Origin of the sequence: Sphingomonas jejuensis (genome assembly GCF_011927695.1) — a bacterium.
Classification (GTDB): Bacteria; Pseudomonadota; Alphaproteobacteria; order Sphingomonadales; family Sphingomonadaceae; genus Sphingomonas_K; species Sphingomonas_K jejuensis.
The window spans coordinates 664245-776181 of sequence record NZ_JAATJE010000001.1 but is presented as its reverse complement, the minus strand read 5'-3'; the positions used below and the strand labels follow the sequence as shown (position 1 = coordinate 776181).

Annotated in this window: 107 protein-coding genes and 5 tRNA genes (2 of these 112 only partly in view); 33 read left to right on the top strand and 79 right to left on the bottom strand. The window is 69.2% G+C overall.

Translation table 11 applies throughout. From position 1 onward, the window contains the following. Together GGR88_RS15195 and GGR88_RS03910 are read right to left on the bottom strand one after the other, a co-directional pair. A protein-coding gene (locus GGR88_RS15195) for a PEPxxWA-CTERM sorting domain-containing protein (RefSeq protein ID WP_245196434.1) crosses the window boundary here: on the bottom strand, window positions 1-740 show its 5' portion. 301 nt of this gene lie to the left of the window's left edge; 740 of the gene's 1041 nt are visible here — the first part of the coding sequence; the start codon lies at window positions 738-740; its stop codon lies off the left edge, out of view. Between the two features lie 61 nt (window positions 741-801). Further along, window positions 802-2652: a toll/interleukin-1 receptor domain-containing protein gene (locus GGR88_RS03910; protein ID WP_167953191.1), complete on the bottom strand. Its 1851-nt coding sequence runs from the start codon at window positions 2650-2652 to the stop codon at window positions 802-804. Between the two features lie 239 nt (window positions 2653-2891). On the opposite strand from GGR88_RS03910, the gene GGR88_RS15190 reads away from it, so the two are divergent. Both GGR88_RS15190 and GGR88_RS03900 read left to right on the top strand, forming a co-directional pair. Continuing rightward, complete coding sequence (locus GGR88_RS15190; RefSeq protein WP_167953189.1) at window positions 2892-3482, top strand: DVUA0089 family protein; 591 nt, start codon at window positions 2892-2894, stop codon at window positions 3480-3482. 119 nt (window positions 3483-3601) lie between these two features. Further along, window positions 3602-3796, top strand: a complete 195-nt coding sequence (locus GGR88_RS03900; RefSeq protein ID WP_167953187.1) for a hypothetical protein — start codon at window positions 3602-3604, stop codon at window positions 3794-3796. Here GGR88_RS03900 and GGR88_RS03895 read toward each other — a convergent pair. The 3 genes from GGR88_RS03895 to GGR88_RS03885 all read right to left on the bottom strand — a co-directional run bounded on the left by GGR88_RS03895 (window position 3775) and on the right by GGR88_RS03885 (window position 6355). Continuing rightward, window positions 3775-3851 (bottom strand) — tRNA-Met (locus tag GGR88_RS03895). The two genes, GGR88_RS03900 and GGR88_RS03895, sit on opposite strands and share 22 nt — an antisense overlap. Window positions 3852-3946: 95 nt before the next feature. Further along, window positions 3947-4456: a 2'-5' RNA ligase family protein gene (locus GGR88_RS03890; protein WP_342449709.1), complete on the bottom strand. Its 510-nt coding sequence runs from the start codon at window positions 4454-4456 to the stop codon at window positions 3947-3949. After that, a complete protein-coding gene (locus GGR88_RS03885; protein ID WP_167954339.1) occupies window positions 4457-6355 on the bottom strand; it encodes a potassium transporter Kup in 1899 nt (632 codons plus the stop codon). It abuts the gene before it with no gap. A gap of 169 nt (window positions 6356-6524) precedes the next feature. Between GGR88_RS03885 and ald the strand changes: the two genes are divergently transcribed. Continuing rightward, entirely contained in the window at window positions 6525-7622 is a 1098-nt protein-coding gene (gene ald / locus GGR88_RS03880) for an alanine dehydrogenase (protein WP_167953185.1), read from the top strand. A gap of 49 nt (window positions 7623-7671) precedes the next feature. After that, the gene (locus GGR88_RS03875) at window positions 7672-7893 is read left to right on the top strand and encodes a DUF3072 domain-containing protein (RefSeq protein WP_167953182.1); all 222 of its coding nucleotides are present in this window, start codon (window positions 7672-7674) and stop codon (window positions 7891-7893) included. A 4-nt stretch (window positions 7894-7897) separates the two neighbouring features. Here GGR88_RS03875 and GGR88_RS03870 read toward each other — a convergent pair whose 3' ends face one another. The 21 genes from GGR88_RS03870 to GGR88_RS03775 form a co-directional block, all read right to left on the bottom strand. Beyond that, on the bottom strand, window positions 7898-8527 hold the full coding sequence (locus GGR88_RS03870) for a tetratricopeptide repeat protein (RefSeq protein ID WP_167953180.1): 630 nt from the start codon (window positions 8525-8527) through the stop codon (window positions 7898-7900). Next, a complete protein-coding gene (locus tag GGR88_RS03865) occupies window positions 8524-8922 on the bottom strand; it encodes a cytochrome c-type biogenesis protein CcmH (protein WP_167953178.1) in 399 nt (132 codons plus the stop codon). The genes GGR88_RS03870 and GGR88_RS03865 overlap by 4 nt, the downstream gene beginning before the upstream one ends. Continuing rightward, on the bottom strand, window positions 8919-9443 hold the full coding sequence (locus GGR88_RS03860) for a DsbE family thiol:disulfide interchange protein (RefSeq protein ID WP_167953176.1): 525 nt from the start codon (window positions 9441-9443) through the stop codon (window positions 8919-8921). Before GGR88_RS03860 ends, GGR88_RS03865 begins: the two co-directional genes overlap by 4 nt. Then, the gene (locus GGR88_RS03855; protein ID WP_167953174.1) at window positions 9440-11365 is read right to left on the bottom strand and encodes a heme lyase CcmF/NrfE family subunit; all 1926 of its coding nucleotides are present in this window, start codon (window positions 11363-11365) and stop codon (window positions 9440-9442) included. Before GGR88_RS03855 ends, GGR88_RS03860 begins: the two co-directional genes overlap by 4 nt. Further along, entirely contained in the window at window positions 11362-11814 is a 453-nt protein-coding gene (gene ccmE / locus GGR88_RS03850) for a cytochrome c maturation protein CcmE (RefSeq protein ID WP_167953172.1), read from the bottom strand. Before ccmE ends, GGR88_RS03855 begins: the two co-directional genes overlap by 4 nt. Continuing rightward, window positions 11811-11939, bottom strand: coding sequence for a hypothetical protein (locus GGR88_RS15475; protein ID WP_280742200.1), 129 nt, complete (start codon window positions 11937-11939; stop codon window positions 11811-11813). The genes ccmE and GGR88_RS15475 overlap by 4 nt, the downstream gene beginning before the upstream one ends. Further along, window positions 11936-12670, bottom strand: coding sequence for a heme ABC transporter permease CcmC (ccmC, locus tag GGR88_RS03845; protein WP_167953170.1), 735 nt, complete (start codon window positions 12668-12670; stop codon window positions 11936-11938). The genes GGR88_RS15475 and ccmC overlap by 4 nt, the downstream gene beginning before the upstream one ends. 77 nt (window positions 12671-12747) lie before the next feature. Then, on the bottom strand, window positions 12748-13791 hold the full coding sequence (locus GGR88_RS03840) for a Glu/Leu/Phe/Val family dehydrogenase (protein ID WP_167953160.1): 1044 nt from the start codon (window positions 13789-13791) through the stop codon (window positions 12748-12750). Between the two features lie 37 nt (window positions 13792-13828). After that, window positions 13829-13905, bottom strand: a tRNA-His gene (locus GGR88_RS03835). A gap of 71 nt (window positions 13906-13976) precedes the next feature. Next, the gene (gene gspN, locus GGR88_RS03830; RefSeq protein WP_167953158.1) at window positions 13977-14693 is read right to left on the bottom strand and encodes a type II secretion system protein N; all 717 of its coding nucleotides are present in this window, start codon (window positions 14691-14693) and stop codon (window positions 13977-13979) included. Further along, on the bottom strand, window positions 14690-15172 hold the full coding sequence (gene gspM / locus GGR88_RS03825) for a type II secretion system protein GspM (RefSeq protein ID WP_167953156.1): 483 nt from the start codon (window positions 15170-15172) through the stop codon (window positions 14690-14692). The genes gspN and gspM overlap by 4 nt, the downstream gene beginning before the upstream one ends. Then, complete coding sequence (gene gspL / locus GGR88_RS03820) at window positions 15169-16350, bottom strand: type II secretion system protein GspL (protein WP_167953154.1); 1182 nt, start codon at window positions 16348-16350, stop codon at window positions 15169-15171. Before gspL ends, gspM begins: the two co-directional genes overlap by 4 nt. Beyond that, window positions 16350-17348 (bottom strand): type II secretion system minor pseudopilin GspK, encoded by a 999-nt coding sequence (gene gspK, locus GGR88_RS03815; RefSeq protein WP_167953152.1) that lies wholly within the window; start codon window positions 17346-17348, stop codon window positions 16350-16352. Before gspK ends, gspL begins: the two co-directional genes overlap by 1 nt. Then, the gene (gene gspJ, locus GGR88_RS03810) at window positions 17345-17941 is read right to left on the bottom strand and encodes a type II secretion system minor pseudopilin GspJ (protein ID WP_167953150.1); all 597 of its coding nucleotides are present in this window, start codon (window positions 17939-17941) and stop codon (window positions 17345-17347) included. The genes gspK and gspJ overlap by 4 nt, the downstream gene beginning before the upstream one ends. Continuing rightward, window positions 17938-18381 carry a type II secretion system minor pseudopilin GspI gene (gspI, locus tag GGR88_RS03805; RefSeq protein WP_167953148.1) on the bottom strand — a complete coding sequence of 148 codons (444 nt, stop codon included), beginning with the start codon at window positions 18379-18381 and terminating at the stop codon, window positions 17938-17940. The genes gspJ and gspI overlap by 4 nt, the downstream gene beginning before the upstream one ends. A 35-nt stretch (window positions 18382-18416) precedes the next feature. Beyond that, complete coding sequence (locus GGR88_RS03800; RefSeq protein WP_167953146.1) at window positions 18417-18899, bottom strand: GspH/FimT family pseudopilin; 483 nt, start codon at window positions 18897-18899, stop codon at window positions 18417-18419. Further along, complete coding sequence (gene gspG, locus GGR88_RS03795) at window positions 18874-19308, bottom strand: type II secretion system major pseudopilin GspG (protein ID WP_342449708.1); 435 nt, start codon at window positions 19306-19308, stop codon at window positions 18874-18876. Before gspG ends, GGR88_RS03800 begins: the two co-directional genes overlap by 26 nt. Window positions 19309-19349: 41 nt before the next feature. After that, entirely contained in the window at window positions 19350-20570 is a 1221-nt protein-coding gene (gspF, locus tag GGR88_RS03790) for a type II secretion system inner membrane protein GspF (RefSeq protein WP_167953144.1), read from the bottom strand. Beyond that, window positions 20563-22059: a type II secretion system ATPase GspE gene (gene gspE / locus GGR88_RS03785; RefSeq protein ID WP_425338476.1), complete on the bottom strand. Its 1497-nt coding sequence runs from the start codon at window positions 22057-22059 to the stop codon at window positions 20563-20565. Before gspE ends, gspF begins: the two co-directional genes overlap by 8 nt. Window positions 22060-22109: 50 nt before the next feature. Next, window positions 22110-24416, bottom strand: a complete 2307-nt coding sequence (gene gspD, locus GGR88_RS03780; protein WP_167953142.1) for a type II secretion system secretin GspD — start codon at window positions 24414-24416, stop codon at window positions 22110-22112. Then, window positions 24416-25282 carry a type II secretion system protein N gene (locus tag GGR88_RS03775; protein ID WP_167953140.1) on the bottom strand — a complete coding sequence of 289 codons (867 nt, stop codon included), beginning with the start codon at window positions 25280-25282 and terminating at the stop codon, window positions 24416-24418. Before GGR88_RS03775 ends, gspD begins: the two co-directional genes overlap by 1 nt. Window positions 25283-25485: 203 nt before the next feature. On the opposite strand from GGR88_RS03775, the gene GGR88_RS03770 reads away from it, so the two are divergent. Further along, the gene (locus tag GGR88_RS03770) at window positions 25486-26124 is read left to right on the top strand and encodes a prolyl hydroxylase family protein (protein WP_167953138.1); all 639 of its coding nucleotides are present in this window, start codon (window positions 25486-25488) and stop codon (window positions 26122-26124) included. A gap of 52 nt (window positions 26125-26176) precedes the next feature. On the opposite strand, the gene GGR88_RS03765 is transcribed toward GGR88_RS03770, so the two are convergent. From GGR88_RS03765 to GGR88_RS03755, 3 genes are all read right to left on the bottom strand, one after another. Continuing rightward, on the bottom strand, window positions 26177-28936 hold the full coding sequence (locus tag GGR88_RS03765; RefSeq protein WP_167953136.1) for a TonB-dependent receptor domain-containing protein: 2760 nt from the start codon (window positions 28934-28936) through the stop codon (window positions 26177-26179). 82 nt (window positions 28937-29018) lie between these two features. Continuing rightward, the gene (locus tag GGR88_RS03760) at window positions 29019-30587 is read right to left on the bottom strand and encodes a hypothetical protein (protein ID WP_167953134.1); all 1569 of its coding nucleotides are present in this window, start codon (window positions 30585-30587) and stop codon (window positions 29019-29021) included. A gap of 138 nt (window positions 30588-30725) precedes the next feature. After that, a complete protein-coding gene (locus tag GGR88_RS03755; protein WP_245196432.1) occupies window positions 30726-32510 on the bottom strand; it encodes a M14 family metallopeptidase in 1785 nt (594 codons plus the stop codon). Window positions 32511-32580: 70 nt separating this feature from the next. On the opposite strand from GGR88_RS03755, the gene GGR88_RS03750 reads away from it, so the two are divergent. The 3 genes from GGR88_RS03750 (at window position 32581) to GGR88_RS03740 (ending at window position 38270) form a co-directional block, all read left to right on the top strand. Continuing rightward, complete coding sequence (locus GGR88_RS03750; protein WP_167953132.1) at window positions 32581-34722, top strand: S46 family peptidase; 2142 nt, start codon at window positions 32581-32583, stop codon at window positions 34720-34722. An 85-nt stretch (window positions 34723-34807) separates the two neighbouring features. Further along, window positions 34808-36370: an alkaline phosphatase D family protein gene (locus GGR88_RS03745; protein WP_167953130.1), complete on the top strand. Its 1563-nt coding sequence runs from the start codon at window positions 34808-34810 to the stop codon at window positions 36368-36370. Window positions 36371-36461: 91 nt separating this feature from the next. Then, window positions 36462-38270, top strand: a complete 1809-nt coding sequence (locus tag GGR88_RS03740; protein ID WP_167953128.1) for a gamma-glutamyltransferase family protein — start codon at window positions 36462-36464, stop codon at window positions 38268-38270. 72 nt (window positions 38271-38342) lie between these two features. On the opposite strand, the gene GGR88_RS03735 is transcribed toward GGR88_RS03740, so the two are convergent. The 12 genes from GGR88_RS03735 to GGR88_RS03680 all read right to left on the bottom strand — a co-directional run bounded on the left by GGR88_RS03735 (window position 38343) and on the right by GGR88_RS03680 (window position 49627). Continuing rightward, entirely contained in the window at window positions 38343-39143 is an 801-nt protein-coding gene (locus tag GGR88_RS03735; RefSeq protein ID WP_167953126.1) for a MetQ/NlpA family ABC transporter substrate-binding protein, read from the bottom strand. A gap of 20 nt (window positions 39144-39163) precedes the next feature. Continuing rightward, window positions 39164-39820, bottom strand: a complete 657-nt coding sequence (locus GGR88_RS03730) for a methionine ABC transporter permease (RefSeq protein WP_167953124.1) — start codon at window positions 39818-39820, stop codon at window positions 39164-39166. 1 nt (window position 39821) lies between these two features. Further along, the gene (locus GGR88_RS03725) at window positions 39822-40760 is read right to left on the bottom strand and encodes a methionine ABC transporter ATP-binding protein (protein WP_167953122.1); all 939 of its coding nucleotides are present in this window, start codon (window positions 40758-40760) and stop codon (window positions 39822-39824) included. Further along, complete coding sequence (locus tag GGR88_RS03720) at window positions 40757-41776, bottom strand: LLM class flavin-dependent oxidoreductase (protein ID WP_167953114.1); 1020 nt, start codon at window positions 41774-41776, stop codon at window positions 40757-40759. Before GGR88_RS03720 ends, GGR88_RS03725 begins: the two co-directional genes overlap by 4 nt. Beyond that, the gene (locus GGR88_RS03715; RefSeq protein WP_167953112.1) at window positions 41773-42684 is read right to left on the bottom strand and encodes an ATP-grasp domain-containing protein; all 912 of its coding nucleotides are present in this window, start codon (window positions 42682-42684) and stop codon (window positions 41773-41775) included. The genes GGR88_RS03720 and GGR88_RS03715 overlap by 4 nt, the downstream gene beginning before the upstream one ends. Before the next feature lie 143 nt (window positions 42685-42827). Continuing rightward, window positions 42828-42902: transfer RNA gene (locus GGR88_RS03710), tRNA-Val, on the bottom strand. Window positions 42903-43019: 117 nt separating this feature from the next. Then, entirely contained in the window at window positions 43020-43292 is a 273-nt protein-coding gene (locus GGR88_RS03705) for an HU family DNA-binding protein (RefSeq protein WP_167954335.1), read from the bottom strand. Between the two features lie 137 nt (window positions 43293-43429). Further along, window positions 43430-45823 (bottom strand): endopeptidase La, encoded by a 2394-nt coding sequence (gene lon, locus GGR88_RS03700; protein WP_167953110.1) that lies wholly within the window; start codon window positions 45821-45823, stop codon window positions 43430-43432. Between the two features lie 152 nt (window positions 45824-45975). Then, entirely contained in the window at window positions 45976-46551 is a 576-nt protein-coding gene (locus GGR88_RS03695; protein ID WP_167953108.1) for a hypothetical protein, read from the bottom strand. Then, entirely contained in the window at window positions 46548-47819 is a 1272-nt protein-coding gene (gene clpX / locus GGR88_RS03690; RefSeq protein ID WP_167953106.1) for an ATP-dependent Clp protease ATP-binding subunit ClpX, read from the bottom strand. The genes GGR88_RS03695 and clpX overlap by 4 nt, the downstream gene beginning before the upstream one ends. 147 nt (window positions 47820-47966) lie before the next feature. Next, window positions 47967-48608, bottom strand: a complete 642-nt coding sequence (gene clpP / locus GGR88_RS03685; RefSeq protein ID WP_167953104.1) for an ATP-dependent Clp endopeptidase proteolytic subunit ClpP — start codon at window positions 48606-48608, stop codon at window positions 47967-47969. After that, window positions 48605-49627, bottom strand: coding sequence for a glycosyltransferase family 2 protein (locus GGR88_RS03680; RefSeq protein WP_245196431.1), 1023 nt, complete (start codon window positions 49625-49627; stop codon window positions 48605-48607). The genes clpP and GGR88_RS03680 overlap by 4 nt, the downstream gene beginning before the upstream one ends. Before the next feature lie 147 nt (window positions 49628-49774). On the opposite strand from GGR88_RS03680, the gene GGR88_RS03675 reads away from it, so the two are divergent. Further along, a complete protein-coding gene (locus tag GGR88_RS03675) occupies window positions 49775-51232 on the top strand; it encodes a hypothetical protein (RefSeq protein WP_167953100.1) in 1458 nt (485 codons plus the stop codon). Window positions 51233-51334: 102 nt separating this feature from the next. Here the strand turns inward: GGR88_RS03675 and tig are convergent, their stop codons facing one another. Beyond that, window positions 51335-52993 (bottom strand): trigger factor, encoded by a 1659-nt coding sequence (tig, locus tag GGR88_RS03670; protein WP_167954334.1) that lies wholly within the window; start codon window positions 52991-52993, stop codon window positions 51335-51337. A 58-nt stretch (window positions 52994-53051) separates the two neighbouring features. Then, window positions 53052-53136 (bottom strand) — tRNA-Leu (locus GGR88_RS03665). Window positions 53137-53253: 117 nt separating this feature from the next. Here GGR88_RS03665 and GGR88_RS03660 point away from each other — a divergent pair. Then, entirely contained in the window at window positions 53254-53505 is a 252-nt protein-coding gene (locus GGR88_RS03660) for a hypothetical protein (protein ID WP_167953099.1), read from the top strand. Here GGR88_RS03660 and GGR88_RS03655 read toward each other — a convergent pair. From GGR88_RS03655 to GGR88_RS03645, 3 genes are read right to left on the bottom strand one after another with little or no spacing between them, the layout of a single operon-like run. Further along, the gene (locus tag GGR88_RS03655) at window positions 53502-54143 is read right to left on the bottom strand and encodes a hypothetical protein (RefSeq protein WP_245196430.1); all 642 of its coding nucleotides are present in this window, start codon (window positions 54141-54143) and stop codon (window positions 53502-53504) included. The genes GGR88_RS03660 and GGR88_RS03655 overlap by 4 nt on opposite strands. Then, window positions 54140-55294 carry a M48 family metallopeptidase gene (locus GGR88_RS03650; protein ID WP_167953098.1) on the bottom strand — a complete coding sequence of 385 codons (1155 nt, stop codon included), beginning with the start codon at window positions 55292-55294 and terminating at the stop codon, window positions 54140-54142. The genes GGR88_RS03655 and GGR88_RS03650 overlap by 4 nt, the downstream gene beginning before the upstream one ends. After that, window positions 55291-55995, bottom strand: a complete 705-nt coding sequence (locus tag GGR88_RS03645) for a hypothetical protein (protein WP_167953097.1) — start codon at window positions 55993-55995, stop codon at window positions 55291-55293. The genes GGR88_RS03650 and GGR88_RS03645 overlap by 4 nt, the downstream gene beginning before the upstream one ends. Before the next feature lie 107 nt (window positions 55996-56102). Between GGR88_RS03645 and GGR88_RS03640 the strand changes: the two genes are divergently transcribed. Then, a complete protein-coding gene (locus tag GGR88_RS03640; RefSeq protein WP_167953096.1) occupies window positions 56103-56276 on the top strand; it encodes a hypothetical protein in 174 nt (57 codons plus the stop codon). A 32-nt stretch (window positions 56277-56308) separates the two neighbouring features. On the opposite strand, the gene GGR88_RS03635 is transcribed toward GGR88_RS03640, so the two are convergent. The 7 genes from GGR88_RS03635 to GGR88_RS03605 all read right to left on the bottom strand — a co-directional run bounded on the left by GGR88_RS03635 (window position 56309) and on the right by GGR88_RS03605 (window position 63749). Further along, window positions 56309-57250, bottom strand: coding sequence for a hypothetical protein (locus GGR88_RS03635; protein WP_167953095.1), 942 nt, complete (start codon window positions 57248-57250; stop codon window positions 56309-56311). Continuing rightward, on the bottom strand, window positions 57247-57753 hold the full coding sequence (locus GGR88_RS03630) for a hypothetical protein (RefSeq protein WP_167953094.1): 507 nt from the start codon (window positions 57751-57753) through the stop codon (window positions 57247-57249). The genes GGR88_RS03635 and GGR88_RS03630 overlap by 4 nt, the downstream gene beginning before the upstream one ends. A gap of 86 nt (window positions 57754-57839) precedes the next feature. Further along, window positions 57840-59315, bottom strand: coding sequence for an Asp-tRNA(Asn)/Glu-tRNA(Gln) amidotransferase subunit GatB (gene gatB / locus GGR88_RS03625; protein ID WP_167953093.1), 1476 nt, complete (start codon window positions 59313-59315; stop codon window positions 57840-57842). 9 nt (window positions 59316-59324) lie between these two features. Next, window positions 59325-60287: a glycosyltransferase family 2 protein gene (locus tag GGR88_RS03620; protein ID WP_342449707.1), complete on the bottom strand. Its 963-nt coding sequence runs from the start codon at window positions 60285-60287 to the stop codon at window positions 59325-59327. Further along, window positions 60281-61762, bottom strand: a complete 1482-nt coding sequence (gatA, locus tag GGR88_RS03615) for an Asp-tRNA(Asn)/Glu-tRNA(Gln) amidotransferase subunit GatA (RefSeq protein WP_167953092.1) — start codon at window positions 61760-61762, stop codon at window positions 60281-60283. The genes GGR88_RS03620 and gatA overlap by 7 nt, the downstream gene beginning before the upstream one ends. Further along, window positions 61762-62049 (bottom strand): Asp-tRNA(Asn)/Glu-tRNA(Gln) amidotransferase subunit GatC, encoded by a 288-nt coding sequence (gatC, locus tag GGR88_RS03610; protein WP_167953091.1) that lies wholly within the window; start codon window positions 62047-62049, stop codon window positions 61762-61764. Before gatC ends, gatA begins: the two co-directional genes overlap by 1 nt. A 41-nt stretch (window positions 62050-62090) precedes the next feature. Next, window positions 62091-63749 (bottom strand): DUF4153 domain-containing protein, encoded by a 1659-nt coding sequence (locus GGR88_RS03605; protein WP_167953090.1) that lies wholly within the window; start codon window positions 63747-63749, stop codon window positions 62091-62093. 107 nt (window positions 63750-63856) lie between these two features. Here GGR88_RS03605 and GGR88_RS03600 point away from each other — a divergent pair, with 107 nt between their 5' ends. The 3 genes from GGR88_RS03600 to GGR88_RS03590 all read left to right on the top strand — a co-directional run bounded on the left by GGR88_RS03600 (window position 63857) and on the right by GGR88_RS03590 (window position 66567). Continuing rightward, on the top strand, window positions 63857-64969 hold the full coding sequence (locus GGR88_RS03600) for a DUF3089 domain-containing protein (protein WP_167953089.1): 1113 nt from the start codon (window positions 63857-63859) through the stop codon (window positions 64967-64969). Next, entirely contained in the window at window positions 64966-65430 is a 465-nt protein-coding gene (ruvX, locus tag GGR88_RS03595; RefSeq protein WP_167953088.1) for a Holliday junction resolvase RuvX, read from the top strand. Before GGR88_RS03600 ends, ruvX begins: the two co-directional genes overlap by 4 nt. 69 nt (window positions 65431-65499) lie before the next feature. After that, a complete protein-coding gene (locus GGR88_RS03590) occupies window positions 65500-66567 on the top strand; it encodes an NAD(P)-dependent alcohol dehydrogenase (protein ID WP_167953087.1) in 1068 nt (355 codons plus the stop codon). Window positions 66568-66622: 55 nt separating this feature from the next. Here GGR88_RS03590 and GGR88_RS03585 read toward each other — a convergent pair whose 3' ends face one another. Continuing rightward, window positions 66623-67639, bottom strand: coding sequence for a ferritin-like domain-containing protein (locus GGR88_RS03585; protein WP_167954331.1), 1017 nt, complete (start codon window positions 67637-67639; stop codon window positions 66623-66625). A 22-nt stretch (window positions 67640-67661) separates the two neighbouring features. After that, entirely contained in the window at window positions 67662-68624 is a 963-nt protein-coding gene (locus GGR88_RS03580) for a ferritin-like domain-containing protein (RefSeq protein ID WP_167953086.1), read from the bottom strand. A gap of 281 nt (window positions 68625-68905) precedes the next feature. Between GGR88_RS03580 and GGR88_RS03575 the strand changes: the two genes are divergently transcribed. Both GGR88_RS03575 and GGR88_RS03570 read left to right on the top strand, forming a co-directional pair. After that, window positions 68906-69895 (top strand): aspartate carbamoyltransferase catalytic subunit, encoded by a 990-nt coding sequence (locus tag GGR88_RS03575; RefSeq protein WP_167953085.1) that lies wholly within the window; start codon window positions 68906-68908, stop codon window positions 69893-69895. Further along, on the top strand, window positions 69892-71091 hold the full coding sequence (locus tag GGR88_RS03570; protein WP_167953084.1) for a dihydroorotase: 1200 nt from the start codon (window positions 69892-69894) through the stop codon (window positions 71089-71091). The genes GGR88_RS03575 and GGR88_RS03570 overlap by 4 nt, the downstream gene beginning before the upstream one ends. Here GGR88_RS03570 and GGR88_RS03565 read toward each other — a convergent pair. The 4 genes from GGR88_RS03565 to serB all read right to left on the bottom strand — a co-directional run bounded on the left by GGR88_RS03565 (window position 71088) and on the right by serB (window position 74734). Beyond that, window positions 71088-72359 carry an SPOR domain-containing protein gene (locus GGR88_RS03565; protein WP_167953083.1) on the bottom strand — a complete coding sequence of 424 codons (1272 nt, stop codon included), beginning with the start codon at window positions 72357-72359 and terminating at the stop codon, window positions 71088-71090. The genes GGR88_RS03570 and GGR88_RS03565 overlap by 4 nt on opposite strands. A gap of 12 nt (window positions 72360-72371) precedes the next feature. Continuing rightward, window positions 72372-73067, bottom strand: a complete 696-nt coding sequence (locus tag GGR88_RS03560; protein ID WP_167953082.1) for a hypothetical protein — start codon at window positions 73065-73067, stop codon at window positions 72372-72374. Continuing rightward, window positions 73064-73780, bottom strand: coding sequence for a ParA family protein (locus GGR88_RS03555; protein WP_167953081.1), 717 nt, complete (start codon window positions 73778-73780; stop codon window positions 73064-73066). Before GGR88_RS03555 ends, GGR88_RS03560 begins: the two co-directional genes overlap by 4 nt. A 66-nt stretch (window positions 73781-73846) precedes the next feature. Next, window positions 73847-74734, bottom strand: a complete 888-nt coding sequence (serB, locus tag GGR88_RS03550) for a phosphoserine phosphatase SerB (protein WP_167953079.1) — start codon at window positions 74732-74734, stop codon at window positions 73847-73849. On the opposite strand from serB, the gene miaA reads away from it, so the two are divergent. Together miaA and GGR88_RS03540 are read left to right on the top strand one after the other, a co-directional pair. Next, the gene (miaA, locus tag GGR88_RS03545) at window positions 74733-75710 is read left to right on the top strand and encodes a tRNA (adenosine(37)-N6)-dimethylallyltransferase MiaA (protein WP_167953077.1); all 978 of its coding nucleotides are present in this window, start codon (window positions 74733-74735) and stop codon (window positions 75708-75710) included. The two genes, serB and miaA, sit on opposite strands and share 2 nt — an antisense overlap. Window positions 75711-75742: 32 nt before the next feature. Next, window positions 75743-76393: a YceI family protein gene (locus GGR88_RS03540; RefSeq protein WP_245196429.1), complete on the top strand. Its 651-nt coding sequence runs from the start codon at window positions 75743-75745 to the stop codon at window positions 76391-76393. A 24-nt stretch (window positions 76394-76417) separates the two neighbouring features. Here the strand turns inward: GGR88_RS03540 and GGR88_RS03535 are convergent, their stop codons facing one another. Next, window positions 76418-76822 carry a BLUF domain-containing protein gene (locus tag GGR88_RS03535; RefSeq protein ID WP_167953075.1) on the bottom strand — a complete coding sequence of 135 codons (405 nt, stop codon included), beginning with the start codon at window positions 76820-76822 and terminating at the stop codon, window positions 76418-76420. Window positions 76823-76898: 76 nt separating this feature from the next. Further along, on the bottom strand, window positions 76899-78659 hold the full coding sequence (gene mutL / locus GGR88_RS03530) for a DNA mismatch repair endonuclease MutL (RefSeq protein WP_167953073.1): 1761 nt from the start codon (window positions 78657-78659) through the stop codon (window positions 76899-76901). Window positions 78660-78751: 92 nt separating this feature from the next. Here mutL and GGR88_RS03525 point away from each other — a divergent pair, with 92 nt between their 5' ends. From GGR88_RS03525 to GGR88_RS03495, 7 genes are all read left to right on the top strand, one after another. Next, window positions 78752-79792, top strand: coding sequence for a rod shape-determining protein (locus tag GGR88_RS03525; protein WP_167953071.1), 1041 nt, complete (start codon window positions 78752-78754; stop codon window positions 79790-79792). Between the two features lie 59 nt (window positions 79793-79851). Further along, window positions 79852-80724 (top strand): rod shape-determining protein MreC, encoded by an 873-nt coding sequence (locus GGR88_RS03520; protein ID WP_167953069.1) that lies wholly within the window; start codon window positions 79852-79854, stop codon window positions 80722-80724. Beyond that, window positions 80724-81239: a rod shape-determining protein MreD gene (gene mreD, locus GGR88_RS03515; protein ID WP_245196428.1), complete on the top strand. Its 516-nt coding sequence runs from the start codon at window positions 80724-80726 to the stop codon at window positions 81237-81239. Before GGR88_RS03520 ends, mreD begins: the two co-directional genes overlap by 1 nt. After that, entirely contained in the window at window positions 81236-83176 is a 1941-nt protein-coding gene (gene mrdA, locus GGR88_RS03510; RefSeq protein ID WP_167953067.1) for a penicillin-binding protein 2, read from the top strand. Before mreD ends, mrdA begins: the two co-directional genes overlap by 4 nt. Further along, a complete protein-coding gene (rodA, locus tag GGR88_RS03505; RefSeq protein ID WP_209023186.1) occupies window positions 83173-84285 on the top strand; it encodes a rod shape-determining protein RodA in 1113 nt (370 codons plus the stop codon). The genes mrdA and rodA overlap by 4 nt, the downstream gene beginning before the upstream one ends. A gap of 56 nt (window positions 84286-84341) precedes the next feature. Further along, window positions 84342-84417: transfer RNA gene (locus GGR88_RS03500), tRNA-Lys, on the top strand. A gap of 106 nt (window positions 84418-84523) precedes the next feature. Next, window positions 84524-85336 (top strand): hypothetical protein, encoded by an 813-nt coding sequence (locus GGR88_RS03495; protein WP_167953065.1) that lies wholly within the window; start codon window positions 84524-84526, stop codon window positions 85334-85336. Window positions 85337-85360: 24 nt separating this feature from the next. On the opposite strand, the gene GGR88_RS03490 is transcribed toward GGR88_RS03495, so the two are convergent. The 9 genes from GGR88_RS03490 to dapA form a co-directional block, all read right to left on the bottom strand. Then, window positions 85361-87466, bottom strand: coding sequence for a hypothetical protein (locus tag GGR88_RS03490; protein WP_167953063.1), 2106 nt, complete (start codon window positions 87464-87466; stop codon window positions 85361-85363). Window positions 87467-87509: 43 nt separating this feature from the next. Next, a complete protein-coding gene (locus tag GGR88_RS03485) occupies window positions 87510-90653 on the bottom strand; it encodes a helicase-related protein (protein ID WP_167953061.1) in 3144 nt (1047 codons plus the stop codon). A 192-nt stretch (window positions 90654-90845) separates the two neighbouring features. Continuing rightward, on the bottom strand, window positions 90846-91475 hold the full coding sequence (locus GGR88_RS03480; protein WP_167953058.1) for a glutathione S-transferase family protein: 630 nt from the start codon (window positions 91473-91475) through the stop codon (window positions 90846-90848). 92 nt (window positions 91476-91567) lie between these two features. Next, entirely contained in the window at window positions 91568-92650 is a 1083-nt protein-coding gene (gene recA, locus GGR88_RS03475; protein WP_167953056.1) for a recombinase RecA, read from the bottom strand. A 102-nt stretch (window positions 92651-92752) separates the two neighbouring features. Then, window positions 92753-93109, bottom strand: a complete 357-nt coding sequence (locus tag GGR88_RS03470; protein ID WP_167953054.1) for a response regulator — start codon at window positions 93107-93109, stop codon at window positions 92753-92755. A gap of 40 nt (window positions 93110-93149) precedes the next feature. After that, the gene (locus GGR88_RS03465) at window positions 93150-95564 is read right to left on the bottom strand and encodes a hybrid sensor histidine kinase/response regulator (protein WP_167953052.1); all 2415 of its coding nucleotides are present in this window, start codon (window positions 95562-95564) and stop codon (window positions 93150-93152) included. A 2-nt stretch (window positions 95565-95566) separates the two neighbouring features. Further along, on the bottom strand, window positions 95567-96139 hold the full coding sequence (locus GGR88_RS03460) for a DUF2062 domain-containing protein (protein ID WP_342449706.1): 573 nt from the start codon (window positions 96137-96139) through the stop codon (window positions 95567-95569). Beyond that, window positions 96132-96614, bottom strand: a complete 483-nt coding sequence (smpB, locus tag GGR88_RS03455; RefSeq protein ID WP_167953050.1) for an SsrA-binding protein SmpB — start codon at window positions 96612-96614, stop codon at window positions 96132-96134. Before smpB ends, GGR88_RS03460 begins: the two co-directional genes overlap by 8 nt. Then, complete coding sequence (dapA, locus tag GGR88_RS03450) at window positions 96614-97489, bottom strand: 4-hydroxy-tetrahydrodipicolinate synthase (protein ID WP_167953041.1); 876 nt, start codon at window positions 97487-97489, stop codon at window positions 96614-96616. The genes smpB and dapA overlap by 1 nt, the downstream gene beginning before the upstream one ends. A gap of 46 nt (window positions 97490-97535) precedes the next feature. Here dapA and GGR88_RS03445 point away from each other — a divergent pair, with 46 nt between their 5' ends. Then, window positions 97536-99602, top strand: a complete 2067-nt coding sequence (locus tag GGR88_RS03445) for a lytic transglycosylase domain-containing protein (RefSeq protein WP_245196427.1) — start codon at window positions 97536-97538, stop codon at window positions 99600-99602. Beyond that, window positions 99602-100084, top strand: a complete 483-nt coding sequence (gene greB, locus GGR88_RS03440; RefSeq protein WP_167954325.1) for a transcription elongation factor GreB — start codon at window positions 99602-99604, stop codon at window positions 100082-100084. Before GGR88_RS03445 ends, greB begins: the two co-directional genes overlap by 1 nt. A 106-nt stretch (window positions 100085-100190) precedes the next feature. On the opposite strand, the gene GGR88_RS03435 is transcribed toward greB, so the two are convergent. Then, window positions 100191-100601 (bottom strand): hypothetical protein, encoded by a 411-nt coding sequence (locus GGR88_RS03435; RefSeq protein ID WP_167953039.1) that lies wholly within the window; start codon window positions 100599-100601, stop codon window positions 100191-100193. A gap of 260 nt (window positions 100602-100861) precedes the next feature. Between GGR88_RS03435 and GGR88_RS03430 the strand changes: the two genes are divergently transcribed. From GGR88_RS03430 to arsH, 4 genes are read left to right on the top strand one after another with little or no spacing between them, the layout of a single operon-like run. Further along, a complete protein-coding gene (locus tag GGR88_RS03430; protein ID WP_167953037.1) occupies window positions 100862-101194 on the top strand; it encodes an ArsR/SmtB family transcription factor in 333 nt (110 codons plus the stop codon). Window positions 101195-101205: 11 nt separating this feature from the next. After that, a complete protein-coding gene (gene arsC, locus GGR88_RS03425; RefSeq protein ID WP_167953035.1) occupies window positions 101206-101634 on the top strand; it encodes an arsenate reductase (glutaredoxin) in 429 nt (142 codons plus the stop codon). Window positions 101635-101637: 3 nt separating this feature from the next. Next, on the top strand, window positions 101638-102717 hold the full coding sequence (arsB, locus tag GGR88_RS03420) for an ACR3 family arsenite efflux transporter (protein ID WP_167953033.1): 1080 nt from the start codon (window positions 101638-101640) through the stop codon (window positions 102715-102717). After that, the gene (arsH, locus tag GGR88_RS03415; protein WP_167953031.1) at window positions 102717-103463 is read left to right on the top strand and encodes an arsenical resistance protein ArsH; all 747 of its coding nucleotides are present in this window, start codon (window positions 102717-102719) and stop codon (window positions 103461-103463) included. Before arsB ends, arsH begins: the two co-directional genes overlap by 1 nt. A gap of 37 nt (window positions 103464-103500) precedes the next feature. Here the strand turns inward: arsH and GGR88_RS03410 are convergent, their stop codons facing one another. The 4 genes from GGR88_RS03410 to GGR88_RS03395 are packed head-to-tail and all read right to left on the bottom strand — an operon-like array spanning window position 103501 to window position 106493. Continuing rightward, window positions 103501-103989, bottom strand: coding sequence for a glutathione peroxidase (locus GGR88_RS03410; RefSeq protein ID WP_167953022.1), 489 nt, complete (start codon window positions 103987-103989; stop codon window positions 103501-103503). Then, the gene (locus GGR88_RS03405; protein ID WP_167953020.1) at window positions 103986-104579 is read right to left on the bottom strand and encodes a GNAT family N-acetyltransferase; all 594 of its coding nucleotides are present in this window, start codon (window positions 104577-104579) and stop codon (window positions 103986-103988) included. The genes GGR88_RS03410 and GGR88_RS03405 overlap by 4 nt, the downstream gene beginning before the upstream one ends. Further along, window positions 104576-105250, bottom strand: a complete 675-nt coding sequence (locus GGR88_RS03400; protein ID WP_167953018.1) for an ABC transporter ATP-binding protein — start codon at window positions 105248-105250, stop codon at window positions 104576-104578. Before GGR88_RS03400 ends, GGR88_RS03405 begins: the two co-directional genes overlap by 4 nt. Then, the gene (locus tag GGR88_RS03395; protein WP_167953016.1) at window positions 105243-106493 is read right to left on the bottom strand and encodes a lipoprotein-releasing ABC transporter permease subunit; all 1251 of its coding nucleotides are present in this window, start codon (window positions 106491-106493) and stop codon (window positions 105243-105245) included. Before GGR88_RS03395 ends, GGR88_RS03400 begins: the two co-directional genes overlap by 8 nt. A gap of 412 nt (window positions 106494-106905) precedes the next feature. On the opposite strand from GGR88_RS03395, the gene GGR88_RS03390 reads away from it, so the two are divergent. Then, complete coding sequence (locus GGR88_RS03390; protein WP_245196426.1) at window positions 106906-107343, top strand: hypothetical protein; 438 nt, start codon at window positions 106906-106908, stop codon at window positions 107341-107343. A gap of 25 nt (window positions 107344-107368) precedes the next feature. Here the strand turns inward: GGR88_RS03390 and GGR88_RS03385 are convergent, their stop codons facing one another. The 4 genes from GGR88_RS03385 to GGR88_RS03370 form a co-directional block, all read right to left on the bottom strand. Continuing rightward, on the bottom strand, window positions 107369-108649 hold the full coding sequence (locus tag GGR88_RS03385; RefSeq protein WP_167953014.1) for a sensor histidine kinase: 1281 nt from the start codon (window positions 108647-108649) through the stop codon (window positions 107369-107371). Next, window positions 108646-109665, bottom strand: a complete 1020-nt coding sequence (locus GGR88_RS03380) for a DUF2336 domain-containing protein (protein WP_167953012.1) — start codon at window positions 109663-109665, stop codon at window positions 108646-108648. The genes GGR88_RS03385 and GGR88_RS03380 overlap by 4 nt, the downstream gene beginning before the upstream one ends. A gap of 10 nt (window positions 109666-109675) precedes the next feature. Further along, window positions 109676-110881 carry a hypothetical protein gene (locus tag GGR88_RS03375; protein WP_167953010.1) on the bottom strand — a complete coding sequence of 402 codons (1206 nt, stop codon included), beginning with the start codon at window positions 110879-110881 and terminating at the stop codon, window positions 109676-109678. 74 nt (window positions 110882-110955) lie between these two features. Further along, a complete protein-coding gene (locus GGR88_RS03370; protein ID WP_167953008.1) occupies window positions 110956-111255 on the bottom strand; it encodes an Hpt domain-containing protein in 300 nt (99 codons plus the stop codon). 97 nt (window positions 111256-111352) lie between these two features. Between GGR88_RS03370 and GGR88_RS03365 the strand changes: the two genes are divergently transcribed. Beyond that, a protein-coding gene (locus GGR88_RS03365) for a hypothetical protein (protein WP_167953006.1) crosses the window boundary here: on the top strand, window positions 111353-111937 show its start. The gene runs 1593 nt beyond the window's last position; 585 of the gene's 2178 nt are visible here — the first part of the coding sequence; it begins with the start codon at window positions 111353-111355; the stop codon falls past the right edge of the window.

The following is a 111937-nucleotide window of genomic DNA, read 5'->3' as shown; positions in this document are numbered from 1 at the left end:
AAGGCGACCTGCAGGCCGCTGCAATTGGCGACATCCTCGCACACGCCGTTGCCGGTCATGAAGTAGAAGGCTGAATAGGTGACGATCTTCGACTGACCCGCGCCGAGCAGACCCAGTTCAAGGTTCAGCGGCGTCCAGCTCCAGTCGACGACGCGGCCGTCGCCAATCGTCTGGTCGTTGTAGTTGTTGAACGGCACGCCGCCCGTCGTCTCGACGAAGATGTCCTCCGCATTGACGTTGCCGAAGGCCGAATACAGCAGCTCCGGGATATTTTCCTCGAACGGATCGGTGTCCTGCTGCGTGACCCGGAAATCGAATCCGCCAGTGGCGCGGGGATCGTTGCCGATCCGGGCAAGGTGACCGGGGGTGATCAGCGAGTCGAAGCGCAGGTTGACGGCCTCGGTGCCGGTGTTCGTGACCACGAACCGGATCTCCGTGCTCGACGCGATCGCGCACTGACCGACGCAATAATCATTGTGCAGGAAGAAGAAGCCGCCGCTGTCCGCCTCGCCGACCAGGTCGATCCCCGCCTCCGAGTCGGCGCCGGGCACGCCGGACCGCTGGATCAGCGTTTCGCGCGATCCGCCGGGCAGCTCGCTCGGCAGGGTAAAGGGCGTGAAGGACAGGCCATAGGTGTTGGTGACCCGCACCGTCTCGACGATCGCGGCAGGCGCTGCGCCGGCGCACAGCAAGGCGGCCCCCGACCCGATGATCGCGCGCAGAAACACTGGCTTGGACATGACTTTCCCCCCGGAAATGATGGTTAGCGCTATAGCAGGATTTCGGGGGACGTGCGACTCCTCAGCGTTGTCCCAGGCGCGCGCATTGGTCCCGCACTCCGCCCACTGCCGCCGCCGTCGCATCGATCCGCTGCTGCAGCGACAATGCCGACCGGCACGCGGCCCGCGCCTCGCCCGCACGGCCACCGCCCGACAGCACCCGGGCGCGCAACAGCAACAGTTCCACCTGGTCGGGATCGTCGGGGCCATAGGCCTCGTCGTAGATCGCTTTGGCCGTCGCGATCCGGCCCAATGCGGCGTCCGTTCGCCCGGCGGCCGCCTCCGCCTCGGCGGCATAGAAGGCGACGTCGCCGATCGCCGGGGCATCCGCGCCGTACAGCCGCCGGTAGATCGCAGCGGCGCGGTCCAGATCGCCAAGCGCGCGGTCCGGCTCCCCATTGGCCGTCCGGATCCGCCCCGTCAGCAGCAGCGATGCGGCCACGAATGGATGGTCGGGCTCCAGCACCCGGCCGAAGATGCCTAGCACCTGCTCCATGCGCTGCTGCGCGATCGCGACACGTCCGAGCTCGAAGTCGACAAAGGCGCGGTTCTGGATGGCCTTGGCCGTGGACACATGATCCCGGCCGAACTTCGCCTGATAGGCCGCCGCCGCCGCCGCGAACAGCTGGTCGGCCTCGTCATACCGGCCCAGCCGCCCCCAGGCATCGGCCTCGTTCATCCATACCCGACCCAGCGCCTCGCGCTGGTCGCCCGGCAGCTCGGTCAGCAGACGCGCCGCCTCCGCCAGGTTGCGCTGCGCATCGGCATAGTTCCCGTCCAGCACGTCCGCGCGTCCCCTCGCCTCGGCCAGCGCCGCGTTGATTGCGGGGGCATAGCGGGCGCCCTGATCGGTCGCAGCGACGGCGGCCGCAATGGCGCGGCGCATGGCGGCCAGGTCGCCGCGGTTGTACGCGACGGACGCGAGCTTCAGCGCGGTGACCGCCCGCTCCTCGCCCCGCGCAGGAAGCCGGCTCAGCGCCGCCCGGTAATCCCGCGCCGCTTCCTGCGGCAGGCCGAGATTATAATAGATCTCTCCGGTCGCACGCAGCAGCCGGGCACTCACGCCGGGCTGGTCGCTCAGGTCGGTCGCGGCGCTGCGGCTGGCGCGCTGCAGGATGGTGAGCGCGGTGATCGTGCGCGGGTTCTCGGTCGCCGGGTTGGCGATGTTGAACGTGCCGATCAGGAACGCGAGGCTCCGGTCGGCAAGCTGGCGTTGCCGCTCCGCCACGCGGCGCTGCCCTTCGGCATAGATCGCCAAGCCGATCGTCAGCACCGCGATGGCGAGCGACCCGGCCGTGATCCACAACAGCCGGCGTTGCCGCCGCGCCGCGTCTCGCCTGACCAGCGCGTCGAGCGGAACGTCCGCGATCCCCGCGATCAGCTTCAGGAGCGCGAGCCGCCGCCCATCCTTGCCCGGCCGCATGTCGGCTGCGATCGGCTCGGCGGGCGTGTCCGACAGCGCGCCGTCCGCGCCGATCCGGAAGCGGAGCGCGGGCGGGAAGCATTCCTGCTCCGGATCGCCCGGCTCGCCCGACACGATCAGCGCGAGCACGCGGTCCTCGCCGTGCAGGCGCTTGAAGCTCAGCACCTCCTCATTGACCCAGCGCGACGCCGCCGCGCGCGGGCTGCACAGCACCACCAGCGTCCGCGCCGCCGCGAGCGCGGCCCTCAGTTCGGAGCCGAGATCCCCGCTCGCCGGCAGCTCGTCACGGTCGCGGAACACCGGCGGCAACCGCCGCGCCGCCGGGCCGAAGCGCGTCTCGCGGCCGACCAGCGCGCGCGGCAACCGGTATGTCTCCAGCCTGTGGTGCAGCCATCGCACGGTGGCCGCATCGGCATGGCTGTAGCTGATGAAGGCCGCATATTCGCGCATCGTGCCTCCCCCAAGGCCGGCAGGATGGTGACAGAGGGGTGGGCTTTTCTCAAGCCGGTAGCCGGCGCGCGATATCGCGAGCGGAAGGGAAGCGCCGGCGCGAACGGCGATCCCGCCTTGTAAAGCATTCCGTCGGGATCGTCTGGGCAAACCCGGCCCCAAACGGACCGATCAGAGATTGAGGCAGGTTAAGCAGTTGGCGTCCTGATACAATCCACAGGGTTAACGGGCCCTTAGGCATGTCTCCGTTGCGGCAGGGGGCCGCGACAAGAGGGGGATTACCAATGCGTTTCTTCGCAACCGCGCTGCTTGCCAGCGCAGTCTTTGCCGCGCCCGCGTCGGCGGCCGTCACCATCACCGGCAACATCACGCCGAACGGCACCAGTGACACCTTCTTCAATTGGATTGGCGGCGACTTCTCGGTTGCGGTTGATCCGGCTGCGCTCAACGGCATCCCGGATCCGGAGTTGTTCCTGTTCGCCGATGACGGGTCGGCCAGCGGCGCGCTGACGGGCACGCTGATTGGCCGCGACGACGATAGTGGGGACGGCTTTGGCGCTCTGTTCACCGGCTCGCTTGCGGCCGGAAACTATGTGCTGTCCGTCGGCACCTTCAACTTCACCCAGAATGAAGCGCGGCGGGGCACTGCGGATTACACGCGCGGTGAAACTCGTTTTCGGGCAACCTTCAGCGACGGTGTGACCATCAACCGTGGTCCGGTCGGCGCCGTGCCGGAGCCCGCCACCTGGGCAATGATGATCGGCGGCTTCGGCCTCGTCGGCTCCGCAATGCGCCGCCGCCGGCAGACTACCGCGGTCACCTTCGCCTGACGCCCAAGACGACGGATCGGCATCGACCGGCGCATGTCGGGGTGCCGATCCGTCACCGAACCAACCATCCGACGCGATGGAGGGGCGTCACTTGATCCAGATCATGGATCGCTGACACGATGGTCTTCGCGGGGCTGGCGGAACTCGAACTAAAGCTCGGTATGGCAGCTCCCGAGGTTGCCGACAGTATCAGTCGGCGCATTATGATCCGGCGCGTCACCATCACCGCCGAGCAGCGCACGTCCGATCACTCCGACGGCCTGAGCGCCCACCTCACTCTTTGTTTTGAAAATGGTAGCGGAGGAGGGACTTGAACCCCCGACACGCGGATTATGATTCCGCTGCTCTAACCAGCTGAGCTACTCCGCCCCGATGCCACTTGGGGCCTGTCGCGCCGCAGCGCGGAGGCGGCCTATAGCAGCCCATTCCTCGCGGTCAACCGATGCCGGCGCGACGCCCGCAGCTCAGGCGAACCGCGCCTCGAACAACGGCTCCCACGGGCCGCCGCGATAGGCCCACGCGGCAAGGCCGTGGATGCGGATGGCGCGCGGGCGGAAGTCGGCCGACATCGCCGCCTGCAGCGCCTTGGCGGCGTCGCGCGTCACCTTGTTCTGGATCGTGATGTGCGGGCGCCAGCCTTGCGCGTCCTGCGCCGTCAGCGATCCGTGAAAGGCATCGGCGATCCGAGCGCGGATCTCGACCAGCCCGGGGCTCTGGATGCCCAGCGCGGTGCCCCCGCCCAGGTCCAGGATGCGCGCGACGCTCGCGTCCGGCGCCGCGACGCCGCGCGTCTCGTCGACGATCCGGCGCTTCAGCTCGGGCGCGGCAGACGGCGGCAGCGCGTGGAACATCGTCAGGTGCGCGGCCAGCTGGTTGCGCTCCGGCGGGAAATGCGCCTGCCGCAGGTCGTCGGCCCAGCGGTGGTCCTCCGGCCCCAGCATCGCCGTCAGGATCAGCGGGGCCGTGTCGCTCACTCAGATCTCGACCTGGCTGCCGAGCTCAACCACCCGGTTCGTGGGCAGGCGGAAGAATTCCATCGGGCTCGCCGCGTTGCGCAGCATCCAGGAGAACAGCTTCTCCCGCCAGATCGCCATGCCCGGCCGCGACGACGGCAACAGCGTCTGCCGCGCAAGGAAGAAGCTGGTGTCCATCATCTTGAACTCGGGCCCGCATCCGGTCAGCCGCTTCAGCGCCGACGGCACGTCCGGATCCTGCATGAAGCCATATTTGACCACCAGCCGGTGGAACCCCTGCCCCAGGTCTTCCAGCATGCAGCGATATTCGGGCTGCACATAAGGGACGTCGGCGATCTTCACCGTCAACAGCACCACCCGCTCGTGCAGCACCTTGTTGTGCTTCAGGTTGTGGAGCAGCGCGTGGGGCACGCCGTCGGGGGTGGAGGTCATGAACACGGCCGTCCCCGGCACGCGCGTGGCCGAATTGGCGGCCGACTGCACGAAGATCTGCACGGGCATCGCCGCTTCGCGCATCCGCCCGATCATCAGCGCACGACCCTTGGCCCAGGTCGTCAGCAGCACAAAGGCGATCAGCCCCACCAGCAGCGGGAACCAGCCGCCATCGGGCACCTTGGTCATGTTGGAGAAGAAATAGGCGCCGTCGATCAGCAGGAACACGGCCAGGAACGCGCCCGTGCCCCAGGCCGGCCACGACCACACGCGGTGCAGCAGCACCGCCACCATGCAGGTGGAGATGAACATCGTGCCCGTCACCGCAATACCATAGGCCGCGGCCAGGTTGGACGATTCCTGGAACCCGACGATCAGCAGCAGCACCATCACCATCAGCGCGGTGTTGACGCTGGGAATGTAGATCTGGCCGGCCGCCGACGCGCTGGTGTGGTCGATCCTGAGGCGCGGCATCAGCCCCAGCTGCACAGCCTGCTGCACGACGGAGAAGGCGCCGGTGATCACCGCCTGGCTGGCGATGACGGTGGCGCAGGTGGCAAGCAGCACCAGCGGCAGGCGCAGCTCGTCGGGCGCCATCATGAAGAACGGGTTTTCCGCGGCCTCCGGCTGATCGAGCAGCAGCGCGCCCTGCCCCAGATAATTGAGCATCAGCGCCGGAAACACGATGTAGAGCCACGCGACGCTGATCGGCCGGCGCCCGAAATGGCCCATGTCGGCATAAAGCGCCTCCGCCCCCGTCACCGCCAGCACGACTGAGCCGAGCGCCAGGAAGGCGAGCCAGCCGTCGGTCACCGCGAACTGGTAGGCGTACCAGGGATTGAGCGCGAGGAAGATGTCCGGCCGCCCGACGATGTTCACCACGCCGAGCACGGCGAGCGTCACGAAATAGGCCAGCATGATCGGGCCGAACAGGCGCCCGACCTTGGCGGTGCCGATCGACTGGATCAGGAACAGCCCGACCAGGATGGCGGTGGCGATCGGCAGCACCAGCCAGTCCAGCCCCTCGCGCACGGTGGTCAGCCCCTCCACCGCCGACAGCACGGAGATGGCGGGCGTGATCATGCAGTCGCCGAAGAACAGCGCGGTCGCCAGCACGCCGAGAATGACGAGGCTCGCCCCCCATTTCTTGGTGCCCGACGATCGCTGGATCAGCGCCAGCAGGGCCAGGCTGCCGCCCTCACCGTTGTTGTCGGCGCGCAGGATCAGGAACACATATTTGATCGTCACGATCAGCGTCAGCGACCAGAAGATCAGGCTGATCACGCCGAAGATGTGGAGCGGGTCGACCGTCAGCGGGTGATGGCCGACGAACGTCTCCTTCATGGCATAGAGCGGGCTGGTGCCGATGTCGCCGTAGACCACGCCGATCGCGCCGAAGGCGAGCGCGGCCAGGCCCTGCCGCTCGTGGTTGTGGGCGCCATCTTCAACCGGTCGATCGCTGGGCATCATCCCGGTCGGAACGGCCGGGGCCGCAGGCTCACCCATCGTGCTCATGCTCCAAAACGCCCTGGGGAGGGGCGGCGCGCGGCCTAGCACCGCCACCTATGCCCCGCAACGGCGACAACCGCGCCCGGCCGCGTTATGGCGCCTTCAAAATCGTACAATGGAGCTGAAGATGCGAGTCGGTGTCCCGAAAGAGATCAAGAATCACGAATACCGCGTCGGCCTGACGCCCCCGTCCGTCTCCGAACTCACCGCCGCCGGCCACGAGGTGATCGTGGAGACGCGCGCCGGCTCCGGCATCGATTTCGACGACTCGGACTATGTGGAGGCCGGCGCCCGCATCGTCGGCTCGGCTGCCGAGGTGTTCGACCAGGCCGAGATGATCGTGAAGGTAAAGGAGCCGCAGGCGTCCGAGATCGCGATGCTGCGTCCCGATCACCTGCTCTTCACCTATCTTCACCTCGCCGCCGACAAGCCGCAGGCCGAAGGGCTGATGCGCTCGGGCGCCACCTGCATCGCCTATGAAACGGTGACGGCACCCGGCGGCGGCCTGCCGCTGCTGAAGCCGATGTCGGAGGTCGCGGGCCGCATGGCCGTGCAGGTCGGCGCCCATTATCTCGAAAAGGAACAGGGCGGCCGCGGCGTGCTGCTGGGCGGCGTCCCCGGCGTCGCGCCCGCGCGAGTCGCCATCCTGGGCGGCGGCGTGTCGGGCGTGAACGCGGCGCAGATGGCGGTCGGCATGCGCGCCGACGTCACCATCTACGACGTGTCCAACGCCCGCCTGGCCGAGCTCGACATGTTCTTTTCCAACCAGATCAAGACGGCGTTTGCGTCCAAGGCGGCGATCGCCGCGGCGGTGTCGCGCGCGCACCTGGTGATCGGCGCGGTGCTGATCCCGGGCGCCGCGGCGCCCAAGCTCGTCACCCGCGACATGCTGAAGACCATGAAGCGCGGGTCGGTGCTGGTCGACATCGCGATCGATCAGGGCGGCTGCTTCGAGACGTCGCGCCCGACCACGCACGAGGATCCCGTGTTCGAGATCGACGGCGTCATCCATTATTGCGTCGCCAACATGCCGGGCGCTGTCGCCCGCACCTCCGCCTTTGCGCTCAACAACGCCACCCTGCCCTTCGTGCTCCGGCTGGCGGCGGACGGCGCGGAGGCGGCGATGGCCGCGAACCCGCATCTGGCGGCCGGCCTCAACGTGTCGGGCGGCAAGATCCGGCACAAGGCGGTCGCCGACGCGCTCGACCTGCCGTTCGCGGCCTGACGGGAACGGAGCGGGAACGGGCGCGTTCTGCGGGGGCAAGGAGATCATCATGGCAGAGACCGAGAACCCCAAGACGCACCCCACCTCCAATGCCGAGAAGAACCCGGACGACTGGACAACGGGCGACGAGGCCATGACGGGCGCGCAGGCGTCCTACCTGAAGACCTTGAGCGAGGAAGCGGGCGAGCAGTTCGACGACACGCTTAGCAAGGCCGAGGCGTCCAAGCGCATCGACGCGCTTCAGGAACAAACCGGCCGCGGAAAGGACTGATCGTTCAGCGCGGTGGCGGCGTCCCGGCCGCCACCATCGCATAGGCGGCCTCCAGCACCGGCCGATATTCCGCATCGGCCGGTGCGCGGCGCAGCGCCTGCAGCCACAATGGCCGCGCCCGCTCCGGCTCGCCCCCGCGCATATAGGCCAGACCCAGGAAGAACCACGGCCCCGGATGGCGCGGGTTCAGGACGGCCGCGCGTTCATAGGCGAACAGCGCCGCCGGCGTCAGCGTGTTGTCCGCCCGCGCCACCAGCGCGTTGCCCAACCCCAGCCACAGGTCAGCATTGCGCGGGTCCTCCGCGATGCCGCTGCGGATGTAGGTGACGGCTGCGCTCGGCAACCCCGCGCGCATCGCGCCGTCGGATGCGATCAACCAGTTATAGGCCGTCCCGAACCCGCCGCTCATCGCCTGGCGCAGCTCGATCGCGCGCTCGTCCACCTGCGGCCGGGCAGCTGCGCGCGTCGCCGGCGCGCCCGGCTGGCCGGGCACCCCGCTCAATGCATATCCGGCCAGCGCCAGCACCAGCGTCGCCCCGACCGCCTCCCGCGCGACGCGCGGCACGCGCACCACCCGCCACAGCAGCAGCCAGGCCGCGCCGGCCACGGCGATCGCCAGCAGCCAGCCCGTCATCGCCGCTTCCGAAAGCTTGCGCGGGCGATCAGCACGCCGGCCAGGATCATCAGCACGGGGGCCGCCCACAGCACCGCCGTCCCGGCCGACAGCGGCGGGTCATAGCTGACCTCCCGGCCATATCGATCGACCAACCAGGCGCGCACCGCCTCCGGCCGCTCCCCCGCCGCGATCCGCGCGCGTACCATCGCGCGCATGTCGGCCGCCATCGCGGCGTCGCTGTCGGCAATCGACTGTCCGGCGCACACCAGGCAACGGATCGTCTCCATCAGCGCCTTGGCGTCCGCTTCCTGCGCTGCATTGGGCAGCGGCAGGTTGGCGAGCGGCGGCGGCGGCACGCGCGCACCCGCGGGCGTCGCCAGCATCAGCGCGGCCAGGATCGCGGCCCGCCTCACCGCGCGTCCTCGATCGCGGCCAGGATCGCGTCCATGTCCTGCGGCATGATCGGCCCGACATGCTGGTGGCGGATCACGCCCGCCGCATCCACCACGAAGCTTTCGGGGACGCCCGACGATCCCAGCGCCAGCTGCGCGGTTGATCGGGGATCGTCGCCGATGTGGTCGAACGGGTCGCCGTGATCGGCCAGGAACCGCGTCACGTCTGCCCGCGCGTCGCGCAGCGCGATGCCGTCGATCCGCACGCCCGCCTGCTTCAGCGCCAGCAGCTGCGGCGCCTCCGCGATGCATGGCGCGCACCAGCTCGCGAACAGGTTCACCAGCCGCACCTCGCCCTTCAGGTCGGCCGTCGACAGGCCCGGCTTGCCCGCCACGGCCGGCGCCAGCACCAAAGCGGGCACCGGCCGCCCCACCATCCGCGACAGCACGGTGCGGTCGGCGGGCCGCAACAGCCCCACCGCCACCAGCACCGCCAGGAGCACAAAGCCGGCCAGCGGCGCCCACAGCATCCACCGCCTCATGCGTAGGCGGTCCGGTCGGCACGGCGTCGCCGCCGTGTCACGCGCCCCAGGATGGACAGCGCGGCGCCCGCGGCGATCAGCGCGCCGCCGCCCCAGATCAGCGTCACCCAGGGCTTCCACCACAGCCGCAGCTGCCACCGGCCGCGGCTCTCCTGCCGGCCGAGCACGGCGTACAGCTGGCCGCCGCCGGAGGTCAGCAGCGCCGCCTCGCGCGTTTCGGTGGGCGGGTTCCAGAAGCTTCGCGCCTGCGGCTTCAGCTCGTGGACCGCGCCGCCCCGCCGGCCGGCATAGAGCACGGCCTGCAATGCGGTGAAGTTCGGGCCGGAGATCGGCTCGATTCCGACGAAGCGGACGCGGAACGGCCCCACCTCGTGCACCTCTCCGGCGCGGGCGGCCACCAGCACCTCCTGCGTGAAGGCGCTCTCGGATGCCATCCCGGCCACGCTCACCGCCACGCCCAGGTGCGACACCACCATGCCCCAGGTGAACAGCGGCGTGCGGCGCAGGTTGCGTCCCCACAGCGGCGCGACGCTGCCCGCCGCCACCGCCGCTGCGATCGCAAGGCCCAGCAGCGGCAGCAGGCCGATCCATCCGGCGGCGATCCACACCACCGCCGCCACCAGCACGGCAAGGCCGGCGGGAAGGCGCAGCTTGGCCAGCGTCTCGCGCCAATCGTCGCGGCGCCACCGGATCAGCGGTCCGGCGACCATCGCCACCATCAGCGCCAATGCCAGCGGCGCCGTCGCCGCGTTGAAATAGGGCGGCCCGACCGAGACGCGCTCCAGCCCCAGCGCCTCGATCGCTAGCGGATAAAGCGTGCCCACCAGCACGATCCCCAGGATCGCGGTCAGCAGCAGGTTGTTCAGGACCAGCGATCCTTCGCGGCTCCATGCGGTGAAGGTCGCGCCCTGCCGGACGGTGCCGACGCGCCATCCAAACAGCGCCAGCGCGCCGCCGATGTAGATGACGAGCAGCGCCAGGATGAAGCTGCCGCGCGCGGGATCGACCGCAAAGGCGTGCACGCTGGTCAGGATGCCCGACCGCACCAGAAAGGTGCCCACCATCGACATGGAAAATGCCAGCACCGCCAGCATCACCGTCCAGGCGCGCAGCGCACCGCGCGCGGCGAGCACGCTGATCGAATGGAGCAGCGCGGTCGCCGCCAGCCACGGCATCAGCGATGCGTTCTCGACCGGATCCCAGAACCACCAGCCGCCCCAGCCGAGCTCATAATAGGCCCAGTAACTGCCGGCGGTGATGCCCAGCGTCAGCAGCACCCAGGCGCCCAGCACCCACGGCCGCATCGCCTTGGCAAGGTCCGGCCCCACGTCGCGCGTGACGAGCGCGCCGACCGCGATCGAAAAGGCGATCGAAAGCCCGACATAGCCGAGGTAGAGCGTGGGCGGGTGAAAGGCGAGGCCGGGGTCCTGCAGGATCGGGTTCAGCCCCAGCCCCGTCGCCGCCGGCGGGTTCAGCCGGGTGAACGGGTTGGAGGCGATCAGCAGGAAGGCATAGAAGCCGAGCGCGATGGCCGCCTGGGCGCCCAGCGTCGCGATCGTGGTGCGCGCCGCCAGCTGCCGTTCCAGCAGCGCATAGGCCGCGCCCGCTGCGCCCAGCACGGCCACCCACAGCAGCATCGACCCCTCATGGTTCCCCCATGTGCCGGCGATCTTGTAGAGCCACGGCTTGTCGACATGGCTGTTCAAGGCGACCAGCAGCACGGACAGGTCTGTGCGTGAGAACAACCATGCCAGCATGGCGAACGCGCACACCGCGGCGAGACCTTGAACGATGGCCACCGGCCGCACGGCGTCCGCCAGCGCGGCGCCGCGCATGGTGAAGGCGGCGGCGGCGAAGATCAGCTGTGCCAGCGCCAGCGCGGCGGCGACCCACAGCGCGGCATGGCCGACTTCTGCGATCATCTGGCGACGGTGGTGGTGCCGGGGCTCGCGCTGCCGCTGGTCACGTCGGTGTTCATGCCGGGCGGCATGTAGCGTTCGTCATGCTTGGCCAGGATGGTGTCGGCCACGAACACGCCATCGCTGCCGAACCGGCCTTCCGCCACCATGCCCGATCCTTCGCGGAACAGGTCGGGGGTGATGCCGGTGAAGCGCACGGGCACGCGCCCGCCGCCGTCCGATACGGTGAAGCGGATCGACACGCCGTCGCCACCGCGGCTGATCGATCCGCGGTCCACCATGCCGCCCAGCCGGATCGCGCGGCCGGGCTCGATGCCGGTCCGCGCCACGTCGCTCGGTGCCTGGAAATAGGCGGCCCGGTCTCCCAGCGCGGACATGGCGAGCAGCGCCGATCCGCTCATCGCGCCGACCGCCACCAGGGCGAGCACCAGTCGCTGATGCTTGGCCTTCATCGCCGGCGCAGCGCCTCTGCCGCGCGCTCGGCCCGCCGCATGGCCGACCAGCACCAGCCGACCAGCGCCGCTGTCGCCGCGCCCGTCAGGCCGTACGCGGCCGCGATGAAGGGCCAGGCGTTCATGCCGCCGCCATCCGCCGCATCCGCGCCTCGACCTTCGCGCCCGCCAGGATCGCGCGCATTCGCATCAGCACGATGCCCGCGAACAGGAGGGTGAAGCCCAGCGCGGTCAGCGCCAGCGGCCAGAGGATCTCGGGCGCGATGCTTGATCCGCGCAGCGTGATGCTCGGCCCCTGGTGCAGCGAGTTCCACCACACCACCGACCGGTTGATGATCGGCACGTTGACCGCGCCGACCAGGCCGAAGATCGCCGTCACCCGGCTGATCCCGCCGCCCTCGGCCGCGCCGTCCTGCCCGTCGCTCGCCCGCGCCAGCGCGATAAAGCCGGCATAAAGGAAGAACAGGACCAACATGGATGTCATGCGCCCGTCCCACTCCCACCATGTGCCCCAGGTGGGCCGTCCCCAGATCGATCCCGTGGCCAGGCACAGCCCGGCGAACACCATGCCCGGCACCGCGATCGCGCGCGCGGCGATGCCTGCCAGCGGATGGCGCCAGACGATCTGCGTCAGGCAGGCGATCGCCAGCCCCATCCATCCGCCCATGCCCAGCCAGGCGGCCGGGACATGCACGTACAGAATCCGCACGCTGTCGCCCTGCAGATAGTCGGCGGGCGTCTGCGTCAGCCCCGCCCATGCGCCGACGGTCGCCAGCCCGGCCCCGCCAAGTGTCAGGATGGGGGTCAGCGGGCGCGCGATCTTCAGGAACCGTGCGGGGTTGGCGAGCGCGTGCATCAGCGCGCTTCCCTTACCGGGAACGGGCTTCGGACGCAAAGGCTTGCGCGCGGTTCGGGCAATGGTCGGAGCGCCGATCAGCGGCGTCCGATCAGGCCGGACGCGATGCGGTCGGCGACCGTCGCGGCAGGGTCCCCGCTCGCCTCGCTCTCCGCCCAGACCTGCTCCAGCCGTTCGGGGATGCGGTGGATCCGTGCTTCCACGTCGGCCGGGTCGCCGTTGCCGAGATATTCCAGCGCCACGTTGATGATGCCGCCTGCGTTGATCACATAATCGGGCGCATAGAGGATGCCGCGCGCATGGATGCGCTGGCCGTCCGCCGGCGTCGCCAGCTGGTTGTTGGCACCGCCCGCCACCACCGGCACACGCAGCGCGGCGATGCTCTCCTCGGTCAGGATCGCGCCCAGGGCGCACGGGCTGAGCACGTCCGCCTCAACGGTCATGATCGCGTCCGCGTCCACCGCGGTGCCGCCGACCTCCGCCGCCAGCGCCGCCGCGCGCGCCTGGTCGACGTCCGCCACCGTCACGCGGGCGCCGTCGCGCGCCAGGAGCCGGGCGAGCCCGCCGCCGATGCTGCCGGCACCCTGGATGGCGACATGCACGCCCGCCACGTCATCCTTGCCGAGCGCGCGGCGCACCGCGGCCTTCACGCCCAGGAACACGCCGAGCGCGGTGTGCGGGCCCGGATCGCCGCCGACCCGGCCGCCTTCCACCGGCAGCCCGGACACGAAGCGCGTGGTGTCGGAGATGCGGACCATGTCGGCCACCGACACGCCCACATCCTCGGCCGTGACATAGCGTCCGCCAAGCGAATCGATGCCGCGCGCAAACGCGTCCAGCACCGCCGGATCGCGGTTGCCGTCGTCCAGGATCACGGCCTTGCCGCCGCCCATCGGCAGCCCGGCCATCGCGTTCTTGAAGCTCATGCCCCGCGACAGGCGCAGCGCGTCCGTCACCGCCGCATCGGTGGTGGGATAGCGCCACCGCCGCACGCCCCCCGCCGCCGGTCCCAGCGCGGTGGAGTGGATGGCGACGATCGCGCGCAGCCCGCTGGCCTGGTCGCGAAAGAAATGGACGCCCTCATGGTCGTCGAAGTCAGCGAATTCCCATGGGGAGCCCAAGCGCCGGATCCTTCTCGTTCAAAGGGGAGAAAGGGAGTGGGGCGACCGACGGGACTTGAACCCGCAACTTCCGGCATCACAAGCCGGCGCTCTAACCAATTGAACTACGGTCGCCATGTTCCGGGCGGTTGGTGCCCGATGCGCGCGGACATAGGGGCGGGGTCCACCCCCCGTCAAGCAGCCGCTCAGCGGCCGCCGATCTCCAGCCGGTAACCGCCCTCTCCCGGCGCGAAGCCCGCGGCGGTCAGCTGCGCCACGACCGCCGGGTCGGTGCTCGCCACCACCACGGACGCGCGCCACGCCCCGCCGACGTCGATGCGGACGTCCAGCCGCTCCTGGCCCGACTGGCTGGCGAGCGGCAGCAGCAGCGCCGCGCCGTCGCACCGCGCCGCCCCGGTGAAGCCCTGCGCCAGGTTGATGCCGGCCACCTCGCCGCTCATCACCGCGCGCACCGCGCCCTCGGCATTGCGGCACGCGTCGCCCACGAAGCGCACGGTGAAATCGGTAAAGCCCAGCGCGCTGATCGGCAGCGGGGCAAAGCGCGTGCCCACCGGCAGCGTCGCAGTCAGGTCGTCGATTCCCGTTGAATTGCGCGTCACGCCGACCGCCCCGTGCAGCATGTCGGTGCCGCCGGCCTCCCGCGACACGTTCACCCGCGCGCGCCCGACCAGCAGCTGGAACGGCGACAGCCCGGCCTCCACGTCGCCCACGCTGATCCCGCCCAGCTGCGCCTCGCTCAGCCGCCCGGTCCAGATCGTGCCATCGGCACCGCGCGCGGTCAGCCCTTCGTCGGCGACGCCGAACATCCCCAGCCCCAGCCGCATCGGCAGGAACAGGACCAGCGCCACCACAAAGGCGATGCCGAACAGCACGCTGCGCCCGACCGGCAGCCTGATCCTCATCTGATGCCCCTTCCGATCAGCGTCATGTCCGCGCCAAGCGTCTGGTCGGCATTGGCCCGCACGGCGATGCGCTCCACCAGGATGCCGCGCCGCTCCAGATCGGCGATCAGCGGGAACAGCGCGCCCGGCCGCGCGGAGGCGATCGATACCGTCACCCGCGCCGTGCCCTGCGCGGAAACGCCCGCGCTGGCGAAACCCGCCGCCGATGCCGCGTTGCTGACAACGGTCGCCAGCGGCGCATCGAGCGGGGCGGCCGGGCGCCGCGCGATCGCCCGCAGCGCGGCCGCGTCGGCGCGCACGCGTCCCAGCGTCGCCACCGCTTCCTCGTGCCGCGACCAGGCGCCGGCCCGCGCGTCGGCGATCGGCCCGATGATGCCGATCCACAGGAACACCACCAGGAACAACCCGGCCATCACCAGCAACAGCCGCTGCTCGCGCACAGATCGCAGCCGCCACCAGGCCTGGAACCGCTCGGTCATGGCAGTGCGATCCTCAGCTCGCCCGACACCCGGCCTTCGCTCGCCTGGAACGGACTGGGCGTCGCCTCCAGCCCGCTCGCCTCGACCCGCTCGATGATCGCCTCTACCTCCGGCGCGCCCGGTGCGCGCAGCGCGGCGCGCATCACGCCGTCCGCGCCGAAATCGATGCCGGTCAGCTCGACGCCCGGCACCGCCTGCACCGCGCCGAACAGCACGCCCGCCGTCGTGGTGAAGCCCAGCCCGCCGCCGCGCTCGCCCGCCAGCGCGCGGTCCAGCGCCAGCACCGGGTCGGCGCCCGCGGCCGTGCCGCGCGGCAGGGCGCTGCGGGCGATCTCCGCCGCCTCCCGCTCGGCCGCGTCGGCGGCAAAGCTCAGCCGCATGATCGACACCAGCCCGATCAGGAGCGACACCGCCGCGATCGCCAGCGCCAGCCAGCCCAGCCGCCGCACCAGCGCCCAGTCGAGCCGCCCGCGCCGGCTGCGCGCAAAGGCACCCTGCCGCAGGTCCAGGACCGGCGTCTCCGCTCCCGCCAGCACCGCCTCGTCCAGCGCGCGCCCGGTCAGCGGCGTCACCGGCCGCGCTTCCACCAGGATCGGCGTCAGCACGGGATCGTCGGCAAAACCGCTGCTGCGCCCGCGATAGACCGTCTCGCCGCCCACCGCCGCGCGCGTGAAGCCTTCATCCGCCAGCGGCAGCAGCAGCGGCGCGGCGACGATCGCCGACGGATCGATGCCGGCACCGGCCAGCCGCGCCAGCCAGGTCGACATCCGCTCCGTCGCCACCGCCGCCACCGGGCGCTCGCCGTCCTCCGTCTCGTCGCCCACCGCGACATGCAGCGCGTCGCCCGACACCAGGCTCTGTTCGGCCACCATCAGCCGGGCGGCCGCGCGTGCCTGCGCCGTCGCCAGCCCGGGCAGCTCCGCCCAGTGCAGCGTCACGTCGGCCGCCGGCGCCACCGCCACCACGCGCTCGGTGCCCAGGTCGACGATCGCCTCGCCCAGCGTGTCCAGGCTCGGCCCGGATGCCGCCGGCACCCCGCCCTCGAAACGCTGCCACGCGATCGGCGCGGCGTCGTCGGTCGGCAGAAAGGCGATCACGGTGCCCGCCGCCTGCGATCGCGCCCGGGTGCGGGTGCGCGTCGGCGCCACGCGCGGCAGGGGCGGTGCGATCGTCGCCATCAGTCGCCGCGCCCCGCCAGGTGCGCGGTGACGCGCACGGGGGTGGTCCGCGCGTCGATCATCGCCCGCTGCGTCACGCGCGTGCCGCCCAGCTCGACGCGGGTTTCCAGCGAAAACCAGGTTGTTCGGACCTTCAACTGCCGCCCCAATTGCCCATCGTCCTGTGCCCCGACGCTGAGCGCCGCCCGGTTCAGGAATTCCTGCGCCGATCCATAGCCGGTCGCGGGGCGCTCCGCGAGCAAAGTTCGCGCGCGGTCGGGGGTCAAGTTCCGCGGCAGCAGCATGGCGATCAGCGGCGCCTGTTCGGGCAGCACCGTGTTGACGTTGATCGGCGACAGGTCGGGCGTCGGCAGCGTGCAGATGAAGGGGCGCAGCCGGGCGTAGATCTCCGGCGTCATGCCGGCCACCTGCCGCAGCTCGCTCGGGTCGCTCATCAGCATGTTTGCCGCGCGGCGCTGCGGCTGCACCCCGCCATAGAAATCATCCTCCGCGCCGTTCGGCTGAGGGATCACGTCGCTGTCGATCCAGTCGGCGGTGGCCGCCGCGATGCGCTCCGCCGGCGCCTGCGGGATCTGCAGCGCCTGCATCAGCCCCACGAACTGCCGGATCCCGGCGATGCGGCTGGTCAGCTGGAACAGGCTCTCGCCCTGCACGACGCTGTTGAGGTTGAAGCAGTTGCCCCCGTCCCGCACGATCACCGATGCGCTGCCGCCCGGCACCGGCACGCCGATCGCGCGGCCGTTCCATCCGCCCTGCAACGTGGTGCGCGCCAGCGACCGTTCGATCAGCCGCTCGGCGCGCGCCGCCGCGATGGTTTCGGCGGCGCTGGCATAGGCGCGCGCCTGGTCGACGGCGAAGCTGTTGCCCGACAATCGGGTGGCGAGCCGCAGCTTTTCCAGCGACGACGCCGCGATCACCGCCATCACCGCCACCAGCAGCAGCACGGTCAGCAGCGCGGCGCCGCGTTCGCCATGCGGCACGGGCATGTTCGGCCTCATCGCCCCGCCCCGACCAGGAACAGCTGGCGCACGTCCGCGCGTCCCGCCTGTCCGATGGTGATCTCGATGGCCGACGGCATCGGCTCGGCGCCCAGCGCTTCCCACTGGCTGCGCCACCCGTCGCGCGCGCGGTACCGGATCGAAAAGCGCTCGATATTGTCCGCCAGCACCGCCGGCACCTCGGGCTCCGCCCCGTCCAGCGCGGGATAGGCGACACGTTCCAGCCGCCCCTGCTCGAACCGGTAATCGACCTTCTGCAGGCTGGCGCGCGGCGCCTGGTCCAGGTTGCTCCAACCACTGCGGACGAAGCCCACCAGCAGCGGACCGTCGTTCACGGCATTGCCGACAAAGGCCGGGCGCAGCGTGCCGGCCACCTCGCGCGTGGTCCGCGGCACGGCGGCGGACAGGTCGCTCGCGATCAGGGACGAGATGCGCCGCCACGCGGCCACTTCCTCCAGCCGCTCGCCCACCGCCGCCTGCGATCGGGCGCTCATCTGCAGCAGCGACACCCCCGCCGCGCTCAGCACGGCGAAGATCACCAGCGACACCAGCAGCTCGACGAGCGTGAAGCCGTGCTCGCGCGGACCGGTCATGATCCCGGCGCCGTGATCGTCGCGGCCGCGTCCAGCCGGTATTCGGCCGGGCGCACCACGGTCAGCACCGCCGCCGGTTCGCCGGTCGGACCCGTCACGGCGATGTCGATGCGCAGGATGCTGGTGTCGTCGGTGTTGGACGTGTTGCGCGTCCAGTTCCAGGTCGCGCCACCATTCACTTCCTGGCCGCTGCTGACGCCCAGCGTGGGCGGCATCGGGTCGGCCAGCGTCTCCACCGCCACGTTGCGCGCGACCACCTGGCCCAGCGCCCGTGTCTCCAGCACCGCCGCATTCGCCAGCGTGGTCGTCTCCAGCCGCAGCAGCGCCAGCGCCGCCAGGCTGAACACCGCCAGCGCGACCAGCATCTCGATCAGCGTGAAGCCCTGCTCCGCCCGCTGTCGGCACTGCCCGCCGTTGCCGCCGGCGGCGCGCCCGGACATGGCGGGCCGTTCCCGATGGCAGGGGGCGCGACGCATCATCCGCCCACGCGCACCCGGCCGTCCGCGCCCACCGCCACGCCGACCCGCGCATCCTCGCGCACCAGCGCAAAGCTGATCGGCCCGCTGACCGTGCCGGTCGGGTCGAACGCGATCCGCGCGCCGCCTTCCGGCCCCAGGTCGGCCCGCACCTCCCCGCTCCAGGCCCGCGCCTGGAAGGGCGGCTCCTGCATGGGCGCCCACTCGCCGTCGGCCTCGCGGTCGAATGCATATCCGGCGGGCGTCACGCGCACGGCGGTCGCACGCGCCTCGATGATGGCAGCGTCGCGGGCAGCCGCCGTGCGCGCGGCAAAGCTTTCCGCCTCGTCGATCACGCGCCCGCGCGGGTCGGGGATCGCCAGCACCACGGTGGCCGACAGCAGGCCGATGATGACGATCGCCACCATCAGCTCGACGAGGGTGAAGCCCTCCTCGCCCCGCCGCCGCCCTCGGCGCCTACTGCCAGGTGCCGATATCGGCATTTTCGCCCTCGCCGCCCTCGGCGCCGTCCGCGCCCAGCGTGAAGACGTCGAACGGGCGCCCGTTCCGCCCGGGCTGCGAATACAGGTACGGCCGGCCCCAGGGGTCCTCCTCCAGCCGGCGGACATAGCCGCCGGGCCGGTACCGCGCCGGCTGCGACAAGGTCGGCGGCGGCGTGGTCAGCGCCTGCAGCCCCTCGGTCGTCGACGGATAGGTCAGGTTGTCCAGCCGGTACATTTCCAGCGCGGATTCCAGCGTCTGGATGTCGCTGCGCACCCGCGTGTCGTTCGCGCGGTCCAGCGACGGCAGCACGTTCACCACCACGATGGTGGCAAGCAGGCCGATGATGACGATCACCACCATCAGCTCCACCAGCGTGAAGCCCTCCTCGCCATCGTTACGCTTCGGCAACGAAGTGCCCGTTTCATGCTCTCTGAGTGTCAAGTTGGTCCTCAAGCGCCAGCCAGCGTCTGCAATTGAAGGATGGGGAGGAGGATCGATAGCACGATCGCCGCGACAATACCGCCCATCACGACGATGATCGCCGGCTCCAGCAGCGACAGCGCGGTTGCGGTGAACCCGTCGAACTCGCGCTCCAGATAATCGGCCGCCCGCTCCAGCATGATGTCCAGCCGCCCGCTGCTCTCGCCCGACGCCGCCAGGTAGACCAGCAGCGGCGGGAACACCGCCGCCCGCCGTAGCGCCGCCGACAGGCTGCCGCCGCCGCGGATCGCCTCCACGATTTCCTCGGATGCCAGCCGCAGCGCGCGGTTGTTGATCGTCCCAACGGTCAGCGCCAGCCCGTCGATCAGCGGCAGCCGCGACGCCACCATCGTCGACAACGTCCGCGACATCCGCGCCGCGTGAAGGTCGCGGGTCAGCCGCCCGATCAGCGGCAGCCTCAGCAGCGCCGCATCGAACCGCAGCCGCGTCGCCGGCGTCTTCAACGCCTGCCATGTCAGGAGCACGATGCCGCCCACCACCAGCAGGATCGCCCACCACCAGTCGACCAGCAGGTCGGAGATGCCGATCACGATCCGGGTGAGCAGCGGCAGCGTCTGCCCGAAATCCTCGAACTGTTCGACGACCCGGGGCACCACGAACACCATAAGCGAGATGACGACGAGCATCGCCACCGCCGCCAGCACGGTCGGGTAGGCGATCGCCGTCAGCACCTTGCCCCGGATCTGCGCCTGACGTTCCTGCAACTCGGCCAGTCGCTCCAGGATCGCCGGAAGCGTGCCGGAGCTCTCGCCCGCATTCACCATCGCGCGGTAGAGCGGCGGGAAGCTCTTGGCTTCGCGCGCCATGGCGTCCGACAGCCGCCTTCCCTCCACAACGCCCGCATGCACCGCACCAACGACCCGCCGGACATGCGCCTGCTCGGTCTGCCGGCTGATCGTGCGCAATGATTCCTCAAGCGGGCTGACCTGTGCCAGCGTCGCAAGCTGCCGCGTAAACAGCGTCAGCGCTTTCGATCCCATCCGTCCACGGCCACGACCGACCAGCGCCGGCCCCCGCTGCGGCCGCTCACCCGTTCCCGGCGCAACCTCGACGACGTAGAGCCGCCGCCGCGCCAACCGCGTGCGCGCGTCGTCAAGCGAGCTGGCCTGCACCTGCCCCCGTCGTTCCCGCCCGGCCACGTCGAGCGCGAGATAGTCGAAGTCAGCCATCGATCTCTTCGCGGCGGGACACGCGGACCGCTTCCTCCGGCGTGGTGGTGCCGTCGCGCACCATCTGCCGGGCCGCCTGCGTCAGTGTCGGCGTGCGGGCAAAGGCATGACGCGCCATCGCGCTTTCGTCCGCGCCGTCATTGATCAGCCGGCGCAGCGTGTCGTCAATCCGAACGGCCTCATACACGCCGATACGACCCTTGAAGCCCGTGCCGTTGCACTCGACACAGCCGCCCGGCTCGTACACCGTCTCATCCGGCCGCAATCCCAGCAGCGCCGCGGCGCGCTCGCCGGCGGGCTGAGGCCGGCGGCAGGTCGGGCACAATCGCCGGACCAGCCGCTGCGCCAGCACCGCGCGCAGCGTCGACGCGAGCAGAAAGGGCTCCACCTTCATATCGCGAAGCCGCGTGATCGCACCCAGCGCATCGTTGGTGTGGACCGTCGACAGCACCAGATGCCCGGTCAGCGACGCCTGAACCGCGATCTCGGCCGTTTCCCGGTCGCGGATCTCGCCCACCATCACGACGTCGGGATCCTGGCGAAGGATCGCTCGAAGGCCGGTGGCGAAGTCCATGCCCACCTTTGCGTTGACCTGCGTCTGGCCGACGCCGTCCACTGCATATTCGACCGGATCCTCGACCGTCAGAATGTTGCGGCTGCCATCGTTCAACAGCCGCAGCCCTGCGTAGAGCGTCGTGGTCTTACCCGACCCGGTCGGGCCGGTGACGAGAATGATGCCGTTGGGCTCGCCCAGCGCGTCGCCCAGCACCTCCGTCGTCGCGGGCGTAAGGCCGAGCGTGTCGAACCCGATGCCCGCATTCTCCTTGTCGAGAATGCGCATGACGACGCGCTCGCCCGCCCTGCTCGGCAGTGTTGAGACACGAACGTCCAGGAGCTTCCCACCAAGCGACAACCCCATGCGCCCGTCCTGCGGGACACGTCGCTCCGCGATGTCCAGTCGGCTCATCACCTTGATGCGGCTGACGAGCACCGGCGCCGCGTGCGGCGGCATGCGCAGCGTCTCGCGCAGAACGCCGTCGATCCGCATCCGCACCACTAGGCCCGTCTCATAAGGCTCGACATGGATGTCGGACACACCCTGGCGAGCGGCATCGGCGATGATGCCGTTGATGAGGCGGATGGCGGGGGCATCGTCCGCGCTCTCCAGAAGATCCTCGGCGGTCGGGATGTCACCGGCGATGAGCGCAAGATCGTCGGCGTCGAGCGATCCAGCTGCGTCGGCCGTCGCCTGGCCGGTCATCGCATATTGATCGGACAGCAGCCGGTCGAAGGCAACCTGCGTTACCCGGTCGACGGCAAAGCCGCCGCCGAAATGGCGCCTGAGCTCGATCAGGACGCGCGGGTCGGCGCCATCCCGAAGCGCGATCGTTGGACGGTCGCCACCAGCTCCGGAAATGACGACGCCGTATTTACGGGCGAAGGCATAGGGGATCACCGGCGTCGCCGATGCCGGCGTCGGCATCGGCATTGCATCCGGGATCGTCGGCTCCGCGACGATCGTCTCGCCGCGGCCGATCCTCATTGCGGATCACCCGTGATCGGGCGCACGACTTGGCGTGTGCTGCGCACCTCCGGCACGATCACGCGGGGCTGCTGCTCGGACAGCGGACGCGGAACGACCGTCTCTGGCAGGGCCGCCTCGCCCTCGGGCGTCAGCAGCGGCGGCGGCAGCGCAGTGGCAGGCGGCGCAGCCGGCGGGTAGCTGCCCGGCAGCGGCTCGCGCGGAACCGGCGGCGCTGCCCCCATGTAATCGCGCACCAGTTCATCCAGGCTGGGCTCGACGTTCGGCTGCTGCTCCATCTGCTGGCGACGAACATAGCCGTAACGCTGCTCGGTCAGCACCTGCTGGTCATTGGGTGAACGGATGATCGTGGGACGGATGAAGACCATCAGGTTGGTCTTTGCCCGCTGCCGCGCCCGCGATCTGAACAGCGCGCCGATGGCGGGCAAGTCGCCCAGAAGCGGGATCTTCTCGATCGTGTTGCGCTCGTTATCGTCGAGAAGGCCGCCCAGCACCGCGATCTGCCCGTCCTGCACGGTGATCGTGGTCTCGATCTCACGCTTGTTGAGGATCAGGTCGCTGTTGTCATTCGACACCGCGCCGGAAATGGAGCTGACCTCCTGCCGCAGCGCCAGCTTGATCTCGCCGCCGGCGTTGATCTGCGGCCGGACCTCCAGCTGGATGCCGACATTCTGCCGCTGCACCGTCCGGAAGGCATTGTCGAAATTGTTCGAAAGCGCCTCGCCAGTTGTCACCGGAATCTCCTGTCCCACCAGGATCCGTGCTTCCTGATTGTCCAGCGTCATGATCGACGGGGTCGACAGAAGGTTGGACTGACCGTCGGATTGCACGGCATTGATGATCGTGCCGAAGATGCCGTCACGGCCGATCTCCGTGCCGAACCCGATCAGCCCGGCCGGGTTGCCGAGGATCGAGTTGACGGCCGCCTGCGCCAACTGGTTCGAGATGGCGTTGTCGGTGGACGTGGTCACCGTGGTTCCGTTGACCACGGTCGTCGTCGTGTTGAGCGACCGGGCCGCCACCGCACCAGCGATCGTCAGAAGGTTCGGCGCCGAGTTCGCATAGCTGGTCGCCAGGAACGGCAGGCCGCTGCCCGGCAGGCCGCCCAGCAGGAACTGCACGCCCAGCCGCCGGGCCGCCGTGTCGCTGATCTCCACGACGATGGCTTCGACCAGCACCTGCTCGCGCCGGGCGTCGAGCTGACGGATCACCTCGCCCAGCAGCCGCTGCGTATCTCCGGGTGCCGCGACGATCAGCGCGTTCGCACCTTCGAACCGCGTCACGATGGCCGGGCCGCGGCCAAGCAGGCCCAGCGCGGATGCGGCACCTGGATTGCCGCCGCTTGCCGCGACCGGCGCACTCGCCACACTCGTCGAGGTCGGAATGCTGCCGCCGGCTCCGCCCGTGCCGCTGCCCGACACGCCGCCACGGCTCGCCGACAGGGCGCCCGTGTCCGAGGACGCCTGAGTCACGGGCTGGCCGGTCAGCTGTTGCAGCACGGGCAGCAGCTGCGCGGCATCCGCATGCTCCAGATAGATCACCCGGATCTCGGTGCCCTGTTCGGCCTGTCGGTCAAGCTCGCGCGCGGTTTCGGCAAGGCGGGCCACCGTCGCGGCGTCACCGCGAAGCGCGATCGCATTGGCGCTGTCGACGGGAACGACCGTCGCGGTCAGGCCGGTTCCGCCCTGCCCGCCCGAACCCTGGATCAGCTGGCTGAGCGACGTCGCGATCTCACGCGCGCCCGCATTCTCCAGCGGCACCACGCGGGTTGCGCTGCCGTCCTGGTCGATGCGGCGGATCAGCTCCCGGATCCGGCGCAAATTGTCGCCGAAGTCGGCGACCACCAGCGAATTGGCGCCCCGGTTCGCCGTGACCGATCCCTCGCGGCTCACCAGCGGTCGGATTGTCTCCACCGCCTGCGTGGCGTCGATGGACCGCAGGCGAAAGACTTCCGTGACGAAGCTGTTGGCGGTACTGCCACCCCCAACCCGGCCGGCCGTGGCCGCCGCACCCTCGACTGGCTGGATGCGGAACGCCCCGCCGTTCGTCGGAACCGCAACCAGGCCGTTTGCCCGCAGGGTCGCCAGGAAGAGCTCGAAATACTCTGATCGCGACAGCGGCCGATCGCTGGTCACGGAGACGCGGCCCTGCACCCGCTGATCGATGATGAACACCCGTCCGGTGACGCGCGCCGCATCCTGGATGAAGGCGCGGATATCCGCGTCGCGGACGTTCAGCGTCTGCTGCGCCACGGCCGGCGCGGCGAGCGCCAGTGCCAGCGCGATCCCGAGGGCACCCCGCATCACTGGCGCACCGGCACGGCGATCGGCACGCGCTGCCCGCCGCGCTCCACCACCAGCGGAAGGCTGGTGCCGGGCTGCACGCCGGCGGCGGCCGCCTCAATGTCGGCCGATCCGCTCACAGGCCGGCCGCCCGCCTCCAGGATGACGTCGCCGTCAACGAGCCCGGCCTGGCCAAGCGTCGGTGACCCCGTGGTTCCGGTCACCGCCACGCCGCTGCGCTGGCCATCCACCGTACGCGGGGTGAAGCGGATATCGCGGCGGATCGTCTCGATGGTCAGCGGCGGCGGGCCGGCGCGGCGCGGATCGACTGGCGCAGCCGCCGGAACCGTCGCGGCGGGTGCCGCTCCCAAGGCGGCAGGAGCGCCGCTCGCATCGGCCACGGGGGCAGGGTTGGACTGGTCGATGAACAAGGTTTCCTCCGCGCCGCCGCGTGTAAGCGTGACATGATCAAAAGCAACGCCGGACAGGATCACGCCGGGGACCACCTCGTCGCCGATTGCATAGCTGTTCTGAACACCTTCGGGCGGACCCAGGATGGCCGATCCGCGACCCGTGGCTTCATCAACCCGGGTGCCGTAGAGAACCAGTTGCAGAGAGGTCAAGACGGTCGCCGTGCCCGTGTCGACCAGCCTGAAGAAAGGATCAAAGGTCCGCAGCCGCGCCGCCTGCGCCGGGTCGCCGGCTGAAACGCCGCTGGCCGGGCGCCAGTCGCCGATCGGCCCGACCGGCGTCACCAGGGTCCACAGCAGCCGTGCGCATTGAACCGCCAGCACCACCAGCAGGAGCAACTCGGCGAGGCTGTAGAAATTGGTGACAGGCAGCCGCCGTGCCCAGGCGCGCAACCGCGGGTCGAGCGTCAGGCGCATGCCTGCACCCCCTTCTGTTCCGCCGCCATGAACAGGCACCGCTCCATCATGAAGGCCGTCGATGCCCCGCCAGCGCCGCTCCCCCGCTGGAGCGACCGATTTACCATAGCGGTCAGCCCGCCTGTGCCGCAACCTGCTTTGAACGCTTGACGAAGGCGCGTCGTCGCGGCTTGCTGGATCCGTCGTCCACGAAGGAATGCGACATGTCCACCGATCTTCTCCGGCCTGACGTTGCCGATATCCTGGCGGCCAAGCCGGGCATTCAGCGCGTGCCCTCGCCCAAGCTCAGCCTGTTCATCCACAAGGACTTCCTCAGCCCCGAGGAGTGCACCGGCGTGATCGCCCGGATCGACGCCAATCGTCGCCCCTCGACCGTGTCCGACTATAACGGCGACGATGCCTTCCGCACGAGCGAAACGTGCGACCTCGACGGGCAGGATCCGCTTGTGATCGAGATCCGCCGGCGCATCACAGCGCTGACCGACCTCGATCCGGTCTACGGCGAACCCATGCAAGGGCAACGCTACGCGGTGGGGCAGGAGTTCAAGGGTCATACCGACTATTTCGAGCCCACCGGGGAGGATTATACCAAATATTGCTCGGTCGCGGGCAACCGGACCTGGACGGTGATGATCTACCTGAACGAGCCGGAAGCCGGCGGCGCCACCCGCTTCAAGGCGATCGACAAGATCGTCCAGCCCGAGATCGGCAAGCTCCTGGCCTGGAACAACCGCCGCCCGGATGGAAGCGTGAACCCGTCCACCCTCCATCACGGCATGAAGGTTCGTGCCGGCGTAAAATATGTCATCACCCAGTGGTTCAGGGAACGTCCCTGGGGGTGATTTCGTACGCGTTTCCGGAGCCTGCCAGTAATGGCAGGCTCCGGCGCTCCATTCAGAAGCCGACGCTGACGCCCAGCGAGAAGCTGGTGCCAAGATCATAAGCGTTGATGTTGATCGCGCTGTTCTCGAACTGCTGGAACTCGCGATAATCCTGGCCGGTCAGGTTTCGTGCCTCGAACTTGACTTCCATGTTCGTGCCGAGAAGCTCGATAGCTTCGCGGGCAACGAAGTCCAGGCGGATCCCCGGTCGCTCGACGATGTCGGGCAAACGGTTTCCGAACGCCACCGGTCCACGATTGGTGACGCGGTCGCTAGCATAGGTGAACAGCAGCGTCGCCTGCGACAGCCGCTCCGTATCCTCAATACCGATCTGAACGTTCACCAGATGATCCGACTGGCCGGTCAGCGGCGCACCATCGCGGAACAGCAGCGAGGATTGCACCAGTTCCGGCGTCACGCTGGAGATCGGGCCGGCCACCAGGCTGTCGTCGGTCTTCAGTTCCGACTGTGAGTAGGTGTAGTTGCCGATCAGCACCAGGCGACGAGTCGTGAAGAAGTCGCTGTTGATCCCGCTGAGCGGAACATAGGTCTGCAGCTCCACTTCAGCACCGTAGAGCTCGGCCTCCGGCGCGTTGGCGAAGCCGGTCTGCAGCTGGCTGTTCGGCAACGCAAACGCCACCGGCTCGATCGGGTTCTCGAGCTTCTTGTAGAAGCCGGCCAGCGTGATCCGCTCGCCACGGCGGAAGAACCATTCGTAACGTGCTTCGGCGTTGTAGATCTCGCTGTCCTGCAGGAACGGGTTCCCGATGAACTGCCGGTCGGACGTGAAGTCCTGGTACAGCTGCGGTGCCAGCTCGCGGAACTGCGGACGCGCGATCGTCTTCGAGCCATGCAGGCGAAGCTGCATGTCCTCTGCGAAGTTCCAGGTGACCGTCAGCGCAGGCAACCAGTAGTCGTTGGACAATTCGGTGCGCGCGATGTTGCTGAAGGTATCCACGAACTGATCGGCGGTCTCGTAGCGGACGCCGCCCTGGACCCGCACCCCGTCGAACAGCTCGATCTCCGCCTGACCATATCCGGCGTGGATCGTCAGGCCGGCATCGTAGCGGGCGGCACCCTGGCTCGTCGACTGATTGATGAGGCCAACATTGTAGGTCAGCAACGTATAGTCGGAGAGCAGGTAGTCCGGGCGCAGCTGCCCGACCGTGTTGTTGACGCCGCTGCCGTTCACGCCGCGATAGATGAATTCGTAGCGCGTCGATGTGCGGTCGGTGTCTGTGTACGCGTATCCCGCGGTGAGCGAGAAGGGACGCGCTGTCGGCAGCTCATAGGTTGCGTCGATACCGCCGGAATAAAGATCCTCGTCCAGGTCGCTGAACGCGATCGACGCTTCCTCGAAACTGCCGGCGAGGCGATTCACATAGTCGCCGACCTCACGATCGTAGGAGTAGACGAAGCCACGCTCATAGGGCGACTCGCGCCGGGTGTTCGCGTAGGTGCCGCGGACGTCGATATCGAGATCGCCAAAGTCGAACTCACCGACTGCCTGCAGGTCGTACAGCTGCCGCTCGAAGAAGAAGGTGTTCTGCTCCAACAGCGGATCGGGAAAGTTCGGGTCGAAGTCCACGTTTGTGACGTCAAAGCCCGATGACAGCCGAGTCTGCTTCAGCGTGTCATGAATGTAGACGTTGGTCAGGCGGATGCGATGCTCACCGAATTCGACTCCCAGACCAACAAGGCCGTTCACGAGGATGCGGTTGTCGGTGAGCACGGTGTCGAAGTCACGAATGATGAGGCCGGCACTGTCGTCGGTCGACTGCTGCTCCGACGCACGCACCTGCCAGCTGTTCGAATAGCCGAGGCTGGTGATCACGCCGACCGTCACGTCGCCGCCTTCGAAGCGCGTGCCCGCGCTGAAGTCGGCACCGAAGTTTGCAGGGATGTCCGAGTTGCGCTGAAGAAGCGTGGTCGGAGCGTTGGTCAGCAGCGCCGCTTCCTGCGGCGAGAGTCCCTGCCCGGTTTCACCGGCGCGGCGAACGAAGCCAGGCACGCGCCGCGCACCGTCGTCATAGCCCAGGATGTCGAGGTCTGATCCGTAATAGGTGTAGCCGAGCTTGGCCGTCGTCTCGGTGTCGCCGCCGATGGAGGCTCCCACGCTGTAGAAGGTCTCGTCGGGCGTCGCGACCGTCGTCAGGTTGATCACGCCACCGCCGAACTCGCCGGGGAAGTTGGGCGAGTAGCTCTTCTGGACGAGCGCCGAGGCGATCAGGCGGCTCGGGAAGATATCGAGTGGAACAACGCGACGCAGCGGCTCGGGGCTCGGCAACGGCGATCCGTTGAGAAGAGAGAGCGAATAGCGATCGCCCAATCCGCGCACATAGACAAAGCCTTGTCCCACGACGCTGAGGCCGGTCACGCGCTGCAGCGCGCCCGAAATGTCGCCTTCGCCGGTGCGCGCGATGTCTGCCGTGGACAGCACGTTTACGACGGCTGCCGTGTTGCGCACCGGTTCCGGAATGTTGCGGCCGATCACGACGATTTCCTCACCGGCATCCGCGCCGGGGATGGAAACGTCGACCGACTCCTGCGTGCCGTCTGCGGCAGGATCGGTTGCGGACGCAGGCGGCGTCGTGGGCGACGCGGTCGGGGGCGTTCCCTCCGCACCGGTGGCCGGCGTGCTCGGCGTCGACTGTGCAGGCGCCGACGGCGGAGTCTGCGCGGTTGCGGTTGACCCGCTGGTCTGCGCCCAGCCGGAGCCGGTCAGGAAGGTTGAGACGAGCAGCGCTCCCCCAAGTGCAAGCGGCGTCTTCATCGCGAGTGTCCAATCAAGAGCGATACGAAATTCGGGGGCGGCGCGGATTATCGCGCCACCCCCGACGAGAGATGGCGGCCGATTAAAGGGTCGGCAGCGCGGTGCAGCTCAGGTTGCTTCCGAAGCTCGCCGTGGCGCTGTCGCAGGTCCAGCCGCGATACCAGGTGTCGTTCGCGTCACGAACGGCACCGATATAGTTCGTCTGCACCAGGAACGACTGCCCGGCGAAGTTCAGCGACGCGGCGTTGAACGGCGTCACGGATGCCGCGGCACCGGCGGTGATGAACGTTCCGCTCAGACCACCCGTACCGTTGGTCGTGTTGTTGGTGTTGGTGGATGCGCCGAACACAGTCTGGATCTGCGCACCGGTGACGTTGGTGTCGTCCGTGAAGGGTGAAGCGCACTGGAAGAACAGCGACTGGAACGCCGGCGGACCACGATCCTGCAGCGCCGTATCGGCCGCGCGGATCGTCTCCGAACCATCGATGTCAAGGCACTGGCTGAGCGGATTGACGACCACGCCGTTGACGAGCGTGGCGTCCGTGCCGCCGCGCAGCAGGATCGACTGGAAGTTCAGCGCCGAGACCAGCGTGAAGTTCGCCAAGCGGAAGTCGTTGCGCGGCAGCGCGTCCGGGTTGGAGTCGGAGTCAATCTCCAGGCCGCGTGGGTCCGAGCTGCCGTTGCCGGTGCGCTGGATCGCGAGGACGAACTGGAAGGCACCCTGGTGGCCAACATCGGTGTCGAGCGCGTCGTCGTCCGTGCCGGTCATCACGAGATAGTTGGCGTTCACGCGGCCGCCGAACACCTCGATGCCGTCATCCGCGCTGTTGTGGACGTGGATGTGATCGACCCGAGTGCCGGAGCCGACACCGGCCATGGTGAGGCCCTGCAGCTCGTTGCCCGCGGAGATCGCGATGCCGGAGTAGCGGATCTGGACGTAGCGGAAGATGCCGCTGCTATCGTTCGCCACCTCGCCGCCGTAGCGCGCGTTGCCGGTGCCTTCGACCACCGCCTGGCAGCCCGCGCTGCCGCCGGCGACCGTGGTGTCGCAGTTGGAGATCGGCGCGCGGCCGGCGAGGATCACGCCGCCCCACTGACCCTGCGAGTCCGCAGCAACGGTGCCGTCGATGTTCTGGCGTGAGGTGAAGATGATCGGCAGCGACGCCGTGCCCTCAGCCAGGATCTGCGAACCGCGGTTCACGACCAGGAAGTCGTTGTCGGCGCCACCGTTGGGGCCGCCATTGCCGAACAGCACCACACCCGGCTGAACAGTCAGGATCGCCGAGCGACCAGTGGAGGCAGGAGTGGAGGCGCCGCCGACGTCGATGCCCACGTCGACGCGGCCGTCGATCATGTAGGCGGTGCCGGCACGACGCGCTAGCGTCAGGTCGCTCAGGATCTGGGTCGGCAGGCGGCAGGCGCGGACGCTGCCGATCACGCCAGCGTCGGTCGTGCCGGTGGGGCAGTCAGCCGCCGGCGTTCCCGGGGTCGGGGTCGGCGTGGTCGGCGTTGGGGTCGTCGGAGTGGGGGTGGTCGGCGTCGGCGCCGGCACCACAATCACACCCTCGCCGGGGGAGGCGACGTCGTCGGCACCGCAGGCGGCGAGCGGAAGAGCGGCTCCCATAAGGAGCAACAGGCGGGTGCGCGTCATCGAATATTCCCCTTGGTCGACGGAGTCGGCACCGGGGTTCCGCCCCCGGCTTGAGGGGCGCCTAGGCCTGCGCGATGATGGTTTGATGACGCATCCGTTACAGATGCGAGACAGCCGCGAGACGCTTTTGTGACAACCTCAGCGTTCCACAGTCTCCCGGCCGACCGGATAAAGAAGGTAGCGGTCGTCGTAGTAAGGCGTGCGCGCATAGAACCAGGCCAGCCGCGCGTCGCCGTCCGCTGCAAAGGCCGGATCCGCCGCAATCCGCTCCTCGAACGCCGCGCGAAGCGCCGGATCCGCTTCCAGCATGCGGTCGGCCAGCGGCGCGATCGCATAGCCCTCGATATACTCCGTGCGCTCGAGGATCTCCGGAAACGCTCCCCACGCCAGGAGGGACTCGCGGCTGTCCGGCTCCAGCAGCGCGGCCGCGACGAGGCCGAGCGGCTGGTCCGCCGGCACCCGAACTGACCCGGGCGGCATGACGACGCGGCGTCGCTCGTGGCGCCCCTCCCCGACGTTCATCGGCACGCGCCCCTCGCTTGCCCTTTGTGACAGCCGCGCAAGCGGCAGCCGCACCATGTCGAGGTCGAGCGCCGTCGACCCGGCGGCCTCCGTCATCTCCACGCCATGCAGGCGAAGCACCGCGATCAGGTCCGGCTTGGTGGCCGGCACCCACCAGGCCGACGGCAGCGGCGCGGCCGGCGCGAACCGTTGCCCGGTCGACGCGATCTCACCATCGCGAGCCTGTCCAAGCCACCGGATCTCGTCGCGGCCGGACGCGGCCGAACGGTACCGTTCCCACGCAACGCCTCGCCAGCGACGGGTGGTTGGCTGTTCTTCCGCCTGCCATCCGTGCGACATCTCTGTCGGCCGGGCCGCTCGATCCTCCGCCACGGCGCGCTGCACCGCGCTTCGCTCCGCGCCGACCAGGCGCAGCGCTTCTTCCATCAAGACATAGGTGCCGAGCACTCGCTGGCGGTAAGGCTTCAGGCTGTGGTTCTCGACCAGGATCGAGGGCATGTGACGCAGGTCGCCATAGCCTTGCGAGAAGCGTCCGCTCGATGGTCCGGCGGACAAGCCGACGGCAGGATCGCGGTCGTCGGTCGCAAAGATCAGCGGCCCCGGAATGTGCCCGCCCCGTATGAGAGCCCGATCAAAGGCAGGGCGCAAGCGGCCGTCCATCCAGCGGGCGATCGCGGGCGAATAGGCATCTTCCCCGCCCCAGCCGTTGAAGCCGTAGGTGATGTCATACTGGTAATCGATGCCGTCGGTGACGTGCACGTCGATGTAGAGCGCGGGATCAAGCCTGCGGATCAGGGCGATCATCGCCTGCATCTCGGGCGCGTCCGCCTTCAGGTAATCGCGATTGAGATTGAGGTTCTGCGCCGTGGTTCGCCACCCCTGCTCGCGCGGGCCGCGCTGGTTGGGACGGCTCCAGCGCGATGACCGCTCATGCCCGTCGACGTTGAAGACCGGCACGAAGACGAAGGTGGCGTCGTCCAGCAACCCGTCCTTGCCGCGCAGCGCGATGTCGCGCAGCAACATCATGCCGGCGTCCTTGCCGTCGATCTCGCCGGCGTGGATGCCCGCCTGGATCAGCACCACCGGCTTGGCCGCGCTCCCCTTGCGCGCCGTGACCGCGATCAGCGGCCGGCCTTCCGGACTGGTGCCGATCCGCTCGATCGAGACGAGGTCGGATGCGGCATCCAGCCGCTGGAGCCAGGCGTAGCTGTCGGCAAGGTTCGGCGTTGCCTCAAAACGTGCGCGCTCCGCCGGCGTGATCCACGGGTCGTCCGGACGCGCGATCAGGCCTTCGCTTCGGCCTGACCAGGGCAGCGCCGGCGGCAGAGGCGCCGCCATCGGCAGCGCTGGGGCCGGCGGCACGGCGGCCTGGGCGGCAAACAACATTGTGGCGAGGATCATTGGCGTTCCTTGCGGGGCAGATCGCCGATGGCTAATCAGCATGAGACAAAGTGACAAGGATGACCGGAACATGAAGGCTTGGGTGTTGGGTGGGGCGGCCGCACTGTCGGCGACGATGATCGCGACGGCGGCGTGGGCGGATGAGGGCATGTGGCTCCCCCGCCAGACGCAGGATATCGCCGCCCAGGTGCGTGCGGCAGGGCTGGAGATCGATCCGGCGCTCTTGTCGAACCTGCAGGCCGCACCGCTGAACGCGATCGTCTCGCTTGGTGGTTGCTCGGCCAGCTTTGTCTCGCCGCAGGGCCTCGTTGCCACCAATCACCACTGCGTGCAGGGCTCGCTTCAGTATAACTCGAGCCCGGATCAGGATCGCCTCACCAACGGTTTCCTGGCCCGCCGTCTGCAGGACGAGGTGCGCGCTGCGCCCGGAAGCCGCATCTTCGTGATCGAAGAACTGCGCGACGTCACGGCCGACATGAACCGTGGCCTGACCGCGCGCACCACCGGCATCGACCGCTACAACCGGCTCGAGGAAAACCGGAAGAGCCTCATCGCCGCGTGCGAGCGCCAGCCGAGCCGGCGCTGCGACGTGCGCGCCTATTATGGCGGCTCCACCTACTTCCTGCAGCAGCAGCTTGAGATCAAGGACGTCCGCCTCGTTTACGCGCCAGCCATGGGCATCGGCAACTTCGGCGGCGAGACGGACAACTGGATGTGGCCGCGCCACACGGGCGACTTCGGCTTCTACCGTGCCTATGTCGCACCCGACGGCTCCTCGGCGGACTATTCGGAGGCCAACGTGCCTTACCGTCCGCGCTCACACCTGCGCATCGCGACCGAAGGGGTCACCGACGGCGACTTCGTGATGGTAGCGGGCTTCCCCGGCACCACCTCCCGCCTCGTCACGGCAGAGGAGGCGATCTTCCAGTTCGATCAGCTCTACCCGGTCCAGACTCGGCTGCTCACCGACTACGCCAACCTGATCGAGCAGCGCACGGAGGGGGATCAGGCCGCCCAGATCAAATATGCCTCGATCCTGGCGGGCGTCGAGAATTACGAGAAGAAGTCACAGGGGGAGATCGCCGGCGCCAAGGCGATCGATCTCGCCGCGCGCAAGACCGAGCAGCAGAATGCCTATCGCAGCTGGATCCGCGAAGGCGGACGCCGGCGCCAGCCATATGCCACCGCCGCACGGGATCTCGACGCGCTGGTTCAGGAGGCGAACGCCACGGCGCTCGCCGACACGCGCCTCGGCACCATCAATCGGGCGCAGCTCTATGCCGCCGCCAAGCTCCTCTACCGGTATGCGCAGGAGCAGCAGAAGCCGGATGCCGAGCGCGAGAGCGGCTACCAGCAGCGCGACCGGCTGCCGATCCAGCAGCGGCTGCAGCAGATCGAACGCCGGTACGACGCCCGCGTCGATCGCGCCGTGCTGGAGCAGGCTCTTGTTGAATATAGGAAGGTCGATGCCGCCAGCCGCGACGCCGCCTTTGAACGGACGCTGGAGCAGATCGGGCTCGATCGCCTCTATGCCGATACGGAGCTTGACGAAACGGCAGCCCGGCTCGCCTGGCTCGACCGTCCGGTGGCCGATTTCGAGCGGTCCACCGATCCGTTCATCCGGCTTGCTGTCGCGTCCTACGACTGGGGTCTCCGCCGCGAGACGGAAGCGAAGACGCGGGCCGGCCGTACGCAGGCGGCGCGCTCAGTCTATCTTCAGGGCATGCGGGAATGGGCAGACGCGAACGGCCGCCCCCTCTACCCGGACGCAAACGGCTCTTTGCGCTTCACCTATGGCAAGGTGACGGGGCGTCAGCGCGACGGCTTGATCTGGACCCCGTTCACCACCGCCGAAGGCCTTCTCGCCAAGCACACTGGTGAAGGCGAGTTCGACCTGCCGGACCGTGCGGTCGAGCTGATCCGCGACCGCGACTATGGCCGATACGTGGCCCCGTCGCTCGGCACCCTGCCCGTCGACTATCTGTCGACGGTGGACATCACCAACGGCAATTCGGGTTCGGCCACGCTCAACGCGCGCGGCGAGTTCGTCGGCCTTGCATTCGACGGCACGCTCGACGGCGTGATCTCCGACTGGTCCTACGACCCGACCATCAACCGCACGATCCATGTCGACAGCCGCTTCATGCTGTGGACGATGGACAAGGTCGACGGTGCCGACCGTCTGCTCGAAGAGATGGGCGTCCGCCGCTGACAGGGACCGGTCGCCGGCCTGAGGGACGGGCCGGCGACCGGAAGATTGTCACGAAATCAACACACAAGGCTCCCAAGGCCCCGTCATGACTCTTCTGATCGGTCGCCGGCAGCTGCTCGGCGCAGGCGCAGCTTCGATGCTGGCCGCTCCCGCCATCCTTCGCGCCCAGCCGCTGTTCCTTCGCGATCCGTTCGTGCTCGGCGTCGCGGCCGGCGATCCCGCACCGGACGGCTTCGTCATCTGGACCCGGCTGATTGCCGATGCGGATGCTCCCGGCGGCGGAATGCCGATGGCGGCGGTCGAGGTGGAGTGGTCGGTGGCCGAGGATGAAGGCTTCCGGACCATCGCGAGGAGCGGAACGGCGCTCGCCCGTCCGGAGCTCGCGCACAGCGTCCATGTCGAGGTCGACGGGCTGCAGCCTGGTCGCCCTTATTTCTACCGCTTCCAGGTCGGTAGCGCCCGCTCCTTCGTCGGCCGCGCCCAGACCGTGCCTGCGGCCGGTGCCGCTCTTGACCGCGTCCGCTTCGCCGTTGCCGGCTGCCAGCATTTCGAGGACGGCCTCTACACAGGCTATCGCCACCTCGCGGCCGAGCCGGACCTCGATTTCGTCTACCACTACGGCGACTATATTTACGAATACTCCTCGTCTCCTGTTCGCATCGCCTATGGCAACCTTCGGGAGCGGGTGCGCGAACATCGCCGCCCGACGGAGCTTCAGTCGATCGACGACTATCGTCTCCGCTACACGGAGGTGAAGAGCGACCCGAACCTGATGCTGGCGCATGCCGCCGCCGCCTGGTTCATCACGCCCGACGATCATGAGGTCGAGAACAACTGGGTGGACGGCATCCCGCAGGACGATGTTCCGCCAGAGCTGTTCGCGCTTCGCAAGCGGATGGCGCTTCAGGCCTATTATGAGCACATGCCGCTCCGCCGTGCCGCGCTCGCGCTCGGCGCGGACAAGCCGATCTACCATCGTCGCCAGACCTATGGCTCGCTGATGTCGGCTCATTTCCTCGACACCCGCGGCAGCCGCACGGACCAGCCCTGCCAGGATGGCTTCCGGCCGGATTGCGCAGGCGTCGACGATCCCGATGCGGCCGTCCTCGGCCAGGTGCAGGAGCGCTGGCTGAACGAAGGGCTGGGTGCCAGCCGCGCCCGCTGGAACCTCATCGGACAGCAGATCATGGTTATGCCGCTCGATCGGCGCACCGGCGACGAGCCGGAGCCGATCCGCAACATGGACAGCTGGGCCGCCTACACGGCCCCGCGCGAGCGGATGCTGGAGCGCTTCGGCCGCACCGGTAATGTCGTGGTCCTGACGGGTGACGAGCATCAGAACTTCGCAGGGCAGCTTCGCCGGGACCGTGGCCAGGGCGATCCGGTCGGCGCCGAATTCGTCACCACCTCGATGAGCTCGGGCGGCAACGGCTCCGACCGCCGCGCCTTCACCGACCGGCTGAAGGCGCGCAATCCTTATCTCCTCGATACCAACGACCAGCGCGGCTACGCGCTGTGCGAGGTCACGCCCCAGACCTTCCAGACGCAGTGGCGGGTGGTCGACCAGGTGACGACACCGGGCGCGCCGGTGCGCACGCGCTCCACCTTCGTACTCGAACATGGCTCTCCGGAGATCCACGGCAGTTGATCCCCTCCGCCGGCGCTCGGCTGGTGGGCAAGGGGCTGGCGCGTCGCAGCAATCCGGCTAGGCTGACGGCTTCACAGCCGGAGCCTGCCCTTTGCGCCGTCGCACCTTTCTTGCCGCCCTTCCCGCCGCCGCCGCGGCCCCCCTCCTCGCCCAGACCGAAACGCGTATTTCCGCGCGCCCCCAGGCGGCACCCGACAATCTGCGCCGGCCCGATCTTCGGTCGGGCGACCGGCCGGTTGGTGCAAGCTACGGCTCCCGCTCGGCAGTCTATGGCAGCGGGGGGGCCGCCGCTTCCGCGCAACCCCTGGCCACGCTGGCCGGCATAGAGATCCTGAAGGCAGGCGGGTCGGCCGCCGACGCGGCCATCGCCATCAATGCCTGCCTCGGCTTCCTGGAGCCGACCTCATGCGGCATCGGCGGCGATCTTTATGCCATGCTGTGGTCCCCGGCCGAACGGAAGGTGGTCGGCGTGCAGAGTTCCGGGCGCTCCCCGCGCGGCCTGTCGCTCGACACCGTCCGCTCGCGCGCCCGGCCGAACGGCACGCTACCGCCGCTCGGCGCCGTCAGCGTGTCCGTGCCTGGCACGGTCGCCGGCTGGCAGGAACTGCACCGCCGCTACGGCAAGCTGCCGTGGCATGACGTGCTCGCCCCCGCCATCGCCATGGCGGAGGAAGGCCGTCCGATGGCGCCGATCATCGCTTATTATGTCGGCCGCAGCATTGTCGCATTCCGCCGCGCCAACAACGGCATCGAGGAAACCGAGAACGCGATCCGCACCTATGCGCCGGGCGGCAATGCGCCCAACACCGGCGAGATTTTCCGCAACGCCGACCTCGCGCGCACCTACCGCGCCATCGCGGAGGGCGGGGCAGACGCCTTCTACGACGGCGAGATCGCCGCCACGATCGAACGCTATTTCAGGCGTATCGGCGGCTGGATGACGCGGGCGGATCTGCGTGCCCACCGCGCGACAATGACCGACCCGATCACCACCGACTATCGTGGCGTGACCGTGCACGCGATTGGCGAGAACACGCAGGGGGTTGCCACGCTGCAGATCCTCAACATGCTCGAAACCTTCGACATGGCAGGTGCCGGCTTCCAGTCGGCGCGCTCGATCCATCTGGGCGCCGAGGCGAAACGGCTCGCCTTCGAGGATCGTGCTCGCTTCTATGCAGATCCCACCGCGTCGCCCGTCCCCTTCGCTTGGCTCGCGTCGAAGGATTATGCGCGGGAACGCGCCCGCCTGATCCGCCCGGACCGCATCAACCCCGACGTCCGTCCCGGCAACGCACCGGCGCAGGGCGACACGACCTACCTTACGGCCGCCGACAAGGATGGCATGATGGTGTCGCTGATCCAGTCCAACTTCCGCGGGATGGGGTCGGGGCTGGTGCCCGACGGCCTCGGCTTCATGTTCCAGGACCGCGGGCAGCTCTTCAGCCTGCAGGACGGCCACCCCAACATCTATGCCCCCGGCAAGCGCCCGTTCCAGACCATCATTCCCGGCTTCGCGACAAAGGATGGCACGCCCTGGATGTCGTTCGGCGTCATGGGCGGCGCGATGCAGCCGCAGGGACAGGCGCAGGTCCTGATGAACATGGTGGACCATGGCCTTGACGTGCAGGCCGCGGGAGACGCGCCCCGCTGGCGGCACGAAGGATCGTCGGAGTCGATGGGGGAGGACGATCCCGACATGCCGGCGACCGGCCTCCTGCACCTGGAGGCAGGGGTTCCGGACGCGGTTCGGGCCGAGCTGGAGCGCATGGGATGGTCGATCGGCCGATCGGACGGCGGCTTTGGCCGCTACCACAATGTGGAACGGCTCCGACAGGACGGCCCCATGGTCTATGCCGCTGCCAGCGATCCTCGCGCCGATGGCGCGGCGCTGGCCTATTGAGCACCTGATCCTGGCCGGATCCCGGCACCCCGCACGTCTTCCGTCTGGAACGTGCGGGGGCGCGGCGGCGGCTTAGAAGGCCGGCAGGACGGCGCCGCTGTAAGTCCGCTCGATAAAGGCGCGCGTCTCCGGGCTCCGCAACGCCGCCATCAGCTTTTGCACCCGCTCGTCGTCGGCAGCGCCAGGCTGACCCACGACATAGTTGACGTACGGACTGTCGGCGCCCTCGATCATCAGCGCGTCGCGCACCGGGCTTAGCCCGGCATCGAGAGCATAGTTCGTGTTGATCAGCGCGAGATCGACCTCGCCCAGCACCCGCGGCAGCGTCGCCGCCTCCAGTTCCCGGATCTGCAGGTTCTTCGGGTTCGCGACGATGTCGCGCACGCTCGCCAGCGGGTTGGCCGGATCACGCAACCGGATGAGGCCGGCCTTCTGCATCACCAGCAAGGCACGCCCGTTGTTGCTCGCCTCGCTCGGGATCGCGACAGTCGCACCCTGCGGCAGATCGTTCAGCGTCCGGTGCTTGCGCGAATATCCGCCAAGCGGCTCGACATGGACCCCCGCGATCGTCTGCAGCTGGGTCCCGCGGTTGCGGTTGAAATCGTCCAGGTACGGCTTGGTCTGGAAATAATTCACGTCCATCCGCCCCTCGGCGACCTGGACGTTCGGCTGGACGTAATCGTTGAAGACGCGCACCTCCAGGTTCACGCCCTCGCGTGCGAGCACAGGCTTCACATGCTCCAGGATCTCCGCGTGCGGCACGGCTGTCGCGGCGACGCTCAGCGTGGTGCCATCCGTCTGGTCGTCGCCACTGCCGGAACAGGCAGCCAGCGTCAGGGCGAGGCCTGCGCCCAGAAAGCTGCGTCTCTTCATGCGTCTCATCCCCTGAAAAGCTAGCGGCGCGTCGTGCGCCGAACGAGCATGTCGCCCAACCATTGGAGCGCCTGCACCAGCACCACCAGCAACAGCACGGTCACCAGCATCACGTCGGTTTGGAACCGCTGATAGCCGAACCGGATCGCCAGGTCTCCCAACCCGCCTGCGCCGACGACTCCTGCCATGGCCGTGAAGGAGACGAGCGCGATTGCGGTCACCGTGCCGCCGGCGATCAGGCCCGGGCGCGCTTCCGGCAGCAAGGTGCGCGTCACCAGCTGCCATGTGGTCGCACCCATCGCCTGAGTTGCCTCCACCGTGCCGCGATCGACCTCGCGGAGGCTCGTCTCCACCAGCCGGGCATAGAAGGGCGCCGCCCCCACCACCAACGGCGGGATCGCCCCTGCGACGCCCAGCGAGGTTCCGACGATCAGCACCGTCACCGGGATCATCACGATCAAAAGGATGATGAACGGCACCGATCGCAGCACGTTTACGATCGTGCCGACGGCCAGGTTCGCCCACGGCCGGGCAAGCGGTCGCCGCCGGTCCGTCAGGTACAGCAGCACGCCCAGCGGTATGCCGATCAGAACCGTCAGGGCGAGCGATGCGCCCAGCATGACAAGCGTGTCGATGCACGCCTGCGCGATCTCCGCAGGATCCACATTCTCGAACATGTCAAATCCGATCCGCGCGGCCGAGGCTGGAGAGCCGCTCGACCTCCGACGGTTGAACAGCGAGCACCAGATCGCTGTAGCTTTCGCCACCGATGCGCCCGATCCGCCCTTCCAGCACCTCCGCCCCGTCGATCGGCGCCGCCGACCCGGCACCACGGCGGGTCAGTCGGACCAGCGCCATTCCCTCGGGCGCGACCGCCGGAGCGCCCTCGCCCGCCTCGGAGATCAGACGCCGCGTCGCTGGATGCTGTCCGTCCAGGAAGATGTCAGCCGCCGCGCCCATCTCCACCACCGTGCCGCCATCGATCACCGCCACCCGGTCGCACACCTCCCGCACGACCTCCATCTCGTGCGTGATGAGCATGATGGTGAGGCCCAGCTCCCGGTTCAGCTCGCGCAGCAATCGCAGCACCGACCGCGTCGTCTCCGGGTCCAGCGCGCTTGTCGGCTCGTCGCACAGCAGGATGGACGGGCCGGTCGCCAGCGCGCGAGCGATCCCCACGCGCTGCTTCTGCCCGCCGGACAGCTGGGCGGGATATTTGGCCTCATGTACGGCCAGGCCGACGCGATCGATCAGGACGGCCACGCGTTCCTGCCGCTCCCGCGCCTCGCGTCCCGCCAGCCGCAGCGGCAACCCGACATTGTCAGCAACGGTCAGCGAGGAATGCAGTCCGAAGCTCTGGAAGATCATGCCAACCTTGCGACGAAGCCCGCGCAGCCCGGCGGCATCGAGGGCCGCGACATCGACACCGTCCACCAGCACGCGCCCGGAGGTAGGCCGCTCCAGCGCATTCACCAGCCGTACCAGCGTGGACTTTCCTGCGCCGGAGGCACCGATCACGCCGAAGATCTCGCCTGCCGCCACATCGAGGTCGATCGCGCGCAGCGCCTCGCCACCCGTTCCGGCGAAACGCTTGGACACACCTTCGAAACGGATCATGTCGTGCCCATCACCTGGGCGGCGAAGCGCTCCATCTCCTCAGCCTGCGGACTCATCTGCAACAGCAGCAAGTCCAGCCCCGCGCCCTCATAATCGGCGATGCGCTGCTTCAGCTGCTCGGGCGTGCCGACCAGGTTCGGCCGCAGGCCACGGTTGGACACCGAATATTCCTGGATCTTCAGCTCACGCTCCAGCTGCGTGCCCGACAGCCATTGATCGAAATTGGCATAGCCTTTGGGAAGCTCGCTGACCGTGGTGATCCGGTCCAGCTCGGCCTTCGCCTCCGCCTCGCTGTCGCGCACGATCGCGTAGGCGGCCATGCCATATTGCATCGGCGCACCGCCGGCTGCGTCGCGCCGCGCGCTCATGTCGGCGATCTTGGGGGCGATCGCCTCGGGCGGATCACCGTGCATGACATACGCATCGCAGCGCGTGGCGATCATCGTCTTGGCGGCCTCGCTCTCGCCGCCGGCATAGACGGTCGGCCGGGTGGCGGGCTTGGGCGAGACGATGGCATCTTCCATTCGGTAGAAGCGCCCGTCGAAGGTGAAGCGATCCTCCGTCCACAATCCGTCGACGACCTGCAGCCACTCGTCGGTTCGTGCATAGCGATCGTCATGCTGGTCGAACTGAAGGCCATATTGCCGCGCCTCGTCCGCCCACCAGGAGGATACCACGTTCAGCGACAGCCGCCCTTCGCCCGCGATCCGGTCGATATTGGCGGCCGCCTTCGCGAAGAGCGCCGGCTGGTGGAAGTTGGGGCGCACCGCGACCATCAGCTCGAGACGCTCCGTCACCGCCGCAAGCGCCGCCGCCGTCGACCAGGCGTCCAGCGCGGGCGCGTCCGTGCCCTTGATGTCGTTGAGGTTGAGCTCCGCGATCAGCGAGAGATCATAGCCGATCTGCTCCGATCGTTGCGCCAGCCGCTTCACATAGTCCCAGCTCGCCTCCATCCCCTCGTCCGGAATGTTGCGCAGCCAGCCGCCAAAGACCGGCATCCAGTAACCGAACCTCACGCCCGCGCCTCCGCCATCACCTGGCTCAGATAATCAACGAAGCGGTCGTGCGGGTCCCACCCCAGCACGTCCAGCGGTTTCGCCACGAAGTTGCTGAGCGCATTGATGTCGTAGAAGCGCGGGGTGCCATCGCGATCGTCGATCATCACCTCGACACCGCCGACCTCGATCCCGGCGGCCTGAACGATGCGCTCGGCAGCCTCGATCAGAGCGTCCGGGGGCGTGATCGCTTCCATCCGAACGGCGGCGCGTCCCGGCGTCGCCACGCAGGCGTCCGCCGGGCAAAGGTCGAACCCACCGTCCGACAGCACCGAGAGAGCATAAAGGAAACGCCCGCCCAGGGTCTCGATGCGGATCACGCGCCCGTCTCGCGCGCTCACCAGATCCTGCACCAGCAGCACGCCGTCGCTGCTCGTCGGCAGGGTGCCGTCGGCGACCGCGTCCTGCAGCGCGCCCATATCGTCATAGCGGACGATCCCCGCGCCCGCCCCGCCGATGTTCGCCTTGACGATCAGGGGAAAGCCGATGGCTTCGGCCGCTGCGGCCACATCCTGCGGGCGGTGAACGATCCGCGTGGCTGGCGCATCGATGCCGAGGCTGGAGAGGAGCGAAAGCTGCCGCGCTTTCGACGCATCGAGCAGGAACGGACGCCCGTTCACGACCCGCGCATGCTGGCTCCAATGATCGAGCAGCGAAGCGGTGAAGAAGATCGGGGTGTCGGTGGCGCGTGATCCACTCGACATGGAGATCCGGTTGACGATCATGCGCGCCGGCGGCGTGGGGTCTGCCGGATCATAGGCAAGCCCGGCAGGTGTCAGCCGCGTTGCCGCGATCCCGCGTCTTTCAAGCGCGGCGAACAGCGGTTCGAACCAGGTCGGATGTTCGTAGAAGATGGCGAGGTCTGTCATGCGGCCGCCCGCTTAGGGGATGGGGCTGATGGCAGCCAGCGGGCCGTGCACAGCTTTTCTATGCACTCGCCAAACGCAGCTTGATGCCGCGAGGCTTCCAACGACAAAGGCCCCGCCGGATCGCTCCGGCGGGGCCTTTGTCATGGTGGGCGCGGCAGGGATTGAACCTGCGACCCCTGCGGTGTGAACACAGTGCTCTACCACTGAGCTACGCGCCCGATCATGGATGCGGTCCAGTGCGGCGGTGGTATTCGCCGCGAGCGCCGTGGCGCTGGACCGCGGAGGGCCATAAGCGACGGTGCGGCAGCTTGTCCAGCCCGCACCGCGCCCGGTGTTTAGTTGACGCTGTCCTTCAGCCCCTTGCCTGCCTTGAACTTGGGCTGCGACGATGCCTTGATCGTCATCGGCTCGCCGGTCCGCGGATTGCGCCCGGTGGATGCCTTGCGCTTCGACACGGAGAAGGTGCCGAAACCAACCAGTCGAACTTCTTCGCCATTCTTCAAGGTCGTCGAGATGTGCTCGAAAACCGCTTCCACGGCTTTCACCGCATCGGCCCTGCCGAGGCCGGACGTCTCAGCGACGGCCCCGATCAGCTCCTGCTTATTCATCCCTTGATCCCCTTTTACGCGGCGATTCCCGAGTCGCCTGTAGAACATGGCAGGCATGTAAGGCGATCACGCCTGCCGCTGTCAAAGAGAAAGGGGCGCGGACGCGACCGGCTGAACGCGCCCGCACCCCCTTGTCATCAGTGCCGCAACGGCTCGGTACCCATGCCGATCGCTGCCGGCGGCACCGCCGCCAGTTCGTCCGCTTCGGTCCAGTCGATAGCCACCGTCGGCTCCGTCAGCGCCAGCTTCAGCACCTCGTCCACATGGGCGACCGGGATGATCGACAGGCCTTCGCGGATCCGCGCGGGGATCTCGGCCAGGTCCTTCTCGTTCTCCTCAGGGATCAGCACGGTCGTGATCCCGCCGCGCAGCGCCGCCAGCAGCTTTTCCTTCAACCCACCGATCGGTAGCACGCGGCCGCGCAGCGTGACCTCGCCTGTCATTGCCACCTCGCGCCGCACGGGGATGCCGGTCAGCGTCGAGACAATGGCGGTGACCACCGCGATACCGGCGGACGGTCCATCCTTCGGCACCGCGCCCTCGGGCAGGTGGATATGGATGTCCTTGCGCCCGAACAGGCTCGGCTTGATGCCATAGGCAGGCGCCCTGGCCTTCACGAACGAGAAGCCGGCCTGCACGCTCTCCTTCATCACGTCGCCGAGCTTGCCGGTGGTCGACACCACCCCCTTGCCCGGCACCGTCACGGCCTCGATCGTCAGGAGTTCTCCGCCGACCTCGGTCCATGCCAGCCCGGTCACAGCGCCGATCTGGTGCTCGGTTTCCGACAGGCCGTGGCGGAACTTCTGCACGCCCGCGAAGTCGGCCAGGTTCTCCGGCGTCACCGTGACACTCTCCGCCTTGCCCTCCAGGATCCGGCGAAGTGCCTTGCGCGCCAGCTTGGCGATCTCGCGCTCAAGCGTGCGGACACCGGCCTCGCGCGTGTAGCGCTGGATCAGCGCGCGCAGACCTTCCTGGGTCAGCACAAACTCGCCATCCTTCAGGCCGTGCTCGCCAATCACCTTGGGCAGCAAGTGCCGCTCGGCGATCTCGACCTTCTCGTCCTCGGTGTAGCCCTCCAGCCGGATAATCTCCATGCGATCCAGAAGCGGCTGCGGCAGGTTCAATGTGTTCGCCGTGGTGACGAACATCACGTCCGACAGATCGACGTCGATCTCCAGGTAATGGTCCTGGAACTTGGCGTTCTGCTCCGGATCCAGCACCTCGAGCAGCGCCGAGGCGGGATCACCGCGGAAATCCTGACCGAGCTTGTCGATCTCGTCGAGCAGGAAGAGCGGATTGGACGTGCCGGCCTTCTTCAGGTTGGACACGATCTTGCCCGGCAGCGACCCGATGTAGGTGCGCCGGTGACCGCGGATTTCCGCCTCGTCACGCACGCCGCCCAGCGACTGGCGCACGAACTCACGACCGGTAGCCTTCGCGATCGACCGACCGAGCGAGGTCTTGCCCACACCCGGCGGCCCCACCAGGCACAGGATCGGCCCCTTCAGCTTGTTGGTCCGGGCCTGCACCGCCAGATACTCGACGATCCGATCCTTGACCTTCTCCAGCGCATAATGGTCCTGGTCCAGCACCGCCTGCGCATCGCCCAGGTCGCGCTTCAGCTTCGACTTCTTGCCCCATGGCAGGCCGAGCAGCACGTCCAGGTAATTGCGCACGACCGTCGCCTCGGCCGACATCGGCTGCATGGTCTTCAGCTTCTTCAGCTCGGCCGTGGCCTTGCTGCGCGCTTCCTTGGACAGCTTCAATCGTGCGATCTTCTGGGTCAGCTCGGCAATCTCATCGCCGTTCTCCGCGTCCTCGTTGCCCAGCTCGCGTTGGATCGCCTTCAGCTGCTCGTTGAGGTAATATTCACGCTGCGTCTTTTCCATCTGGCGCTTCACGCGGCTGCGGATCTTCTTTTCGACCTGCAGGACGCCCAGCTCGCCTTCCATGTAGCCGAACAGCATCTCCATGCGCTTGGCCGGGTCCAGCTCGGCGAGCAGCGCCTGCTTCTCGGACACCTTGATCTGCAGGTTGGCCGCGACCGCGTCGGCCAGCCGGCCGGCGTCGTCGATCTCCGCGAGCTGCCCGGCGACCTCGTCGGACAGCTTCTTGTTCAGCTTCGCATATTTGCCGAATTGCTCCACGACCGACCGCATCAGCGGGCCGGTCTCCGGAGTCTCTCCGGCCTGTTCCTCGATGCGCTCGATCGACGCCGACAGGAAGGTCTCTCCCGGCTGCAGCTCAGCCAGGCTTGCACGCGCCTTGCCCTCGACCAGGACGCGCACGGTCCCGTCCGGCAGCTTCAGCAGCTGCAGCACGGTCGCCACGACGCCCAGGTCGTAGAGATCCTCGCGCGCGGGATCATCCTCCGTCGGGTCGAGCTGCGAGACGAGGAAGATCTCCTTGTCCGCCGTCATGGCCGCCTCCAGCGCAGCCACCGACGGATCGCGACCGACGAACAAGGGCACGATCATCTGCGGGAAAACGACAATGTCGCGAAGCGGAAGAACAGGAAGGGTAATGGTCATGTAAGCTCCAGGCCGCTGCGAAGACAGCCGCAGCGGCATTGATCAACATATGGTGACTGGACGGGCCGCATCAACGTGGCGCCCATCGTGCGGGCCTCGGCAGAGGGTTAAGGCCGGCGAGTAAGGCGGCGCGCATCGCTGCGGCCGAGCGCTCAGCGCGGCGCCTTGTAGGGCCGGCGTGTGCCGTCCATGTCGATCGCCGCCACCGCCGCACGCAGGCGGTCGATGTCGCCCGCATCCCGCGGTCCGGTCGCCCTCACCTTCACCAGCCACCCGCGCCCTTGCTGCAGCAGGTATCCGGTCAGGACCGGCACGCCGTTGAACTCGCCTTCGAACCAGCGTCCGGTGCCGGTCGGCTCGCCATCCGCATCTTCCTCGATCGGCCGGGCGTTCAGGCGCGCAACCAGGGCCTGTTCGACGCCGGCCCTCTCCATATGGATCGGCACCGTCGCCGGATAGATGAACACATCGAGGTAAGGCGCCGAGATTTGCTCGTCGAACTGTCCGTAGCGGACGGACAGATTGTCGGGCGCGTAGCTGGTCGTGCCAGTGCGCCGCAGATCGCCATACGCTTCCGGGAAGCGATAGCCCGAGCCGGGATGGACAAGCTCGCTGCCCTCGGAGACGAGAGGCGACGTCTGCTGCGCCGAAACAGGCGGTGCCGTCACTCCGAAGAGCGACAGCACCGCAAGAGACATCAGGAGGAGCGGAAACCGCCCCGCGATCACGCGGCGTCGCCCGCCGTTTCCTTCGCCTTCTTGGCGTAGACCCTGACCGGCTCCTTGCGCCCCTCGACGACGTCCTTGTCGATCATCACCTCGTCGACGCCGTCCATTCCGGGCAGGTCGAACATCGTGTCGAGCAATATGCCCTCGAGGATGGACCGAAGGCCACGCGCGCCCGTCTTGCGCTCGATGCCCTTGCGCGCGACCGCGACAAGCGCCTCGTCGGTGAAGCCCAGCTTCACGTCCTCCATGTCGAACAGCTTCTGGTACTGCTTGACGAGGGCGTTCTTCGGTTCGCCCAAGATCTTCACCAGCGCCGTCTCGTCCAGATCCTCAAGCGTCGCGATCACCGGCAGACGGCCGACAAACTCCGGGATCAGGCCGAACTTTAACAGGTCCTCGGGCTCGCACTGGCGAAGCACTTCGCCCGTGCGCCGCTCCTCGGGCGCGGCGACATAGGCGCCGAAACCGATCGACTTGCCCTGCAGGCGGTCCGCGATGATCTTCTCAAGGCCGGAGAACGCACCGCCGCAGATGAACAGGATGTTGGTCGTGTCGACCTGCAGGAACTCCTGTTGCGGATGCTTGCGGCCACCCTGCGGCGGCACGGAGGCGGTGGTGCCTTCCATCAGCTTCAGCAGGGCCTGCTGCACGCCTTCGCCCGACACGTCGCGCGTGATCGACGGGTTCTCGGCCTTGCGGCTGATCTTGTCGATCTCGTCGATATAGACGATCCCGCGCTGCGCCCGCTCAACATTATAGTCGGACGCCTGGAGCAGCTTCAGGATGATGTTCTCGACATCCTCGCCGACATAGCCGGCTTCGGTCAGCGTCGTCGCGTCGGCCATCGTGAACGGCACGTCCAGAATGCGCGCCAGCGTCTGCGCAAGCAGGGTCTTGCCGCAGCCGGTCGGCCCGACCAGCAGGATGTTGGACTTGGCCAGTTCGACGTCAGCGCCCTTCTGACCGTGCGCCAGCCGCTTGTAATGGTTGTGCACCGCGACGGACAGAACGCGCTTGGCTTGGCTCTGCCCGATTACATACTGGTCGAGCACGTCGCAGATCTCCAGCGGCGTGGGCACGCCGCCGTCCTTCTTGCTCACCAGTGCCGACTTGGTCTCCTCGCGGATGATGTCGTTGCACAGCTCCACGCACTCGTCGCAGATGAACACCGTGGGGCCTGCGATCAGCTTCCTGACCTCGTGCTGCGACTTGCCGCAGAAGGAGCAATAGAGCGTGCTCTTGGAGTCGCCACCGCTCAGCTTCGTCATTCAATCACCTCTCGGACGCCCGCAAAGGGCGTGAAGCCCACCGGTCAGTCTACACCCGACCTCCTATGGGACAATTACCTAAATAGAGTGTGTGGCGCTCATTTGAAGTATCGGTGCGGCGGCCCACCGGGCCGCCGCCGGCACGGTTCAGGCCGCCTGGGCTGCCTCGTCCGCAGGTGTCGGGCGCTTGTCGAACACCTCGTCGACCAAGCCGAACGCCTTTGACTCGTCCGCCGACAGGAAGGTGTCGCGGTCCATGCGGCGCTCGATCTCGTCGATCGGCTGTCCCGTGTACTTCGAATAAAGCTCGTTCATCCGCTGCCGGATGCGCAGGATTTCCTTGGCCTGGATCTCGATGTCCGATGCCATGCCCTGCGCGCCGCCCGACGGCTGATGGATCATGATCCGCGCGTTGGTCAGCGCCACCCGCATACCCGGCTCGCCCGCCGCGAGCAAAAAGCTGCCCATCGATGCCGCCTGCCCGATGCACACGGTGCCGACGCGCGGGCGGATGTACTGCATGGTGTCGTGGATCGCCATGCCCGCCGTCACCACGCCACCCGGCGAGTTGATGTACATATAGATGTCCTTCTTCGGGTTCTCGGACTCGAGGAAGAGCAGCTGGGCCGTGACGAGCGATGCCATGTGATCCTCGACACCGCCCGTGATGAACACGATGCGCTCGCGCAGCAGGCGCGAATAGATGTCGAACGAGCGTTCCCCGCGGTTCGATTGCTCGATGACGATGGGAACAAGGCCGCCAAGGATGTCGGCGTGGTCGAGGCTCATAGGGGGAAGGATCCTTCGGTTGAGGCCGGCAACATCGCCCCTGCAGCCGCCGACTTCAAGGCTGATGCGCCGTGCGTGCGTGCGGGTGCCGGGTGCGAGAGGTAGGCGAGCCGCCGCACCTCGCGCCTGCCGCGGACCACCGTGTCCAGGATCAACCCGGCAAAGAAGCTCAGCACCGCCACGATCGACAGTCCCGTGGCCAGGATCGCCGTCGGCACGCGCGGCACCAGCCCCGTGTCCAGATAAGTGATGATCAGCGGAATGCTGAGCCCGACAGCAAGCAGAAGCAGCGCCCCGGCGATCGCACCGAAGAACAGCACAGGCCGCTCGATCCGGAACAGCGTCAGGATCAGCCCCAGGATCCGGAATCCGTCTCGATAGGTGGACAGCTTCGACGCCGATCCCTCAGGACGTGCGCCATAGGCGGTGACCTGCTCGGCAACCGGCATCTTCAGCTCCAGCGCGTGGACGCTGATTTCAGTCTCGATCTCGAACCCGCCCGAAAGGACGGGAAAGCTCTTCACGAACCGGCGAGAGAACACGCGGTAGCCCGACAGTATGTCGGAGAAGCTGCGCCCGAACAGCCAGGCGAGCAGCCCGGTCAGCATCGCATTCCCGAACCGATGCCCCCGGCGGTAGGCCGCCTCCACCTCGTCGCGGCGCGCACCGACCACCATGTCGAGCTGCTCGTCGACCAGCGTGGCGACCATGCGCGGCGCGGCCGCCGCCTCATAGGTCTCGTCCCCGTCCGCCATGACATAGACGTCGGCATCGATATCGGCGAACATGCGCCGCACCACATGGCCCTTGCCCTGCATGCGCTCCCGCCTCACCACCGCGCCCGCAGCCTCCGCCACGGCCACGGTCCGGTCTCGGCTGTTGTTGTCATAGACGTAAACAGTGGCGCCCGGCAGCGCCGCCCGGAACGCCGCCACCGTCCGCCCGATCGCCGCTTCCTCATTATAACAAGGCAGGAGCACGGCGACGCGCAGGCTCGGTTCGGGCGATCGGTCAGGCAAGGCCGAAGTGCCGAGCGACGATGGCGTCATTGTTCGAAGACCTGACCGTAATTGACGACCCTCGCCTTATCGATCACTGCTTGTGCAGCGCAATACGTTAAGCATCGGGGCGTTTAGGTGGCGGTATCGCGTCTGGCTCTGGGATTGATGTTCGCCGCCGCGGTTGCCCTGCTCCTCTGGCCCGCCCTCCTCAACGGGGCTCCGTTCATCTTTGCGGACACGACCGCCTACATCCGCGGTGCGGATGCCGGCATGTACCGGCTGTTCGGCGTGACCAGCGACTGGACGGGGATCGCCGGCGCGCCGGGAGCCGCAACGGCTGGCGGCGCCGGCGTCCCGTTCGCCGCCGCCGAGAGCCAGGAAGTGGTTCTCGCTGGTCGGTCCGTCTTTTACGGCGCGTTCCTTTATTTGGGTTGGGCGATCGAAGCCCTGTGGACGACTGCGCTACTCCAAAGCGCGGTGACGGTTCTCGCTGTCGGTCTTGCTGGCAGGCGTGTCATGCTCGCGGCCGGGATTTCTCCCAGCCTGCGTGACGCAACGGTCCTGATCGTCCTCCTGGCGGCCGCAACACCTGTCGCTTTCTTCGCTGTCTTCATGATGCCGGACATCTTTGCCGCCCTTGCGCTCCTCGCTGCAGCGATGCTCGTCGGCTACTGGACAACGTCCACTCGGTTTGAGCGCTCTTTCTGGCTCGCCTGCCTGACCGCAGGAGTTCTCTTCCACAGCGCGACACTCTTGCTGATTGTCACGGTCGCGCTCCTTGTCCTGTTTGCCCGCATTTTTCTTCAGCGCGGCAGCGTTTCTCGAACCGGTTTGACCGTCGTGTCGCTCGCCATCGTGGTCGGTATGGCCGGCGAAATCCTCTTCTCGGCCGGCGTGACGAGACTCACTGGCGCGCCCCCGGTCCGGCCGCCGTTCGTCGCAGCGCGGCTGATCGCGGATGGTCCAGCGAGACAGGTTCTTGAAGAAGATTGCCCGGTAGCTGGCTATACGCTCTGCCGGCATCTCAATCGGCTGAACGACAACAGCGATGTCATGTTGTGGAGCCGGGATCCCGCGAAGGGCATCTTCATGGCCCTGCCGCCCGACGAACGTCGCGCGGTGAGCACTGAGCAATCCTCTCTGGTCTGGCGGACCGTAAGCGATCGGCCTCTGGCTGTTGCATCCAGCACACTTGCCGCGATGGGCCGCCAGGTGACATCGATCGAACTTGACGATTTCAACTACGGGGCTGCCGGCCGGAGCCCGCCTTCAAAGGCAGTTCCGCAGCCCTACGCTGACGCCCTGAACGGAACGCGCGCCTCTACGAACGGCATGCCGACGCAGATTGTGACAGGCTTGTCCGTGCTGACGACACTCGTCGGATCGATCGTCCTCATCGCGCTTCTGCTTGGGTCGGCCAAGCGCCGGGCACTTCCAGCAAACTTGCGCGTCATGATCGTGACGGTCGTGCTGGGCGTCGCCGCAAACGCCGCGATCTGCGGCGCTCTATCGACGCCGCATGGGCGCTACCAGGCTCGTCTTATCTGGCTCATCCCTCTGGTGGCGCTGCTCGCATGGCGCGCCACCAATCTCGATCAACGGATTTCCGAGCCCGCAGCTTGAAGCGCGTCGCGGCGAGCCGGTCGCGAGCGAAATAGAAGCAATCAAGGCATTCGGGGAAGCGAACGCATGCCGTTCACTTCCCCCTGCTGAACGAAAGAAGCCTTACGCCTCGGTGGGCTTCGCCTTCTTCGCCGCCGGCTTGCGCTTCGGCTTCTCGGCGGCTTCGGCCTCGGGTGCAGCGTCTGCAGCCGCCTCGGCCTGCTCTGGCTCTGCGGCCTTGCGGGTCGCCGCCTTCTTCTTCGGCTTGGCCGGCGCGGGCTCCCCGGACGGCGTCGCGTCGGCAGCCTCGCTCTCGGTCACAGCCTCGGGCTCGGCAGCGGCCTTCTTGGTGGCCTTCTTCTTCGCAGGCGCGGCCTCCGGGGCCTCGTCGTGCGCATGGTCATGGTCATGGTCATGGCCGCAACCGGGGCCGTGGACATGGCCTTCCTCGCCCAGATCGGCCTCGATCGCCGCTTCGATGTCGGCGCGGGTCACCTCACGCTCGCTGATCTCCGCCTTGCCGAACAGGAAGTCGACGACCTTGTCCTCGTACAGCGGCGCGCGCAGCTGGGCGGCGGCCATCGGCTCCTGCTGGATATACTGGGCGAACCGCTGCCGGTCCTCCGGTGCGTAACGCTGCGACGCTTCTGCGATCAGGCGGTTCATTTCCTGGTCGCTCACCGCGATGCCGTTGGCCTGGCCGATCTCGGACAGGAGCAGGCCCAGCCGCACCCGCCGCTCGGCGATGGCGCGATAATCGTCGCGTTCCTTTTCCATGTCCGCGCGCGCGGCATCGGGATCGGCCTCGTGGCTCGCTTCATGCTCCAGCTGCGCCCAGATCTGAGTGAACTCGGCATCCACCATCGACGGCGGCACGTCGAAGCTGTGGCTGTCGGCCAGCTGGTCGAGCAGCTTGCGCTTCATGTGCGTGCGCGTGAGGTTGTTGTGCTCCTGCTCGATCTGGCCCTTGAGCAGCTCCTTGAGCTGGTCGAGCCCGGTCAGGCCGAGCGACTTGGCGAACTCGTCGTCCGCCGCGCCTTCGGCCGCGACCTTCACCTCGTGCACGGTGATGTCGAAGGTCGCCGGCTTGCCCGCCAGCTCCTTGGCGCCGTAATCCTCCGGGAAGGTCACGTCGATGACGCGCTCTTCACCGGCGGTCGCACCCACCAGCGCGCTCTCGAAACCGGGGATCAGCTGGCCGGAGCCGAGCACGATCGCCATGCCCTCGCCCTTGCCGCCCTCGAACGGCGTTCCGTCGACCTTGCCGAGGAAATCGATCACCAGCTGGTCGCCATCGACCGCCGCATGGCCCTCGTCGGCCGGCGCGAAGCGCTTGTTCTGATTGGCCAGCCGCTCGACCTGCTCGTCGACGGCCTCGTCCGTCACCGGCACGATCAGCCGTTCCAGCTTCAGCCCGTCAATCGAGGGTGCGGGAACGTCGGGCAGCACTTCCAGCTCGACCTTCACCTCGGCATCCTGGCCGGGGCCGAAATCGCCGCCGAGCTCAACCGACGGCTGCATCGCGGGACGCAGCTTCTTGTCGGCAAGCAGCTGCTGGACGCTCTGCTGGATGGAATTGTTGAGCGCGTCCTGCTCGAACGCGGCGCCATGCATCTTGCGGACGAGGTTGGCGGGAACCTTGCCGGGGCGGAAACCGGGCATGCGCATGCGCGGCGCGGCCTTCTTCAGCTCCCGATCGACGATCGCGTCGATGTCCTTGCGCGCGATGGTCAGCGTGTAGGCCCGCTTCAGCCCCTCGTTCAACGTCTCGACAGCCTGCATTTCGATGCCTTCTTGGTCTGGATCCTGGGTGGTGTCCGCCATCCGTTCGGGCGGAAGCTGGTGCGGGCGAAGGGACTCGAACCCCCACATCTTGCGATGGCAGGACCTAAACCTGCTGCGTCTACCAGTTCCGCCACGCCCGCCTGGCTGAGCCGCCGGTCGGCGGGGGTCCTACCGCAGCCCCCGGGCAAGGGCAAGGCGGATCGCGGACGCCCGCCCCGCGTTCCTCTCAAAGCCGCGTTTCATCAAGGAGATCGAGGATGGCGACCGTTCCCCCACAGCCGGATACCACCACGCCTGACAGCCTGCCCGACACCACCCCGCGTCCGGACGAGGTCGGCCCCACGCCGGGCGACATCGACGTGCCGGATCCAACGCCGGACAGTAATCCGCCGGGCTTCCACGCCCCGTCCACATCGGTGGGGGAGCGCGCCCCGGCAGAGGCGGTCGCCACCGGCGGCACCGACGGCATGGAGGCGGAGACCGGCGGCCTCGCCGGCACAAGCCGCTAGGTCAATGGGCCCGGGATGTCACCGACATCCCGGGCATCGTCCTTCAGGCGGGCAGCCGCGACGATCGCCCGGTATGCGCCGACGTCCCGATCGAAATAATGGATCGCCGGCGCCTCGAAACTGATCAGGTAGAGCTTTCCGCCCACGATCGCCCCGGTCGCGGCACCCTTTCTGCGGACCTCCTCGCCCGGCAGCACATAGCTGTAGTCGAACCTGAACCCCGGCCGCCCGGCCAGGCTGTCCGGCGCAATCGCATCGATGGTGAACAGCGACGTTCCGCTCGCCACGCGGTAGCTCGCCTCGAACAGCGCGGCGACGTCCACGGGAAGCATCGTCGCCGAAAAGCGCGGCAGCGGCCGGTCACGCCGGTCCTCCTCCCGGAATAGCGGCCTGCCGTCCCGAATGCCGGCATAAAGCGTCAGTTCGTTCAGCGCGGGGCCGTCCAGCGTCCACCGTTCGGCGTCCTTGCCGGGGCCGTTGATGCTGCCCGCCCGGTTCCAGGCCCGATCCGGGGAGACGATCAGGCCCGATCCGGCGACATCCACCGCCGCGCCCGGCCGCACCAGAGTATAGCCGAACACCGCACAGCCGCTCGGCCCCACGGCCGCAACCGCGATCAGCACCCACCGCCACATCATGCGCCCGTCATCGCCCGCAGCATGGCGCCGTCGGAGGCATTCGGGCGGTGCTCAAGATAGCTGGCGATCGCCGCCCGCCCTGCCGCCACCTCGCCGCGACGGAGCAGAGTGAGGCCAAGCCCGCGCCGCGCCTCCGCCGGCGCGTCCGGTCTTACGATGGCGGCCTGGTACCACGCCTCGGCATGCCGAAGGTCGTCCGCCGTCCCACGTGCCCGCATCAGCTCGGCCCGCGCATAGATCAGCGATCCCGTCCACCCGTCTGCGGCCAGCCGGGTCAGCAGCAGCTCCGTTGCACCATAGTCGTTGAGCTTGATCTGGTCGTCGACCAGCATCGCCCAACTGCCGGCGAGCGCGGCCTGGTAAGGGCCCTCCCCGCTCTCGCGCGCCCCTGCTGGCGCCGCCGCCGCCTGTGCGCGAAGCTCCTCCATGCGCGCCCGCGATGTCGGATGCGTGCCGAACAGCGCGATCTCCGGTCGGACCGAGCGTCCGCGCGCTGCGGCCGCTGCTTCCCGTTCCGCTTCGATGCCCTCCCAGATCGCCGCCGCCGCAGCCGGATCATAGCCCGCCCGCGTCAGCAGCGTGACCGATCCGCGGTCGGCCGCGCGCTCGTTCTCCCGACTGAAGCCGAAGATGGTCGCCAGCGTCACGAACTGCGCCGCGGTCGTCGCGGCCATCCCGCCCAGAATGGAGAGCGGCAGCGAAAGGAAGCTCAGCACGGTCGACTTGTCGCGCACGTCGCGGAAGATGCGCAGCGAATGCTGCTCCTCGTAATGGGTATATTCATGGGCCAGCACGGCGGCGAGCTGCGCTTCGTTCCGCGTGCGCAGGAACAGGCCGGACCAGACCTGCATCATCCCATTCGGCGCCATGGACGCATTGAAGTACGGCGTCCGCATCAGATAGATCCGAACTTCGGCGCAGCGCGGCCCGACGGTCCGGCAGAGCACCTGCCGGACATATGCATTGAGCGCCGGATCCTGGATGACGAAGTTGCTGTCACGGACCCGGCGTTCTTCTTCCGCCATCACCATCCACAAGCCGCGCTCGTCGCTGTCGACCGGCTGGTAGCCGACCGGCACCTGCCCGCTGGCTACAGCCGGCGGCTGGCACAGCATCGCGACAGCCGCCGCGGCGTGGGCGATGCGCTTCATGGCCGCGCGCCTGCCCGCGCCGGCAGCGTGCGCATCAACGTGTCGATGGTCGCCCTCGCGCCTTCGGGATCGCGCAGGTCCCCTCGCGCAGACGCCAGGAGGTTGAACCAGATGATGTCGCCGGTGCGAAGGTCGATCAGCGACAGGTAGACGAAGCGCTCGCCGCCGGGAACATAGCCACCCAGCGCCGCCCCCACGATCTGCAATGCCAGCCGCCCGTCGCTGGCAAAGCTGTCACGCGCATACAGGAACAGGGCGTAATCGCCGCCACCGGCCATCTCGCCAAGCTGCCGGACACCCGGCCCCAGCGTCCAGTCGAACTTTCCGCGCTTGGTCGGCAGGATCATGCCTGCATATTTGAACTGCGCGATCTGGTCGGCGACCGTCCGGTGCAACGCTTCATAATCCGCGACCAGCCGGGCCGCCTCGCCGCTCTGCTCGCCCAGCAACCGCACGCTGTTGCCGCGCGCGCCCTGCTCGGCGGTGAGCGCCCCGATCAGCGCGGTCCGCGCCGATGCCGTCCAGTCGGCGTTCGGCTGGGCCACACCGCCGGCCGTCAGCCACGACACCTCAACATCCGGTCGCATGACCACGATGGTCAGCGGCCGGTCGGGAAGCCGGTGCTCGGGGGCGGCGAAGGACCGCACGGTGGTACACCCGCACAGCGCCATCATCGCCACCAGGATGAACAGCCGCCTCACCCGCACCGCTCCTTCACCGTTGCCGGACGCTAGGCCGGCTGCCTGCCACCCTCAATCAGGGATCGGCGCGCGCCGGCGCACGTTGGCACGATAAAGGAGAAGAAAGCATGACCGACGACCGCAAGGACGACCATCACATCATCGATTCACCGGACGGCAAGCGTCGCGACGACGACCGCGCCTCGCCGCTCGACGGTCCCGGCATCGAGGGCGGCACCGCCGGCACGGGCGGCGTCAACAAGTCGCAGGACGAGCCCGGCGGCGGCCAGAATAACGGCTGACGTCGGGGGGAGCCGGCACTGCCGGCTCCCGGTTACCGCGGTGCGGAGGCCGTGATCGTGGTCGGCGCGACTGATCCGGCGGCCGTCGCTGTCGGCGTGAAGGGCCGGTCCCGGTCATAGGCCAGCACGCCGGGAATCGGCGCCAGCCGGCTCACCATCATGCCGTACAGGTTGGGGAAGCGACCGGACGCCGTGTACCTTGCCGGCACCACCGTCGCGCCGGCGACATGCTGCGGCCGTTCGGTCATCATGCCCGAAGGCTCTATCGCCATGAGAGTCGGGCGCAGCGACAATTCCGGATCGGCCAGGAACCCGGCCGCTGCCCGCCGGTCGTCGGGCACCGCATCACCGTTGAAGCGGAACGTGCCCAGGTCGACCACCTGGCCCGCCGGGGCATCGAACCGCACGCTTCCCATGCACAGGCAGGTGCCGCCGGACATGTCGCGCGGCGCGATGCCGGCCACGACATAGCCGCCCGGCGCAACCTCGATCAGGTAGGTGCGAAGCCGCTCCCCGCGATCGAGAGCGCGACCGGACATGGACCGGATGCCGACTTCCGCCCCCTCCCATCGCCGCGGCACCGGGCCGTGGATCATGTTGAGCGGAAGCAAGGGCGCGGTGACGCTCGGCTCTCGCTCGCCGCGCTCAGCCGCGACATGCCGCCGCGCAGCCGCCTCGTTCACGCCACGCCGCTGAAGCGCCGCGACCTCGCTTTCCTGCCGACGCGCCCGCCGGGCCTCGTCACGCGCGAACGCCTCGTCGAGCGCCGCCCGCGCCTGCTGCTGCTCGGCTGCGCTCAACTCACGCAAGAAGCTGATGTCGAACGCATCAGGGTCCTCGCCAACCGTCCGGAACAGCAGATAGGATTTGTCGGGCGCCACCGTCAGCGTGTCGCGCATCTTCAACTGCCGGCCGGCGTTCGCGGGCGTGGTCACCAGCATGGCCGCTGCGGCAGCCACCAGGAACATCCTCATCGCACCACCTCCGTGCCTTCCGGCGCAGGCCCGCTGGCGATCGCCGCCAGCCGCAGCGCGATCTCGCGCTCCTCGCCGTCGTGCAGCTCCTCCCACCGCTCCTCGGTGACGCCGAACCGGTTATACCCCTTGAACGCCATGCACTGGCGCATGCTCGCGCGGCGCATCTGGCGGCGCTGCGGCGCGTGCACAGTCGCCTCGACAATCGCACCGCCGATCAGGCCACCCAGCCCGCCGGCAAGCCCGGCGGCTGCCGGCGACAGCCCGGCCGGCACGTTCACCGGAATGAACGTCGGGCCGGAAGGCCGCATGTTCACGACGACGCGGGAATAATCCATGCACTCGGAAACGTCGGCAAGCGCAAGGTCAGGCGCGACATTGGCTTGGTGGAAGACGAAATACTTGGAATGGTTTGAATCGTCGGGCGCGCTGTCCTGCGCGGCCGCAGGCATGGCCAGGCACAGACCGCCCACCGACATGATCGCCGGCACCAACCTCTTCATCAGATCCCCCCCAGGATGCCGGAGCCCTCACGGCTCCGCTGCAGATGCTGCCGCAGCAATCTTGGCAGCACAAGGAGGATAGATGGTTAGCCGTCCAGCAACGCCTTCAACCGCTCGTTGACCAGCGCCGGGTTGGCCTTGCCGGCCATCGCCTTCATGGTCTGGCCCACGAAGAAACCGAACAGCTTGTCCTTGCCGCCGCGGTAATCAGCGACCTTGTCGGCGTTTGCGCTGAGCACCTCGCCGATCACCCGGTCGATCTCGCCCGTATCGCTGGTCTGCTTCAACCCGCGTGCCTCGACGATGACATCCGGGGCCTCGCCCGTCTCCAGCATGATCTCGAACACCTGCTTCGCCAGCGTGTTCGACAGCGTGCCGTCGGCGACCAGGCCGAGCAGCGTCGCGGCATCCTTCGGCGTCACGGGGGAATCATCAAGCGATCGGCCGAGCCTGTTGAGCGCCCCGAACAGTTCGGAGATCACCCAGTTGGCCGCCGCCTTGGCCCGGCTGTCGTCGCCGATCTCCGCCAGCAACGCCTCGAACCAGCGCGCGGTCTCCACCTCGGCGGTCAGCACGTCGGCATTGTAGGCGCTGAGGCCCAGCCCTTCCTGGTACCGTCTGCGCTTCGCGTCCGGCAGTTCCGGCAGGCTGTCCCGGCATTCTGCCAGGAACGCCTCGTCAAGCTCCAGCGGCAGCAGGTCCGGGTCCGGGAAATAGCGGTAATCGTGCGCGTCCTCCTTGGACCGCATCGACCGCGTCACCCCCTGGTCGGGATCGAACAGGCGGGTTTCCTGGACGATGGTGCCGCCGGCCTCCAGCACGTCGATCTGGCGCCGGGCCTCATGTTCGATCGCCGCCATGACGAAGCGCACCGAATTGACGTTCTTGGTCTCCGTCCGGGTGCCGAACGGCGCGCCGGGCTTGCGCACGGACACGTTGACGTCGGCACGCATGGATCCTTCCTCCATGTTGCCGTCGCAGCTGCCGACGTAACGCAGGATCGATCGAAGCTTGCGGACATAGGCGCCCGCCTCCGCCGGCGACCGCATGTCCGGTCGCGACACGATCTCCATCAGCGCGACGCCCGCGCGGTTGAGGTCGACATAGGACCGCGTCGGATGCTGGTCGTGCATCAGCTTGCCGGCATCCTGCTCGACATGGATGCGCTCGATACCGATCGTCTTGGGCGCGTCGCCGTCAGGCTCGATCTCGATCGACCCCTCGCCCACCAGCGGATGGTAGAGCTGGCTGATCTGATAACCCTGCGGCAGATCGGCATAGAAGTAGTTCTTGCGGTCGAACCGGCTCCACCGGTTGATCACCGCGTCCAGCGCCATACCGGTGCGCACCGCCTGGCGGATGCACTCCTTGTTCGGCACCGGCAGCATGCCCGGCATCGCCGCATCGATCAGCGAGACCTGCGCATTGGGCTCCGCGCCGAACGCGGTGGCGGCGCCGGAGAACAGCTTGGCGTTGCTCGTCACCTGGGCGTGGACCTCCAGCCCGATGACCACTTCCCACGCGCCCGTCGCGCCTTCGATCCTGTAGCTCGTCTCGCTCATCGCTCTTGCCTAGCTGCGCCCGCGCGCATCCTCAACACCAAGCCGCCCGCGCACCAGGTACAGCGGCCGGCCCTTCACTTCCGAGAAGATGCGCGCGACATATTCGCCGATCACACCCAGCCCGGTCAGCACCAGCCCGTTCATGAACAGCATCACCGTCAGCAGCGATGCATAGCCGGGCAGGTCGATTCCGAAGATGATGGTGCGCACCACGATCCACACCATGTACGCCAGCGATACCGCCGCCACCGCCACGCCGATATAGGTCCACACCTTCAGCGGCCGGGTCGAAAAGGAGATGATCCCCTCCAGGCCCAGCGCCCACAGCCGGACGAACCGGAACTTGGACTGGCCGGCGGCGCGCGGCGCGCGGGTATATTCCACGACCGCCTGTCGGAAACCCAGGTGCGCGAACAGCCCCTTCATGAAGCGCTCGCGCTCGCGGTAGCTGCCAAGTGCATCCACCACCTTCCTGTCCATCAGCCGGAAATCGCCGACATTGTGCGGGATGTCGACGGTGGAGGCCCGGTTGAGCACGCCGTAGAAGGCCGTTGCCGACCAGCGCTTGGCAAGGCTGTCGGTCTTCCGGTCGACGCGCTTGGCGAGCACCATGTCGGCGCCGCCCCGCCACGCATCGACCAGCCGCGGCAGGACGGCGACCGGGTCCTGAAGATCGACGTCCATCGGGATCACCGCGCGGCCGCGGGCATGGTCCAGCCCGGCGGTCAGCGCCAGCTCCTTGCCGAAGTTGCGCGACAGGTCGATCAGCTTCACCCGGGGATCGCGGCCGTGCGCGGCGATGATCGCCTCCAGCGTGCCGTCCCGGCTGCCGTCGTTGACGAACACCACTTCCCAGGCGGGGGTGATCGCCTCCAGCACCGGTGCCGCCTCGACCAGGAACAGGTCGATCGACGGCGCCTCGTTGTAAACGGGGACGACGAGGCTCAGCTCGACGTCCGGCGCGTTCACCACCAGCGGTCCGGGCGGGCCGTGAAGCCGGCATGCTGCTCCAGCGCCAGGCCGGCGTTCAGGACGCCCTGTTCGTCCATCGCGCGCCCGATGATCTGCAGGCCAAGCGGCAGGCCGGCATCATCCAGCCCGCCCGGCACCGACATGGCCGGCAGGCCTGCCAGCGACGACGGCACGGTGAAGACGTCGTTCAGGTACATGGCCAGCGGATCGTCGCTCTTGTCGCCAAGCGCAAACGCGGCGGACGGCGCGGTCGGCGTCAGCAGCACGTCGACCTTGGCAAAGGCCTCGTCGAAATCGCGCGAGATCAGCGCGCGCACCCGCTGCGCCTGCGTGTAGTAGGCGTCGTAGAAGCCGGCCGACAGCACATAGGTGCCGATCATGATGCGCCGCTTCACCTCGGGCCCGAAGCCGGCCGCGCGCGTCGCCGCGTACATTTCCTGCAGGTTCGCGCCATCCGGCAGTTCGCGCTGGCCGTACCGCACCCCGTCGTAGCGGGCGAGGTTGGACGAAGCCTCCGCCGGCGCGATGATGTAATAGGCCGGCAGCGCATATTTCGTGTGCGGCAGCGACACGTCGACGATTTCGGCGCCGGCGTCCTGCAGCCACTCCGCCCCGCGCTTCCACAACGCGTCGATCTCGGCCGGCATCGACTCGACACGATATTCGCGCGGGATTCCGACCTTCTTGCCCTTCAGGTCAGCGTTCAGCCCCTGCTCCCACGCCGGCACCGGCGCATCCAGGGAGGTCGCGTCGCGCGGATCGAGCCCCGCCATCGCCTCCAGCATGATCGCGCAGTCGCGGACCGACCGCGCCATGGGCCCCGCCTGGTCGAGCGAGGACGCGAACGCGACCGTGCCCCAGCGCGAACAGCGCCCATAGGTCGGCTTGATGCCGGAAATACCGGTGAAGGCCGCCGGCTGGCGGATCGAACCGCCGGTGTCGGTGCCGGTCGCGGCCGGACACAGCCGTGCCGCGATCGCCGCGGACGACCCGCCGGAGGAGCCGCCGGGGGCCAGCGCCGCGTTGTCGCCGCCGCCGCGCCGCCACGGCGAGATGACGTTGCCGAACGCGCTGGTCTCGTTCGACGATCCCATCGCGAACTGGTCCATGTTGAGCTTGCCGAGCATCCCCGCGCCGGCATCGAACAGGCGCTGCGACACGCCCGACTCATAGGTTGGGGTGAAGCCTTCCAGGATGTGGCTGGCCGCAGTGGTCTGCACGCCGACCGTGCAGAACAGGTCCTTCATGCCTATCGGCACACCGGACAACGGCTTCAGCGTTCCCGCCGCGCGCGCCTGGTCCGCCGCATCGGCCGCCGCCAGCACATGGTCCGGCGTCTCCACCAAGAACGCGTTCAGCGCCTTGGCCGCGGCCACCGCCTCCACATGCGCTTCCGCCACCTCGCGCGCAGAAAAGTCGCCCGCCTTCACGCCGTCGCGGATCTCCGCGACGCCCAGGTTGGTCAGCTCGCTCACTATTCGATCACCTTCGGCACTGCGAAGAAGCCATGTTCCGCCTGCGGCGCGTTCGCCAGCACCCGGTCGCGGTCCCCGCCCTCGGTCACCACATCGTCGCGCAGACGAAGTGTGTTGGGCACCACCGCCGCCATCGGCTCCACGCCGCTGGTATCGACCTCGCCCAGCTGGTCGATCCAGCCGAGGATCTTGTTGAACTCGGGCGCGAGCGCCTCGATCTCGGCATCGCTCATCTGGATGCGCGCGAGCCGGCTGATCTTGCGAACGGTATCGGTGTCGACGGACATGGCCTGCGGCTAGCAGCGACGCGGGGAGCCTTCAAGCGACCTCACTCGAACGGCTCGCCCGCGGGCACCCCATCCACGAACACCTGTCGCCGCTCGACCCGCCTCAGTTCGATGCGCGCGCGCGCCGGCGACGCGGTCGGCTGGGCATCGCGCTGGACCGTGGTCCACTCTCCGTCGGCCAGGATGAACCGAACCGCGTTTGACGGGCAGCCTTCGCAGCCGGACGACACCAGGATCGCCTCCGTCGCGCCCGGCGAATAGATCAGGGCCATGGTGCCCGTCATGCCGAAGTCGGCAATGGCGCTCTGCAACGCGCCGGGCACGGGCAACGCGACCGGCACCACCCGGATCGCTCCGGCCGCCGCCACCCGCTCGATCGATTCAAGCTGCTGGGGCCAGCGACTCGCCTGCGCCCGGGCGGCCGGCTCGCGGATCGTCGGCGCGGCATCTGCGGCGAGCTGCGCAAGCGCCACCCGCCCCGGCGCGCCCATGGCGAAGCGCAACGCGCCGAAGTCGAAGCGGTCAGCCGGCACGCCGCCGCTGCGCAACCGCGCGACCTGCGATCGGGCGGAGATCGCGTTGAAGTCGACAATGGGGAGCGCCAGCACCAGCGCCACCGCGCCCACGCCCACCGCCAGCACCAGGTTCGCCTCGCGCACCCGCGGCGCCCAACCGCGCCGTCCCCGCGCCAGGGCGCCCAGATATCCGATGCCATAGGCCGCCGCGATCCCCACGAACACGACTGCCCAAAGTCGTTCCGGCAGCAGGCCATATTGGCTGATGCGAGCCGCGACCGACGCCACCGCGATCGCCGCCAGCGGCAGCAGCGACAGGCAGATGGCGATCGCTCCCCACAGCATCGCCGGCGGTCGCGCCTCGTCGCCGTCCGCGCCGATCACGGCGTTGGCGATCACCAGCCCGCCGGCGATGCACGCCAACAGGATAGGCGTTGTCGAGCGGGTCGCCTCCCACAGCGGGGCAAGGCCGGTAAATGGCACCGACAGCAGAAAGATGGCCAGCCCCGCGCCCATCACCGGCGCCAGCAGCGCCAGGATGCCCACCGTGCCGCGCATCACCCCCACCCGCTCGCGCAGCCACCCGACCGCGCCCAGCGATGCAGCGCCGCCCAGCGTCCAGCCGAACGCCGGCGCGGTCACCACCGCCCACGGCGCCTCGATCCCGATCAGGCGGAACAGTGCCGCCAGCAGGAACAGGACCAGGAACACGACGCCGGTGAAGCTCACGGCTGCTGCAGCCAGCAGCACGTTGGTCCAAGCATGGTCGTGAACCGACCGGTACGGGAAGCCCAGCCGCCCCTCGTCGCGCGCCGCCTGGAACAGCGGCGCGGCGATCGCCACCGCCAAGAGGATGCAGATCAGCCGCCACAGCTCCTCCCACCAAGCAAGCGGCCCGCCCAGCAGCAGCGACACCAGCGCGACCGCCCCCGCGCCGCCCAAGGCGAAGGCGACGCCCCATGCGGCGCGCGGACGCTCGAAGGTGAACGCGATCAGCAGCGCGGCGATGCCGATGAACAGCACGGCCGCGCCGCGCGCGGACACCGCCGGCCCGGTCGTTCCCGCCTGCGTCAGCAGGTGGATCAGCAGGCCCGCGCCCGCCCCCGTTGCGGCAAGCAGCCACGGCCGCTGCGGCCAGTCCGGGGAGGCATCGGTGTCGAAGCGGAGCAGGCGCTTGAAAGGCATGCGCGTCATCATGCCCCGTCGCTTCGCTGCCGCAAAGCCGCCTCGCCAGCCTTTGCGCGATCGGCGCCCATCCTCTACGGGCGGGTCGCCCCCTGCCGGAGTTTCCGTTGCTCGCCCGTCGCTTCCTTTACTTCATCGCTGCGGTCATCGTGCTGATCCTGGCGGCGGGCGTCGCCTGGACGCTGTTTCAGCAGGACATCATGCGCGCCGCGCTGGTGCCCACGGTGGCGTTCGAGCCCGCACCCGATCGCACGGCGCTCGACTATCGCCAGCCATCTTCGTGGCTCGCGCGTCCCGACCTTCCGGACGACCCCTCGCGGTGGAGCGCGCCCGGCTTCGAACCGACCGCCGATCCCCAGGCGGAAGTCTTCTTCATCCATCCGACGACCGCGCTCAACCGCGACCGCTGGAACGCCGGCACCGAGGACGGCGAGGCGAACTACCGGCTCCGCCTGTTCGTCTCCAGCCAGGCGAGCGCGTTCAACGGCATCGGTCGGGTCTGGGCGCCGCGCTACCGCCAGGCAACGATCGGTGCCTTCCTCACCTCCTCGCCCGACGCGCTGAAGGCGCTCGATTTCGCCTATGCCGATGTCGAACGTGCCTTTGACGCGTTTCTTGCGCAAATGCCGGCGGGCCGTCCCATCATCCTTGCGGGTCACAGCCAGGGGGCGCTCCACCTGTCCCGCCTGTTGCGCGATCATGTCGCCGGCACGCCGGTCGCGGACCGCATCGCCGCCGCCTATGTGATCGGCTGGCCACTCTCGATCGCCGCCGACCTTCCCGCACTTGGCCTCCCCGCCTGTCGGGATCCTGGCGAGGCGGGCTGCATTCTGTCGTGGATGAGCTTTGCGGAACCTGCCGACGCCAGCCAGCTGATGGAGGTCTATGACGGCACCACCGGCTACACCGGCCAGACCCGCCGCGGCACGCCCGCGCTTTGCAGCAACCCGCTGACCGGGTCGCCGGGCGGCGCCGCGCCGGCCTCGGCCAACCTCGGCTCGCTCGTTCCCAGCGCGGACCTGACCACGGCGGAAATCGTGCCGGGCCGCGTGCCGGCGCGCTGCAATCCCATGGGCTTGCTGCTGATCGGGCCGGAGCCGGAGGGCTATGGCAACTATGTCATGCCCGGCAACAACTACCATGTGTTCGACTATGCCCTGTTCTGGGCCAACACGCGTGCCGATGCGGCAGCACGCTTGCGCTCCTTCCTGGCGCGATGATCGTCGCCGATGCCGCCGCGTTCCGGGCGCTGCTGCCGGATGGCGGCCGGCTGCTCGGCCTCGATGTCGGCACCAAGACGATCGGCACCGCGCTCTGCGATGCGGGGTGGAGCTTCGCGAGCCCGGCCGGCACCATCCGCCGCGCGACGAAGTTCGCCAGCGACAAGGCGGCGCTGACCCAGCTCGTCGCGGCACAGTCCGTCGCCGGCATCGTTGTCGGGTTGCCGCTCAACCTCGACGGCACGGCCGGCCCCCGCGTTCAGGCCACGCGGGCGTTCGCACGCAACATCGTCGATCTCGGCCGGCCGATCCTGCTCTGGGATGAACGCTGGTCCACGCAGGCGGTCGAACGGATGATGGTGGACGCCGATCTCAGCCGCGCGAAGCGGGCCGAGCGGGTGGACACGCTGGCGGCGGCGCACATCCTCCAAGGCGCCATCGACGCACTCGTCCGCGCCTGACGCGCCCAGCGTCTCTGGTCTGAGGACCTCCGCGCCCTACATGCTGCACTGCACCCTGCAGGAGCCATTATGCCCACCCCCACCAAGTCCTTTGCCGCTCAGGCTGCCGATACGCCGCTTGCGCCCTTCTCCTTCGATCGTCGCGATCCGGGACCCGACGATGTTGCCATCGACATCCTGTTCTGCGGCGTCTGCCATTCCGATCTTCACACCGCGCGCGGCGAATGGCCGGGCACGCTCTACCCTTGCGTTCCGGGGCACGAGATCGTCGGCCGTGTCGTCGCCGTCGGGGATCGCGTCGATCGCTTCGCCGTCGGCGACATCGCCGGTGTCGGCTGCATGGTCGGCAGCTGCGGGCACTGCCCGTCATGCCGGGACGGTGAACAGCAATATTGCGAGACCACCGGCATGGTCGGCACCTATAACGGTCCCGACCCGCAGTCCGGCGGCCACACCTTTGGCGGCTATTCGGACCATATCGTCGTCGATCAGGGCTTCGTCCTGAAGGTCAGGCACGATGAAAAGGATCTCGCCGCGGTCGCGCCGCTGCTGTGCGCCGGCATCACCACCTATTCGCCGCTGCGGCATTGGAAGGTCGGGCCGGGACAGAAGGTCGGGATCGTCGGCCTCGGCGGCCTTGGCCACATGGGCGTGAAGATTGCTGCCGCCATGGGCGCGCACGTTACGGTGTTCACCACCTCGCCGGACAAGCGCGACGATGCGCTGCGGCTGGGCGCTCACGATGTCGTCGTGTCGCGGGACGAGGATCGAATGGCCACGCACCGGGGCACGTTTGACTTCATCTTGAACACCGTCGCCGCTCCGCACGACCTCGATGCGTTTCTGGCGTTGCTGAAGCGCGATGGGACGATGACGCTGGTGGGCGTGCCGGCGGAGCCGCACCCTGCCCCCAATGTCGGTACGCTTGTCTTCGGCCGGCGGTCGCTCGCGGGGTCGCTGATCGGCGGCATTCCCGAAACGCAGGAGATGCTCGACTTCTGTCATCAGCATGGGCTGACCGCCGACGTCGAGATGATCCCCATGCAGGAGATCAACACCGCCTACGACCGCATGCTGAAAAGCGATGTGAAGTACCGGTTCGTCATCGACATGCAGTCGCTGCGCGACGCGGCCTGAACAACAACGGGGCGGCCGTCGCCGGCCGCCCCGCCCGATACGCTTGGAGAGTGGATCAGGACGCCGCGCTGGTCCGGATCGTGCCGTTCAGCCCGCTCGGGAAGAACCCGCCCGACGAGACCGAGGCGCGGTTCAGGTAGACGATGTTCAACACCTGCGCGGCATCCCGGCCGAAGGCGATGCCGTTCGGATCGGTCGGCACCAGGTTGGCCGCGCCGCCAACCGCCTGGATCCCCTGGTCGCGGTCGTCGGCACCGTCGAGGCTGTCGCGCGCGGTCGAGATCGACTCGGACGCGGCGATCAGGTTCAGCGCCGCGTTCGGCGCCGCGATCCCCTTTTGGTAGAGCACCGTGCGGACCAGGCCGGCGTGGTAGGCCTCAGCCGCCAGGATCCCGGCTGCCGCTTCCAGGAAGGCGGGCGTGTTGATCAGGATCGACGCGCGCTTGTATGCGGTCACCCCGACATCCTCGAAGATATAGGCGCCCAGCAGGAAGGCCTCGTCCGATGCGTAGGGATCGAAGGCCTGTCCTGCGCCGACCAGCCCGGCCGCACGCGCCGCCGCCGAAAAGGCGCCGGTGGCGGATCCGCTGATGTCGATCGCCGGCTGCGCCACGGCCGTGTTGCCGATCGCCCTCCGCAGGAACGCGACGTGCGCCCGCTCGTCGGCCGCGATCTCAAGTGCATATTGCCGCACCAGCGGGTCGCGGAACTGCACCTGCTGCCCGCCAGTGACCTGGCCCGCCGTTCCCGTCCCGCTCAGCAACGCCGCCGGCAGGCCGGCGCCGGTCGCCGCATAGGAATAGAACTGCGCTTCGAGATATTCGAGGTTCAGCGCGAAGTTCAGCACGTCGCCTTCGGAGGCCGTGGGCGACGGCGTCGGCGATGTGGGGGTCGGCGTCGGCGCGGGTGCCGAGATGTTATCGTCGTCATCGTCGTCGCCGCACGCAGCCAGCAGCGATGCACCGGCGATCGCGGCAGAAGCGCCGCCTGCCACCTTCAGAAACCGTCTGCGCTCACGCTGCCGCTCGGCGATCGCGTCCAGTACGGGAGCGAACTTGTCATCTTCGATCATTGTCATTGTCCCTCTCCCTGGATCAGCTGGCGGCACTGGTGCGGATCGTGCCGTTCATCCCGTTGGGGAAGAACCCACCGGCCGTCACCGACGCGCGATTGAGGTAGACGATGTTCAGCACCTGACCGGGGGAGCGGGTGTAGGCGAGGCCGTCACCGTCCAGCGGCACGATGTTGCTGGCGGTGCCGATCGGGCGAACGCCCTGGTCGCGGTCGTCCGCTCCGTCCAGGCTGTCGCGAGCGTTGGAGATCGCCTCCGTCGCACCCACAAGGTCCAGCGTCGGTGGCGGCGAGGTGGAGATGCCCTTGGCGTAGAGCGTCGTGCGCACGATGGCGGCGTGGTAGGCCTCCACGGCGAGGATGCCGGCTGCGGCCTCCAGGAACACCTTGTTGTTGATCAATGCCGATGCACCGCCCTTGTAGGCGGTCACGCCCACATCCTCGAAGATGAAGGCGCCGAGAAGAAACGCCTCGTCCGAGGCGTAGGGATCGAACGATTGTCCCTGTCCGACCAGCCCGGCCGCCCGCGCGGCACTGGAGAAGGCGCCGTTCGGATCCGTTCCGATGTCGATCCGCGGCTGCGACACCGCCGATCCGCCGAGCGCCGTGCGCAGGAACTCGACATGCGCGCGCTCGTCACTGGCGATCTCGCGGGCGTAGAGCGCGACCGACTGATCGGTGAACTGCACCTGCCGGCCACCCGTGGCCGCACCCTGCGTGCCGGTGCCGGTCAGCGAGCTGTTCGGCAGCGGTTGGCCGAACGCCGCCTGATAATAGAATTGCGCCTCCAGATATTCGAGGTTGAGCGCGAAGTTCAGGACGTCCGCTTCGGAGATCGTCGACTGCGCCACCGCGGCCGTTGCGGTCAGCCCGACCGATCCTGCGGCCGCTGCCCCCGTTGCCAGAATGCGAAAGAATTCACGGCGCTCGCTGCGCTGCCGCGCACGTTCGTCGAACAGTTCGACGACCCGGCTACTGTCTTCCATCACGGGCTCTCCCTCTTGTCGTCCGGTCGTGCAGCTCGAGGCCGCACGCTTGCCGTGGGAGCTTATGATGGATCAATCGGCGGCCGATCCCTCCATTTGGAGGCAAAGACAATTTATTTTAAAAAGATCCGTCGTGGACTGGATCGCAGCCGACAAAGTCTTCGATGGCGCTGGTCCCCGCGGCGCAGTGCGCCGCAGGGTAACGCCTAATACGCGCGGGCGAGCATCAAGGTTCCGCCGCCGGCTTGTCGGCCAGACGCTCACGGGCTAGTCGCTCCGCCATGTCGGCCGCCGCCTCTCATCTCGACCGCTATCCGGCCGGGGCAGCGGCGTTCCCGCACCGCCACCTGACCGGCATCGCCGGGCTCCAGCCGCATGAGATCGCCTTTCTCCTCGACGAGGCCGAACAATGGGTGGACCTCAACCGATCGGCGACCAAGCATGACGGGCGCCTTGCCGGACTGACCGTCATCAATGCCTTCTTCGAGGCGTCGACCCGCACGCTCTTGTCGTTCGAGATCGCGGGCAAGCGCCTCGGCGCGGACACGGTCGCCATGCACGGCTCCACCAGCAGCGTGAAAAAGGGGGAGACGCTGATCGACACGGCGGTCACCCTCAACGCCATGCGCGCGGACGCGATCGTCATCCGCCATGCGAGTTCGGGCGCGGTCGGGCTGATCGCGGACAAGGTCGACTGCCCCGTGATCAACGCCGGAGACGGCCGGCACGAACATCCGACGCAGGCGCTGCTCGACGCGCTCACGATCCGCCGCCGCAAGGGACGTGTGGAGGGGCTGACGGTCGCGATCTGCGGCGACGTGCTGCACAGCCGCGTCGCGCGCTCCAACATCCTGGCGCTCACCTCGCTCGCCGCGCGCGTCCGCGTCGTCGGTCCGCCCACCCTGCTGCCGCCGGCGCTCGACCGGATGCATGTGGAAGCCTTCACCGACATGGATCGCGGGCTCGAAGGCGCGGACGTCGTCATGATGCTGCGCCTGCAAAGTGAGCGGATGGCGGGCGGCCTCATCCCGTCGCCGCGCGAATATCATGCGCTCTGGGGCCTCACGCCCGAACGGCTCGCCCGCGCCGCCCCCGACGCGCTGGTCATGCACCCCGGCCCCATGAACCGCGGGGTCGAGATTGCGTCGAGCGTCGCGGACGACCCCACCCGCTCCGCCATCACCGAACAGGTCGAAATGGGCGTTGCCGTGCGCATGGCCTGCCTTGACGTGCTCACCCGCCGCCGACGCGGCACGCCGGGCTGGGCATGAGCGGGTCGGTGCTCATCACCGGCGCCCAGCGCGTTGACGGGGTCGACCGGCCGCTGCTCGTCAGCGGCGACCGCATCGGCGGCGATCTGGACGGTGCCGATCGGATCGACGCGACCGAGCTTCATCTCGCTCCCGGCATCGTCGATCTCGGCGCGTTCGCGGTCGATCTGCAGGCCTGCCTGTTCGGCGGCATCACGCGGGTCGCCTTGATGCCGGACGGCAACCCGCCGCTCGACGGTCCGGGGTTGATCCAGCGTGCGGCCATCGCCGCCAAGCCGCACCTGTGGGTGCATCCGCTTGCCGCCGCCACCCAGCGGCTGGAGGGCACCGCGCTGGCGGAGATCGGCCTGATGAAGGGCGCGGGTGCGCGGGCCGTCGCGACCGGGCGGCGCTGGATCGCCGATTCGGGGCTGATGCAGTCGGTGCTCGCCTATTCCGCCGCGCTCGACCTCACCGTCGTCACGCATGCCGAGGATGACGGGCTGGTGGCAGGCGCGGTGGCGACCGCAGGCGAGGCGGCAACCCGGCTCGGCCTTCCCGCCGCCCCGTCCTGCGCTGAGGCGATCGCGATCGCCCGCGACATCGCGCTTGCGGAGGTGACGGGCGCACGCCTCCACCTGCGACAGGTCACCACGGGGGCCGGCTTCGATCTCGTCCGCCGCGCCAAGGATCGCGGCCTTGCGGTCACCTGCGGCATCACGCCGGCGCACCTGCTGCTGTCCGACACCGCGATCGGCGATTTCCGCACCTTTGCCCATCTCTCGCCCCCGCTGCGGGACGAGCGGGACCGCCACGCCGCACTGGACGCGCTCGCCGACGGCACGGTCGATGTGCTCCACAGCGGCCATGATCCGCGCGGTCCTGAAGACAAGCGCTTGCCCTTTGCCGACTCAGCGCCGGGTATGGCGGCGGCCGGCCACCTCCTTGCGCTCGGCCTCGGCCTGGTTCGCGATGGCCATGTCGGCATGGCGCGCTTGTTCGATCTGCTGGCGCGGAACCCGGCGCGGCTGCTCGGCATCGATGCCGGCCATCTCGGCGACGGCGGACCCGCCGACCTCATCCTGTTCGATCCGGACGCGCCGTGGCAGATCTCGTCGGACCGGATGCCAAGTCAGGCCGGCAACACGCCGTTCGACGGCTTGCCGGTCCAGGGCCGCGTGCGCCGCGTGATGAAAGGCGGCCGCTGGCTGTCCTAGCGGGCGGCCATCCGCACCGGCTGCGGTGCGAAGGCCTGTTCCAGCGGCCGGTCGCCGGCGGCCTGCCGCACGAAGCAGCTGCCGCCGGTGCGCCGAAACCGCTCGCAGAGCGCAACCGCCTCGCCACGTCCGGCAAAGCCGCTGACGCCCAGGCGGTACAATGTCGCGCCCGGCCGGCTCAGCGTCGCACCGGTCGATGAGAACCTCGCGAGTTCGGGCATGCGCCGGCGCGCCGTTTCCCAGCCCATCCGCGCCAGCGCGGGGCTGGCGAACGCGCCGATCTGCACGATGGCTTGGGCGGAGGGTGCGGCGCTCGGGCGCGGCTGCCGACGCCGCTCGGCCGCAGCGATCGCAACCGCGACGGAGGCGCGCACGGTCGGCGCGGCCGATCGGTAGTTCGCCGGCAGTGCCTGGACAACCTCACGCCGGGGCGCGAACTGCACGCCACCAAAGCCCGCGAACTGGATGGGCGCCGGGGGAGCGCTCTCGATCGTCAGCGGCTTGGCTTCACCTGTCGGCTCCACCGCCGCCGTGGCGATGCCCGCCGGCGCCGCGCCCAGCGCCAGCGCCACCGGACGACCGGGGTCGTAGGGCGCGGCCGGCGCCGTCATCGCGGCGATCCGTGCAGTCGCCATCGCTGGTCCCGTCGCCGCCGACCATTCCAGCATCCGCGCGCGCGCGGCCTCGTCGCCAAGATCCGCTGCCGCCATCGCCCGCGCGTCGGGCCAGCGTCCCGCCAGCGCATAGGCCAGCGAGAGGTTCTGGCGCAGCCGCGGCGATCCGCCGGCGCGGCGTGCTTCCTGCTCCAGCAGCATGATGCCCGTGGCCGGATCGCCGGCCAGCGCCACCAGCAGCCCCAAGTCGGTCGGCTGGATGATGCGGGCGTAATCGCCCAGGCTCGCCCGCGCGGCACCCGGCCGTCCGAGCGCAAGCTGGCACAGCACCAGCCCGCCGGCCGCGCGGCCGTCGGTGGTCTCCAGCGTCAGCGCCTCGGTGAACGCGGTCTCCGCCGACCGGTACCGTCCCGACGCCAGATAAGCGCGCCCCAAAAGCGTGCGGTAATGCGCCCGGTCGGGTGACCGCGCGACCGCCTCCTCGGCGGCTGCAACTGCCGCGGCCCCGTCACCGGCGGCGAGCGCGCGGTCGGCCGCGATGGCGCTCGCCTGCCCGGCCGGCAGCTCGCCCGCCAGGCTGGTCGACGCGATCATCGTGGACGCCAGCAACAGCGACGACACCGCCGCCCGGGTGAAGATGGCGATGGCGCACATGGCTGCTGCCCCTCAGCTGGTGGATCGACCCGGAACGCGCCCGGCAAGATCGTCAAGCGCGTCGATCGCGTTCAGATAGGCGTCGAGCGCCGCCGTCACGATCTGCTGGGCGGACCGATTGTCCACCGCGCAGGCCAGGCGCAGTTTCAGGTGGCGCTGCTGGTCCAGCCGCAGCGTGAACGCCGCCTTGCGACCAGTGGCAGCCGCAGGCGCGACCTCCGCCGTCACCGCTGGACCCGCGGGCTGCTCCGCCTCGACGATCGCCGGCCGGACATCGACGGGGTCGACGGCGGCAGGCTCGGGCGTGGACGCCGCGGCTTCCACGGCTGCAGCACGCGCGCGCGGCTTGACCGACAGCAACGATCCCGTGGTCGGCTCCTCCGCCTCGCTCTCGCCGTCCTCGTCGAACTGCTCGGCCAGCGACTGGCGCTGTTCCAGCACGGGCGGTGGCGGCGGCACGGCGCCATTGAAGCGCTCGGCGGGCACCATCCGCTGCTCGCTCGGCTGCTCCACCGGTGCTTGCGACGGCGCGGGCGTGTCGTAGCCCATGTCGTTCCAGCCCAGATCCTCATGACCCATGGTCATGTTGCCGAACCCGCCGAAACCCTGCGGACGCATCGCCGGCTTCGCCTGGCCCTTCCTGGCCAGGAGCCCGGACGACAGCGACGCGAAAGGCCGCGGTTCGATCGCCTTGCTGAGCCCTGTCACTGGCCCACCACCCGGCGGCCGAAGCCGCCTGCGGCCGGACGGTGGTAGGCGGCCGGGTGGACACCCGGAGCGCTGAACACGGTGCGGCGGAAATTCTTCTCGAGGCGATCGGCGATATAGCCCCACAGGTCGACAACCTCGGCGGCCGACTTGCCCTTGGGATCGACTTCCATGACCGTGCGGCCGTCGATCATCGACGCCGCGTAATCGGTGCGGTGATGAAGGGTAACGGGCGCGACCGTGCCGTGCTGCGACAGCGCGACCGCCGCTTCCGACGTGATCTTGGCCTTGGGCGTCGCCGCGTTGACCACGAAGATCAGCGGCTTGCCCGCGCGCTCGCACAGGTCGACGGTGGCACCGACGGCGCGCAGGTCGTGCGGGCTCGGGCGGGTGGGAATGACGATCAGCTCGGCCACCTGGATCACGCTCTGGATCGCCATGGTGATGGCGGGCGGCGTGTCGATGATGGCGAGGCGGAAGCCCTGCTGGCGCAGCGACTCGAGGTCGGCGGCCAGCCGGGCCACCGTTGTCTGCGCAAAGGCCGGGAACTCCGGCTCGCGCTCGTTCCACCAGTCGGCAAGCGACCCCTGCGGGTCGATGTCGATCAGGACGACCGGACCGGCCCCCGCCAGTTGCGCCTGTACGGCCAGATGGCCGGACAGCGTCGTCTTGCCCGATCCCCCCTTCTGCGAAGCCAAGGCCAGAACCCGCATGCTTTAATCCCTTGCGTCGCGAAAAGCGTTGAGCAGGGGGGTCGCACGGTTGGACCTAAGATCGGGTTAATGGGTGACGTCGATCCACCGGTCGCGGCGAATGCCCTGCGCGTGAAGCAATGCCGTCAAGTCGCCATAGCGGATCGCCGCCGCAGCACCCGCTTCGGCCACGGGCTTGGCATGATAGGCGATGCCCAGGCCCGCCGCCTGCAGCATCGGGACGTCGTTCGCCCCGTCGCCGACCGCCATCACCTGCTCGCGCGCGAGGGCCATCGCTGCCGCTTCCTGCTGCAGGACTGACGTCTTGGTCGCCGCATCCACGATCGGCTGGTCGACTTCGCCGGTCAGCCGCCCGTCCGCCACCTGCAGGCGGTTCGCGACCGCCCGGTCGAACCCGATCTCGGCCGCCACCGGATCGGCAAAGGCCGTGAAGCCGCCCGACACAAGCACCGCCCGCCCGCCCGCGGCGCGCATCGTCCCGACCAGCGTCCGTGCGCCCGGCATCAGCCGCACCCGCTCGCGCCGGCAACGGTCCAGCGTCTCCACCGGCATGTCGGCGAGCAGCGCGACCCTGGCCTTCAGCGCCTCGGCAAAATCCAGCTCCCCGCGCATCGCCCGCTCAGTCACGGCGGCGACCTCGGCCTTCAGCCCGGCATAGTCCGCCAGCTCGTCGATGCATTCGACCGTGATCATGGTCGAATCCATGTCGGCCACCAGCAGCCGCTTCGCGCGGCCGTCTGCCAGCTGCACCACCACGTCGATCCCCGCGATCGCTCCGTCCAGCGCGGTTCGGACGCCCGCCGGGCCGCCGGGCAGCTGGATGTCGCACGCGCGGTCCGGATCGAAGCTGTCGACCGGCCCGACCGGGATGCCTGCCGCCGCCAGCCGATCGAGCGCTTCCGACAGCTCTCCCGCCGACAGGCGTTCGGCTGCTATCAGCGTCGCGATGTGCATGCCGTCCCCTTCCCTGCCGCCGGTCGCGCTTATTGCGGGCGCAACCGCCAGCGGCAAGTCGGCGCTCGCGCTCCGTCTCGCGCAGAAGACCGGCGGCGTCATCATCAACGCCGACTCGGCGCAGGTCTATCGTGATCTACGCGTCGTCACCGCGCGTCCAACGGTGGAGGACGAGGCGGCGGCCGAACACCAACTGTTCGGCCATGTCGATGCGGGCGATGCCTGTTCGGCCGCCGCCTGGGCCGCCGATGCCAAGGCGGAAATCGGCCGCGCCCACGCCGCCGGCCGGCTTCCGATCCTGGTCGGCGGCACGGGGCTTTACCTTCGCACCCTGCTCGACGGGATCGCACCGGTGCCGGACATCGATCCTGCCATTCGCCAGGCGGTCCGCGCCCTTCCCGTCGCGCAGGCGCATGCCTGCCTGCAGGAGGAGGATGCGCCCGCCGCAGCCCGGCTCGCCCCCGCCGACACCACCCGTGTCGCGCGCGCGCTAGAGGTGATCCGCTCCACCGGCCGTCCGCTCGCGGCCTGGCAGGCCGATCGCTCCGGCGGCATCGCCGATCGCATTCGGCTGGTGCCCCGCATTCTGCTGCCGCCGCGCGACTGGCTGGCCGCCCGCTGCGACGCACGCTTCGCGGCCATGCTCGACGGGGGCCAGGCGGAGGTCGCGGCCCTGGTCGCGCGCGACCTGTCCCCGGACCTTCCCGCGATGCGCGCGATCGGCGTTCGCGAGATCGCCGGCTATATCGGCGGGCGCCTCGCACGCGCTGATGCGCTTGCCGCCGGGCAGCGCGCCACCCGCCAATATGCCAAGCGCCAGTATACCTGGTTCGCCCATCAGCCGCCGGCCACGTGGCCACGGCTGGGCGGTCCGGCGACCGACACGGACGTCGACCAGATGATCGCGCAGGCGGAAACGATGGGTTGGCCGGCGGGCGCCAATTCGACGCTCGACGATGACGCCGGTCTTGCCTAGGCGGGAACCGAACCTCGTCTCGGGAGCACGCCATGCACATGAAGCACCTTGCCGCCCTTGCCTCCGCCGTTGCGCTGCCCGCGGCCGCGCTCGCGCTTCAGCCGCCCCCGCCGCCGGCCGCCGGCCGCCCGGCGCCGCAGCCGCCGCGCCCCGTCGACACGTCCTCCATCCGCGCCGGCAGCTACACGCTCGATGGCGCGCACACGCAGGTGCTCTTCCGCGTCGAGCATTTCGGGTTCAACAGCTACTGGGGTCTTTTTGGCCAGGGATCGTCCGGCACGCTGACGCTTGATCCGGCCCAGCCGGGCCGTGCGCAGGTGTCGATCACCATCCCGATCGCGCAGGTGCAGACGACCAGCCCGCAGCTGAACCAGCATCTGCAGACCGCCGACTTCTTTGATGCCGCGACCCACCCGACGGCAACGTTCCGCTCGACCTCCGTGCAGGTTCAGGGGCAGCGCGCGCGGATCGCGGGCAACCTCACGCTGCGTGGCCAGACGCGCCCGGTCGTGCTCGACGCGCGGCTGTCGGGTGCGGGCGCCAATCCCATGAATCAGAAGGCAACGGTCGGTTTCGAGGCGACCGCTGTCGTCAAGCGCAGCGAGTTCGGCATCAACTATGCCGTGCCCGGCGTGTCCGACGATGTGGAGCTCCGCATCACCGCCGCGTTCGAGCGCAACTGACCTCCCGGGTCGCGCCGTCCGGGATCAGGCGGCGCGATCGATCCGGGCGAAGCTGCGGAACAGTGCGCGCGTATTGGCGTCGGCAACGCCTTCGGTCAGCGCGTCGACCGTGCTTGCGAGATTGCGGCTGTCGCCCGCATCGGCGACGCGGTTGCAGGCCATCGCCCAGTCGCCGAACTCTCGCGCCTCGATCCGGCGCTCGCTCAGCTTCACGATCGCGCGGTGCCGCGGGTCTGCCTGGATCCGCTCCACCGTGCTCCGCACCGCCGCACCCTCGCCCTCCAGCACCTGGAGGAAGCGGCGCCCGTCGAAGATCAACAGCCCCGACAGGCCGGCCTGCTGGTTGTTGCGACGCGACGTCGCCAGGATCTCGTCGACATCGACCGGCTGACCGGGTCGTGCGGAGCTGATATAGCAGTATTGAAGCATGAACGGTCTCCGCACGTGGCGGGTGGTGTCTTGGCGGATGAAGCTTAACGCCCCGTCAACATGATCGTCATGCAGGTCAGCGACGCCCGAACATCTTCTCGATGTCTGCATTCGCCAGCTTGATCCATGTCGGTCGCCCATGGTTGCACTGGCCGCTGTTCGGCGTCACCTCCATCTCGCGCAACAGGGCGTTCATCTCCGCGACTGACAGCACCCGGCCGGCCCGCACCGATCCATGGCACGCCATCGTCGCCGCGACATGATCCAGCCGGTCGCTGAGCGCGGTCGCATGGTCGTAGGCGCCAAGCTCGTCGGCCAGGTCCTGCAGCAATCCGGCGACGTCGGGAAATCCGAGCAGCGCCGGCACCGCACGCACCAGCATCGCGGTCGCCCCGAACCGCTCCACCGCCAGCCCCAGCCTGCCAAGCTCGTCCGCCCGTTGCTCCAGCCGGTCGCACGCCGGCTCGTCCAGATCGACCACCTCCGGCAACAACAGCGTCTGGGCGGCGACCGTCCCGCCGATCCGCGCCGCGCGCATCCGCTCCAGCACCAGTCGCTCGTGCGCGGCATGCTGGTCGACCAGGATCAGGCCGTCCTCGGTTTCCGCGACGATATATGTCGCCGCCACCTGCCCACGCGCCACGCCCAGCGGGTGCCGGGCGGCGGCGTCGCCCTCCGGCGGCGGCAGCGCGGCCGGCTCCGCGCGTGCCGCCGGCGCCGGGGCGAACTCCTGCCGCACATCCCACACCGCCGGCTGAAACTCCGATGCCGCCGCAGACAACGGTGCGGCCATGAAGCCCGGCTCGCGCTGCCACAGCGCCACGGTTGACGCCGCCGCCGGCTGCGCGGTCCGGCGCGCCTCCGCCTCCAGCGCGCGCTTCAGCCCACCCACGATCAGCCCGCGGACGATGGCTGGGTCGCGGAACCGCACCTCCGTCTTGGCGGGGTGCACGTTCACGTCCACCTCGCCGCTCGGAATGTCGATGAACAGCGCGACCACGGCATGGCGGTCCCGCGGGATCAGGTCGGCATAGGCGCCGCGCACCGCACCGGCCAGCAACCGGTCCTTCACCGGCCGGCCATTCACGAACAGATACTGGTGGTCGGCGATGCCGCGGTTGAAGGTCGGCAGCCCGGCGATCCCGCCAAGCCGGATGCCGTCGCGCTCGGCTTCCACCACCACGCTGTTGGGGCGCAGCTGCGGATCGGTCAGCGCGGCGACGCGCGTGGGTCGGTCGTCGCCCGGCGGCACGGTCAGGCTCGTCCGGCCGTCATGAATAAGCGTAAAGCCGACGTCCGCGCGCGCCATTGCCAGGCGGCGCACGACATCCAGACATGCTGCATATTCGGATCGAGGCGATCGCAGGAACTTGCGACGCGCCGGCACAAGGCCGAACAGATCCTCCACGCGCACCGACGTGCCGGGCGGCATCGCGGCCGGGTGAACGGCGCCGGCGGCGCCATTGTCCACCTGCAACGACCAGCCATGGTCGCCGCCGGTCCGGCTGGCGATGGTCAGCCGCGCCACGCTCGCGATGGACGGCAACGCCTCGCCGCGAAAACCGAGCGTTTCGACAGCTTCGATGGCGTCGTCGGGAAGCTTCGATGTGGCATGCCGCTCCAGTGCGATCGGCATTTCATCCGCCGACAGGCCGCAGCCGTCGTCCACCACCTCGATGCCGTCGCGCCCTCCGGCGGCGATCCGCACGACGATCCGTGTCGCACCTGCGTCCAACGCGTTTTCGACCAGCTCCTTCACGGCGCTGGCCGGCCGTTCGACCACCTCTCCGGCCGCGATGCGGTTGACCAGGTGACTGGGGAGGCGCCGTATTGACATGGCGCAGCCTCTAGCCCAATCGACGCCATCTCGCGAGCCGGTGGCGGGCCCGGCCGCGCTTCTTCTGCCGCGCCGACTGAGCGGGACCACCAATGGCATTCACGCGCTTCTTCAAATTCATGTCGCACGACATGGCGATCGATCTCGGCACGGCCAACACGGTCGTCTACCTTCGCGGCAAGGGCGTCGTGCTCAACGAACCGTCCGTCGTCGCGATCGAGACGATCAACGGGGTCAAGAAGGTCAAGGCCGTCGGCGACGACGCCAAGCTGATGATGGGCAAGACGCCCGGATCAATCGAGGCCATCCGGCCGCTTCGCGACGGCGTGATCGCCGACATCGATGTCGCCGAACAGATGATCAAGCACTTCATCCACAAGGTGCATGGGCAGCGCCGCTTCCCGCGCTGGCCGGAGATCGTGATCTGCGTGCCATCGGGCTCGACCACGGTGGAGCGGCGCGCGATCCGTGACGCCGCGTCGAACGCCGGCGCCAGCCAGGTCTGGCTGATCGAGGAGCCGATGGCCGCCGCGATCGGCGCCGACATGCCGGTGACGGAGCCGATCGGATCGATGGTCGTCGATATCGGCGGCGGCACGACGGAGGTCGCGGTGCTGTCGCTGCGCGGCCTCGCCTACACCACCTCCGTCCGCGTCGGCGGCGACAAGATGGACGAGGCGATCGTCTCCTACATCCGCCGCAACCACAATCTCCTGATCGGCGAAGGCACGGCCGAGCGGATCAAGAAGGAGATCGGCATCGCCAAGCCGCCGGAAGACGGCATCGGCCGCACGATCCACGTCAAGGGTCGCGACCTGGTGAACGGCGTGCCCAAGGAGATCGAGATCAACCAGGGCCAGATCGCCGAGGCGCTGTCCGAACCGGTTGGCACCATCATCGAGGGCGTCCGCATCGCGCTGGAGAATACCGCGCCCGAACTGGCGGCCGACATCGTCGACCAGGGCATCGTCATTACCGGCGGCGGCGCGCTGCTCCAGGGGCTGGATGAGGTGCTGCGGGATGAAACCGGTCTGCCGGTCACCATCGCGGAAGACCCGCTCACCTGCGTGGCGCTCGGCACCGGCCGCGCGCTCGAGGATCCGATGTTCCGCGGCGTCCTGCTGACGGCATGATCACGCTTCGACCCCGCCGGCCTTCGGAGCGCGGTGGGGTCGCCTGAGGAGAGGGCACGATGCCCCCGCCCCGCTCCCGCCCCGGCCATTCGCGCCGTGCGCAATATGGGTTGTTCTTCGGCTATGTCGCCGCGGTCACGGGCATGCTCGTGGCCGCGCTGCTGCTGGTGGCATCGGTGCTGGATCCACGCGGCTACAACGCGATTGCGACGGCCGCGACCGATGTCACCGCACCGCTGCAGGGCGGCGGCCGCGGCGTGGGGCGTGCGCTTCAGGACGCCGTGGACGGCATCGCCGCCTATGTCGAGGCCGGGTCCAAGAACCGCCTGCTCACGCGGGAGCTTGCCGACAGCCGCACCCGCCTGATTGCGGCGGCCGCGACCGAACGGCAGAACCGGGAACTGCGCGCCCTTCTCGGCATCTCCGCCGCCCGGCCCGATCCGGTGGCAGCGGCCCGGATCGTCGGCTCGACCCCGGTCGGCGGACGCCGGTTCGCGACGATCGATGCGGGGGCGAGCAGCGGCGTCAGGCCGGGGCAGCCGGTGCTCGCGGCGCCGGGGCTGGTCGGCCGCGTCGAGGCCGTCGGGCAATGGAGCGCCCGCGTCCAGCTGCTGACCGACGGCGGCAACGTCGTTCCCGTGCGCCGCGCGACCGACGGGCTCGCCGGCATCGCCACCGGCACCGGCGACGGCGCTATCGACGTGCGCCCGCTCGTCTCGGGCGCCAACCCGTTTCGTCAGGGGGACGTCATCGTCACATCAGGGGTCGGCGGCGTCTATGCCCCCGGCATTCCGATCGGCACCGTGTCGCGCCTCACCCCGGACGGCGCGCTTGTCCGCCCGCGCGCCGATCCGTCGGCCATCGACTTCGCGCTCGTCTACCCGCTCTACCTGCAGCCGCTGCCCCCGCCCCCACCGCCGCCGGCCGACTGATGAGCCGCATCGTCTCCATGACCATGACGCCGCGGCGCATGCGGCAGCGCGCCCGGCTGGTGCCGATCCTGTCGACGATGGCCGGATCGTTCGTTGCGACCTTCCCCGTGGTGGCGGTGTGGCCGCTGATGCCGCCCGTCGGCCTCCTGATGCTGCTCGGCTGGCGTTTGCTCCGGCCCGAATTGTGGCCCGCCTGGATGGCCTTGCCGCTCGGCCTCTGGGACGACCTTGCGACCGGTCAGCCGATCGGGACCGCGCCGCTCATCTGGACGCCGATCCTGATCGCCATCGATGCCGCCGATCGCTGGATCGTGTGGCGCAGCCATCTGCAGGACTGGATGATCGCCGCGGTCGCGCTCGCCTTCGCGCTTATGGCCGCCTTCGGGCTCGCTCTCGCAACGGGCGGCGGCGGCACTATAATCGGGATCATGCCGCAACTTGCCGCATCCATCCTGCTGTTCCCGCTGGCCCAGCGGCTGTGCGCGGTTCTTGATCGCTGGCGGCTCCTGGGATGAAGCGCACGCGGCCGCCGCGCGTGGTGACGGAAGCGACGCAGGCGTTCAGTTTCGCGCGGCGATCCTTCGTGCTCGGCGGCGCCCAGCTCGGGCTCGGTGCGCTTCTCGTCGGCCGGATGGGCTGGCTGTCGGTCGCCGAGAACGAACGCTATTCGCTCCTGGCCGAAAGCAACCGCGTCAACATGACGCTGGTGCCGCCCCGGCGCGGGTGGATCGTCGACCGCTACGGACAGCCGATCGCCACCAATCGCGCCGATTTCCGCATCGACCTCATTCCGGAACGGCTCCGCGACAGGGACGCCACGATCGCGGCGCTCCGCCGCCTCATCGGCCTCACCGACGAGGACGTCGCGCGCATCCTTCAGGATCTGGAGGACGCGCGCGGCTATCAGCCGGTGCAGGTCGCAACCAACCTCGATTGGGATCGCTTCGCCGCCGTCAGCGTCCGTCAGGCCGATCTGCCCGGTGTCGCGCCCGTGCGCGGATGGTCCCGTCATTATCCGGACGGCGCGGCGGTCGGCCACCTGATCGGCTATGTCGGCCCGGCCTCTGCCAAACAGTATGAGGAAACCCGCGACCCGCTCTACATCACGCCCGGCTTCAAGATCGGCAAGGATGGGATCGAGAAGGTCCTGGAGGATCGGCTGCGCGGAAGACCCGGCGCGAAGCGCGTGGAGGTCACCGCGCGCGGCCGGCCCGTGCGCGAACTCACCGACCGGCCCGATGTCGCCGGGCAGCAGCTGAAGCTCACGATCGACGCCGGGCTGCAGCTTTATGCCGCGCGCCGCCTCGGCAACACGTCCGGGTCGGTCGTGGTCATCGACACCCTGTCGGGCGACATCCTGGCGATGGTGTCGATGCCGTCCTACGATCCCAACAGCTTCTCCGACGGGATCAGTCACGACGAATGGGACATGCTCTCGTCCGACGAGCGCATCCCGCTCACCAACAAGACGGTGCAGGGGCTCTACCCGCCGGGCTCCACCTTCAAGCCGGCAACCGCCCTCGCCGCCCTGCGTGCCGGCGTTGATCCCGAACGCACGGTCAATTGCCCCGGCGGCTATCAGCTCGGCAACCGCTTCTTCCGCTGCCTGGGACGGCACGGACCCGTCAATCTGCACCGCGCGATCGCGAAAAGCTGCAACACCTACTTCTACACGATGGGGCGGGAAGTCGGGATGGACGGCGTGGCGGCGGCCGCGCGCGAACTGGGCTTGGGTGCGGAATATCCGCTGCCCTTCCCGTCCCAGCGCTACGGCACCGTGCCGGATCCGGCGTGGAAGCAGCGCCGCTTCGATCAGGCCTGGACGCAGTCGGACACGCTCAATGCCTCCATCGGTCAGGGCTATATCCTCACCAGTCCGCTGCAGCTCGCCGTGCAGGCGGCGCGCATCGCATCCGGCCGCGCGCTCGTGCCCCGCATCCTGGCGAACGCGCCGATCGTGGCGCCCCCGCTCGACGTGCCGACCGAACGCATCGGGCTGATCCGCTCGGGCATGGACGAGGTCGTGAACGGTGCCGGCACCGCGGTGCGCAGCCGGCTCCAGCTCGACGGCATCCGCATGGGCGGAAAGACCGGCACCGCGCAGGTCCGCCGCATCGCCGGCGGCGCGCGCGGCGGGCTGAACGTGCCGTGGAAGTATCGGGATCACGGTCTCTTCATTGGCTTCGCGCCCGTCGACAATCCGCGCTACGCCGCGTCCGTCGTCATTGAACATGGCATGTCTGGGTCGGGCGCGGCCGCACCCGTCGCCCGCGACGTCCTCACCTATCTGTTCGATCCACCACAGGCGATGGAAACGCTCTCCCGCTTCGAGGCGGAATGGGGCGGCGACATCGAAACCCGCATGGCGGCCCAGGCGGTCGCCTGGAAGGCCGCAAAGGCGGAACCACCCCCGGCCGAGGCGGATGCCGACACCGGCCGCCGGCCGGCATGAGGCTGTCGATCGTCCCCGCGCGGATCGCGGGCGCCTTTCCATGGCGGATCATCCTTCTGGTGCTCGCCATCGGCGGCTTCGGCCTTACCGTGCTCTACTCGGCCGCCGGCGGCAGCATCTCGCCCTGGGCCTTCACCCAGGGGCTCCGCTTCGCCGTCTTCACCGGCCTCGCCATCGCGCTGTCCCGGCTGCGCGAAGAGTTCTGGAGCGCCATCGCACTGCCCGGCTACGCCATCACCCTGGTGCTGCTGTTTGCCGTCGAGCTCGCCGGCGCGGTGCGCGGCGGCAGCCAGCGCTGGATCGATCTGGGCTTCATCCGCCTGCAACCGTCCGAGTTCATGAAGCCGGGCATCGTCTTGGCGCTCGCCGCCTTCTACGCGCGGCTTCCGATCGGCCAGATCCGCACGATCACGGCCGTGTGGCCGGCCGCGCTGCTCATCGGGATGCCCGCCGCGCTCGTGATGCTGCAGCCCGATCTCGGCACCGCGTTGATGATCTGCGCGGGCGGCGGCGTGGTGATGTTCCTGGCGGGGCTGCCGATGCGGCTGTTCGTCGGCGGCGCCCTCGCGCTCGCCGCCGCGCTCCCGATCGCGTTCAGCATGCTCCACGACTATCAGCGCAACCGCGTGCTGATCTTCCTCGATCCGGAGGCCGATCCGCTGGGCACCGGCTACCACATCAGCCAGTCGAAGATCGCGATCGGCTCCGGCGGCCTGTTCGGCAAGGGCTTCTTGAACGGCACTCAGAGCCACCTCGACTATCTTCCCGAAGGGCACACCGATTTCGTATTCGCCACCATGGCGGAGGAATGGGGCCTCGTCGGCGGCGTGCTGCTGATCGGCGGCTTCCTGCTCCTCATCCGCTGGGGCATGCGGGTGTCCGCGCGCGCGCCCAACCGCTTTTCGCGCCTCACCGCTGCCGGGCTCGCCAGCACGATCTTCTTCTACGTCGCCATCAACCTGATGATGGTCATGGGTCTCGCCCCCGTCGTCGGCATCCCGCTGCCGCTGGTCAGCTTCGGCGGATCGGCGATGATGACCGTGATGATCTGCATCGGCATCCTGATGAGCCTGGACCGCTCGGCCAGGGGCATGGGTTCCGCGCGCTAGGGCGCGAAAACCTGCTTGACGTGGCGCTGCCCCTCCCCCAAATGCGCCCCCTCAGTGGACGCATAGCTCAGTTGGTAGAGCAGCTGACTCTTAATCAGCGGGTCCTAGGTTCGAGCCCTAGTGCGTCCACCACTCCCCTCCCATCGTCGCTTGCGCCCGGCCCCTGCGGTCCTCCATGATTTGGACGCAAACGCGCGGCAGGACGGTGTCGCCACCCGCCCGCCGAAATCGAGGTCCGTTGCTCGAGCCGACTGCCCTGTCCGAGCCGACGCGCCTCCGGCGCCTGCGCGACCGCTTTGGTGAGCGATCCGCCGGCTTCCTGCTCGCGGTCGCGCTCGAGGCCGGGATCGTCCTGCTGCTGTTCACCATGGCGCCGTGGACACCGCAGGAAGAGCCGAAGAAGATCGCCGTCTTCGGCATCAGCCCCGACACACCCCCGGCCGCGCAGGAGCCCGAGGCTGCGGCCGAGCCCGAAGCCGCCGCCGAGCCGCAGAGCGATCGTCCACCGCCGCAGGCCGATCCTGCCGAGCCGGTGGAGCCCCCGGCCCAGCCTGAACCGGCCGTCACCGCGCCGCCCGCGATCCCGTCCTGGATCCCGATGACCCGCGACCAGATGGCGGCGGCGAACATCGCGCCGCGTCAACGCCCGCCAACTGCGTCCTCACCCGGCCGCAGCCGTCCCGTCTTTGGCCCGGTGGATACCGGCGCCGGCGCGAACCTGTCGGGCGACAGTGAACGGGTGGGCACGGCGCCCGGTGGCGAGCCGCTCTATGCCGCGGCCTGGTACCGGCGCCCCTATCCCGATGAGCTGCGCGGCTACCTGTCCACCGCCAGCGGCCCCGGCTGGGGGCTGATCGCCTGCCGGACGGTGGCGCAGTTCCGCGTGGAGGATTGCGTCGCGCTCGACGAATCGCCGCGCGGGTCGAACATCGCGCGCGCGGTGCTCGCCGCGGCGTGGCAGTTTCGCGTCCGCCCGCCGCAGGTCGGCGGCGAACTCAAGGTCGGCGAATGGGTCCGCATCCGGATTGACTACGACCTCCAGCCGCGCTGACGTCCGCGCGTTTGCCGGCCGCTCTCAGGACGGCAGGTCGATCACCGCCGCGCCGTCCGGAAGGTCGCGCAGCCGCAGGTGCAGCCGCTCCGGCACCGTCTCGACCGGAATGGCGATGCTCGGCTGCGTGAAGCCGGATGGCACCGGCACGGCGTGGATGAAGCCGGGGTCGGTCGCCACCGCGTCGATCAGGAACAGGTCCGATCCGCTGATGCGGCACGGCCCTCCACGCGCGCAGGTCGCCGCGCTGATCACCGGCAGGCGCACCAGCGTGCCGAGCGGCTGCCACGCGCTCGTCGCGTCGCCCCGCACCAGCCTGAACTCGAGCAGCCCGAACGCCGACGCGCCCAGCACCGCGCTGGGCTCTACAGATGCGACGGCGACCCGGCGGTCCTGGAGGCGATAGCCCTCGCCCGCCGACAGCCGCGCCGCGCCCCCGCTGGCGCTGCGAAGCTCGAGGCTGTCGTCCGGCTGCAGGCTCGCGCCCTCCGGCACGGTCGCGGAAAAGGTCAGCCGCCCGCCCGCCGGCACCGCGTCATCGCCGATCAGCCTGATGCCCACCGGTCGGGCCGGCACGGTCACCGTCTTGGCGAGCAGCGCGATCTGCGGCCGGTCGCGCACCGCGCCGCCAAACGGCACCGATGCAGGCGCGGCACGCCCGTGCTGGCGGATCAGGATGGCGGATGCTCCGGCCACCGCGCTCCCGGGCACGGTCGCGGTCAGCCGCTCTCCGGACATCGTGAACGGAACCGCCCGCTCCGTCCCATCAGCGGATTGCACCGCCACTGCCGCCACGCAGGCCAGGTTGCCGCCCTGCATCTCGGCCGACACATCGCCACCCCGCTCCGGCCGGCGTTGCGCGGTCAGGCGCCATGCGCCGCCGTCGCCGCCGGCCAGCATGACCGGCACCGGCGCCATCGGCTCGAACCCCCACGCGCCGCGCAACTCGGCCTCGACCTGGCCCTCCACCGCCGGCACCTGCGCGCCCGGTGCCGGCACCAGCCCGCCGCGCAGCGCGTCCGCCACCAGCGGCACCTCCGTTCCGGCCACCCGCAGCCGCAGCTGGCGCGCCAAGGGCGTCGAGAACAGGAGCGGCGCATCCTCGACCGGGATCATCAGCCGGGGGTCGGCGGCGCACAGCGCGCCCGGCGGCGATGCCAGCCGCGGCGCGGCAAGGCTCGCGGTGCCGACCGGCGGCAACGCCGCCACCAGCACGGATTGCGGCGCCTCGAACGACGGCGCGGTGTTCAGCAACAATCCCGATCCGGTGGCGCTAGGCACCGCCAGCGCCGGGATATACTGGTAGTCGGCGGACTGGAACGCCCCCAGCAGCCGGCCGATGTCGCGCACGACGCTGATATAAGGGCTGTACGCGCCCGCGCCGCCGGCTGGAGTCGTGCTGACGCGATAGGCGAGGTCCGCGGGCGCCCCGGTCAGCGTTTCGGCGAGCGACGTCCCCCGCGAGTTGTAAAGCACGATGGAATCGCGGCTCTGCGTCAGGCAGGCTGCCTGGCTTCGCGGCTGGCGCCGCAGGCACTCCGCATCCAGCTGCACGGCAAGGCTGCGGGCCAGCGTGGTGGACGCCGCCTGGATCCGGTCGGGTGCGGTCTCGCCCACCCGCTGCACGCCGGCGACGAACGCATCCAGCCGGGTGCGGTCGATCGACGCTTGCCCAAGGTCGCGTGCCGCCCGCACGAAGATGCCCGGCCGTCCGCGCACGGCGTCGCGGATCGCGTCGAACCCGCCGCCCGTGTTCGGCGCCAGAAAGACGATCGCCTGTTGCGCGCCTTCGGGCACCTCCACCTCGATGGCATCCTCGCCGCGCCGCCAGGTACGCGCGCGGTGAAACCAGCTCTCGGGCGGCGGGTTCGTCACGCCGCGCAGGAACGCGACCACCAGCAGATACCGTTCCGACTGGTCGGGCGGCAGCAGCGGCTTCACGCGGATGCGGTCGCCTTCCTGAAGCGCGGGCACCTGCGCCAGCCGAAGCGTGTCATCCCCGCGCGTGACGCTCGCCTCCATGTCCGGCCCGGCAAGGTCGAAGAAGGCGGACTGCGCCGTTGCCGGGATCGGCAGGGCGGCCGCGGCCAGAAGTGCGAGGATCAGGGCCGGCCGGAAGGTTAACGTCATGATCTTGCTCTAGACCACGCGCTTTCCCGCGCAAGCATCCGGCTCAATCGCCGGCGGCCAGCGCCTCCAGCAGTTCCATCACCCGCTCCGCCCGCGCGTCCGGATCCTCGATCCGCTCACGCACCAGCCAGCGGCCCTTTTCTTCCGCGAACGGCGCGGGGGGCTCGGCCCGCCGGTCCACCGGCGTCACCGCGATGGCACCGGGTCCCGCATCGACCTGCCGAACCCCGGCGATCTCGGCCAGCGCGGCGATGCGCGCGGTGCGGAGCAGACGTGCCGCCTCGGGCGGGATCGGGCCGAAGCGATCCTCCAGCTCCGCCTCGAACGCGTCCACGTCGCTCGGCTCCTCCAGGCGCGACAGGCGTCCGTAGAGCGACAGCCGCAGGTCGGGCTCGGGCACCCAGCTTTCCGGCAGGCGCCCCGCCGCCTGAAGGTTCAGCGTCGGCCACCAGCGGTCCTCCGCCTCCCCCCGCGCGACCCGCAGCGCATGGCCCAGCAGATGCTGGTAGAGGTCGACGCCGATCAGCTTCATGTGCCCGGCCTGCGCATCGCCGATCAGATCGCCCGCTCCGCGCAGGTCCAGGTCGCGGGCGCTGATCGCAAAGCCGGCGCCCAGCCGGTCGAACGCCTGCAGCGTGCGCAGCCGCTTCAGCGTCGCCTCACCGATGGTCGCGTCGCCTTCCGTCAGCAGCATGATCTGCCCGCGCCGGCCGCCGCGGCCGACCCGCCCGCGCAGCTGGTGCAGCTGCGACAGGCCGAAGCGGTCGGCACGGTGGACGATCATCGTGTTGGCGCGCGGCACGTCCAGCCCGGCCTCGATGATGTTGGTCGCCAGCAGAATGTCGCCGTCGCCCGCCGCGAAATCGACCATCGCGCTGTCCAGCGCGTCGACCGGCATCTTGCCGTGAGCCACGACCACCGACAGGTCGGGCACCAGCCGCGCCAGCTTGGTCGCCAGCGGATCGATGTCCTCGATCCGTGGCACCACGACGAAGCTCTGGCCGCCGCGCGCATGTTCGCGCAGCAGCGCCTTTCTCACCTGCTCGTCGTCGAAGGCGGCGACGGTTGTGCGGATCGGCTGCCGCCGCGCCGGCGGCGTCGCGATGACGGAAATGGACTGAAGGCCGATCAGCGCCGACTGCAGCGTGCGTGGAATGGGCGTCGCGCTCAGCGTCAGGACATGGCCGGCACCCAGCGCCCGCAGGGTGGCCTTGTCCTTCGCGCCGAAACGCTGCTCCTCGTCGATCACGACAAGCGCCAGGTCCGCAAAGGTCACGCCCTTGCCGCCGATCGCGCCGGTGCCGACCACGACGCGGATCGATCCATCGGCCAGCCCCGCCTTCACCCGCTTGCGTTCGGCAGGGGTCGACAGGCGCGACAGGCCGGCAACCGCGATGCCGCTCTCCCGGAAGCGGGCGGCAAAGGCATCCAGATGCTGCCGGACGAGCACGGTGGTCGGCGCGACCACCGCCACCTGGCGCCCCGCCAGTGCCGCCAGTGCGGCCGCGCGCATCGCGACCTCCGTCTTGCCATAGCCGACGTCGCCGACGACCAGCCGGTCCATCGGCCGGCCGCTCGCCATGTCGCTCCTCACCGCGGCGATCGCGCGGGCCTGGTCGGGCGTCTCGGCAAAGGGGAAGCCCGCGCTGAACTTCTCGTAATCAGCGGTGTCGGGCACGATGGGGTCGGTCCGGCGCGTGTCGCGCTCGGCCGCCAGCTCGGACAGCGCGCGTGCGCTTTCGGCGATCGCGGCATCGATCTCGACCCGGCGCTTCTGCCAGCTTCCCCCGTCCAGCGCGTCGAGCGTGACCGCATCCCGGTCCGCGCCATAACGCCAGATGCGGCCGGCGTCCGCAACCGGCACCAGCCGCCGTGCATCACGCGCATATTCGAGCATGATGCAGTCGCCCTCGCCACCGGGTGCGGGTTCCAGGCCCTGCACCACGCCGATGCCGAACTCCTCGTGCACCACCACGTCGCCGGGGTGGAGCTCGCCCGCGCGGCCAAACGCGGCATCGACGACCGATGTCTGCGCCTCGGTGACGAGAGCGCGGCTTCCCAGCAGGTCGCTGGCCGCCACCACCGTCAGGCCACCGACCACGAACCCGCGCTCCACCGGAGCCACGAGCGTCATGGCGCGGCCCTGCTTGGCCGTCAGCGCGTCGCCGAACGACGCGACCGGCTGGAGGTCGAGCCCCAGCCGCGGCGCCAGGAACCGGATGTCGCGCGCCGACCCCACGATCAGCAGCGCGCCGTCATCCAGCGCCGCCTTGGCGAAGCGCTTGAAGGCGCGCAGCGGATCGCGGTGCTCGACGAAGCGCGGCGGCGGGTCGCCGGCCTCACCCTCGATCGCCACGGCGTCGCGTCCCGCCTTTGCTTTCTCCCACGCCGCGCGGTCGACCAGCTCGCGCGCGGCGCGGCGTCGGCGCCCGCCGTCGCCGGCCAGCGCAAGGAAGCGGTCGCGTCGCGCCTCGGCATCGCCGTCGATCAGCAGCCCCGCGCCGGGTACATGGTCCAGGAGCGACACGCCGTCGCCCAGGGGCGGCTCCGTCGCGCGGCCGATCGCCACCTCGGCCACCTCGTCGGTGCCCAGCTGCGTCACCGGATCATAGTGGCGGATCGATGCCACCACGCCGTCCGCCGCTTCGATGCGGACCGGCGCATCGCGATCGGCGGGGAAGATGTCGACCACCGCCCCGCGCACCGCCACCTCGCCCGGCTCGTCGATGCGATCGTCGACGATATAGCCGAGCTCGATCGCCGTGTCCGCGAACGCCTCCAGATCGATCGTGTCGCCGGTGCGGATGCAGGGCGGCGCCCGGTCGAACGCCTCGGGCGCTGGCACGCGCAGCGCGCCTGCCTCGGCGGAGGTGACGAGCAGCACGGTCGCCGCGCCCTTGTCCGTCGCAGCCATCCGCAACCTGCGCATCGCCGCGACGCGCTGGCCGACATTGGCGGGGGATGGCGGCGCTGAGTCGCCCGGCAGCGCGTCGCTGGCGGCAAGATGGATCACGACCGCATTCGGCGCCATGGCGGCGGCGATGGCGGCGATGGCGCCTGCCCGCTGCTCGTCGGCCGCCAGAAGGATGCGGCTGGTTGAACTGTCCACCAGCTGGGCGGCGGCGACCGCCACCGGCACCGTCGCATCGGCCGCGCGCAGGGCGGCATCGGTCGTCTTCTTCAGCATCGCGGCTCCAAAGGCCGCTTGTCGGCCGGTGGAGCTAGAACAGTGGCGGGGGGCGGCTGTTCCTGCCGATTGATCCAAAGCAATGGCTCCGCCGTCCGGGCGGAGCCGGATCGGCGCGGTCAGCCCCGCGCGAAGCGGCAGGGGCCGCCCTTTCCCAGCGCCCGGGCATAGGCAGGCCGCGCATGGGAGCGGTCAGTCCCGCGCGAAGCGGTAGGGGCCGCCTTTTTCCAGCGCCCGGGCATAGGCCGGCCGCGCATGGATACGTGCCAGCCACGCGGCCAGGTTGGGATGATTGCGGTCGTTGAGCCCGGCGCGCGATTGCGCCGCCTCCAGCGGGAAGCTCATCATCACATCCGCACCCGACAGCCGGTCGCCGGCAAACCATTCGCGCCCGGCGATCTCGGTTTCCAGCCAGTCGAGATGCGTGTCGATCATCCGCGTCACCGTCGGCCGGACGGGACGGCCGAGCAGCCCCATCTTCTTGACCACCAGCGACAGGAACAGCGGCGGCATCAACGAGCCTTCCGCATAATGGAGGAACTGGCGGTAACGAAGCGCGGCGTCACGATGCGGCGGCGGACCGAGCCGGCCGGTCTTTTCGACCAGATAGTCGACGATCGCACCCGATTCGATGATCGTGCGGCCGTCGTCCTCCAGCACCGGCGACTTGCCGAGCGGATGCACCTGCCGCAGCGCCTCGGGCGCCAGCATGGAGGCGGTGCGCGCATAGCGCCGGATCTCATAAGGGAGCTCGAGTTCCTCGAGCATCCACAGGATGCGCTGCGAGCGGCTGTCGTTCAGATGGTGGACGATCAGGCTCATCGGGGCGCTCCGCTTGGGGGTGGTCGGCCGCAGCCGTCACCGGTTGGCAGCCGGGGCCGGATCGCACGCGATCCGGCCCCGGCTGCGATCGATCAGACGTCGTCATCCTCGCTCGGACCCGCCATCAGCTCCTCGGCGACCTGGTCGGTCCGGCCGCGGATCGCATTCTCGATCCGCGCCATCACGTCGGGGTTCTCGCGGAGGTAGACCTTGGAATTCTCCCGGCCCTGGCCGATGCGGACGCTGTCGTAGGAGAACCACGCGCCCGACTTCTCGACGATGCCGGCCTTCACGCCCAGGTCCAGGATCTCGCCGACCTTGGACACGCCCTCGCCGTACATGATGTCGAACTCGACCTGCTTGAACGGCGGCGCCAGCTTGTTCTTGACCACCTTCACGCGGGTCGCGTTGCCGGTCACCTCGTCGCGATCCTTGATCGCGCCGGTGCGACGGATGTCGAGGCGGATGGACGCGTAGAACTTCAGCGCGTTGCCGCCCGTGGTCGTCTCCGGGCTGCCGTACATCACGCCGATCTTCATGCGGATCTGGTTGATGAAGATCACCAGCGTGCGGCTGCGGTTGATCGACCCGGTGATCTTGCGCAGCGCCTGGCTCATCAGCCGCGCCTGCAGGCCGACATGGCTGTCGCCCATCTCGCCCTCGATCTCGGCGCGCGGCACCAGCGCCGCGACCGAATCGACCACCAGCACGTCGATCGCGTTGGATCGGATCAGCGTGTCGGTGATCTCCAGCGCCTGCTCGCCCGTGTCGGGCTGCGACACGATCAGCTCGTCGATGTTGACGCCCAGCTTCTTGGCATAGACCGGGTCGAGCGCATGCTCGGCATCCACGAAGGCGGCGGTGCCGCCGGCCTTCTGCGCCTCGGCAATGGCGTGGAGCGCAAGCGTGGTCTTGCCCGAGCTTTCCGGCCCGTACACTTCCACGATCCGCCCGCGTGGCAGGCCGCCGATGCCGAGCGCGATGTCGAGGCCCAGCGAGCCGGTCGAGATCGTGTCGATCTCGATCTTCTCCCTGCTGCCCAGCTTCATCGCGGAGCCCTTGCCGAACGCCCGGTCGATCTGCGCCAGGGCCGCGTCCAGCGCCTTCTGCCTGTCCGATGCTGCCGCCGTTGAAGCTGCCACGTCGCCCCCGATCACCTTGAGTGTTGCCGCCATGCTCGCGTCCCTCCTCCTAGACCGGGGCGAAACCCCGTTCAAACAGGAAGCGACCGTACATCATCTGTTCCGGCGGAACAAGTAGAGAACATGGTGCCGCCGTCAGGCGAGCAGGCCCTCAACCGCGGCCTTCACGCCGTCCATGGTGAACGGCTTGGCGAGCACGGGCACGGTGCCGTGGCGCGACGGCCGGTCCGATCCGGTGCCGCCGGTCGCAAGCACGAAGGGCAGATCCTTGTCGGCAAGCGCATCGGCGACCGGCCACGACGGCTCCCCGCCGCGCAGGTTCACGTCGAGGATGGCCGCGTCGAACTCGCCGCGGGACACGAGGTCCAGCGCGCTGCCGACGCCGTCGGCGGTTCCCGCCACGCGGTAGCCGAGCGAATCAAGGAAGTCCTCCAGCATCATGCTGATCAGGGGCTCGTCCTCGACGATGAGGATGGACGGTGAGTTGTTCATTTCGTGCGAGCAATAGAAAATGAGGGCGGCCTGTAAAGGATTAAGTCGCCGCCAAAGTGTCCCGCGCTGCTTCAGCCAGCTGCTGGACCGAAAAGGGTTTGGGCAGGAACGACACCCGCTCGATGGTGATCGACTTGCGCAACTGCTCCTCGGCATAGCCGGACATGAACAGGATCGGCAGGTGCGGCATCCGCTCGCGGGCGTGCCGGACCAGCGTCGGGCCATCCATGGTCGGCATCATCACGTCGGTGACCAACAGGTCGATCTCCGCGCCGTCCTCCAGGATCTCAAGCGCTTCCTCGCCGTGCGCGGCGGTCAGCACCTTGTATCCGTGCCGGCTGAGCGCGCGCTCCGCCACCGCGCGCACCATGTCCTCGTCCTCCACCAGCAGGATGGTGCCCGACCCCCACAGCTCCGCGGCGCGCCCCTTTTCCTTCAGCGGCGCCGGCGCCGATGCGGTCTCCGCCTTGTGGACGGGCAGATAGATCACGAACCGCGTGCCCTCGCCCACTTCGGACTCGGCGAAGATGAAGCCGCCCGACTGCTTCACGATGCCGTAGACGGTGGACAGGCCCAGGCCCGTGCCCTTGCCCACTTCCTTGGTGGTGAAGAACGGCTCGAAGATCTTGGACAGGATGTCGGGCGGGATGCCGGTGCCCGTGTCCGTCACGCTCATCGCGGTGTAATCGCCGACCGGCAGGATGTCGCTGTTCATCCGCTTCACCTCGGCGGCGGACAGCGAAAAGGTCTGCAGCGTCACCGTGCCGGCCTCGCCCTTGGCCTGGATCGCGTCGCGCGCGTTCACCACCAGGTTGACGATCACCTGTTCCAGCTGGCCGGGGTCGGCGCGCACCGCGCCCAGCGCGCGCCCGTGCGTCACGTTGAGGCCGATGGTCTCGCCCAAAAGGCGCTTCAGGAGGTTGAACACCTCGGAGATCACGTCGGGCAGCTGCAACGTCTGCGGGCGCAGCGTCTGCTGGCGGGAGAAGGCGAGCAGCTGGCGGGTCAGGCTCGCCGCGCGGTTGGAATTGGCGCGGACCTGCTGGATGTCGTCATAATCGCTGTCGCCGGGCGTGTGGCGCATCAGCATCAGGTCGCAGTGGCCGATGATCGCGGTCAGGATGTTGTTGAAGTCGTGCGCGATGCCGCCGGCAAGCTGGCCCACCGCCTGCATCTTGGTGGCCTGCGCCACCTGCCGCTTCAGCTTCGATTCCTCCGTGTTGTCCTTGAGGGACAGCAGCACGGCGGCGTCGCCCAGCCCGCGCGCGCCCGCGATCGACAGTGCCACCTGCTCGTCCGGCCGGCTGCGCAACCGCACGGAGATGTCTCCGGACAGCGCCTGTCCGGTCGCGAAGCGGCGCACAGCATCGGCAACCGCGCCCTTGTCCTCGCGCACCACCAGGTCGCCCGGGTAGACCGGCGTCGCGCCCTCCGGCAGGCCGGCGGCACGCGAAAAGGCACCGTTCAGGAACAGGAATCGGCCGTCGCGGTCGGCCAGCGCCAGCGCGAAGGGCAACATCGCCAGCAGCGTCTCGACATGCCCCTCGTCCTGCGCGCCGTTGGCCGCGCCCCCCTCGTCGTCCAGGATGAACACCAGCGTCGGCGCATTGCCGTCGGACGGGTCCAGCGGCACCTGCACCAAGCGCAGCGCGCCGCCGACCGTCTCCTCCCGCACGAAGCGGACACGCCCGTCGGGCTCCAGCGCCATGAACGCGCCCAGATCGCGCCCGGCGATGATCGCGTCGCCGCGCCCGCCGGCCCGCATCGCGAATACACGGTTGGCCGCCTCGATCCGCCCGGCTCCGGTCAGCAGCAGGCCCATCACGCCGGCCTCGCCCAGCCGCTCGCCCGCCGGACCGGTCAGCAGCCGCGCGGCGTCCACCGCCAGGTTCGATCCTTCCGCCAGCCGCACGCGCCACACCAGGTGGTCGGCATGCCTCCCGGCCGTGTCCACCGTCAGGGTGAAGGCCAGGCCGCGCCGCTCCAGCCGCTCGACCCGGCCGTGCCCGTCCCGCCGCGCGTCGCGCACCGCGGCCTGCATCATCGCGGTTCCGGCCTTGTCTTCCGGCAGCTGGCCGGGGCTCGGTCGATCGGGGAACCATCGCTCATAGATCGCATTGGCGCTGCGCACGACGCCGGACGGATCGGTCACGATCACGGCCGTGCCCTCCTGCTCGCCGATCGCAGCGGAAACCAGCGCCCAGTCGGTCGCCGGCTGCGCCTCGGCCAGCGCCGTCTCGCCGGTCCGCCGCCCCAGGAACAGCACCGCGCCCGCGACCAGCACCAGTCCGCCGGCAAAGGCGATCGCGACCGCCGCGCCGCCCGCCGCCCACAACAGCCCGCCGATCAGCAGCGCGCCCGCGATCAGCAGGGCGACGCCGCCCAGCGCGCCGGCCAGTGGTCTTTCGGGCGGAGCGTCGGCCAGCAGGTCCTGGATCAACGGCCGGCTGCTCATGCTCAGGTCAGCTCCGGTATGGGCCCATGGCCCCGTGCGCGCCATTTGCGCCGGATCCACAACCGCCAGCCCACATCGACGACGATGTAGGTGACGATCGCGGCGACCACGCCGATCACCAGCAATCCGGCGATCAGCGCGGGCGCGGCCGAACTCCACAACCAACTCCACCATTCCGCAATCGCGGCATGCTCGCGGATCATGCGCATCACGGTGGACGGTTCCGCCGGCAGGCCGAACAGCCGGCCCCCCACCCACAGGCTGCCGACGATCAGCAGCGGCGTGGTGACGGGATTGGTCAGCAGCGTCATCGCGACGGCGACCGGAATGTTGCCGCGGCACGGCAGGCACAGCAGCGCGGCCGCCACGAACTGCGTGAACGGGATCAGCATGATGATGCCGACCGCCATTCCCACGGCCGCGCCGCGCGGCACCGACCGGCGGGTAAATCGCCACAGCGCGGGGCGCAGCACCAGATGCGCGATCGGGCGGACCAGCCGGTTCGACTCCAGGTCCTCCCGCCGCGGCATGTTGCGGCGGATGGTGTCGACCAGCCAGGTCTTCTGCTTAGCCACGGTCGCGCAGCAGCCTGCCCTGTTCCCGCTTCCAGTCGCGCGCCTTTTCCGTTTCGCGCTTGTCGTGGAGCTTCTTGCCGCGGGCCAGCGCCAGTTCCACCTTCGCCCGCCCGCGCGGGTTGAAGTAGATCGACAGCGGGATCAGCGTCATGCCCTCGCGCGACACCGCGTTCCGGAGCTTGCCGATCTCCTTTTCGTGCAGCAGCAGCTTTCTCGGCCGCTTCGGCTCGTGGTTGTGGCGGTTGCCATGGCTGAACTCGGGGACATTGGCGTTCACCAGCCACACCTGGTCGTCGCGCACCTCGGCATAGCTCTCGGCGATGGATCCCTCGCCGAACCGCAGCGACTTCACCTCGGTCCCGGTCAGGGCGATCCCGGCCTCGTAGAAGTCGTCCAGGAAATATTCGAACCGCGCGCGGCGGTTCTCCGCCACGACCTTGGCCTTGTCGAACGCGGCGGGCTTCGGGCGTGCCATCAGACGAGCCCTGCATGGGCGAGCGCGGCGTCCACCCTGGCGCACGACGCGGCGGAGGCGGGCACCAGCGGCAGGCGCAGCTCCTGCGGGAAACCGGGGCGCACGCGACCCAGCGCATATTTGGTCGGCGCCGGCGATGCGTCCGAAAACAGCGCGCCGTGCAGCGGGAACAGCCGATCGTGCAGGCCCAGGGCATCGTTCCACCGCGCCTCCAGGCAGGCACGCTGGAAATCGGCGCACAGCCGCGGCGCCACGTTGGCGGTGACCGAAATGCAGCCCTCCCCGCCCATCGCATTGAACGCCAGCGCCAGGTCGTCATTGCCCGACAGCTGCACGAAGTCCGCCGGACAGACCATCCGATGTTCCGTCACCCGCCCCAGCACGCCCGATGCGTCCTTCACCGCCACCACGCCCGACAGACGCGCGATCGCCGCCATCGTCTCGGGCAGGATGTCGGTCACCGTGCGCGCCGGCACGTTGTAGACCACGATCGGCAGCCGCGACGCCGCCGACACCGCTTGGAAATGCGCCAGGATGCCGGCCTGGCCCGGCCGGTTGTAATAAGGCGCCACCACCAGCGCGCCGTCCGCGCCCAGGTCGGCGGCCTTGGCGACGTGCGCCACCGCCGTCGCCGTGGCGTTCGACCCGCATCCGGCGATCACGGGGACGCGCCCGGCCGCCACCTCCACGCACAGCGCGATGACCCGGTGGTGCTCGTCCATGTCGAGCGTCGCGCTCTCGCCGGTGGTGCCCACCGGCACCAGCGCGGAGGATCCCTCCGCGATCTGCCAGTCCACCAGCGCGGCAAACGCCTCCTCGTCGATCCGCCCGTTGCGGAAAGGCGTCACCAAGGCCGGAATCGACCCGGAAAACATCGATTTACTCCTTCACCTCGCGGTCGCACCACGGCATGATCGCAAGATGCTCAAACGCCATCGTTCACCGTCAGATAAGGAGCGGGAGCCCACCCTGTCCAGCATGGTCGCCCGATTGTCCGTCTCCGCGCTGCTCATCGCCAGCGCCGCCGCCGCCTCGACGCCCCAGGTGCAGTCGATCCTTCCGCCCGCGGCCCAGCCGGCCGCCCCGCCCGCCGGCGCGGTCGTGCAGCCGCTCCGCGCGCCATCGGCCGCGGACGACGCCGCCATCGCGCAGGCCGTCGCCCAGTGGAAGGCGCTCCGCCAGACGGACAGCCTCCCCTTCTCCTCCTATGCCGGCTTTCTCGTCCGCAATCCCGGGTTCCCCGGGGAGCAGGCGATGCGCCGCACGGCCGAAAGCCGGATCGTGCCCGGTCAGACCGCGCCGTCCGAGGTGAATGCCTACTTCGACCGCTTTCCGCCGATCACCAATGTCGGCCGCGCCCGCCATGCGGAGGCGCTGCTCGCCGCCGGCCGGCGACAGGATGCGACGGAGTCCGCGCGCAAGGCCTGGACGTCGGGCTCGCTCACAACGCTCGATGAAGCGCGCCTGTCCGGCCTCTTCGCCGGCGCCTTCCGCCCCGCCGATCATGACGAGCGCATGGACCGGCTGCTCTGGTCCGGTCAGACATCGGCGGCGCAGCGGCAGATCGCCTATGTCTCGCCCGACAAGCGCCCGCTGTTCGCCGCGCGCCTTGCCATGCGCACCCGCGCGCCGGACGCCGCCACCCTCGCCCAGGCGGTGATGGATCGCGGCATGGGTGATGCGGGCTTCATTGCCGATCGGGCCACCTGGCTCCGCGCGACGGGCAATTCACTGGAAGCGCGGCAGCTGCTCGCCCGCCCGCGCCAGCTCACCGTCCGCCCGAGCGAGGTCGAGAAATGGTATGAGGTGCTGCTGGAAAACGCCCGCGCCGCCGCCAACGACAGCCAGTGGACCGCCGCCTACGACATCGCCTCGCAGGTCGACGATGCGCTTCCTGAAGGCGCCGTCGTGCGCGACCAGTCGATCGGCATCCGCGACGATTATACCAGCCTCGTCTGGCTGGCGGGGCAGACCGCGCTGAAGCGCCGCAACCGGCCCGCCGATGCGATTCGCATGTTCGAACTCTACGCCGCTGCCGCCCAGTCGCCGCAGACCCAGTCCAAGGGGCATTTCTGGGCCGGCCGGGCCGCCCGCGCCGCCGGGCAGGATGGCAGCCGCCACCTGGAACAGGCCGCCACCCACGCCGACCAGTTCTACGGTCAGCTCGCGCTGGAAACGCTGCGCCGGCCAATTCCGGCTCCGTCGCGCAACGCCGGCATCACGCCCACGGTGCAGCAACGCCGCGACTACGGGCAGAAGCCACTGGTCCAGGCCGTGCGCTATCTCGGCCGCACCGGTCAGTGGCAGGACCAGACCCAGTTCGTCCGGCAGATCGCGGCGGACGCGACCAGCGATCTCGACCATGCGCTCGCGGCCGAGCTCGCCGCCTCCATCGGCCGGCCCGACCTGGCCGTGATGGTCGGCCGCAGCGCACGGGCGAATGGCCACAGCGATTATGTCGCGTCCGGCTTCCCGCAGGTCCCCGTCCCCGCCGGGCATCAGGGTTGGTGGACGATGATCCACGCGATCAGCCGGCAGGAAAGCCAGTTCGACCGCGCCGCGATCAGCTCGGCCGGCGCGCGTGGGCTGATGCAGCTCATGCCCCCGACAGCGCGGGAGGTGGCGACGCGGGCCGGCCTTTCCTATCGCCCCGACGCGCTCACCACCGACATCGGCTACAACATCCAGCTCGGCTCGACCTATTTCCAGCGGCTCTACGGCACCTACGGCTCCATGCCGCTGGCGATCGCGGCCTATAATGCGGGGCCCGGCAACGTGAACCGCTGGGTGCGCGAGAACGGCGATCCGCGCACCGCGGCGGTGGACATGATCGATTGGATCGAGGCGATCCCGTACACCGAGACCCGCGGCTATGTGCAGCGCGTGCTGGAAAATGCGGTGGTCTACGACACGCTCCATCCGCAAAACGCCCGCCGCCCGTCGCAGACCCCGCTGTCCAGCTATCTGGGCAAGCCGGCGCAGGGGTGATCGACCGGCAGAACCCCATCACGCCGGCCGGCTTTGCCGCCATGCGCGCCGAATATGATGCGCTGCTCGGCACCGAACGGCCGCGGATCGTCGACGTGATCGCCTGGGCCGCGTCGAACGGCGACCGGTCGGAGAATGGCGACTATCTCTACGGACGGAAGCGGCTGCGCGAGATCGACCGTCGCCTGGGCTTCCTGTCGCGCCGGATGAAGGCCGCCAAGGTCGTCGACCCCGCGCGGCAGCCGGACCGGTCGCGCGTCTTCTTCGGCGCCACCGTCACGCTTGCTGACGAGGACGATGCCGAGCGCGTCGTCACGCTGGTCGGCGATGACGAGGCGAATGCCGGCGCCGGGCGCATCGGCTGGAGCTCCCCCATGGCCCGAGCGCTCCGCGGTGCCGGCGTCGGCGACCTGCGCACTGTGGCCCTGCCGGCCGGCGCGAAGGAATGGGAGATCGTGGCGGTCGTCTATCCTGACGAGTAACCGAGCCAAACCTCTGTTTCTGGTGGAAACCAGATGTTCGTTCCAGGCAAGCGGCAGGCGCCATTCTGCTGAGGCGAATGTCCGATAGCTTCAAGCGGCTCGGTTCTCAGAAGCCATATAGCGCAACTGGGTAACGGTCTGTTTCCTCCGCGAACGATCCAGAATGTATGTAGCCGCCTATCTTGATCGTGAGGTTTGGAACCGGCTCCTCGCGAAGGAACTGAGTGAGCCGCCTTTCCTCATATTCCATATAGTCGGCGATGATCGTCCGACACTGTGATTCATCGGGAAGTTGGCCGCCTCCTGCCCCGAAACGTGCTACCCGTTCGCCATCGCCCGGTTCAGTTCGCCGCCGCTCGAATTTCAATGCCCAACGAGCGGATCGCGCGATTTCGATGAACCAGACCTCTCCGCCTGGATCATCACGGTCACCCGCCATCACCATTGTCTGGTATATGACAACGCCGCGGACTTCATCGACTGCCGAGAAAACCCCGAGGGGGTCGGCTTGGAACATCTATCTAGGCCCTACGCATCAATGCCAGCCTGGCTGCTGCTATCATGGATGGCGACGTTGAAGACCTCGTTTCCAAGCTCGCCGTGTCGGCTTCCGAGCAATGGCGAATGTTGATCCCCCTCGACGTCTCTCGTTCGCTCAAAAACTGATACGCGGCCGCTTTTCGGTCCTGATGCGCGAGATCCGCATCGGACCCTTGAATTGGACAAAGCCACCGGCCTTGGCTTTGACAGCTTTCATATATCTAGTATTATGGATTTATGGGAGCTGATGCCGCCATCGCTGCGCTGAGCGCGCTTGCGCAGGGCACACGCCTCGATGCCTTTCGCCTGCTGGTACGGCACGAGCCTGACGGGCTCGCGGCTGGCCAGATCGCCCGTGACCTCGGCGTACCGCAGAACACCATGTCCGCGCATCTCGCCATTCTCGCCCGGGCCGGATTGGTCCGACCTGATCGGCGGAGCCGGTCCATCATCTACCGCGCCGACCTTGATGGCCTGCGCGCGCTGATGCTCTTCCTCGTCAAGGACTGCTGCGCCGGCAATGCAGAGCTGTGTGCGCCGCTCGTCGCCGAACTTGGCTCCTGCGCTTGAAAGGACGCTCCGTGGCCGTCGACATCATCATCTACCACAACCAGGATTGCGGAACGTCGCGCAACGCGTTGGCGATGATCCGCAATGCCGGGATCGAGCCGCACGTCGTCGAGTATCTGAAGACGCCGCCCGCACGCGCGCTGCTCGTCGATCTGATCGACCGCGCCGGAATCACGCCGCGCGACCTGCTCCGTGAAAAGGGCACGCCCTATGCGGAGCTCGGCCTTGGTGACACCTCGCTCTCCGACAATGCGCTCGTGGACGCGATGATCGCGCACCCGATCCTCATCAACCGCCCGCTGGTCGTGTCGCCGCTTGGTGTGAAACTCTGTCGACCCTCCGAAGCCGTCCTTGATCTGCTGCCGTCCGCGCAGGCGGGCGCCTTCGTCAAGGAGGACGGCCAGACGGTGGTGGACGCATTCGGCCAGCGGGTCGGCTGATCCATGTCCTCCGTCGCCCCCACCGCCGACCGCGCGCCGCCCCGCGCCGGCATCGGCATGTTCGAGCGGTACCTGACGCTCTGGGTGGCGCTCTGCATCCTCGGCGGCATCGGCCTCGGTCATCTTCTGCCCGGCCTTTTCGCGGCCATCGCGGCTGCCGAACTGGCGCGCGTCAACCTGATCGTCGCCGTGCTGATCTGGCTGATGATCATTCCCATGCTGCTCAAAATCGATTTCGGGGCGCTGGGGTCGGTCCGCCGGCACTGGAAGGGTGTCGGCATCACCCTGTTCATCAACTGGGCCGTTAAACCCTTTTCGATGGCCGCACTGGGCGCGCTCTTCATCGGCTGGCTCTTCCAGCCTCTCCTCCCGGCCGGTCAGGCGTCCTCTTACATCGCAGGTTTGATCCTGCTTGCCGCGGCGCCCTGCACCGCGATGGTGTTCGTCTGGTCCAATCTGTGTGACGGCGATCCGACCTACACCTTGAGCCAGGTCGCGCTGAACGACACCCTCATGCTGTTCCTGTTTGCGCCGCTGGTCGCGCTTCTGCTCGGCGTCGCGTCGGTCACGGTGCCGTGGGACACGCTGCTCATCTCCGTCGGGCTTTACATCGTCGTGCCGGTCGCCGCCGCACAACTCATCCGCCGCGCCGTGCTGGCCAGCGGCGGGCAATCGGCGCTTGATCGGCTGCTCGGCCGCCTGGGTCCGGTGTCGCTCGCCGCGCTGCTGGCGACGCTGGTGCTGCTGTTCGGCTTCCAGGGCGACGCCATCGTTGCGCAGCCGCTGGTCATCGCCCTCCTCGCGGTGCCGATCCTCATCCAGGTCTATCTGAACGCGGGGCTTGCCTATTGGCTGTCGCGCCGCTTCGGCGTCGCCTGGTGCGTGGCCGCGCCGGCCGCCCTGATCGGCGCGTCCAACTTTTTTGAGCTCGCGGTCGCTGCTGCCATCTCGCTGTTCGGCCTCACGTCGGGCGCGGCGCTGGCGACGGTGGTCGGTGTCCTGGTGGAGGTGCCGGTCATGCTTTCGGTCGTCGCAATCGTGAAGCGCACCCGCAGCTGGTACGAACGGGAAGCCACCATCTGATGCCGCTCCGCGACCTTCCCGATCCCGATCACCTCCCGGCGCTTTCCCGCGACTTCGCTCATCAGCGACCCGCGCTCGGCCTTGGTCCGCTCGATCCCCCGCCGCGCATCCTGCTGCTGTACGGAAGCCTCAGGGAACGATCCTATTCGCGTTTGTGCGTCGAGGAAGCGGCGCGCCTGCTGCGCCTGTTCGGGTGCGATGCGCGCATCTTCGATCCCGCGTCCCTCCCGCTTCCCGACAGGCACACCGGCGACGATCATCCCGCCGTGCATGAACTCCGCGAACTGTCGATGTGGTCGGAGGGACAGGTCTGGTGCAGCCCGGAACGGCACGGGCAGATCACCGCCGTCATGAAGCTGCAGATCGACCATCTGCCGCTGTCGATGGGCGGGATGCGCCCGACGCAGGGCCGTACCCTGGCCGTCATGCAGGTGTCGGCCGGCTCCCAGTCGTTCAACAGCGTCAACACGCTCCGCGTCCTCGGCCGCTGGATGCGGATGGTCACAATCCCCAACCAGTCGTCCGTGGCAAAGGCCTTCGCCGAATTCGACGACGACGGGCGGATGAAGCCGTCCAGCTATTACGACCGGATCGTCGACGTGATGGAGGAACTGGTGCGCTTCACCGTGCTGCTGCGCCCGCACGGCGCGCAGCTGGTCGACCGCTATTCGGAACGGAAGGATGCCGGCGTTCCGATCGACGCGGCAACGGACCTGTCCTCCATCGCGACGGCCCCGCAGGACTGAAGCCCTCCCGTTTCATCCCGCCGGCCGGAAAGCGCCCTCAGCTCGCGGCCAGCAACCGCTCCACGTCTCCGCGGATCGATCTTGGCGTCGCTGTTGGCGCATAGCGCTCGACCACCTGCCCCGCGCGGTCGACCAGGAACTTGGTGAAGTTCCACTTGATCCGCTCGCTGCCGAGCAGCCCTGGCTTTGCGCCCTTCAGATATTCCCACAGGGGGTCGGCGGCGGGGCCGTTCACGTCCACCTTGGAAAACACGGGAAAGCTGGTGCCGTAGTTGACCGAACAGAAGCTGGCGATCTCGGCATCGGTGCCGGGCTCCTGCCCGCCGAACTGGTTGCACGGAAACGCCAGCACCCGGAGTCCGCGCGGCCCCAGGTCGCGCTGCATCGCCTCCAGCCCGGCATATTGCGGCGTGAACCCGCATTTGGACGCCACGTTGACGATCAGCAGCACCTCGCCCGCATACTCCGCCAGCGGCTTGGCCTTGCCGCCGGGCAGCATGGCGGTGAAATCCAGGACACTGGTCATGCAGATGCTCCTCCGCGCGCAAGCAGCCGGTCGAGGTTCATCGCGACACCCGGCCATTCATGGTCCTGCACCGAATAGACAATGGTGTCGCGCCGCCGCCCGTCGACAATCTGGTGGCCGCGCAGCACCCCGTCCCGCCGCGCACCCAGCCGCTCGATCGCGGCCTGCGACCTGCGGTTGAGGTGATCGGTGCGCAACTGCACCGACACGCAACCCAGCGTGTCGAACGCATGGCCGAACAGCAGCCGCTTGGCCTCCGTGTTCACGCCCGTCCGCTGCACCCGCGTGGCATAGAAGGTGCCGCCCATCTCGAGGCGCCGGTGCGCCTCGTTCATCCGCATCAGCCGCGTGGTGCCGACCACCTCGCCCGTCGGCAGCGTCACGGCGAACGGCAGCGCGCGCCCCGCCGCCTGGTCGCTGAGCACGCCGTCGACCACCGCCTCCGGATCGCGCATCAGCGCGACATTGGCGTAGAACAGGTCGAGCTGGTCCGCCGCCGCCGCCGCCAGCGCGGCCGCGTCCGATCGCTCAAGCGGCCGCAGCACGACATGACGCCCGCCAAGCGTCACCGGCGTGCGCCACGCGCTCAAGCCAGCCGGCCCTCGTGCAGCCGCACCACCCGGTCCATGCGCGCGGCCAGCCGCTCGTTGTGGGTCGCGACGATCGCGGCCGATCCTTCGCCGCGCACCAGCGACAGGAACTCGCCCAGCACCACGTCGGCAGTGGCCTCGTCCAGGTTTCCCGTCGGCTCGTCCGCCAGCACCAGCGGCGGCCGGTTGGCCAGCGCACGCGCCACCGCCACGCGCTGCTGCTCGCCGCCCGACAGCTGGCTCGGCCGGTGCGTCAGCCGGTGGCCGAGGCCGAGCGCGGTCAGCAGCCCGGTCGCGCGCGCCCGCGCCTCCGCCTGCGACGCGCCCTTCACCAGCTGCGGCAGCACGACATTCTCCGTGGCGTCGAAATCGGGCAGCAGGTGGTGGAACTGGTACACGAAGCCCAGCATGTCGCGCCGCACCCGCGTGCGCCCGTCCTGGTTCAGCCGCGCAGCCTCCTCGCCGCCCAGCATGATCGACCCTTCGAACCCGCCCTCCAGCAGCCCCACCGCCTGCAGCAGCGTCGACTTGCCCGATCCGGACGGCCCCAGCAGCGCCACGATCTCGCCCGGCGCGACCGACAGGTCGACGCCGCGAAGCACATGGATGGTTTCGCCGCCCTGGGTGAAGCTGCGGCGCAGCTCGTGAAGGCGCAGCACCGCGTCATTCATAGCGAAGCACCTGCACGGGATCAGTGTTGGCGGCCTTGAACGCCGGATAGAGCGTCGCGAGCACGGACATCAGCAGCGCCATGCCCGCAATCCCGATCACCTCAACCGGGTCGGTCCGCGCCGGCAGCTCGGTCAAGAAGCGGATGGACGGATCCCACAGGTTCTGCCCCGTCACCGCCTGCACAGCATTCACGACCGACTGGCGGAAGAACAGGAAGATCTGCCCCAGCACCAGCCCTGCGGCGATCCCCAGCACGCCGATGGTGACGCCCACCGTCATGAAGATCTTCACCAGTCCGCCGCGGGTCGCGCCCATCGTGCGCAGGATGGCGATGTCGCGGGTCTTGGCGCGCACCAGCATGATCAGCGACGACAGGATGTTGAACACCGCCACCAGCACGATGATCGACAGGATGGTGAACATCGCCACCCGCTCCACCTGCAGCGCGTCGAACAGGGTGGAATTCATCTGCCGCCAGTCGGTGATCGCCGCCCGGCCTTCCACCCGGCTGGCGAGCGGCTGCAGGATCTCGCCCACCCGGTCGGGGTCGACCGTGTCCAGCTCCACCATCTGCACCGCGTCGCCCAGGAACAGCAGCGTCTGCGCGTCCTCGATCGGCATCACCACGAACAGGCTGTCATAATCCCAGATGCCGACCTCGAAGATCGCCGCCACGCGGTACGACACGACGCGCGGCACGGTGCCGAACGGGGTGGCGGGGCCTTGCGGGCTGATCAGGCTGATCTCGCTCCCGACGCGCGCGCCCAGCGCCTCGGCCAGCCGCGCGCCCAGCGCCACGTTGCCGCTGCCGGGAGTCAGCTCGGCAAGCCGTCCGGACAGCACGTTGCCGGCGATCACCGGGTTGCCGCGGATGTCCTCCACCCGCATGCCGCGCGCCAGCACGCCCTCGACCCGCCCTTCATAGGTCGACATCAGTGGCTGCTCGATCAGCGGCGTCGCCGACGTCACGCCCGGCGTCGCGCGCGCCTGCGCCAGCACCTCGCGCCAGTCCGGCAGCCGCCCGCCATAGCCTTGCACGACGGCATGGCCGTTCAGCCCCACCGACTTCTCGAACAGCTCCGCGCGAAAGCCGTTCATCACGCTCATCACGATCACCAGCGCGGCCACGCCCAGCATCACCGCCACCAGGCTGATGGACGCGACCAGGAAGATGAAGCCCTCCCCCTTTCCGGGCAGCAGGTATCGCTTGGCGATCATCCGCTCGTAGCGGGACAGGATCATGAAGGAGGCATCCGGGACAAAGGCAGGGTCTTCGACTTAGGTCCGGCCGAAACCGCATGCAACCTTGCAACCTTGTGTCTTTCTGTGTCCTCGTCGCCACAGCAAACGTCCAAAATGGCCGGGCGCTGCGGATGAACATGACATTTACAAGGCAGCTCCCTACGGTCCGAGTCATCGAAGCGCAGGCAATGGCCGTGGTTCGGGGAGGTTTCGGGCTCCAGCATGTCGACGGCAGGCGACACGCTGTTCGAGACGAAACATTGAAGGGGGCAGACGGCACGGTCGTCTTGCGGGTGCCCGGGTCGGAAACGATCCGGGCATTCGTGTTTTCAGGCCCCGGCCGCGCCGGGTTCAGTTCATCTGCTGTTCAACCGCAAATCCGCAGGCGCGGAACCGTCGTGGGGTTCTGCTGATGATTGCGGTCGCGCTGGGCGCGCTCCTGTTTGCCGTCGAACCGGCGGTCCTGTTCGCGCAGGCCGTTGGGGTCCGCGTGCGCACGCAACGCTCGCTCATCCGCGTGCCCGTGCCCCGTGGCCCGCCGCCCCGGCCGGAACGGTGGCGTGAACAGCGTGGCCCGCGCTGCGTCGCCGTCGACAGCCTGGCCGGCGCGCATGTAAACCGCGACAACAGCGTGGACCTCATCCTGCGCGGTGGCGGGCGGGTCCGGGCGCGCCTGGACGGCAGCTGCCCGGCGATGGACTTATATTCGGGCTTCTACGTCCGCCCGGGCCGCGACGGCATGGTCTGCGCCGACCGCGACGGGTTCAGGTCGCGCTCCGGCGGTGCGTGCGAGATCGACGGCTTCCGCCGTCTGGTGCCGGACGACCGCCGCCGCCGCGACCGCCGCTAGGGCGAACCGCCCGCCCGGCCGGGGATCAGCCTGCGCCGACGGGCAAGGTCAGCAGGAAGCGCGCACCCTGCCCCGGCGCGCTGTCCACCCCGATATCGCCGCCCATCGCGCGGGCCAGCCGCCGGGCGATGTAGAGGCCAAGGCCGCTTCCCGTCTGGTCCGCCGGCTCCACCCGCTCGAACTTTTCGAAGATGCGCCCCTGATCCTCCGGGTCGATGCCGGCACCCTGGTCGGCCACCACGATGGTCGCCTGCCCGCGCGCCACCTCGCCGCGCAGCCACACCATGCCGCCGTCGGGCGAATGGCGCACGGCGTTGCCGACCAGGTTGACCAGGATCTGCAGCACGCGGCGCGGCTCCCCCATCGCCGGCAGCGCGTCCGATGCCGCGGGCGGATCGATCCGCACGCCGCGTTCGGCCGCGCGCACCGCCAGCAGCCCGGCCGCCCGGCGCGCCAGCAGCGCCAGGTCGATGGGCTCGCCCGCAATCGCAAAGCCGGGCCGCTCCACCGCCTCCAGGTCGACCAGATCGTCCACCAGCGCCAACAGGTGGCGTGCGGCACCCGCGATATCGTCGGCATAGCCGGCATAGCTGCTGCCCCGCTCCAGGCTCATCCCCTCCGCGCCCGCCAGGATCCGGTCGAGCGGACCGCGGAACGCGCGGCCCAGCGCGTCGGTCGACGGCGCGCCGGTCGGCGCCGCCGCGCCCTCGGCCGCCTCAACGGCACAGCGATAGCCGATCAGCGCGCCATCGCCGTCCACCTCGGGATCGCCCGACAGGATCAGCGCCGCGCCGGTTGCCTTCAACACCGCACGCTGGCCGGTGAACGGCATCCGCCGGCCAAGCGCGGACAGGATCGGCATGTCGCCCGCCCCGTCGTCGGCCAGCTGCACCAATGCCGTCAGCGGTTCGCCGATCATGTCGGCCGTGTCGGCAAGGCCGATGCGCGTGATCCGGAGCGCCGCGTCCAGCTCCAGCATCCAGCTCGCCTCGGCCCGCGCCACGTCGGCCGCCCGGCCGCGCGACGTGTCGCGCGGCAGCCAGCCGGTCACCGACAGCGACACGCCGGCGGCATCCGGCCGCGCCCGCGCCCACAGCTCGATCTCCTCGCCGTCGTCATGGACGATCGCCGGCCGGCTGACGATCACGCCCAGCCGCCGTGCAAGCCGCACGATGTCGGCCAGCGCCGGCAGCGCAAGGGCCACGCCGATCCGCCCGCCGGCCCGCTCCTGCAACGCGCGCAGCCGCGGGTCCGCGTCGACCAGCCGGCCGTCATTGTCGATGCGCGCGTGCGCGACCCCCGTCATCGTCCGTCCCGTTCGGTGATGGCGGCGCGGTATCCGGGGTCCAGCTGCAATTGCGCGACGCTGTGCAGCGCGTCCGCGCGGCTCAATGCGTCAAACCCGTCCACCGTCGCCACCAGCTTGTCGTCCTCCTGCCCGTGCGCCTCGGCCAGCCGCAGCAGCACTCCCACCGCCTCCGCGCGCGGCAGCCCGGCGGCGCGCAGCAGCACCGCCGCCCGATCGACATCGGCCAGCGCCGCCAGCGCATCGGCATGATCGATGCCGAGCGTGCGGGACAGCAGCGCTGCCGCAAGGCCCGGCCGCGCCGCCGACAGCGCCGCCTCGATCACGTCCGCCAGCGGCCGGTCGCTGTTCAGCAATCGTGTGGCCAGCCGGATGGCGGCGGGGCACGCGCCCTCCCCTTCGTCATGCCGGCTCAGCTGATGCCGCGCGGCAACCGCGATCCAATTGTCGACCTGGCTGTCATCCTCCCCGCGCGCGATCAGCACGGCGCGCGCGGCGGCGGCGATGCGCCAGACCAGCCGGTGCATGTCCTCCGCCTTCAGATCGGTGCCGACCAGCATCGGGTCGCCGAACGGATCGAACCGGCGGCTGTCCGCGCGCAGCAGCGCCAGCTCCAGCGCGGCGGCTTCCGCGTCTCCCGACGCGACCGGCTCCACCGGCGCACGGCTGCCCGCCGCCCGCAACATGGTGGTCAGCCGGTGTTCCTCCACCCGCGCAAAGGCCTGCGCGATCAGCGCCGGATCGCTGACGGCATGGGGCACGGCCAGCGGCGGCAGCAGCACGGGCGGCACCAGCGCCGCCAGCCGCGCGCGGAACGCCGCTTCCTCGGCCTCCACCAGCTCCGCCACCAGCCGGCGCGTCTGCGTCCAGTGATAGTCGCTCGGCGGCTGCAGGTCGGGCGTCGCCAGCTGGCGGACGAGCAGGTCCAATCCGCGCGACGCAAGCGTCGTCGCCCGCGCGGCGTTGGCCACCAGCCCGCTGGGCTGTTCCTCCTCGCTGATGTGCCGTGACGCCATCGGCGCGACCCTAGGCCGCGTCGCGTGAAAAGCCGGTTAACCCAGCCGCCGTCGTGCGCTGGGCCAGGAACAGGTTCGCCGCCGCCGCGCCCGCCAGCACCAGCAGCCCGGCGCTCCACCATCCGCCCAGCGCAAAGGGCAGCATCAGCCAGGCCAGGCTGTCCGCGTCGGCGGCCGGCGCCGGGCGGTCGCCATGATGTCCGAACAGCCGGCGGTGACGGGCCGTGAAACCCAGGAAGGCGAGCGTGCCCCCGGTCATCGCGGCCGGGCCGGTGTCGCCGCCGCTGATCGACAGCGTGGCGCCGGCGACGGCCAGCGTCATGATCAGCGCGGCGATCCGCTGCGGCTCGACCCGGGCCAGCGCGTCGGGCCGCCACGACACGAGCGCCATGCGCCGCGCCACCGCCGCCAGCGCGCCCGATCCCAGCGCAAGCGCCAGCGCGGCCGCGATCAGCCCGCCGCCGGCAACCGGCACCGCGATCAGCGCCGCCGCCGCCGCGGCCCAGCCGACGGTATCGGGCGTCAGCCGGCTGTCCATCGCCACGGGCGCGATCAGGCGGGACAGCGGCAGCAGCAGCCACCGGTCGGCGGGGCCGCGCGGCAGGTCCGCCGCCCGCTCGCCCAGCGCCGTTGTCAGCGTATCGGCATCGTCCTCGTCCTCGACCAGCGCCGCCAGCCCGCCCGGCGCACCCGCGCACAGCGCGCCGCCGCCCTGCAACAGCGTGCGCAGGATCGACGATCCCGGGTCCCAGTCCGGCGGCAGGTCCGCCACGCGGCGCATCATGGTGACATCGGCGATCGCCGCCCCGCCCCAGCGCCGGTCGGCGTCGATCCGCTCCCAGGCGGCATTGGCAGGCGTGTCGGCGATGGTCAGCGCGGCCGGCCCGTCTGTCGCGATCAGCAGCGCCAGGCTGTCCTCGTCCACCAGCGCGCCGTCGGCCAGCAGCAGCAGCCGGTCGCCCGGCGTCATCTCGGCCGCGACCTCGCCCGCGTCGCTCACCAGCCGGGTGGGGATGCCGTCGCGCGACAGCCGCGCGGCCGTGTCGATCAACGGCAGGTCCGGCCGTTCGGTCAAAAGCAGCAGCTGCTCGACACCGGCCGCGCGCAGCCGCCGCGCCGCCGCTTCGGCCAGCGTGCCGCCCGCCACCGGCAGCGCCGCGGCGGTCTGGCGACCGTCGGGCGTTTCCCGGTTGGCGATCAGCAGGCCGAAAAGCATGGAGGTCCCCGTTCGCGCCGGACTGGCGCGGCGGCGGACGGGTTAGTCGCGCGGGTGCCCGCTTGCCAAGCCGCTCAGGCGGCGATCGCGTTCAGTTCGGCACGCACCGCGGCCAGCGCATCCTTGTCGCCGAACGGCGCGCCGCCCAGCCGCTCGGCCGCGCGCAGCAGGTCTTCCGCGCCGAAGCTGGCGGCAAGCCCCTTCAGGCGCAGCGCGCCCAGTTCCCAGTCCAGCTTGTTGGTGACGGCGACGAGCTGCCCGAAATTGGCCTCCGCGCTGTCGAGAAAGGCGGTGCGCAGCTCCAGCACGAGCGCGGGATCGTTACCGACTGCGGCGGCCAGCGCCATTTCAAGCATGCCCTGTTCGTAAGCCATGCTGCCGTGGCTAGGCCGAAAGGGTGAACGGCCGGTAAACAAACGGCCGGTCGCGCGGCGCTTTCGCTTGCCGGCAAAGCGCGGTAGCGTCCCGGCCATGAATGGGGGAACCAAGATCGTCGGCCTGTTCGCCGACCAGCCGCGCAGCCATTATCAGGAGGAGCGGATGGAGCCGGACGAGAGCGTCTTTGAAGCAACCGAGCGCTTCGATCCGCCCCGCCCCGCGCCATCGCTGCTGCTGCCCGTGCTGTGCGGCCTCGCCGCGATCGCCTGGATCGCGTTCGTGGTGGTCGCGGCGGTCGACGGCTATGGCGGCCGCGCGCCGTCGCTGGCCGAGCTGGGAGGCCTGATCGCGACTGCCGCCGCCCCGCTTGCGCTGATCGGCGTCCTTTACCTCCTCCTCGCCACCGCCAGCCGGCGTCGCGCCCGCCGCTTCGGCGCGGATGCGGCCGCGATCGCCGCGGAGGCCGACCTGATCGAGGATCGGCTGGCCGCGCTCGGCGCGCGCGCCGCCGCCATCCGGGAGACCAGCGAAGCCGCCGCCCGCCACCTGGCCGATGCCAGCGCCCGTGCCGCCGACGACGGCGCGCGGCTTGAGGCGGTCACCGGCGCGCTCAACGCCACCACCACCGGCATGGCCTCCACGCTGGTCGCGGTGATGGGCCGCATCCCGGAGGCCGAC

What these genes read in the sequence shown, in the direction of transcription:
- GGR88_RS03910 (WP_167953191.1), bottom strand. Translation starts at nt 2,652, where the DNA reads ATGCGCGAATATGCGGCCTTCATCAGCTACAGCCATGCCGATGCGGCC.
- GGR88_RS15190 (WP_167953189.1), top strand. Translation starts at nt 2,892, where the DNA reads ATGTCTCCGTTGCGGCAGGGGGCCGCGACAAGAGGGGGATTACCAATG.
- GGR88_RS03900 (WP_167953187.1), top strand. Translation starts at nt 3,602, where the DNA reads ATGGTCTTCGCGGGGCTGGCGGAACTCGAACTAAAGCTCGGTATGGCA.
- GGR88_RS03885 (WP_167954339.1), bottom strand. Translation starts at nt 6,355, where the DNA reads ATGCCCAGCGATCGACCGGTTGAAGATGGCGCCCACAACCACGAGCGG.
- ald (WP_167953185.1), top strand. Translation starts at nt 6,525, where the DNA reads ATGCGAGTCGGTGTCCCGAAAGAGATCAAGAATCACGAATACCGCGTC.
- GGR88_RS03875 (WP_167953182.1), top strand. Translation starts at nt 7,672, where the DNA reads ATGGCAGAGACCGAGAACCCCAAGACGCACCCCACCTCCAATGCCGAG.
- GGR88_RS03870 (WP_167953180.1), bottom strand. Translation starts at nt 8,527, where the DNA reads ATGACGGGCTGGCTGCTGGCGATCGCCGTGGCCGGCGCGGCCTGGCTG.
- GGR88_RS03860 (WP_167953176.1), bottom strand. Translation starts at nt 9,443, where the DNA reads ATGAGGCGGTGGATGCTGTGGGCGCCGCTGGCCGGCTTTGTGCTCCTG.
- GGR88_RS03855 (WP_167953174.1), bottom strand. Translation starts at nt 11,365, where the DNA reads ATGATCGCAGAAGTCGGCCATGCCGCGCTGTGGGTCGCCGCCGCGCTG.
- ccmE (WP_167953172.1), bottom strand. Translation starts at nt 11,814, where the DNA reads ATGAAGGCCAAGCATCAGCGACTGGTGCTCGCCCTGGTGGCGGTCGGC.
- GGR88_RS15475 (WP_280742200.1), bottom strand. Translation starts at nt 11,939, where the DNA reads ATGAACGCCTGGCCCTTCATCGCGGCCGCGTACGGCCTGACGGGCGCG.
- ccmC (WP_167953170.1), bottom strand. Translation starts at nt 12,670, where the DNA reads ATGCACGCGCTCGCCAACCCCGCACGGTTCCTGAAGATCGCGCGCCCG.
- gspN (WP_167953158.1), bottom strand. Translation starts at nt 14,693, where the DNA reads ATGAGGATCAGGCTGCCGGTCGGGCGCAGCGTGCTGTTCGGCATCGCC.
- gspM (WP_167953156.1), bottom strand. Translation starts at nt 15,172, where the DNA reads ATGACCGAGCGGTTCCAGGCCTGGTGGCGGCTGCGATCTGTGCGCGAG.
- gspL (WP_167953154.1), bottom strand. Translation starts at nt 16,350, where the DNA reads ATGGCGACGATCGCACCGCCCCTGCCGCGCGTGGCGCCGACGCGCACC.
- gspK (WP_167953152.1), bottom strand. Translation starts at nt 17,348, where the DNA reads ATGAGGCCGAACATGCCCGTGCCGCATGGCGAACGCGGCGCCGCGCTG.
- gspJ (WP_167953150.1), bottom strand. Translation starts at nt 17,941, where the DNA reads ATGACCGGTCCGCGCGAGCACGGCTTCACGCTCGTCGAGCTGCTGGTG.
- gspI (WP_167953148.1), bottom strand. Translation starts at nt 18,381, where the DNA reads ATGTCCGGGCGCGCCGCCGGCGGCAACGGCGGGCAGTGCCGACAGCGG.
- GGR88_RS03800 (WP_167953146.1), bottom strand. Translation starts at nt 18,899, where the DNA reads ATGCCGATATCGGCACCTGGCAGTAGGCGCCGAGGGCGGCGGCGGGGC.
- gspF (WP_167953144.1), bottom strand. Translation starts at nt 20,570, where the DNA reads ATGGCTGACTTCGACTATCTCGCGCTCGACGTGGCCGGGCGGGAACGA.
- gspE (WP_425338476.1), bottom strand. Translation starts at nt 22,059, where the DNA reads ATGCCGATGCCGACGCCGGCATCGGCGACGCCGGTGATCCCCTATGCC.
- gspD (WP_167953142.1), bottom strand. Translation starts at nt 24,416, where the DNA reads ATGCGGGGTGCCCTCGGGATCGCGCTGGCACTGGCGCTCGCCGCGCCG.
- GGR88_RS03775 (WP_167953140.1), bottom strand. Translation starts at nt 25,282, where the DNA reads ATGCGCCTGACGCTCGACCCGCGGTTGCGCGCCTGGGCACGGCGGCTG.
- GGR88_RS03770 (WP_167953138.1), top strand. Translation starts at nt 25,486, where the DNA reads ATGTCCACCGATCTTCTCCGGCCTGACGTTGCCGATATCCTGGCGGCC.
- GGR88_RS03765 (WP_167953136.1), bottom strand. Translation starts at nt 28,936, where the DNA reads ATGAAGACGCCGCTTGCACTTGGGGGAGCGCTGCTCGTCTCAACCTTC.
- GGR88_RS03760 (WP_167953134.1), bottom strand. Translation starts at nt 30,587, where the DNA reads ATGACGCGCACCCGCCTGTTGCTCCTTATGGGAGCCGCTCTTCCGCTC.
- GGR88_RS03755 (WP_245196432.1), bottom strand. Translation starts at nt 32,510, where the DNA reads ATGATCCTCGCCACAATGTTGTTTGCCGCCCAGGCCGCCGTGCCGCCG.
- GGR88_RS03750 (WP_167953132.1), top strand. Translation starts at nt 32,581, where the DNA reads ATGAAGGCTTGGGTGTTGGGTGGGGCGGCCGCACTGTCGGCGACGATG.
- GGR88_RS03745 (WP_167953130.1), top strand. Translation starts at nt 34,808, where the DNA reads ATGACTCTTCTGATCGGTCGCCGGCAGCTGCTCGGCGCAGGCGCAGCT.
- GGR88_RS03735 (WP_167953126.1), bottom strand. Translation starts at nt 39,143, where the DNA reads ATGAAGAGACGCAGCTTTCTGGGCGCAGGCCTCGCCCTGACGCTGGCT.
- GGR88_RS03730 (WP_167953124.1), bottom strand. Translation starts at nt 39,820, where the DNA reads ATGTTCGAGAATGTGGATCCTGCGGAGATCGCGCAGGCGTGCATCGAC.
- GGR88_RS03725 (WP_167953122.1), bottom strand. Translation starts at nt 40,760, where the DNA reads ATGATCCGTTTCGAAGGTGTGTCCAAGCGTTTCGCCGGAACGGGTGGC.
- GGR88_RS03715 (WP_167953112.1), bottom strand. Translation starts at nt 42,684, where the DNA reads ATGACAGACCTCGCCATCTTCTACGAACATCCGACCTGGTTCGAACCG.
- GGR88_RS03705 (WP_167954335.1), bottom strand. Translation starts at nt 43,292, where the DNA reads ATGAATAAGCAGGAGCTGATCGGGGCCGTCGCTGAGACGTCCGGCCTC.
- lon (WP_167953110.1), bottom strand. Translation starts at nt 45,823, where the DNA reads ATGACCATTACCCTTCCTGTTCTTCCGCTTCGCGACATTGTCGTTTTC.
- clpX (WP_167953106.1), bottom strand. Translation starts at nt 47,819, where the DNA reads ATGACGAAGCTGAGCGGTGGCGACTCCAAGAGCACGCTCTATTGCTCC.
- clpP (WP_167953104.1), bottom strand. Translation starts at nt 48,608, where the DNA reads ATGAGCCTCGACCACGCCGACATCCTTGGCGGCCTTGTTCCCATCGTC.
- GGR88_RS03675 (WP_167953100.1), top strand. Translation starts at nt 49,775, where the DNA reads ATGTTCGCCGCCGCGGTTGCCCTGCTCCTCTGGCCCGCCCTCCTCAAC.
- tig (WP_167954334.1), bottom strand. Translation starts at nt 52,993, where the DNA reads ATGCAGGCTGTCGAGACGTTGAACGAGGGGCTGAAGCGGGCCTACACG.
- GGR88_RS03660 (WP_167953099.1), top strand. Translation starts at nt 53,254, where the DNA reads ATGGCGACCGTTCCCCCACAGCCGGATACCACCACGCCTGACAGCCTG.
- GGR88_RS03655 (WP_245196430.1), bottom strand. Translation starts at nt 54,143, where the DNA reads ATGATGTGGCGGTGGGTGCTGATCGCGGTTGCGGCCGTGGGGCCGAGC.
- GGR88_RS03650 (WP_167953098.1), bottom strand. Translation starts at nt 55,294, where the DNA reads ATGAAGCGCATCGCCCACGCCGCGGCGGCTGTCGCGATGCTGTGCCAG.
- GGR88_RS03640 (WP_167953096.1), top strand. Translation starts at nt 56,103, where the DNA reads ATGACCGACGACCGCAAGGACGACCATCACATCATCGATTCACCGGAC.
- GGR88_RS03635 (WP_167953095.1), bottom strand. Translation starts at nt 57,250, where the DNA reads ATGAGGATGTTCCTGGTGGCTGCCGCAGCGGCCATGCTGGTGACCACG.
- GGR88_RS03630 (WP_167953094.1), bottom strand. Translation starts at nt 57,753, where the DNA reads ATGAAGAGGTTGGTGCCGGCGATCATGTCGGTGGGCGGTCTGTGCCTG.
- gatB (WP_167953093.1), bottom strand. Translation starts at nt 59,315, where the DNA reads ATGAGCGAGACGAGCTACAGGATCGAAGGCGCGACGGGCGCGTGGGAA.
- gatC (WP_167953091.1), bottom strand. Translation starts at nt 62,049, where the DNA reads ATGTCCGTCGACACCGATACCGTTCGCAAGATCAGCCGGCTCGCGCGC.
- GGR88_RS03605 (WP_167953090.1), bottom strand. Translation starts at nt 63,749, where the DNA reads ATGCCTTTCAAGCGCCTGCTCCGCTTCGACACCGATGCCTCCCCGGAC.
- ruvX (WP_167953088.1), top strand. Translation starts at nt 64,966, where the DNA reads ATGATCGTCGCCGATGCCGCCGCGTTCCGGGCGCTGCTGCCGGATGGC.
- GGR88_RS03590 (WP_167953087.1), top strand. Translation starts at nt 65,500, where the DNA reads ATGCCCACCCCCACCAAGTCCTTTGCCGCTCAGGCTGCCGATACGCCG.
- GGR88_RS03585 (WP_167954331.1), bottom strand. Translation starts at nt 67,639, where the DNA reads ATGATCGAAGATGACAAGTTCGCTCCCGTACTGGACGCGATCGCCGAG.
- GGR88_RS03580 (WP_167953086.1), bottom strand. Translation starts at nt 68,624, where the DNA reads ATGGAAGACAGTAGCCGGGTCGTCGAACTGTTCGACGAACGTGCGCGG.
- GGR88_RS03575 (WP_167953085.1), top strand. Translation starts at nt 68,906, where the DNA reads ATGTCGGCCGCCGCCTCTCATCTCGACCGCTATCCGGCCGGGGCAGCG.
- GGR88_RS03570 (WP_167953084.1), top strand. Translation starts at nt 69,892, where the DNA reads ATGAGCGGGTCGGTGCTCATCACCGGCGCCCAGCGCGTTGACGGGGTC.
- GGR88_RS03565 (WP_167953083.1), bottom strand. Translation starts at nt 72,359, where the DNA reads ATGTGCGCCATCGCCATCTTCACCCGGGCGGCGGTGTCGTCGCTGTTG.
- GGR88_RS03555 (WP_167953081.1), bottom strand. Translation starts at nt 73,780, where the DNA reads ATGCGGGTTCTGGCCTTGGCTTCGCAGAAGGGGGGATCGGGCAAGACG.
- miaA (WP_167953077.1), top strand. Translation starts at nt 74,733, where the DNA reads ATGCCGTCCCCTTCCCTGCCGCCGGTCGCGCTTATTGCGGGCGCAACC.
- serB (WP_167953079.1), bottom strand. Translation starts at nt 74,734, where the DNA reads ATGCACATCGCGACGCTGATAGCAGCCGAACGCCTGTCGGCGGGAGAG.
- GGR88_RS03540 (WP_245196429.1), top strand. Translation starts at nt 75,743, where the DNA reads ATGCACATGAAGCACCTTGCCGCCCTTGCCTCCGCCGTTGCGCTGCCC.
- GGR88_RS03535 (WP_167953075.1), bottom strand. Translation starts at nt 76,822, where the DNA reads ATGCTTCAATACTGCTATATCAGCTCCGCACGACCCGGTCAGCCGGTC.
- mutL (WP_167953073.1), bottom strand. Translation starts at nt 78,659, where the DNA reads ATGTCAATACGGCGCCTCCCCAGTCACCTGGTCAACCGCATCGCGGCC.
- GGR88_RS03525 (WP_167953071.1), top strand. Translation starts at nt 78,752, where the DNA reads ATGGCATTCACGCGCTTCTTCAAATTCATGTCGCACGACATGGCGATC.
- GGR88_RS03520 (WP_167953069.1), top strand. Translation starts at nt 79,852, where the DNA reads ATGCCCCCGCCCCGCTCCCGCCCCGGCCATTCGCGCCGTGCGCAATAT.
- mreD (WP_245196428.1), top strand. Translation starts at nt 80,724, where the DNA reads ATGAGCCGCATCGTCTCCATGACCATGACGCCGCGGCGCATGCGGCAG.
- mrdA (WP_167953067.1), top strand. Translation starts at nt 81,236, where the DNA reads ATGAAGCGCACGCGGCCGCCGCGCGTGGTGACGGAAGCGACGCAGGCG.
- rodA (WP_209023186.1), top strand. Translation starts at nt 83,173, where the DNA reads ATGAGGCTGTCGATCGTCCCCGCGCGGATCGCGGGCGCCTTTCCATGG.
- GGR88_RS03490 (WP_167953063.1), bottom strand. Translation starts at nt 87,466, where the DNA reads ATGACGTTAACCTTCCGGCCGGCCCTGATCCTCGCACTTCTGGCCGCG.
- GGR88_RS03485 (WP_167953061.1), bottom strand. Translation starts at nt 90,653, where the DNA reads ATGCTGAAGAAGACGACCGATGCCGCCCTGCGCGCGGCCGATGCGACG.
- GGR88_RS03480 (WP_167953058.1), bottom strand. Translation starts at nt 91,475, where the DNA reads ATGAGCCTGATCGTCCACCATCTGAACGACAGCCGCTCGCAGCGCATC.
- recA (WP_167953056.1), bottom strand. Translation starts at nt 92,650, where the DNA reads ATGGCGGCAACACTCAAGGTGATCGGGGGCGACGTGGCAGCTTCAACG.
- GGR88_RS03470 (WP_167953054.1), bottom strand. Translation starts at nt 93,109, where the DNA reads ATGAACAACTCACCGTCCATCCTCATCGTCGAGGACGAGCCCCTGATC.
- GGR88_RS03465 (WP_167953052.1), bottom strand. Translation starts at nt 95,564, where the DNA reads ATGAGCAGCCGGCCGTTGATCCAGGACCTGCTGGCCGACGCTCCGCCC.
- smpB (WP_167953050.1), bottom strand. Translation starts at nt 96,614, where the DNA reads ATGGCACGCCCGAAGCCCGCCGCGTTCGACAAGGCCAAGGTCGTGGCG.
- dapA (WP_167953041.1), bottom strand. Translation starts at nt 97,489, where the DNA reads ATGTTTTCCGGGTCGATTCCGGCCTTGGTGACGCCTTTCCGCAACGGG.
- GGR88_RS03445 (WP_245196427.1), top strand. Translation starts at nt 97,536, where the DNA reads ATGCTCAAACGCCATCGTTCACCGTCAGATAAGGAGCGGGAGCCCACC.
- GGR88_RS03435 (WP_167953039.1), bottom strand. Translation starts at nt 100,601, where the DNA reads ATGTTCCAAGCCGACCCCCTCGGGGTTTTCTCGGCAGTCGATGAAGTC.
- GGR88_RS03430 (WP_167953037.1), top strand. Translation starts at nt 100,862, where the DNA reads ATGGGAGCTGATGCCGCCATCGCTGCGCTGAGCGCGCTTGCGCAGGGC.
- arsB (WP_167953033.1), top strand. Translation starts at nt 101,638, where the DNA reads ATGTCCTCCGTCGCCCCCACCGCCGACCGCGCGCCGCCCCGCGCCGGC.
- arsH (WP_167953031.1), top strand. Translation starts at nt 102,717, where the DNA reads ATGCCGCTCCGCGACCTTCCCGATCCCGATCACCTCCCGGCGCTTTCC.
- GGR88_RS03410 (WP_167953022.1), bottom strand. Translation starts at nt 103,989, where the DNA reads ATGACCAGTGTCCTGGATTTCACCGCCATGCTGCCCGGCGGCAAGGCC.
- GGR88_RS03400 (WP_167953018.1), bottom strand. Translation starts at nt 105,250, where the DNA reads ATGAATGACGCGGTGCTGCGCCTTCACGAGCTGCGCCGCAGCTTCACC.
- GGR88_RS03395 (WP_167953016.1), bottom strand. Translation starts at nt 106,493, where the DNA reads ATGATCCTGTCCCGCTACGAGCGGATGATCGCCAAGCGATACCTGCTG.
- GGR88_RS03390 (WP_245196426.1), top strand. Translation starts at nt 106,906, where the DNA reads ATGATTGCGGTCGCGCTGGGCGCGCTCCTGTTTGCCGTCGAACCGGCG.
- GGR88_RS03385 (WP_167953014.1), bottom strand. Translation starts at nt 108,649, where the DNA reads ATGACGGGGGTCGCGCACGCGCGCATCGACAATGACGGCCGGCTGGTC.
- GGR88_RS03380 (WP_167953012.1), bottom strand. Translation starts at nt 109,665, where the DNA reads ATGGCGTCACGGCACATCAGCGAGGAGGAACAGCCCAGCGGGCTGGTG.
- GGR88_RS03375 (WP_167953010.1), bottom strand. Translation starts at nt 110,881, where the DNA reads ATGCTTTTCGGCCTGCTGATCGCCAACCGGGAAACGCCCGACGGTCGC.
- GGR88_RS03370 (WP_167953008.1), bottom strand. Translation starts at nt 111,255, where the DNA reads ATGGCTTACGAACAGGGCATGCTTGAAATGGCGCTGGCCGCCGCAGTC.